At 55.0% G+C, this 115,343-nt stretch carries 100 protein-coding genes, 10 tRNA genes, 3 rRNA genes and 1 pseudogene (2 of these 114 only partly in view); 78 read left to right on the forward strand and 36 right to left on the reverse strand.

The genetic code is table 11. The features are described from left to right. The 5 genes from AB2B48_RS18665 to AB2B48_RS18685 form a co-directional block, all read left to right on the forward strand. Nucleotides 1-1,950, forward strand: partial view of a BglG family transcription antiterminator gene (locus AB2B48_RS18665; RefSeq protein ID WP_368299818.1) — the 3' portion only. 114 nt of this gene lie to the left of the window's left edge; 1,950 of the gene's 2,064 nt are visible here — the last part of the coding sequence; its start codon lies off the left edge, out of view; its stop codon occupies nt 1,948-1,950. A gap of 103 nt (nt 1,951-2,053) precedes the next feature. Beyond that, a complete protein-coding gene (locus AB2B48_RS18670) occupies nt 2,054-2,716 on the forward strand; it encodes a class II aldolase/adducin family protein (protein WP_185669629.1) in 663 nt (220 codons plus the stop codon). Nucleotides 2,717-2,761: 45 nt separating this feature from the next. Further along, nucleotides 2,762-3,772: a dihydroxyacetone kinase subunit DhaK gene (locus tag AB2B48_RS18675; RefSeq protein WP_368299819.1), complete on the forward strand. Its 1,011-nt coding sequence runs from the start codon at nt 2,762-2,764 to the stop codon at nt 3,770-3,772. 9 nt (nt 3,773-3,781) lie between these two features. Further along, nucleotides 3,782-4,423 carry a dihydroxyacetone kinase family protein gene (locus tag AB2B48_RS18680; protein WP_368299820.1) on the forward strand — a complete coding sequence of 214 codons (642 nt, stop codon included), beginning with the start codon at nt 3,782-3,784 and terminating at the stop codon, nt 4,421-4,423. 16 nt (nt 4,424-4,439) lie between these two features. Continuing rightward, nucleotides 4,440-4,706: an HPr family phosphocarrier protein gene (locus tag AB2B48_RS18685; RefSeq protein WP_035896560.1), complete on the forward strand. Its 267-nt coding sequence runs from the start codon at nt 4,440-4,442 to the stop codon at nt 4,704-4,706. Nucleotides 4,707-4,746: 40 nt separating this feature from the next. On the opposite strand, the gene AB2B48_RS18690 is transcribed toward AB2B48_RS18685, so the two are convergent. The 8 genes from AB2B48_RS18690 to ilvY all read right to left on the reverse strand — a co-directional run bounded on the left by AB2B48_RS18690 (nt 4,747) and on the right by ilvY (nt 13,940). Further along, complete coding sequence (locus AB2B48_RS18690; protein ID WP_368299821.1) at nt 4,747-6,324, reverse strand: hypothetical protein; 1,578 nt, start codon at nt 6,322-6,324, stop codon at nt 4,747-4,749. A gap of 124 nt (nt 6,325-6,448) precedes the next feature. Further along, complete coding sequence (locus AB2B48_RS18695) at nt 6,449-7,600, reverse strand: glycosyltransferase family 4 protein (protein ID WP_368299822.1); 1,152 nt, start codon at nt 7,598-7,600, stop codon at nt 6,449-6,451. 25 nt (nt 7,601-7,625) lie between these two features. After that, nucleotides 7,626-8,042 carry a GtrA family protein gene (locus AB2B48_RS18700; RefSeq protein ID WP_368299823.1) on the reverse strand — a complete coding sequence of 139 codons (417 nt, stop codon included), beginning with the start codon at nt 8,040-8,042 and terminating at the stop codon, nt 7,626-7,628. 8 nt (nt 8,043-8,050) lie between these two features. Beyond that, the gene (locus tag AB2B48_RS18705) at nt 8,051-9,349 is read right to left on the reverse strand and encodes a glycosyltransferase family 2 protein (RefSeq protein WP_368299824.1); all 1,299 of its coding nucleotides are present in this window, start codon (nt 9,347-9,349) and stop codon (nt 8,051-8,053) included. 422 nt (nt 9,350-9,771) lie between these two features. Beyond that, on the reverse strand, nt 9,772-10,965 hold the full coding sequence (fabV, locus tag AB2B48_RS18710) for an enoyl-ACP reductase FabV (RefSeq protein ID WP_368299825.1): 1,194 nt from the start codon (nt 10,963-10,965) through the stop codon (nt 9,772-9,774). Nucleotides 10,966-11,201: 236 nt separating this feature from the next. Continuing rightward, the gene (gene dhaL / locus AB2B48_RS18715; protein WP_368299826.1) at nt 11,202-11,831 is read right to left on the reverse strand and encodes a dihydroxyacetone kinase subunit DhaL; all 630 of its coding nucleotides are present in this window, start codon (nt 11,829-11,831) and stop codon (nt 11,202-11,204) included. Nucleotide 11,832: 1 nt separating this feature from the next. Continuing rightward, nucleotides 11,833-12,837 carry a dihydroxyacetone kinase subunit DhaK gene (locus AB2B48_RS18720; protein WP_368299827.1) on the reverse strand — a complete coding sequence of 335 codons (1,005 nt, stop codon included), beginning with the start codon at nt 12,835-12,837 and terminating at the stop codon, nt 11,833-11,835. 131 nt (nt 12,838-12,968) lie between these two features. Further along, entirely contained in the window at nt 12,969-13,940 is a 972-nt protein-coding gene (ilvY, locus tag AB2B48_RS18725) for an HTH-type transcriptional activator IlvY (protein WP_185669618.1), read from the reverse strand. 208 nt (nt 13,941-14,148) lie between these two features. On the opposite strand from ilvY, the gene ilvC reads away from it, so the two are divergent. The 3 genes from ilvC (at nt 14,149) to AB2B48_RS18740 (ending at nt 16,618) form a co-directional block, all read left to right on the forward strand. Then, complete coding sequence (ilvC, locus tag AB2B48_RS18730; RefSeq protein ID WP_035896549.1) at nt 14,149-15,624, forward strand: ketol-acid reductoisomerase; 1,476 nt, start codon at nt 14,149-14,151, stop codon at nt 15,622-15,624. Nucleotides 15,625-15,816: 192 nt separating this feature from the next. After that, nucleotides 15,817-16,260 (forward strand): Rrf2 family transcriptional regulator, encoded by a 444-nt coding sequence (locus tag AB2B48_RS18735; RefSeq protein ID WP_368299828.1) that lies wholly within the window; start codon nt 15,817-15,819, stop codon nt 16,258-16,260. Beyond that, on the forward strand, nt 16,253-16,618 hold the full coding sequence (locus tag AB2B48_RS18740) for a DUF1360 domain-containing protein (RefSeq protein ID WP_368299829.1): 366 nt from the start codon (nt 16,253-16,255) through the stop codon (nt 16,616-16,618). The genes AB2B48_RS18735 and AB2B48_RS18740 overlap by 8 nt, the downstream gene beginning before the upstream one ends. 114 nt (nt 16,619-16,732) lie before the next feature. On the opposite strand, the gene ppiC (AB2B48_RS18745) is transcribed toward AB2B48_RS18740, so the two are convergent. Beyond that, a complete protein-coding gene (gene ppiC, locus AB2B48_RS18745; protein ID WP_023309650.1) occupies nt 16,733-17,014 on the reverse strand; it encodes a peptidylprolyl isomerase PpiC in 282 nt (93 codons plus the stop codon). 51 nt (nt 17,015-17,065) lie between these two features. Continuing rightward, nucleotides 17,066-17,347 (reverse strand): peptidylprolyl isomerase PpiC, encoded by a 282-nt coding sequence (gene ppiC / locus AB2B48_RS18750; RefSeq protein ID WP_185669614.1) that lies wholly within the window; start codon nt 17,345-17,347, stop codon nt 17,066-17,068. Nucleotides 17,348-17,463: 116 nt separating this feature from the next. On the opposite strand from ppiC (AB2B48_RS18750), the gene rep reads away from it, so the two are divergent. Then, nucleotides 17,464-19,485 carry a DNA helicase Rep gene (gene rep, locus AB2B48_RS18755; protein WP_368299830.1) on the forward strand — a complete coding sequence of 674 codons (2,022 nt, stop codon included), beginning with the start codon at nt 17,464-17,466 and terminating at the stop codon, nt 19,483-19,485. A 129-nt stretch (nt 19,486-19,614) separates the two neighbouring features. Here rep and AB2B48_RS18760 read toward each other — a convergent pair whose 3' ends face one another. From AB2B48_RS18760 to rhlB, 4 genes are all read right to left on the reverse strand, one after another. Then, nucleotides 19,615-20,613, reverse strand: coding sequence for an amidohydrolase family protein (locus AB2B48_RS18760; RefSeq protein ID WP_368299831.1), 999 nt, complete (start codon nt 20,611-20,613; stop codon nt 19,615-19,617). Nucleotides 20,614-20,731: 118 nt separating this feature from the next. Next, nucleotides 20,732-21,640, reverse strand: coding sequence for a LysR family transcriptional regulator (locus tag AB2B48_RS18765; protein ID WP_368299832.1), 909 nt, complete (start codon nt 21,638-21,640; stop codon nt 20,732-20,734). A gap of 21 nt (nt 21,641-21,661) precedes the next feature. After that, on the reverse strand, nt 21,662-23,161 hold the full coding sequence (gene gppA / locus AB2B48_RS18770; protein WP_368299833.1) for a guanosine-5'-triphosphate,3'-diphosphate diphosphatase: 1,500 nt from the start codon (nt 23,159-23,161) through the stop codon (nt 21,662-21,664). A gap of 7 nt (nt 23,162-23,168) precedes the next feature. After that, nucleotides 23,169-24,434 carry an ATP-dependent RNA helicase RhlB gene (gene rhlB / locus AB2B48_RS18775; RefSeq protein ID WP_185669611.1) on the reverse strand — a complete coding sequence of 422 codons (1,266 nt, stop codon included), beginning with the start codon at nt 24,432-24,434 and terminating at the stop codon, nt 23,169-23,171. 143 nt (nt 24,435-24,577) lie between these two features. Here rhlB and trxA point away from each other — a divergent pair, with 143 nt between their 5' ends. The 22 genes and pseudogenes from trxA to AB2B48_RS18885 all read left to right on the forward strand — a co-directional run bounded on the left by trxA (nt 24,578) and on the right by AB2B48_RS18885 (nt 43,235). Next, nucleotides 24,578-24,907 carry a thioredoxin TrxA gene (trxA, locus tag AB2B48_RS18780; protein WP_002883224.1) on the forward strand — a complete coding sequence of 110 codons (330 nt, stop codon included), beginning with the start codon at nt 24,578-24,580 and terminating at the stop codon, nt 24,905-24,907. 190 nt (nt 24,908-25,097) lie between these two features. After that, nucleotides 25,098-25,160 (forward strand): annotated as a pseudogene (locus AB2B48_RS18785) (rho operon leader peptide); the annotation flags it as partial. An 86-nt stretch (nt 25,161-25,246) separates the two neighbouring features. Further along, on the forward strand, nt 25,247-26,506 hold the full coding sequence (rho, locus tag AB2B48_RS18790; RefSeq protein ID WP_035895778.1) for a transcription termination factor Rho: 1,260 nt from the start codon (nt 25,247-25,249) through the stop codon (nt 26,504-26,506). Between the two features lie 240 nt (nt 26,507-26,746). After that, a complete protein-coding gene (wecA, locus tag AB2B48_RS18795) occupies nt 26,747-27,850 on the forward strand; it encodes a UDP-N-acetylglucosamine--undecaprenyl-phosphate N-acetylglucosaminephosphotransferase (RefSeq protein WP_368299834.1) in 1,104 nt (367 codons plus the stop codon). Between the two features lie 13 nt (nt 27,851-27,863). Further along, nucleotides 27,864-28,910, forward strand: coding sequence for an ECA polysaccharide chain length modulation protein (gene wzzE, locus AB2B48_RS18800; protein WP_185669609.1), 1,047 nt, complete (start codon nt 27,864-27,866; stop codon nt 28,908-28,910). 57 nt (nt 28,911-28,967) lie between these two features. Beyond that, nucleotides 28,968-30,098, forward strand: a complete 1,131-nt coding sequence (gene wecB / locus AB2B48_RS18805; RefSeq protein ID WP_368299836.1) for a non-hydrolyzing UDP-N-acetylglucosamine 2-epimerase — start codon at nt 28,968-28,970, stop codon at nt 30,096-30,098. Then, nucleotides 30,095-31,357: a UDP-N-acetyl-D-mannosamine dehydrogenase gene (wecC, locus tag AB2B48_RS18810; RefSeq protein ID WP_368299837.1), complete on the forward strand. Its 1,263-nt coding sequence runs from the start codon at nt 30,095-30,097 to the stop codon at nt 31,355-31,357. The genes wecB and wecC overlap by 4 nt, the downstream gene beginning before the upstream one ends. Continuing rightward, complete coding sequence (gene rffG / locus AB2B48_RS18815) at nt 31,354-32,421, forward strand: dTDP-glucose 4,6-dehydratase (RefSeq protein WP_368299838.1); 1,068 nt, start codon at nt 31,354-31,356, stop codon at nt 32,419-32,421. The genes wecC and rffG overlap by 4 nt, the downstream gene beginning before the upstream one ends. Nucleotides 32,422-32,442: 21 nt before the next feature. Continuing rightward, nucleotides 32,443-33,324 (forward strand): glucose-1-phosphate thymidylyltransferase RfbA, encoded by an 882-nt coding sequence (gene rfbA / locus AB2B48_RS18820; protein ID WP_185669605.1) that lies wholly within the window; start codon nt 32,443-32,445, stop codon nt 33,322-33,324. Next, on the forward strand, nt 33,302-33,976 hold the full coding sequence (gene rffC / locus AB2B48_RS18825; RefSeq protein ID WP_368299839.1) for a dTDP-4-amino-4,6-dideoxy-D-galactose acyltransferase: 675 nt from the start codon (nt 33,302-33,304) through the stop codon (nt 33,974-33,976). The genes rfbA and rffC overlap by 23 nt, the downstream gene beginning before the upstream one ends. Nucleotides 33,977-33,980: 4 nt before the next feature. After that, the gene (gene rffA, locus AB2B48_RS18830; protein ID WP_185669603.1) at nt 33,981-35,111 is read left to right on the forward strand and encodes a dTDP-4-amino-4,6-dideoxygalactose transaminase; all 1,131 of its coding nucleotides are present in this window, start codon (nt 33,981-33,983) and stop codon (nt 35,109-35,111) included. Between the two features lies 1 nt (nt 35,112). After that, entirely contained in the window at nt 35,113-36,363 is a 1,251-nt protein-coding gene (gene wzxE / locus AB2B48_RS18835; RefSeq protein ID WP_368299840.1) for a lipid III flippase WzxE, read from the forward strand. Next, entirely contained in the window at nt 36,360-37,439 is a 1,080-nt protein-coding gene (locus AB2B48_RS18840) for a TDP-N-acetylfucosamine:lipid II N-acetylfucosaminyltransferase (RefSeq protein WP_368299841.1), read from the forward strand. Before wzxE ends, AB2B48_RS18840 begins: the two co-directional genes overlap by 4 nt. Next, nucleotides 37,436-38,794, forward strand: coding sequence for an ECA oligosaccharide polymerase (wzyE, locus tag AB2B48_RS18845; protein WP_185669600.1), 1,359 nt, complete (start codon nt 37,436-37,438; stop codon nt 38,792-38,794). The genes AB2B48_RS18840 and wzyE overlap by 4 nt, the downstream gene beginning before the upstream one ends. After that, entirely contained in the window at nt 38,787-39,527 is a 741-nt protein-coding gene (gene wecG / locus AB2B48_RS18850; RefSeq protein WP_220439449.1) for a lipopolysaccharide N-acetylmannosaminouronosyltransferase, read from the forward strand. Before wzyE ends, wecG begins: the two co-directional genes overlap by 8 nt. A 232-nt stretch (nt 39,528-39,759) precedes the next feature. Then, the gene (locus tag AB2B48_RS18855) at nt 39,760-41,145 is read left to right on the forward strand and encodes a bifunctional threonine/serine APC transporter ThrP (protein WP_333500202.1); all 1,386 of its coding nucleotides are present in this window, start codon (nt 39,760-39,762) and stop codon (nt 41,143-41,145) included. Between the two features lie 102 nt (nt 41,146-41,247). After that, a tRNA-Arg gene (locus AB2B48_RS18860) sits at nt 41,248-41,324 on the forward strand. A gap of 57 nt (nt 41,325-41,381) precedes the next feature. Beyond that, nucleotides 41,382-41,457 (forward strand) — tRNA-His (locus tag AB2B48_RS18865). A gap of 23 nt (nt 41,458-41,480) precedes the next feature. Beyond that, a tRNA-Leu gene (locus tag AB2B48_RS18870) sits at nt 41,481-41,566 on the forward strand. A gap of 44 nt (nt 41,567-41,610) precedes the next feature. Next, nucleotides 41,611-41,687: transfer RNA gene (locus AB2B48_RS18875), tRNA-Pro, on the forward strand. A gap of 90 nt (nt 41,688-41,777) precedes the next feature. Beyond that, nucleotides 41,778-41,854: transfer RNA gene (locus tag AB2B48_RS18880), tRNA-Pro, on the forward strand. Between the two features lie 145 nt (nt 41,855-41,999). Further along, nucleotides 42,000-43,235, forward strand: a complete 1,236-nt coding sequence (locus AB2B48_RS18885; RefSeq protein ID WP_368299842.1) for an anaerobic sulfatase maturase — start codon at nt 42,000-42,002, stop codon at nt 43,233-43,235. 44 nt (nt 43,236-43,279) lie between these two features. Here AB2B48_RS18885 and AB2B48_RS18890 read toward each other — a convergent pair whose 3' ends face one another. The 5 genes from AB2B48_RS18890 to hemC all read right to left on the reverse strand — a co-directional run bounded on the left by AB2B48_RS18890 (nt 43,280) and on the right by hemC (nt 49,635). Continuing rightward, nucleotides 43,280-44,932, reverse strand: a complete 1,653-nt coding sequence (locus AB2B48_RS18890; protein ID WP_368299843.1) for a sulfatase-like hydrolase/transferase — start codon at nt 44,930-44,932, stop codon at nt 43,280-43,282. 603 nt (nt 44,933-45,535) lie between these two features. Continuing rightward, the gene (gene hemY, locus AB2B48_RS18895) at nt 45,536-46,732 is read right to left on the reverse strand and encodes a protoheme IX biogenesis protein HemY (protein WP_368299844.1); all 1,197 of its coding nucleotides are present in this window, start codon (nt 46,730-46,732) and stop codon (nt 45,536-45,538) included. 3 nt (nt 46,733-46,735) lie between these two features. After that, complete coding sequence (hemX, locus tag AB2B48_RS18900; protein ID WP_368299845.1) at nt 46,736-47,935, reverse strand: uroporphyrinogen-III C-methyltransferase; 1,200 nt, start codon at nt 47,933-47,935, stop codon at nt 46,736-46,738. Between the two features lie 21 nt (nt 47,936-47,956). Further along, on the reverse strand, nt 47,957-48,697 hold the full coding sequence (hemD, locus tag AB2B48_RS18905) for a uroporphyrinogen-III synthase (RefSeq protein WP_368299846.1): 741 nt from the start codon (nt 48,695-48,697) through the stop codon (nt 47,957-47,959). After that, nucleotides 48,694-49,635 (reverse strand): hydroxymethylbilane synthase, encoded by a 942-nt coding sequence (gene hemC, locus AB2B48_RS18910; protein ID WP_185669771.1) that lies wholly within the window; start codon nt 49,633-49,635, stop codon nt 48,694-48,696. Before hemC ends, hemD begins: the two co-directional genes overlap by 4 nt. A 418-nt stretch (nt 49,636-50,053) precedes the next feature. Here hemC and cyaA point away from each other — a divergent pair, with 418 nt between their 5' ends. Next, entirely contained in the window at nt 50,054-52,600 is a 2,547-nt protein-coding gene (cyaA, locus tag AB2B48_RS18915; protein ID WP_035896459.1) for a class I adenylate cyclase, read from the forward strand. Between the two features lie 92 nt (nt 52,601-52,692). Here the strand turns inward: cyaA and cyaY are convergent, their stop codons facing one another. Continuing rightward, nucleotides 52,693-53,013 (reverse strand): iron donor protein CyaY, encoded by a 321-nt coding sequence (cyaY, locus tag AB2B48_RS18920; protein WP_035896460.1) that lies wholly within the window; start codon nt 53,011-53,013, stop codon nt 52,693-52,695. A gap of 139 nt (nt 53,014-53,152) precedes the next feature. Between cyaY and AB2B48_RS18925 the strand changes: the two genes are divergently transcribed. The 8 genes from AB2B48_RS18925 (at nt 53,153) to corA (ending at nt 60,066) form a co-directional block, all read left to right on the forward strand. After that, a complete protein-coding gene (locus AB2B48_RS18925) occupies nt 53,153-53,356 on the forward strand; it encodes an LPS translocon maturation chaperone LptM (RefSeq protein ID WP_368299847.1) in 204 nt (67 codons plus the stop codon). Nucleotides 53,357-53,391: 35 nt separating this feature from the next. Further along, complete coding sequence (gene dapF, locus AB2B48_RS18930; RefSeq protein ID WP_185669777.1) at nt 53,392-54,216, forward strand: diaminopimelate epimerase; 825 nt, start codon at nt 53,392-53,394, stop codon at nt 54,214-54,216. Further along, nucleotides 54,213-54,920 carry a DUF484 domain-containing protein gene (locus AB2B48_RS18935; RefSeq protein WP_185669768.1) on the forward strand — a complete coding sequence of 236 codons (708 nt, stop codon included), beginning with the start codon at nt 54,213-54,215 and terminating at the stop codon, nt 54,918-54,920. Before dapF ends, AB2B48_RS18935 begins: the two co-directional genes overlap by 4 nt. Continuing rightward, nucleotides 54,917-55,819, forward strand: a complete 903-nt coding sequence (gene xerC / locus AB2B48_RS18940; protein ID WP_368299848.1) for a tyrosine recombinase XerC — start codon at nt 54,917-54,919, stop codon at nt 55,817-55,819. Before AB2B48_RS18935 ends, xerC begins: the two co-directional genes overlap by 4 nt. Beyond that, the gene (gene yigB / locus AB2B48_RS18945; RefSeq protein ID WP_368299849.1) at nt 55,819-56,535 is read left to right on the forward strand and encodes a 5-amino-6-(5-phospho-D-ribitylamino)uracil phosphatase YigB; all 717 of its coding nucleotides are present in this window, start codon (nt 55,819-55,821) and stop codon (nt 56,533-56,535) included. The genes xerC and yigB overlap by 1 nt, the downstream gene beginning before the upstream one ends. 64 nt (nt 56,536-56,599) lie before the next feature. After that, nucleotides 56,600-58,762 (forward strand): DNA helicase II, encoded by a 2,163-nt coding sequence (gene uvrD, locus AB2B48_RS18950; RefSeq protein ID WP_185669765.1) that lies wholly within the window; start codon nt 56,600-56,602, stop codon nt 58,760-58,762. Nucleotides 58,763-58,909: 147 nt separating this feature from the next. Beyond that, a complete protein-coding gene (gene ysgD / locus AB2B48_RS18955) occupies nt 58,910-58,966 on the forward strand; it encodes a YsgD/CorL family protein (RefSeq protein ID WP_368301982.1) in 57 nt (18 codons plus the stop codon). Between the two features lie 149 nt (nt 58,967-59,115). After that, nucleotides 59,116-60,066 carry a magnesium/cobalt transporter CorA gene (gene corA, locus AB2B48_RS18960; RefSeq protein ID WP_185669764.1) on the forward strand — a complete coding sequence of 317 codons (951 nt, stop codon included), beginning with the start codon at nt 59,116-59,118 and terminating at the stop codon, nt 60,064-60,066. 42 nt (nt 60,067-60,108) lie between these two features. On the opposite strand, the gene rarD is transcribed toward corA, so the two are convergent. Next, nucleotides 60,109-61,002: an EamA family transporter RarD gene (gene rarD / locus AB2B48_RS18965; RefSeq protein ID WP_368299850.1), complete on the reverse strand. Its 894-nt coding sequence runs from the start codon at nt 61,000-61,002 to the stop codon at nt 60,109-60,111. A 50-nt stretch (nt 61,003-61,052) separates the two neighbouring features. Further along, nucleotides 61,053-61,520 (reverse strand): acyl-CoA thioesterase YigI, encoded by a 468-nt coding sequence (gene yigI, locus AB2B48_RS18970; protein ID WP_220439443.1) that lies wholly within the window; start codon nt 61,518-61,520, stop codon nt 61,053-61,055. A 161-nt stretch (nt 61,521-61,681) separates the two neighbouring features. Between yigI and pldA the strand changes: the two genes are divergently transcribed. From pldA to rhtC, 3 genes are all read left to right on the forward strand, one after another. Then, entirely contained in the window at nt 61,682-62,548 is an 867-nt protein-coding gene (pldA, locus tag AB2B48_RS18975) for a phospholipase A (RefSeq protein WP_368299851.1), read from the forward strand. Between the two features lie 117 nt (nt 62,549-62,665). Continuing rightward, the gene (gene recQ / locus AB2B48_RS18980; protein ID WP_185669760.1) at nt 62,666-64,495 is read left to right on the forward strand and encodes an ATP-dependent DNA helicase RecQ; all 1,830 of its coding nucleotides are present in this window, start codon (nt 62,666-62,668) and stop codon (nt 64,493-64,495) included. Between the two features lie 81 nt (nt 64,496-64,576). Then, nucleotides 64,577-65,200 (forward strand): threonine export protein RhtC, encoded by a 624-nt coding sequence (gene rhtC / locus AB2B48_RS18985; RefSeq protein ID WP_185669759.1) that lies wholly within the window; start codon nt 64,577-64,579, stop codon nt 65,198-65,200. Between the two features lie 45 nt (nt 65,201-65,245). Here rhtC and AB2B48_RS18990 read toward each other — a convergent pair whose 3' ends face one another. Together AB2B48_RS18990 and rhtB are read right to left on the reverse strand one after the other, a co-directional pair. After that, the gene (locus AB2B48_RS18990; RefSeq protein ID WP_368299852.1) at nt 65,246-66,154 is read right to left on the reverse strand and encodes an Rpn family recombination-promoting nuclease/putative transposase; all 909 of its coding nucleotides are present in this window, start codon (nt 66,152-66,154) and stop codon (nt 65,246-65,248) included. A 153-nt stretch (nt 66,155-66,307) separates the two neighbouring features. Then, nucleotides 66,308-66,928, reverse strand: a complete 621-nt coding sequence (gene rhtB / locus AB2B48_RS18995) for a homoserine/homoserine lactone efflux protein (protein ID WP_035894409.1) — start codon at nt 66,926-66,928, stop codon at nt 66,308-66,310. A 109-nt stretch (nt 66,929-67,037) separates the two neighbouring features. Between rhtB and pldB the strand changes: the two genes are divergently transcribed. From pldB to AB2B48_RS19010, 3 genes are all read left to right on the forward strand, one after another. Further along, the gene (gene pldB / locus AB2B48_RS19000; protein ID WP_368299853.1) at nt 67,038-68,030 is read left to right on the forward strand and encodes a lysophospholipase L2; all 993 of its coding nucleotides are present in this window, start codon (nt 67,038-67,040) and stop codon (nt 68,028-68,030) included. Between the two features lie 41 nt (nt 68,031-68,071). Next, entirely contained in the window at nt 68,072-68,872 is an 801-nt protein-coding gene (gene yigL / locus AB2B48_RS19005) for a sugar/pyridoxal phosphate phosphatase YigL (RefSeq protein WP_333497225.1), read from the forward strand. Nucleotides 68,873-68,957: 85 nt separating this feature from the next. Then, nucleotides 68,958-69,857, forward strand: a complete 900-nt coding sequence (locus tag AB2B48_RS19010; protein WP_185669755.1) for a carboxylate/amino acid/amine transporter — start codon at nt 68,958-68,960, stop codon at nt 69,855-69,857. Here AB2B48_RS19010 and metR read toward each other — a convergent pair. Further along, on the reverse strand, nt 69,745-70,698 hold the full coding sequence (gene metR / locus AB2B48_RS19015) for an HTH-type transcriptional regulator MetR (RefSeq protein WP_333013117.1): 954 nt from the start codon (nt 70,696-70,698) through the stop codon (nt 69,745-69,747). The two genes, AB2B48_RS19010 and metR, sit on opposite strands and share 113 nt — an antisense overlap. A 235-nt stretch (nt 70,699-70,933) precedes the next feature. Between metR and metE the strand changes: the two genes are divergently transcribed. After that, nucleotides 70,934-73,195 carry a 5-methyltetrahydropteroyltriglutamate--homocysteine S-methyltransferase gene (gene metE / locus AB2B48_RS19020; protein ID WP_368301983.1) on the forward strand — a complete coding sequence of 754 codons (2,262 nt, stop codon included), beginning with the start codon at nt 70,934-70,936 and terminating at the stop codon, nt 73,193-73,195. 46 nt (nt 73,196-73,241) lie between these two features. Here the strand turns inward: metE and AB2B48_RS19025 are convergent, their stop codons facing one another. After that, the gene (locus tag AB2B48_RS19025) at nt 73,242-74,054 is read right to left on the reverse strand and encodes a dienelactone hydrolase family protein (protein WP_220439436.1); all 813 of its coding nucleotides are present in this window, start codon (nt 74,052-74,054) and stop codon (nt 73,242-73,244) included. 237 nt (nt 74,055-74,291) lie between these two features. Here AB2B48_RS19025 and udp point away from each other — a divergent pair, with 237 nt between their 5' ends. Further along, on the forward strand, nt 74,292-75,053 hold the full coding sequence (gene udp / locus AB2B48_RS19030; RefSeq protein ID WP_185669752.1) for a uridine phosphorylase: 762 nt from the start codon (nt 74,292-74,294) through the stop codon (nt 75,051-75,053). Nucleotides 75,054-75,106: 53 nt separating this feature from the next. Here udp and AB2B48_RS19035 read toward each other — a convergent pair whose 3' ends face one another. Next, entirely contained in the window at nt 75,107-75,544 is a 438-nt protein-coding gene (locus AB2B48_RS19035) for a CZB domain-containing protein (RefSeq protein WP_368299854.1), read from the reverse strand. A 399-nt stretch (nt 75,545-75,943) separates the two neighbouring features. Here AB2B48_RS19035 and rmuC point away from each other — a divergent pair, with 399 nt between their 5' ends. The 8 genes from rmuC (at nt 75,944) to tatD (ending at nt 83,039) form a co-directional block, all read left to right on the forward strand. Beyond that, nucleotides 75,944-77,353 carry a DNA recombination protein RmuC gene (gene rmuC, locus AB2B48_RS19040; RefSeq protein ID WP_185669750.1) on the forward strand — a complete coding sequence of 470 codons (1,410 nt, stop codon included), beginning with the start codon at nt 75,944-75,946 and terminating at the stop codon, nt 77,351-77,353. Between the two features lie 100 nt (nt 77,354-77,453). Next, the gene (ubiE, locus tag AB2B48_RS19045; RefSeq protein WP_185669749.1) at nt 77,454-78,209 is read left to right on the forward strand and encodes a bifunctional demethylmenaquinone methyltransferase/2-methoxy-6-polyprenyl-1,4-benzoquinol methylase UbiE; all 756 of its coding nucleotides are present in this window, start codon (nt 77,454-77,456) and stop codon (nt 78,207-78,209) included. A 14-nt stretch (nt 78,210-78,223) separates the two neighbouring features. After that, nucleotides 78,224-78,829, forward strand: coding sequence for a ubiquinone biosynthesis protein UbiJ (locus AB2B48_RS19050; RefSeq protein ID WP_368299855.1), 606 nt, complete (start codon nt 78,224-78,226; stop codon nt 78,827-78,829). After that, the gene (gene ubiB, locus AB2B48_RS19055) at nt 78,826-80,466 is read left to right on the forward strand and encodes a ubiquinone biosynthesis regulatory protein kinase UbiB (RefSeq protein WP_185669747.1); all 1,641 of its coding nucleotides are present in this window, start codon (nt 78,826-78,828) and stop codon (nt 80,464-80,466) included. Before AB2B48_RS19050 ends, ubiB begins: the two co-directional genes overlap by 4 nt. 201 nt (nt 80,467-80,667) lie before the next feature. Continuing rightward, nucleotides 80,668-80,922 (forward strand): Sec-independent protein translocase subunit TatA, encoded by a 255-nt coding sequence (gene tatA, locus AB2B48_RS19060; RefSeq protein WP_123651758.1) that lies wholly within the window; start codon nt 80,668-80,670, stop codon nt 80,920-80,922. A gap of 3 nt (nt 80,923-80,925) precedes the next feature. Next, nucleotides 80,926-81,447, forward strand: a complete 522-nt coding sequence (gene tatB / locus AB2B48_RS19065) for a Sec-independent protein translocase protein TatB (protein WP_368299856.1) — start codon at nt 80,926-80,928, stop codon at nt 81,445-81,447. A gap of 2 nt (nt 81,448-81,449) precedes the next feature. Further along, nucleotides 81,450-82,214 (forward strand): Sec-independent protein translocase subunit TatC, encoded by a 765-nt coding sequence (gene tatC, locus AB2B48_RS19070; protein ID WP_185669745.1) that lies wholly within the window; start codon nt 81,450-81,452, stop codon nt 82,212-82,214. A 30-nt stretch (nt 82,215-82,244) separates the two neighbouring features. Then, complete coding sequence (tatD, locus tag AB2B48_RS19075; RefSeq protein WP_185669744.1) at nt 82,245-83,039, forward strand: 3'-5' ssDNA/RNA exonuclease TatD; 795 nt, start codon at nt 82,245-82,247, stop codon at nt 83,037-83,039. 1 nt (nt 83,040) lies between these two features. Here the strand turns inward: tatD and rfaH are convergent, their stop codons facing one another. Beyond that, nucleotides 83,041-83,529: a transcription/translation regulatory transformer protein RfaH gene (gene rfaH, locus AB2B48_RS19080; protein ID WP_185669743.1), complete on the reverse strand. Its 489-nt coding sequence runs from the start codon at nt 83,527-83,529 to the stop codon at nt 83,041-83,043. A 162-nt stretch (nt 83,530-83,691) separates the two neighbouring features. Between rfaH and ubiD the strand changes: the two genes are divergently transcribed. Together ubiD and fre are read left to right on the forward strand one after the other, a co-directional pair. Then, nucleotides 83,692-85,170, forward strand: a complete 1,479-nt coding sequence (gene ubiD / locus AB2B48_RS19085; protein WP_220439435.1) for a 4-hydroxy-3-polyprenylbenzoate decarboxylase — start codon at nt 83,692-83,694, stop codon at nt 85,168-85,170. A gap of 87 nt (nt 85,171-85,257) precedes the next feature. Continuing rightward, complete coding sequence (fre, locus tag AB2B48_RS19090) at nt 85,258-85,959, forward strand: NAD(P)H-flavin reductase (protein WP_185669741.1); 702 nt, start codon at nt 85,258-85,260, stop codon at nt 85,957-85,959. A 32-nt stretch (nt 85,960-85,991) separates the two neighbouring features. Here fre and AB2B48_RS19095 read toward each other — a convergent pair whose 3' ends face one another. Genes AB2B48_RS19095 through AB2B48_RS19115 form a run of 5 tightly spaced genes read right to left on the reverse strand, consistent with a single transcriptional unit; the run spans nt 85,992 to nt 93,423 of the window. Further along, on the reverse strand, nt 85,992-87,962 hold the full coding sequence (locus tag AB2B48_RS19095; RefSeq protein WP_368299857.1) for a heparinase II/III domain-containing protein: 1,971 nt from the start codon (nt 87,960-87,962) through the stop codon (nt 85,992-85,994). Next, nucleotides 87,962-88,597, reverse strand: a complete 636-nt coding sequence (locus AB2B48_RS19100) for a hypothetical protein (protein WP_368299858.1) — start codon at nt 88,595-88,597, stop codon at nt 87,962-87,964. Before AB2B48_RS19100 ends, AB2B48_RS19095 begins: the two co-directional genes overlap by 1 nt. Before the next feature lie 9 nt (nt 88,598-88,606). Continuing rightward, nucleotides 88,607-90,757 carry a hydantoinase/oxoprolinase family protein gene (locus AB2B48_RS19105; RefSeq protein WP_368299859.1) on the reverse strand — a complete coding sequence of 717 codons (2,151 nt, stop codon included), beginning with the start codon at nt 90,755-90,757 and terminating at the stop codon, nt 88,607-88,609. A gap of 14 nt (nt 90,758-90,771) precedes the next feature. Beyond that, the gene (locus tag AB2B48_RS19110; protein WP_368299860.1) at nt 90,772-92,067 is read right to left on the reverse strand and encodes a Na+/H+ antiporter NhaC family protein; all 1,296 of its coding nucleotides are present in this window, start codon (nt 92,065-92,067) and stop codon (nt 90,772-90,774) included. A gap of 9 nt (nt 92,068-92,076) precedes the next feature. Next, nucleotides 92,077-93,423, reverse strand: a complete 1,347-nt coding sequence (locus AB2B48_RS19115) for an FAD-dependent oxidoreductase (RefSeq protein ID WP_368299861.1) — start codon at nt 93,421-93,423, stop codon at nt 92,077-92,079. 380 nt (nt 93,424-93,803) lie between these two features. Here AB2B48_RS19115 and AB2B48_RS19120 point away from each other — a divergent pair, with 380 nt between their 5' ends. Next, the gene (locus AB2B48_RS19120; RefSeq protein WP_368299862.1) at nt 93,804-94,784 is read left to right on the forward strand and encodes a LacI family DNA-binding transcriptional regulator; all 981 of its coding nucleotides are present in this window, start codon (nt 93,804-93,806) and stop codon (nt 94,782-94,784) included. Between the two features lie 165 nt (nt 94,785-94,949). Here the strand turns inward: AB2B48_RS19120 and fadA are convergent, their stop codons facing one another. Both fadA and fadB read right to left on the reverse strand, forming a co-directional pair. After that, entirely contained in the window at nt 94,950-96,113 is a 1,164-nt protein-coding gene (gene fadA / locus AB2B48_RS19125) for an acetyl-CoA C-acyltransferase FadA (protein WP_035894432.1), read from the reverse strand. Nucleotides 96,114-96,122: 9 nt separating this feature from the next. Next, a complete protein-coding gene (gene fadB, locus AB2B48_RS19130) occupies nt 96,123-98,312 on the reverse strand; it encodes a fatty acid oxidation complex subunit alpha FadB (protein WP_368299863.1) in 2,190 nt (729 codons plus the stop codon). A gap of 191 nt (nt 98,313-98,503) precedes the next feature. Here fadB and pepQ point away from each other — a divergent pair, with 191 nt between their 5' ends. From pepQ to birA, 10 genes are all read left to right on the forward strand, one after another. Further along, nucleotides 98,504-99,835, forward strand: coding sequence for a Xaa-Pro dipeptidase (pepQ, locus tag AB2B48_RS19135; RefSeq protein ID WP_368299864.1), 1,332 nt, complete (start codon nt 98,504-98,506; stop codon nt 99,833-99,835). Continuing rightward, nucleotides 99,835-100,449 (forward strand): IMPACT family protein, encoded by a 615-nt coding sequence (locus tag AB2B48_RS19140; protein WP_220439433.1) that lies wholly within the window; start codon nt 99,835-99,837, stop codon nt 100,447-100,449. The genes pepQ and AB2B48_RS19140 overlap by 1 nt, the downstream gene beginning before the upstream one ends. 42 nt (nt 100,450-100,491) lie before the next feature. Next, nucleotides 100,492-101,943, forward strand: coding sequence for a Trk system potassium transporter TrkH (gene trkH / locus AB2B48_RS19145; RefSeq protein WP_185669736.1), 1,452 nt, complete (start codon nt 100,492-100,494; stop codon nt 101,941-101,943). A 12-nt stretch (nt 101,944-101,955) separates the two neighbouring features. Next, nucleotides 101,956-102,489, forward strand: coding sequence for a menaquinone-dependent protoporphyrinogen IX dehydrogenase (hemG, locus tag AB2B48_RS19150; RefSeq protein WP_185669735.1), 534 nt, complete (start codon nt 101,956-101,958; stop codon nt 102,487-102,489). 387 nt (nt 102,490-102,876) lie between these two features. Then, a 16S ribosomal RNA gene (locus AB2B48_RS19155) occupies nt 102,877-104,416 on the forward strand. Between the two features lie 85 nt (nt 104,417-104,501). Further along, nucleotides 104,502-104,577: transfer RNA gene (locus AB2B48_RS19160), tRNA-Glu, on the forward strand. 221 nt (nt 104,578-104,798) lie between these two features. After that, a 23S ribosomal RNA gene (locus AB2B48_RS19165) occupies nt 104,799-107,706 on the forward strand. 96 nt (nt 107,707-107,802) lie between these two features. After that, nucleotides 107,803-107,918: ribosomal RNA gene (gene rrf / locus AB2B48_RS19170) — 5S ribosomal RNA — on the forward strand. The 16S, 23S and 5S rRNA genes sit together here with 1 tRNA gene alongside, the layout of an rRNA operon. Before the next feature lie 195 nt (nt 107,919-108,113). After that, nucleotides 108,114-109,142 (forward strand): UDP-N-acetylmuramate dehydrogenase, encoded by a 1,029-nt coding sequence (gene murB / locus AB2B48_RS19175; protein ID WP_185669944.1) that lies wholly within the window; start codon nt 108,114-108,116, stop codon nt 109,140-109,142. Then, nucleotides 109,139-110,101, forward strand: a complete 963-nt coding sequence (gene birA / locus AB2B48_RS19180) for a bifunctional biotin--[acetyl-CoA-carboxylase] ligase/biotin operon repressor BirA (protein WP_368299866.1) — start codon at nt 109,139-109,141, stop codon at nt 110,099-110,101. Before murB ends, birA begins: the two co-directional genes overlap by 4 nt. A gap of 36 nt (nt 110,102-110,137) precedes the next feature. On the opposite strand, the gene coaA is transcribed toward birA, so the two are convergent. Beyond that, the gene (coaA, locus tag AB2B48_RS19185) at nt 110,138-111,088 is read right to left on the reverse strand and encodes a type I pantothenate kinase (protein ID WP_220439817.1); all 951 of its coding nucleotides are present in this window, start codon (nt 111,086-111,088) and stop codon (nt 110,138-110,140) included. A gap of 413 nt (nt 111,089-111,501) precedes the next feature. Between coaA and AB2B48_RS19190 the strand changes: the two genes are divergently transcribed. The 9 genes from AB2B48_RS19190 to rplA form a co-directional block, all read left to right on the forward strand. After that, a tRNA-Thr gene (locus AB2B48_RS19190) sits at nt 111,502-111,577 on the forward strand. Nucleotides 111,578-111,587: 10 nt separating this feature from the next. After that, nucleotides 111,588-111,672, forward strand: a tRNA-Tyr gene (locus tag AB2B48_RS19195). Between the two features lie 119 nt (nt 111,673-111,791). Beyond that, nucleotides 111,792-111,866 (forward strand) — tRNA-Gly (locus AB2B48_RS19200). Nucleotides 111,867-111,871: 5 nt separating this feature from the next. Then, nucleotides 111,872-111,947: transfer RNA gene (locus tag AB2B48_RS19205), tRNA-Thr, on the forward strand. Between the two features lie 116 nt (nt 111,948-112,063). Continuing rightward, nucleotides 112,064-113,248 carry an elongation factor Tu gene (gene tuf / locus AB2B48_RS19210; RefSeq protein ID WP_115074753.1) on the forward strand — a complete coding sequence of 395 codons (1,185 nt, stop codon included), beginning with the start codon at nt 112,064-112,066 and terminating at the stop codon, nt 113,246-113,248. A 222-nt stretch (nt 113,249-113,470) separates the two neighbouring features. Continuing rightward, a complete protein-coding gene (gene secE, locus AB2B48_RS19215; RefSeq protein WP_035895925.1) occupies nt 113,471-113,854 on the forward strand; it encodes a preprotein translocase subunit SecE in 384 nt (127 codons plus the stop codon). 1 nt (nt 113,855) lies between these two features. Next, on the forward strand, nt 113,856-114,401 hold the full coding sequence (gene nusG / locus AB2B48_RS19220; RefSeq protein WP_002438628.1) for a transcription termination/antitermination protein NusG: 546 nt from the start codon (nt 113,856-113,858) through the stop codon (nt 114,399-114,401). Nucleotides 114,402-114,560: 159 nt separating this feature from the next. Next, nucleotides 114,561-114,989, forward strand: coding sequence for a 50S ribosomal protein L11 (rplK, locus tag AB2B48_RS19225; RefSeq protein ID WP_012133815.1), 429 nt, complete (start codon nt 114,561-114,563; stop codon nt 114,987-114,989). A gap of 3 nt (nt 114,990-114,992) precedes the next feature. Next, on the forward strand, nt 114,993-115,343 hold the 5' portion of the coding sequence (gene rplA, locus AB2B48_RS19230) for a 50S ribosomal protein L1 (protein WP_035895924.1). It continues 354 nt past the right edge of the window; the window shows 351 of its 705 coding nt (coding positions 1-351); it begins with the start codon at nt 114,993-114,995; its stop codon lies off the right edge, out of view.

The raw sequence follows: 115,343 nt of genomic DNA on the forward strand, positions 1-115,343 counted from the left end.
ACGCTGAAAAAGGTGAATGACTACCTGGAGTCGAACCACTTTGACCGGATCAACCGTCTGAAAACCGGGAAGCTGCATATCCCGCGCCATGTGATTGAGCATTTTCGTCAGAATCAGACCTCTGAAACCGAGCACCGCTATCTCTACTCGGAAGAAGAGCGCGGACAGATGATTATCTTTATGCTACTGACCCGCAGCGAACGGCTGTCATTGCTGCATCTCTCCTCTTCGCTGGGCGTGAGTCAGAATACGATTATCAACGACCTGAAAAAGGTGCGTACAGAGGTTATCGAGCACGGACTGGAGATAAGCTACGACCGGGGCAACGGCTACCATATTCTGGGTGAGGAGCTGGAAAAACGTTATCTGCTGCTGAACTGTTTACGTCGGGTGCTGGAAATTCCGGTCGTCAAAAATATTCTCGCCCACTACAACAACGTGATGAGCGACTATCTGGAAAAGGTCGGCAACGTTTTTAGCGAAATTGAAAAACGTTTTAAAATTCAGTTTACCGACCGCCAGCTCCAGGAGCTTATCTATTTTATCTGCTTTGTCCTGCACCGTATTGATTCAGGAAAAGGTCTGGTTAATATTCCGAGCAGCTACGCCGATATTATTGGCAGCAGAGAATTTACCCTGATGCAGAGCGTTATCAGTAAAATCAATATCAATAGCGAAAATGAACTGGTTTTCCTGACGGCACTGATCCAAAGCTCCAATATTCAAAGTATTGCCGATAAATATTTCCACCTGGATACGCTGCTGCTTGAAAGCGTGGTGGCGGTAGTCGACAACTTTGAAAAAATAAGCTGCGTCACCATCAAAGAGAAAAATGAGCTGATTGAAAAAATCTATCAGCACTGGAAACCAGCCTATTACCGTATTCGCTATCATCTGACCAATACCAGCAGCGTTTACGATCTGGTGGTGAAAGAATTCAGCCATCTGCACGAGATGGTTCGCCGCGCGGCGGTGCCGTTCGAGACGGTACTGCACTGCGAAATTCCCGATGAAGAGATGGCGTTTTTGACGGTGCTTTTTGGCGGTTGGCTGACCCGCGAAGGGGTAATCCATCAGATTAAGCTACAGAAAACGGCGGTGGTGGTGTGCGAAAACAGCGCCACGATCTCTACCTATCTGTTCCTGACGCTGCAGGTGCTTTTCCCGGAGTTACACTTTACCGAAGTGATGTCACGGCGCGAATTTGAGCGCTATACCGGGCACTACGACGTGGTCTTCTCAACCACGCATCTGAATACCAGCAAGATGGTGTTTGTGGTCAATCCGTCCATCAGCAGCATTCACAAAAGTGCGTTCCGCAATCATGTGATCGGTGCGCTGCAGGGCGTAGATCCGAATATCATTCAGATAGAGCAACTGCTGCTTATCTTCGAGCGCTTTGGCAATATCATCGACCACAAAGGGCTACAGCGTGCGCTTGCCAGCTACATCTATGATGAGAACAGCGCCGCGAGCGCAGCGGGCAACATTGAGCCGCCGACGCCATCGCTGACGGACTTGCTGCAGCGTGAACACGTTCAGTTTGCCACTTCGCTACCCGCTGACTGGCAGCAGGCGATTACCGAGGCTTCAGCATCGCTGCTGGAAAACGGGGTGATTGAACCGCGCTACCTGCAAATTATGCTGAATAAAATCGCCGATGAGCAGCCCTATATCATGCTGGCCGACGGCGTGATTATTGCCCATGCGGGCGTCGATGATGGCGCGCTGGAAACGGGGATGACGCTATTACGCCTGCCTTCAAAGATTGATTTCGCCGGTTATATGCAGGCCGATATTATTATCGTCCTCGCGACGAATAATCCGCAAAAGCATCTTAAGGCGCTCGCGCAATTAAATGAGTTTCTCGAATTCTATGATGGCGGCAATGTTATTCGCCGCGCACAGGATGAATATGCACTGATAAATGAATTTGTCCGTCATTCGTAATCATTAATTAAACGCCGTTGCAGCGTAAAAGCTGCAACGTTATTTCCCGGCAATCATTGTCGCGACATCGCTCGCCCCTACAACCGTATACAGGATAAATATTATGTTAGACATTCAGAAAAAACACGTCGTTGAAATGGCCAGAACCGCTCAGCAATGGGGGCTCTGTAAACATAAAGCGGGTAATTCCAGCGTACGGGATAAAGAGACCGGGCTTATTCTGGTGACCCCAACCACTATCGACAAAATGCATTTAACGCCGCGCGATATCGTGGTGATGGACGTTGAAGCCAATGTGATTGAAAGCGAAGCGGGATTGCGCCCAACCAGCGAATGCTTGATGCACATCGAGATTTATAAAGCGCGGCCGGACGTGTTCGCCATCTCCCACACGCACTCCCTCTACGCGACCTCTTTTGCCGTGCTGAATAAGCCTATCCCGGCGGTGGTGTACGAATGCGCCATTCTCAACCTGAAAGACGGGGTGATCCCGGTTGCGCCGTACGGCCGCCCCGGCACGCCAGCGCTTTCCGAGAGCGTGATCGAACCTATCAAGCGTGCCGATGCCATCCTGATGGAAAAACATGGCGCAATCGGCGTGGATAAAGACCCGTATGAAGCGGTGCTGAAATCCGCGTACCTGGAGGAGATGGCGCAGATTTACTACCACGCGCTGGTGATTAACGGCGGCAAGGAGCCTGAATCCTTCGCCCCGGAAGAGCTGCAGCGCTGGGCCTACCCGTCACAGATCAAATTTGCCCGTTAATTGACGCGCCCGCCCGTCCGGGCGGGATATTCATGGAGAGAACGCATGAAAAAATTTCTGAATCAGGCGGAGGACTTTATCCCGGAGATGCTGGAAGGCATCTATCTGGCGCACCCCGATAAATTCCGCTTTGTGAATGAGGATCTGCACTGCCTTGCCACGGCGCGCCCGGTCCCTGGCAAGGTGGGAATCGTCACCGGCGGCGGCTCCGGGCACCTGCCGCTGTTCCTCGGCTATGTGGGGCAGGGCATGCTGGACGGCTGCGCCATTGGCGATGTGTTCCAGTCACCGTCGCCGGAGCAAATTCTGGCCGTTACGCAGGCGGTAGACAGCGGTGCGGGCGTGCTCTACCTGTACGGCAACTATAACGGCGATATCTTCAATTTTGACATGGCGGCGGAAATGGCCGACATGGAGAGCGACATCCGGACCTGCACGGTCGTTGCCGCCGATGATGCCGCCGGTGCCGTGCCGGGCGGTGGTGCCACCACGCGACGCGGCGTGGCGGGGATTTTCTTCGTCTACAAATGTGCTGGCGCATCGGCCGCCAGAATGGATGACCTTGACACCGTCCAGCGTATCGCGCAGAGGGCCGGTGATCGTGTGCGGACGCTGGGGGTGGCGCTGTCGCCGTGCATCGTGCCGCGTATCGGTAAGCCGGGTTTCCATATTGGCGACAACGAGATGGAAATCGGCATGGGTATCCATGGCGAAAGCGGCATTCGTCGCGGGCCGCAGCTGAGTGCTGAAAATATTGCTGAAGAGATGATGTCCTGGCTGATTGCAGACTCTCCCTGCCAGCAGGGCGATGAAGTGGCGGTGCTGATTAACGGCCTCGGTGCGACGCCGCTGGAAGAGCTGTACCTGATGTATCGCCATGTGTACCAGATTCTGGCGCAGAGCAACATCCGCGTCTTCCGCGTGTGGGTGGGGGAATTCGCCACGGCGATGGAGATGACCGGCATGTCCATCAGCCTGATGCCGGTAGACGATGAACTTAAGGCACTGTTGAACGCGCAGGCCGACACGCCGATGTTCCGGCAGTTTCCCGCCTAAGGAGGCGCTATGACGTTAAACAGCGAGAGCTTACGCCCGCTCTTTGCCGAGTGGGCGAGGGTGATGCAGGGCAACAAGACGGTGCTAACCGAACTGGACAGCGTGGTGGGCGATGGCGATCTGGGCCTCACCATGAGTGATGGTTTTGCCGTGGCGTCGGACTATGCACAGCACAGCGGCGAACCCGATCTGGGACGGTTTTTTTATCTGGCGGGTAAAGCGATGGCCTCGGCGGTACCCTCCACGATGGGAACGCTGATGGCTTCCGGCCTGATGCAGGCGGGAAAAGTCTTTAAGGGACGGGAAGCGATGACGCTGCAGGATGCAGGCGACTTTTTCCAGGCCTGGTTTGATGGTGTGCAGCAGCGCGGCAAAGCGCATCCGGGTGAAAAAACCTTTCTTGATGGGATGGCACCGGCGCTGGTGGCACTGCGTGGTCAGGGCGAACCGCTGAACGTGGCGCGGGAAGCGTTGTTAGCGGCACAGCAGGGCGTGCAGCAGACTACCACCATGGTGGCGAAGCACGGGCGTGCGGCTATCCACGGCGAGCGATCCCGTGCGTTTGTCGACCCGGGCGCGATGGTCGCCCAGCTTCTGATCCAGGGCTATTTTAACGTCGTTCAGGGGATGTACCCGGCTAACGGACAGTAAGTAAGGAACCGCAATTATGTTGAAAGAAGTAGTGAAAATCAGCAATCTGCACGGCATTCATGCCCGCCCGGCGGGCGTACTGGCAAAGGCGTGCGCGCAGTATCAGTCGCGGATCGAGATGATCTACGATGGTAAAACCATCAAGGGAAAAAGTATCATGAGTATTCTGGGGGCCGGGATCAAAGGCCGAGGATCGCTTGAGATCATCTGCAGCGGCAGCGACGAGCAGGAGGCGATGGCGAAGCTGAAGGTGCTGTTCGCAGAAGGCTTTGGTTTCGATTAGCCTCAACAAAAACCGCCGTTACCGCGGCGGTTTATCACGCTTACCGATAATAGGCGTTAGCAAATAGGTCCTGGTCATCCTCCCCCTCTTTGAAAAGGCCAGTGTAGGTGCCTTCGGGTAACAGCAGCGCTTTCTCCGGGCCGTTGAGTAACGTGATGATTTTGCGGCCTGCCGATAGGGTTATAGGGGGAACGAGTGCGATCCCGTCCACGTTGATTTGTGCGGAAACGGGCGCGCCGGTTTCGCTGTACAGCTGATATCTTCCGGCGAGCGGCACCTTGAACACGACCTGACGGTCGAGGTGCACTCGTTGCCCCATCATCCTGATATTCGGCGCAATCTGGACATAGCTGCTATCGATGGCGTCGGCGATGGCAGGATAGATATTACTCAGTCGGTAGGACCATAAAACAATCTTCGGCGGGGATTGGGTAAGTACCTGCCAGGCTTCGGAGCTTTTACCTTCACGCAGCGTCTTTAAAACATACCAGGTATCGAGCCACAGGGTTGTCGGTTCCAGCCTGTTGGGCAATATCCCTATACCATCGAAGTATTTTTCATCAGGTTTAAGCAGTGCTTCTGCCCGGCTAACCAGCTCAAGCTGCCGCACATTGCTGATTTTCAGATAGCTGAAATTGGTACGGTAGCTTGAAAGCAGAAGGAATATAGCCACCGCTAGCATAAATAATCTCAGGCTTGGCTTACGGTGATGAGCGAAGAGAACGTCCAGCGGAGCAAGAGACCAGAGGGATAAAAACGGTAGCGCCATAATAAAGACATAGGGCCATGGCTGACTGTGCGTGAACACCAGCGTGGTAATCACGAGCGAAAATATCAGAGCGATACGGTTTTTTTCATGCAAGACGCGAAAACGTTTCACCGCAATGGCCATGCCGCTAAAACAGAGCAGATAGAGCCACGCATTTTCCATCAGAGTTTGTAAGACGAACGTGCGAAGCGCGCCGCTATAGGCTTCGCTACCGCTTACCGCCACTTCTAGCGGGCCAAAGATCAAACCTTCAGCAATACGCAGTGGGTCGCTGCCGCCGAATATCAAGCAATAGGCCATTGCGGGAAGTAGCCACCCGACGGTTAAGTAAAAACCGCGAACGAGAGCCGTGACGACGTCTTTTCGCAGCGTAGCGTCAACCACTAAACCCAGCCCAAGGGCCAGATTGAAGAAGGCTGATTTTTGGGTAACCAAAAATGCCAGCCCGCTTAAGATCCCGGCGATGAAAATTTTTCTGGTGTTGAGGGTTGGGCCGCGCAATATCACCAGCATGGCAGCCAGGGCGAAAAACAGCGCCAGGGGCTCTGAGCGGGTACGGAAGATGCGCTCCATAAAATTAGTAAAGCACAGTAAAACCAGAACAATCAGCAGTGAGCGTAAACGCTGCTCGCCCAGCGCACGCGCGCAGGCGTAAACCAGGAGTAGCGTTGCGCAGGCGAGCAGGGCCGTCTGCATTCGCCCGATATGAATAATCGAGGCGGCGTTCCAGCCGATCAGATGAGCCAGTTTATAAAACACCGCAAAGCCCACGGCCTTTGGCGGTTGAATGGTATCGAATAGCCCATTGGCGAAATATTTGGCGTAGCCAAGTTGGGCGAACTCATCCATGACCAGACGAATATGCCAGGCAAAAATGAAAATAAGCGCCACTTTAATGGCAATACTCGCGCCGAGGAGCAGCGTAACGCTCCGCGGGTTATCGCGAAAAAAGTGCTGACTGGATGTATCCATTTTATTCTCTTCCGGTTTGGTCCTTCGCCCTGACGACATTTTGCGCCAGCCTGAGTATTTCCTGCGCCATGGTTTGCCAGCTATAGCGCTCCCTGGCGTAACCAATCATCGCTTCACGTTCGCGGTTGGTCAGCCCACCGCTATCTATTGCGGCAGAACAACGCTGTGCCGAACCCTGCGGATCGCTAAGGTCGATGTTCACGCCACGTAGCCAGTTTGCCGCCTCGGGGTCCGCTCTATGCGCCGGGGTGCCGCAGACGACCGGTAGCCCGGAGGCCATCGCTTCCTGGATAACGAGGGGATAGCCTTCACCGACGGTAGGCAATAGCAGCAAATCTGCGGCGCGATAAAGTTCTGCCAGCGCGGCGGGAGGCTGAACACCAAGATCGTAAACGTTGCCTAACCCCCATTCTGCGGGCCGAAGAGGGCCGCTTCCGACCAGCAAGAACTGACACTCCGGCCTGGCCGCAGCCAGGGCGCGTAATACAGCCAATCCTTTCTTTTCAACATAGCGGCCAACGAAAAGTATCCGCCGGGTACAGGGAGAAAGGTGAGTGTTTGCTGGCAGGTTGCGTCCGGCTTCTGAGGGCGTTGGTGGATAAAAAATGGCGCTATCAACGCCGTTAAACAGCAACTTATAGGGATAGCGTGCAGGCGTTCCGAGCAGGTCGTGACGAACCGTATCGCTAATAAAGATTCGGACATCGGCAGCCCATAGCATGGGGCGCGTGACGACCAGGTTAGCCAGTCGCATAAGCAGACGCAGCGCGGGGGAGCGGAAAGGAATCGCGGCAATATGTTGAATCAGAACGACGGGTTTCCCGTGGAGTTTGGCGATTATCATGCCAAGGATTGAGGTGGCATAGAGCGCATCGTGGATCACCACCGCGTCGCTACGCCGTACCGCGTCCTGGAGTGCCCAAATAGCCCCTGGGCCAGGTAACGGCATGGGCAGGCCGGTCAGTTTTTCCAGCGGATCGATGCAGCGTAACGCGATGATTTTGAGATCACCGGCAGGCAAAGCATCGCTGGCGCTGGCTGCCCATTGCGGTGTTGCTCCCTGGCGAGCGAACTGGCGGCACAACTGCCCGGCAACGCGTTCAATTCCACCGCCGTGCGCCTCATAGAAATGGCTTATCGTCAGGATATTCAAGATGATACTTTCTCCAGCCGCATCGTTATTTCCAGACGGTTGGGGAAGATGAGGGCATACGCGCCTTACGGCCTGATGCGCTTATCGCCCAGCGGCTGAGGAAAAAATTCAGCGCGATCGTGCAGCACGAAGCAAGCGGCGCGGCAGCGGGCATTGGAAATCCCAGCCAGTGGTACCAGAACCAGGTGGTGGCATAAGCCAGTGGGATATTCAGCAGCATGCCGAGGGTATAGCGCCCAAAGGCGCGCGGCGAGAGCGGCTGTTTGAAGGTGAATACGCTGTGCAACACATAACCAATAGTCACGGTAATAACGAAAGATAAGAGGATCGCTAGCCAGAGCGCTGCGTATAAATGCTCCGCCGCAATCATGATGGCATTATGTCCGAAGAAGCACCCGCCAGAGACGCAGAGATAGGCAAAAGAGGTGCGTATTTTCGTCATAGCGGCCCTCACTCCTTCCATATCGCCGGCCCTTTTGTTAATGCATCTGAATCATGTCGGTTCAGGATGTCCAGCAGCAACTGCAGTACGAATCCGGCCAGCACCATCAGCACACCGGCGATACAAACCGTGCTGATGATAAAAACAACATGCACCGACTGCTCCATTGAACCGTGAGATAAAAGCCATTGAAAGGCCAGAAGGAGGTCGGCGCAAAAACCTGCTATGGCAAGCGCAGAGCCGCCGAAAACCAGCCATTCCAGAGTATGCGCCCGTCTCAGCCAGCGAATCATCCGACTTTGTGCAACCGGGTGATAAATGGCGATAGCGACCTTAGCTAACACACCTAGCAGAATTGAGATAAGGCCAATGAGCGTCGACATGGTCGCGAGGGCGACGAAATGAATACCAAAATAGTGGCCATAGATTTCGATGGGACCAGGGGCAAGCAGCGCAAGGCCTATCGTTCCGAGCAGAAGCAGCGTAAATCCGGGGATCAAATAGAGTCTATCCGGAGCGTGGGCAATGAGAAGGCGTAGGTGTCGCCAGCCATCACGAAATGAGCGTAAATGAGGCGGGCGGTTACGTTTATCTGGATAGAGCTTAATTGGTACTTCACGGATGGTAAGCCCCGCGCGGTGCGCGTTAATAATCATTTCGGAGGCAAATTCCATACCGGTAGCGTGGGCGGATATCTTCTGGAATGCCTCGCGGGTAAAGGCCCGCATTCCGCAGTGAAAATCACGAATAGGAGAGTGATAAAGCAGTCGGGCAATACCCGAAAGCAGCGGATTGCCGAGATAGCGATGCAGAGGGGGCATAGCCCCTGGTTCTATTCCTCCGGCAAATCGATTCCCCATCACGAAGTCTGCGCCGCTTTCCAGCGCATCAACAAAAATATCAATCTGACTCCAGTCGTAGGAGTCATCGGCGTCAGCCATGATGAGATACTTACCCTGTGCCGCTCCGGCCGCGGCGCTTATCGCTGCACCATAGCCTTTGACGGGCTGGTGGATAACCCGGGCGCCCAGCGATTGGGCAATGTCGACGGAGTTGTCCGTTGAGCCATTATCCCCCACGATGACTTCACCCCGAATCCCCCGGCGGTCAAAGGCCGCCATTATTTTATTAATGCAGATGGCAAGCGTCATTTCTTCATTCAGACATGGAATGATTGCTGAAATTAAGGGGCGGTTGTCTGCTGTAGCGATATCTTCCGGGAATGAGAATAGCTGTTCTTGAATATATTTCGGTGTTTCTAATAAACTACCTGAATGGTTAAGTTGATGTAGATCCGTTGAGTACATAATATTAAGCTCCAATCCATGAGCCGGATTTAGAGTCTATCCCAATAGGCCATTCTATAGTTTGCCGGTGATTACTTAAGGACCAATAAGGCTTCCGAGCCCAGTATGGCTGGGAAGGCACCTTGGATCAAACTGACTGCAACAATGGTGTCTATTAGGATAGACTCTCACTATTTAATGGAAGTATTCCGTTAAATTCATTCTATTAATTACTTGGGAAAACTACAGGTTATCCAGTGATATATAATTAATCTTGATGGTAATTATAAATTACATTCAATGCTTAATTAACATTATATATTGGAAATTGGATTGAATCGTACAGGAGCGGTTGTTATTAAGTCCAGCCCTTATTAGTTAAAAGCCCCGGCTTTTTTGGCCAGGGCTTTATCAAGTGTTGCGTTTGTTACGACATTAATAAATTACAGCGTGATCACGTCGAATTCGACTTCGGTGTTCACGTCAGCGTCGTAGTCCACACCGTCGAGGCCAAAACCGAACAGGTTCAGGAATTCCTGCTTGTAGCCTGCATAGTCGGTTTCTTGCGCCAGGTTTTCAGTGGTGATCAGCGGCCACAGGTCGCGGCAGGCCTGCTGAATGTCTTCACGCAGTTCCCAGTCGTCCATACGGATACGCTGGTTGTCATCAAGCGCCACTTTGTTGCCGTACAGGCTGGTGGTCATCAGACGGTTGATCTGCTCGATACAACCTTCGTGAATCCCCTGCGCTTTCATCAGCTTGAAGACCATGGAGATGTACAGTGGCATTACTGGAATGGCGGAAGACGCTTGGGTGATAACGGACTTCAGTACCGCAACGTTGGCAGAACCGTTCAGCGGAGCCAGTTGGTTACGCAGTTCACCCGCCGCACGGTCGAGGTCTTCTTTCGCTTTGCCCAGCGCGCCGTGCCAGTAGATTGGCCAGGTCAGGTCGGTACCGATGTAGGAGTAGGCCACGGTTTTCACGCCTTCGGCCAGCACGCCAGCTTCGCTCAGCGCACCCATCCACAGTTCCCAGTCTTCGCCGCCCATGACGGTAACGGTGTTCTGAACTTCTTCTTCGGTTGCCGGCTCAATGCTGGCGGTCATGATCTGATCTTTGTTGGTATCAATCGCTTTAGAGGTGTAAACCTCGCCGATTGGCTTCAGCGCAGAACGAACAACTTCACCGGTTTTAGGCATTTTACGCACTGGGGAAGCCAGTGAGTAAACCACCAGATCAATCTGACCCAGGTCTTCTTTGATGAGCTTGATCACTTCATCACGGCATTCGTCAGAGAACGCGTCGCCGTTGATGCTTTTGGAATACAGACCTTCACGCTTTGCTGCTTCGTCGAAGGCGGCAGAGTTATACCAGCCCGCGGAACCTGGTTTGGACTCCGTGCCTGGTTTTTCGAAAAATACGCCGATAGTGGCGGCACCGCTGCCAAAGGCGGCGGAAATTCTGGATGCAAGGCCGTAACCGGTGGAAGCACCGATCACCAGCACGCGGGAAGGGCCGTTCTCGATTTTCCCGTTTTGCTTAACGTACTCGATCTGTTTTTCCACATTGACTTTACAGCCAGTCGGATGGGTCGTTGTACAGATGAATCCACGAATTTTTGGTTTGATTATCATAATGATGGCTAATTAAGTTTGTATTTTCGCTGTCAAGTGCGCAATGACACCGTCTGTTCTGGCTTGCTTAACGACATGGTTAACAAGCCCCCCACTACAATGGATCGCAACATTATACAGAAAAGGAGCGCCAATACTGAATCTACCACTGATTTTAGCCGTCAGATGCCGGACCGCAGGATAGAAAAGGGCCATGCATAAACATGGCCCCTGTGGCGGTTGAGCGCTATTGCAGGTTAGTTCTGATGAGCAAATTCCGCCATAAACTGCAGGATCAGCGCCATCGATACCGCGCCAGGGTCGCAGTGGCCAATGGCCCGCTCACCCAGATTTTTCGCGCGCCCGAAGCGCGCCACCATTGCACTGGTGCCCTCAGCGCCTGCCATTGCCGCCTGCGCGCAGTGGGCCAGTGCTGCCGGCAGCGTTAGCGTGATGTCCGCTTTGGCGCATTCGGCGGCGGCGGCCAGCGCATCGACCATCGTTTTATCCCCCGGCTCGGCGCCGCCGCGCTGGTGGATGGCCCGCATACCGATCGCCAACCACTCGGCGAGGGTGGCGGCATCCAGCTCAATACGGCCTGCCAGACCTTTACCCCCGGCGCGGAAAAGGGTACCGAAAATAGCCCCGGAGGCGCCGCCCATGCTGGTCATCAGGCGGGTACCGCTTTGTAACAGGGCATCGCCAATATCCGTGGCGGTAAATTCGGGTGCGCTGAGCAGCGCGTTGAGTGCGGTAAAGCCGCGTTTAATGCCGATACCGTGGTCGCCATCGCCAATCACCTGATCGAGTGCGGTCAGCCGTGGTTCACTGGCGATCATCCCCTCAGAGACGTACCGCAGGCAGGCGATAAATTGTGTGGTGTTCATCTTAGTTTCTCCAGCCGAGGGTGCGGATTGGGTGGTCGTACAGGCGCTGCATCTCGTCGTCCAGCCGCAGCATACTCAGGGAAAAACCGGACATCTCCAGCGAGGTACAGAAATGGCCAACCTGCACGTCGTAGGTTTTGATGCCGCGGGCCGTCAGCGCCATGCCGACTTTGCGGGTGACCACCATCAGCTCGGTATTGCTCAGCGCACCGAGGTTGTTGACGCTCACGCACACGCTGTCGCCCTTCGCGAAAGGCAGGTCGTTGCACAGGCGCTCAATCATCATCTCAACCAACTCATCGCTCTGCGGCATCGGAATACGGCACAGTCCCGGTTCGCCGTGGATGCCAATGCCCAACTCGATTTCGTTATCGGCCAGGGTGAAGTTGAAGGCATCGGCCTGTGGCAGCGCGCAACCGCTGAGTGCGACGCCAATGGTGCGGGTGTTATGGTTGGCTTTGTTCGCCAGCGCTTCCAGTTCCGGCAGGGCGTAGTGCTCAAACTGGGCTGCGGCACCGGTCAGCTTGTACAAAAACGCCAGCCCGCCCACGCCACGGCGGTCGGACATTCTTTCCGGCGGCGCCGAGGCAATATCATCCGTGGCACGCACGGTGCGGCACTCAATCCCTTCTTCCGCAAGGATTTCAGCCGCGATATCAAAGTTCATGCCGTCGCCGGAATAGTTGCCGTAGAGGAACAGCACGCCGTTGCCCTGATGAACGGCCCGGCTGGCTTCAATGATTTGGTCGGGAGAGGGGGAGGTGAAGACTTCGCCCAGTGCGCAGGCATCGATGCCGCCTTCGCCGACGAACCCGGCAAACGTCGGCTCATGGCCGCTGCCGCCACCGCTGACGATAACGGTCTGGTTGTTTTGCGCCATCGTGCGATAAACCGCGCAATACTCCGGCAGGGCGTGGATCTTACCGCGCCCGGTGTACACCAGCCCTTCCATGATTTCGCTACGAATATTATCGGTGTTGTTGAAGATCTTTTTGGGTTTTTGCATCGCCACTCCCTCTCGTAAGGTCCTGTTTCTTTAGTGACGATTTTACCTGCGGCGCCCGTTTACACCTGGCACCTTTGATACCAATTAATCTCCCGAACCTGGAGCATGACTGGGGGCTGAAAATATCAACGCTATTCGGCGATTTTGCGTTCCAGCACAATCTTCCAGAAGGCATCCACCAACGGTTCATGCAGCCGCTTTTTCTGCACGCAGACGCCTAGCTCGAACGGGGTCTTCTCATCGCTGCGCTCTAAAATCATCACGCGATTGCGCACCGGTTCCGGGCTGTTTTCCAGCACGATTTCGGGAATCAGCGCCACGCCGCAGCCCAGCGCAACCATGGACACCATCGCTTCATGTCCGCCGACGGTCGCGTAAATCGATGGGTTACTGATTTTATGGCGGCGGAACCACAGCTCGATACGGCGGCGCACGGGCCCCTGGTCGGCCATGATAAATGGCACCGTTGACCAGTCAGGCTCATCGACGGAAACCTGATTGCGCACCGGGCAGGGTAGTGCCGGGGCAATCAGCACCACCGCCAGATTCTCCAGCATTGAGAAGGCGACGGCGCCGGGCAGCGTTTCAGGCTTACCGGCGATGGCCAGATCGGCCTCATTGGTGGCGACTTTCTCCATCGCATCGGCGGCATCACCGGTAGTGAGCTTGATTTCAACCGAGGGATGTTCGGCGCGGAAGCGGTCAAGAATCGGTGGCAGGTGGCTATAAGCGGCGGTGACCGAGCAGAAGATATGCAGCTCGCCGGATAACGATGGCCCCTGCTGGTCAAGGGTATGGCGCAGCTGTTGATACTGCAGCAACGTCTGCTGGGCAAAGACGCGCAGCTCCTCGCCCGCTTCAGTCAGCGTCACCGTACGGTTATCGCGAACAAACAGCGGCTGGCCGAGGTCCTCTTCGAGGCGCTGAATCTGCCGGGAAAGTGTGGACGGGCTGACGTGCATCGCCCGCGCGCTGCGGCCAAAATGGCGGCTTTCCGCCAGATGCAGGAAGGTTTTCAGATCGCGTAAATCCACAGACGAGTCTCCGGTTTTCGACGTTGCATAAATTGCAATGTAACGTTGTGAATATATCAATTTCCGCAATAAATTTCCTGTTGTAATGTGGGTTCATTCTCGCTGAAACGCGAACCGAACAATATACTCGTCGTCTTTCAAGTTGCAGGCGCGTTGGCTGCGTCAGCTCACCCCAGTCACTTACTTGAGTAAGCTCCTGGGGAATCGCTGACTTGCCGCCTTCCTGCAACTCGAAATCCATAGAGTAACGACACACAACATCACGGAGTACACCATCATGGCTAACTACTTTAATACACTGAATCTGCGTCAGCAGCTGGCTCAGCTGGGCAAATGTCGCTTCATGGGCCGCGAAGAATTCGCCGACGGCGCAAGCTACCTTCAGGGTAAAAAAGTGGTCATCGTCGGCTGTGGCGCTCAGGGTCTGAACCAGGGCCTGAACATGCGTGACTCCGGTCTGGATATCTCCTACGCTCTGCGTAAAGAAGCGATTGCTGAGAAGCGTGCTTCCTGGCGTAAAGCGACTGAAAACGGCTTTAAAGTCGGTACCTACGAAGAGCTGATCCCGCAGGCTGACCTGGTGGTTAACCTGACGCCAGACAAACAGCACTCCGACGTTGTGCGTTCCGTACAGCCGCTGATGAAAGACGGCGCGGCGCTGGGTTACTCCCACGGCTTCAACATCGTCGAAGTGGGCGAGCAGATCCGTAAAGACATCACCGTTGTGATGGTGGCACCGAAGTGCCCGGGTACCGAAGTACGTGAAGAGTACAAACGTGGTTTCGGTGTTCCAACGCTGATTGCGGTTCACCCAGAAAACGATCCGAAAGGCGAAGGCATGGCCATCGCTAAAGCCTGGGCAGCGGCGACCGGCGGTCACCGTGCGGGCGTACTGGAATCTTCCTTCGTAGCAGAAGTGAAATCTGACCTGATGGGCGAGCAGACTATCCTGTGCGGTATGCTGCAGGCCGGTTCTCTGCTGTGCTTCGACAAGCTGGTGGCTGAAGGCACCGACGCGGCTTACGCCGAAAAACTGATTCAGTTCGGCTGGGAAACCATCACCGAAGCGCTGAAGCAGGGCGGCATCACCCTGATGATGGACCGTCTGTCTAACCCAGCGAAACTGCGCGCTTATGCGCTGTCAGAACAGCTGAAAGAGATCATGGCGCCGCTGTTCCAGAAACACATGGACGACATCATCTCCGGCGAATTCTCCTCCGGCATGATGGCTGACTGGGCTAACGACGATAAGAAACTGCTGACCTGGCGTGAAGAGACCGGTAAAACCGCGTTCGAAACCGCACCGCAGTTTGAAGGCAAAATCGGCGAGCAGGAGTACTTCGATAAAGGCGTTCTGATGATTGCGATGGTGAAAGCGGGCGTTGAGCTGGCGTTCGAAACCATGGTGGATTCCGGCATCATCGAAGAGTCCGCTTACTACGAATCACTGCACGAGCTGCCGCTGATCGCGAACACCATCGCTCGTAAGCGTCTGTACGAAATGAACGTGGTTATCTCCGACACCGCAGAATACGGTAACTACCTGTTCTCTTACGCTTGCGTACCGCTGCTGAAAGAGTTCATGACCACCCTGCAGACCGGCGACCTGGGCAAAGCGATTGCTGAAGGCGCGGTAGACAACGCTCAGCTGCGCGACGTGAACGAAGCGGTTCGCGGTCACGCTATCGAGCAGGTTGGTAAGAAACTGCGCGGCTACATGACCGATATGAAGCGTATCGCAGTAGCAGGCTAATAAAACCTCGTTATCATCCGGCCCGGTCAGCGCCTCGCTACCGGGCCGTTTTTTTATCCGCGTTTGACGGGATCGTTGGATCCACTCTCTTATCATATAAATTCATCTATTTATCAGTCTGATAGCTTTTATTTATACAGATTATCGCTTCTGGGATTGCTCATACCTATCTTATGTAATATCGTAAGTTACATGAAAACAAACAACTCATTCTCAGCCACGCTGCACATCCTGCTTCATCTGGAGCAGATGGATAAACCTCTGACGTCCGAACAGATGGCCGCCTTTATCGACGGTAATCCGGCATTCATCCGCAAGCTGCTTGCCGGGCTCAGGGAAAACAACATTGTCTGTGCCACTAAGGGGCACCACGGCGGCTGGCGGCTGTGTCGGCCGGTCGGCGATATCACGCTTTACGATATCTACATGGCGCTTGGCGAGCCGGCGCTGTTTGCGTTAGGCAACCGCAGTGAAAACCCGCAGTGCCTGGTGGAGCAGGGAGTAAACCGGGTGATGTCAGAGACGCTCGCCGATGCGCAGACGCTGATCCTCGATCGCTTTAAACGCCTGACGTTGCAGGATATCGGCCGCGAATTTATCAGCTACTTCAACGACAAAGGCCACAACCATGACTGAAACCTTAACCACCTGCCTGATGATTGCGATGGCGGCGAGCAGTATTTCGATGACGGTGACGCAGACGGAGTTGTTTGCCGCGTTTCGCGAATGGACGGCGAAAAAGAATGCGCTGATGGGCCACTTGTTCCACTGCTTCTACTGCTTAAGCCACTGGGTGGTATTTGGCGGGATGGCGGTCTATCGCCCGGCGCTGTTAAACAGCGGCTTTGCGCTGATTGATTGGGTGATGACGGCGTTTATCGTCATTACCATTACCACGCTGATTAACGGCCTGATGTTTAAGGTGTTCCAGGCGGCGATTAGCACCCATGTGATGAAGCATAACGCCCAGCAGACGCTGCAATCGCAGAAATAAAAAACCCGGCGTCGCTGGCTAATTACCGAGCACGCTGGTGCCCTCACCCCGGCCCTCTCCCACGGGGAGAGGGTGCAAACACTAAACGCCTTCTCCATGAGAAGGCGTTGCTGTTTATTTCCGGTACAGCACCTTAATGATGTGGTAACCGAACTGGGTGTGCAGCGGGCCGGTTGGCTCCAGCACCGGGCAGGAGAAGACGACTTTATCGAACGCCGGAACCATCTGGCCCTGGCGGAATTCACCTAAATCACCGCCGCGTTTGCCCGATGGGCAGATGGAGTGCTTCTTCGCCAGCTTGCCGAAGTCGGCGCCGTTTTTAATCTGTTCCAGAAGATCCAGTGCCAGTTTCTCTTCTTTCACCAGGATATGCACTGCTGCTGCTGTTTTTGCCATGATCGTGCCTTTCTATAAGCGAGTCTGTAAGGCTGGCGATTTTAGCATGGCTTATCGCCGATACAGCACCTTGATGATGTGATAGCCAAATTTGGTTTTGACCGGCCCGAAAGGTTTGAGCAGCGGGCAGCTAAAAACGGCGGCGTCGAACGGCCCCACCATCGCACCCTGCTTAAACTCCCCCAAATCGCCGCCGTTGCGCCCTGAAGGGCAGCGGGAATAGCGTTTTGCCAGATGATCGAAGCTGATTCCTCGCTCCAGTTTGCTGAGGATCTCCAGCGCCAGTTTTTCTTCTTTTACCAGGATATGCAGGGCTGCCGCGCTCTTTGCCATAAGGTCACTCTTATCGTTGGGTTGCTGCCCAACACTTTACCATTCGGCGGGTAAATCTCAGCCTGACTTTCTGCTACAATCCACACCCCCGTGTTTACAGATTGAGCAATGCCCCTATGCGTTTAAACCCCGGACAACAACAAGCCGTCGAATTTGTCACTGGCCCTTGCCTGGTGCTGGCGGGTGCTGGCTCCGGCAAAACCCGCGTGATCACCAATAAAATTGCGCACCTGATCCGCGTTTGCGGCTATCAGGCTCGTCATATCGCTGCCGTCACCTTTACCAACAAGGCCGCGCGCGAGATGAAAGAGCGCGTGGCGCAGACGCTGGGGCGTAAAGAGGCGCGCGGGTTGATGATCTCTACCTTCCACACCCTGGGGCTGGATATCATCAAGCGCGAATACGCGGCGCTTGGCATGAAGTCGAACTTCTCGCTGTTTGACGATACCGATCAAACCGCGCTGCTTAAAGATCTGACCGAAGGGTTGATCGAAGACGATAAAGTGGTATTCCAGCAGCTGATCTCGACGATCTCCAACTGGAAAAACGATCTGATGACCCCACCGCAGGCGGCGGCCAGCGCGAAGGGCGAGCGCGATCGCATCTTCGCCCACTGCTACAGCCTGTACGACGCCCATATGAAGGCCTGCAACGTGCTGGACTTCGATGACCTGATTCTGCTGCCAACGCTGCTGTTGCAGCGTAATGAAGAGGTGCGTGAGCGCTGGCAGAACAAGATTCGCTACCTGCTGGTGGATGAATATCAGGACACCAACACCAGCCAGTATGAGCTGGTGAAGCTGCTGGTAGGGCAGCGCGCGCGGTTTACTGTGGTCGGCGACGATGACCAGTCGATTTACTCCTGGCGCGGCGCGCGTCCGCAGAACCTGGTGCTGCTGAGCAAAGACTTCCCCGCGCTGCAGGTCATTAAGCTGGAGCAGAACTACCGTTCTTCCGGGCGTATTCTGAAGGCTGCGAACATCCTCATCGCCAATAACCCGCACGTGTTTGAAAAGCGCCTGTTCTCCGAGCTGGGCTATGGCCCGGAACTGAAAGTGCTGAGCGCCAACCACGAAGAACACGAGGCAGAGCGCGTCACCGGCGAGCTTATCGCCCATCACTTCGTCAACAAGACGCAGTACAAGGATTACGCCATTCTCTATCGCGGCAACCACCAGTCGCGGGTGTTTGAAAAATTCCTGATGCAGAACCGCATCCCGTACAAAATTTCCGGCGGCACCTCGTTCTTCTCCCGCCCGGAGATTAAAGACCTGCTGGCCTATCTGCGCGTGCTGAGCAACCCGGACGACGACAGCGCGTTCCTGCGCATCGTCAACACGCCGAAGCGTGAGATTGGTTCGGCGACGCTGCAAAAGCTCGGTGAGTGGGCGATGACCCGCAACAAAAGTCTGTTCACCGCCAGCTTCGATATAGGGCTGAGTCAGACGTTAACCGGGCGCGGCTATGAATCTCTCACCCGTTTTACCCAGTGGCTGGGCGAAATCCAGCGCCTGGCGGAGCGTGAGCCAATTGCCGCCGTACGCGATCTGATTCATGGTATCGACTACGAGTCCTGGCTGTTTGAAACCTCGCCGAGCCCGAAAGCCGCCGAAATGCGCATGAAAAACGTCAACACGCTGTTTAGCTGGATGACGGAGATGCTGGAAGGCAGCGAGCTGGAAGAGCCGATGACCCTGACTCAGGTGGTCACTCGCTTCACCCTGCGCGATATGATGGAACGCGGCGAAAGTGAAGAAGAGCTGGATCAGGTTCAGCTTATGACGCTGCACGCCTCGAAAGGGCTGGAGTTCCCGTACGTCTTCCTCGTGGGGATGGAGGAGGGGCTGCTGCCGCACCAGAGCAGCATCGACGAGGACAACGTCGATGAAGAGCGCCGCCTGGCCTACGTGGGGATCACCCGCGCGCAGAAAGAGCTGATTTTCACCCTCTGCAAAGAGCGCCGCCAGTACGGTGAACTGGTGCGCCCGGAACCGAGCCGTTTCCTGTTGGAGCTGCCGCAGGACGATGTGGTGTGGGAGCAGGAGCGGAAGGTGATTACACCTGAAGAACGGATGCACAAGGGGCAGGCAAACGTCGCCAACATTCGTGAAATGCTGGCGAAGGCAAAAAAAAGCTAACCCGTAGCCCGGCCGAGCAAAGCGACGCCGGGAATGTGCACAGAGCCTCCCCGGCGTCGGCGTTGCCTCGGCCGGGCTACAGGTGGTCGTAAGCCGGATAAGGCGAAGCCGCCATCCGGCAATCCCACGTTACTTGATATCAAACACCCGGCTGGCGTTACCCCAGGCAATCTTATTTTTCAGCTCCGCATCCATCTCCAGCGGATCGAACCAGTCGCAGGCCTGATGAATATCTTCATACGGGTAGTCGACGGAAAACATCACCCGGTCTTCCCCCATAATCTCCAGCGCATTTTGCAGCGAATAGGTATTAAAGTGCCCGCTGGTGGTCACGATGAAGTTATTCTGCAGATAATGCATCAGCGGTTTCTCCGCCTTGCCTAAACCGACACCAAAACGCTGGCGGTACAGGCGATGCTGGGTACGCGGCAGCATGTGTACCAGCCCTTCACCCAGGTGTCCCAGCACAATGTTCAGATTTGGGTAACGGTCAAACAGGCCACTCATCATCAGGCGGATGGCGTGGACGGCGGTCTCCTGCGCAAAGCCCCAGGCGGAGCCGATCAGGCTTTCATAGCCGGTATAAATGCCGCGGGCCGGGCCTTCTAGTGGTTCGCGCGGATGCAGGTATACCGGCACGTTTAAGGCACTCACTTTATCCCAGAACACCAGCATGGACTCATCATCCAGATACAGCCCGTGCTCGCTGTCCTTGACGTTGGTATAGCCGTTAATCAGCGTGCCTTTCATGCCCAGCGTTTTCACGGCGCGCTCCAGTTCATCGGCGGCGGCCTCTGGGTTTTGCAGCGCCAGGGTAGCGAAAGCGCTGAACTTATCCGGATGCGGCTTCACGCAGTGCTCAACGAGATAGTCGTTAGTGTTGCGAGCAAAGGCCACGGCGCTGGCTTTATCCAGAATCGACTGCGCGCCCGGGGAGGTGAGGGACAAAATCACATGGTCGATATTGCGCTGCGCCATCTCATCAAGGTGGATGCCGCGATCCATTAAGCGGCGTTCAACGTCTTTCATGTATTCGCTGCCGTTACGCGCCGCTTCGCCGGTGGCATCCCAAAGGCGGTTATTTTCCGGGGTAGAGACATGTTCTTCGAGGGCGATTTTTCCACGCATGATGCATTCCTTATTCGGCTAGAGGGCTAACGTTTGTCTGCCCGCAGAATAGGTTTTTGCACGCCGTGGCGGCAATGCGTGAAACGCAATAGAGGTTATTACGAAATCGAATAGGGCGTCAGGCGAGATGCTGCTCGGCGATGGTGGCAATCAGCCCGCGCAGCCAGACGTGGCCCGGGTCGCGGTGGTGGCGCTGGTGCCAGAGTTGCCTGATGGCGATGCCGGGCAGGGAGAACGGCAGCGGCCAGATGCGGCACGGATAGTGTTTCACCAGATGCCGCGCAGGTTGTTCCGGCACCACGGCGATAAGATCGCTAGCCGCCACCAGTTCGCCCGCGCCTAAGAAGCTGGGCAGCGTAAGCGCCACGCGGCGCGACTGCTCAATTTCTTCAAGCAGGTTATCGATATCGCCGTGCCCGGTGCCGTCGATGCGAATGGCCAGGTGCCGTTCCTGCTGCCAGTCGGCCAGCGTAAAGTCCTCGCGGATTCGGGGATGGCTGGCGGCGCACAGGCAGACGTAGGACTGATTAAACAGACGCTGCTGATAGATGCTGTCGGGTAAGTGGCGCAGATAGCCAATCGCTAAATCACACTTTCCGGATTCGAGATCCCCCGGCGTGCTCTCATCAATATTCAGCACTGAGAAGGTAATGCCCTCCGCACCGTGCTCGCGGAGCAGGGTTTGCAGATGCGGCAGCAGGGTCATCTGGCTGATGTCGGTCATGCTGAGGGTAAAGTTTCGCGTGCTGGTTTGCGGTGAGAAATCCGGCGTTTTCATCAGCGCATTATCGGCAAGGTCAAGGATGCTGAAGACCGTCTGGGCGATAAAGTCCGCGCGCGGCGTGGGCTCCATACGCTGGCCTACGCGAATAAACAGCGGGTCATCAAAGTGGTCGCGTAGCCGTTTGAGCAGAATGCTGCCGGTGGGCTGGCTGATGTTAAGTGAATCGGCGGCAGGGGAAACGTTGCCTAAGCGGTAGAGGGCAGAGAAAAAACGCAGTGACTTGATATCCAGTTCATCGCGCATCGTCTGCCCCTCGTGGTTGGCTTATTGCGTGGTGCTGCTGGCAACCTGCAGCGGCCAGTGGATATAGCTTTGCCATTGGCACTCTTGATCAATCATCTCACGCCCTAGCGGATGCTGTTCCAGCCAGCTCTCCGGCAGCGTGAGAGTCAGATTTTCCCCATCGGCTGTCAGCGTAATGGTTGGCAGAAGATCATCGCGGCGACGGCTGGCAAACAGAATCGCCAGACGCAGCAGGCGACAGAGATGCTCCGCCACGCGCGGCGGTACGGCGTTCTGCTGGTGGAGCGTGGGCAGATTCACGGTGTTGGTCTGATTCAGCAGCAGGGTAGCGAGCAGCTTTTTCTGTGCAGGAGTGAAGCCCGGCAGGTCAAGATTGCGGACCAGATAGGCCGCGTGCTGCGGAGCCTGTTTAAAATCGACGCTAAGGCCAATTTCATGCAGTGCGCAGGCGCTTAGCAGCAGTTCGCTGCTTAGCGGCTCCAGATCCCAGCTATCTTTCACCTGTTCGACAAAATTCGCCGCCAGTTGGGATACGCGATTTGCCTGCTCGATATCGACCATAAAGCGGCGCTGGATATTACGTAGCGTGCGGCTGCGAATATCTTCATCGACCGCCAGATGCAGCATGCCGTAGACCAGCCCTTCGCGCAGCGCGCCGCCGGCCAGGGTCATGCACTGAATATTCAGCTCGGTGAAAATGGCGATCAGAATGGCGAGCCCGCTTGGGAAGACCAGCGCGCGCTCCAGCGTCAGCCCTTCAATTTCCAACTCTTCCAGGCGGCCACACTGAATGGCGCGCTGTTTAAGCTGCTGAAGCTTGGCGAGGGTGATGCGTTCATCCATCCCCTGCGCCATCATGATTTCCTGCAGCGCCTGTACCGTACCGGACGCGCCGACACAGACTTTCCAGCCATGCTGACGCAGTTCATCGGCAACCGGCTTAAGCACTTCACGGGCGGCACGTTCCGCTTCGTCGAAATGTTCTTGCGCCAGATTGCGGTCGGTAAAGTAACGTTCAAGCCAGGTGACGCAGCCCATTGAGAGGCTAAACAGCGAGGTCGTTTGCGCACCGGTGCCGGTAACCAGTTCGGTACTGGCCCCACCGATATCGACCACTAAACGACGATCGTCGCCGCCGGTGGTGTGCGCCACGCCCTGATAAATCAGGCGCGCTTCTTCTTCGCCGCGGATAACCTGCACCGGGCAGCCGAGGATTTCCTGGGCTTTGGCGATAAAGACGTCGGCGTTAACGGCAAGACGCAGTGTCGCAGTAGCCACGATACGAATTTGCGTTGGGGGAATATCCTGAAGACGTTCAGCAAACAGACGCAGGCATTGCCAGCCTCGTTCCATCGCTTCCGTCGAGAGGGTGTTGTCGCGGTTAAGCCCGGCGGCCAGACGTACTTTGCGCTTAATGCGCGTCAGCGTCTGGATGCTGCCCGCCACCTCGCGAACTATCAGCATATGAAAACTATTGGAACCGAGATCGATAGCTGCATAGAGCGAGGTGGTAGTGAGCATAACTTAGTTAACCTGAACGACGACGATTACGCGGAGCGCCCGAACGACGCGGACCGTTACCCTGGCGAACGCGCGTCAGACGCAGCGGCTTCGGCAACTCGGTTAAGAGTGCATCCGGGTTGTACTTGCTCACCGGGATAGAGTGACCGGTGTAGGTCTCAATGGCCGGCAGGTTGAGCGCATACTCTTCACAGGCGAGGCTGATTGAGTGACCGCTTGCGCCTGCACGACCGGTACGACCGATACGGTGTACGTAGTCTTCACAGTCGTCCGGCAGGTCATAGTTAAAGACGTGCGTAACGGCAGGAATATGCAGGCCGCGTGCCGCAACGTCGGTCGCGACCAGGATATCGATATCACCACGGGTGAAATCTTCCAGAATACGCAGACGTTTTTTCTGGGCCACGTCACCGGTCAGCAGGCCGACGCGATGACCATCGGCAGCCAGGTGGCCCCAAATGTCTTCACAGCGGTGCTTGGTGTTGGCGAAGATAATCGCGCGGTCTGGCCACTCTTCTTCCAGCAGCGTTTGCAGTAAACGCATCTTTTCTTCATTGGAAGGGTAGAACAGCTCTTCTTTAATACGGTGGCCCGTTTTCTGCTCTGGCTCGACTTCCACGTATTCGGCGTTGTTCATTTGCTCGAACGCCAGTTCGCGTACGCGGTAAGACAGCGTCGCGGAGAACAGCATGTTCAGACGCTGGTTGGCCGCAGGCATGCGGCGGAACAGCCAACGGATATCTTTAATAAAGCCCAGATCGTACATACGATCGGCTTCGTCCAGCACCACGACCTGGATCGCGCCCAGGTTGATATGGTTCTGTTTTGCATAGTCAATGAGACGGCCGGTGGTGCCGATCAGAATATCGACGCCGCTTTCCAGCACTTTCAGCTGTTTATCATAGCCGTCACCGCCGTAGGCCAGGCCCAGTTTCAGGCCGGTCGCCTGAGCCAGCGGCTCTGCGTCAGCGTGAATCTGTACTGCCAGCTCACGGGTTGGCGCCATAATTAAGGCGCGCGGTTGGTTCACCTGGCGGTCAGCAACTGCCGGGTGAGAAAGAAGATAATGAAACGTCGACGTCAGGAACGCCATCGTTTTCCCGGTACCGGTTTGCGCCTGTCCAGCCACATCGCGTCCAGCAAGCGTCAGCGGCAAAGCCAGCGCCTGAATGGGCGTGCAATTATAAAACCCTTTAGTTTCAAGGGCTTCAACCACTTTAGGGTGCAGGGCGAAGTCGGAAAACTTCTGTTCTGTTAAATGTGTTTTGCTCATAGTGTGGTAGAATATCAGCTTACTATTGCATTAAGAAAGCGTATCCGGTGAAATAACGTCAACCTTTGTTGGCGAAGTCAACATCAACACCTCGTTGGTTAATGCTACACCAACACACCAGGCTTATTCCTGTGGAGTTAAATATGAGCGATAAAATTATTCACCTGACTGACGACAGTTTTGACACGGACGTACTCAAAGCTGACGGGCTGACACTCGTCGATTTCTGGGCAGAGTGGTGCGGTCCGTGCAAAATGATCGCCCCGATTCTGGATGAAATCGCCGAGGAGTATCAGGGCAAACTGACCGTGGCTAAACTGAACATCGATCAGAACCCAGGTACTGCACCGAAGTATGGTATCCGCGGTATCCCTACGCTGCTGCTGTTCAAAAACGGCGAAGTTGCGGCGACTAAAGTTGGCGCACTGTCTAAAGGCCAGCTGAAAGAGTTCCTCGACGCTAACCTGGCGTAAGAGATTCAACGTAGGCGTTCAGGGTTCCTGTGTTCTTAATTTGAGCGGAACTCTGGACGCTTGCCATCAGTCGTGCTAAGTTAACTTTGACTTCGTTTTAAACATACCTTGTTTGAATCTGTTTGACCCAAACCTCCCGTTGTCGTTAACAGCGTCAGAGGTTAAAAAATTCCAGGCTTGTCACTCTTTTCCGTCTTGTCGTTTCAGTTCCGCGTACTCTCCTGTGACCAGGCAGCGAACAGACATGAGTTGATGGCCGTAAACAGGCACGGATGACCCTGCCATACCATTCACAAATTAAGTTCGAGATTTACCCCGAGTTTAAGAACCCACACCATTATGAATCTTACCGAATTAAAGAACACGCCGGTTTCTGAGCTGATCACTCTCGGCGAAAATATGGGTCTGGAAAACCAGGCACGTATGCGCAAGCAGGACATCATTTTCGCCATCCTGAAGCAGCACGCGAAGAGTGGCGAGGATATCTTTGGCGACGGTGTGCTGGAGATACTGCAGGATGGATTTGGTTTCCTCCGTTCCGCAGACAGCTCCTACCTCGCCGGCCCTGATGATATCTACGTTTCCCCTAGCCAAATCCGTCGTTTCAACCTCCGCACTGGTGACACCATTTCAGGTAAGATTCGTCCTCCAAAAGAGGGTGAGCGTTACTTTGCGCTGTTGAAAGTTAACGAGGTTAACTACGATAAGCCGGAAAACTCGCGCAACAAGATCCTGTTCGAGAACTTAACCCCGCTGCACGCAAACTCTCGTCTGCGTATGGAACGTGGTAACGGTTCTACCGAAGACTTAACCGCTCGTGTCCTGGATCTGGCATCGCCAATCGGTCGCGGCCAGCGTGGTCTGATTGTGGCACCGCCGAAAGCCGGTAAAACCATGCTGCTGCAGAACATCGCGCAGAGCATCGCCTACAACCACCCAGACTGCGTACTGATGGTTCTGCTGATCGACGAACGTCCGGAAGAAGTGACCGAGATGCAGCGTCTGGTGAAAGGTGAAGTGGTTGCTTCTACCTTTGACGAACCAGCATCTCGCCACGTTCAGGTTGCGGAAATGGTTATCGAGAAAGCGAAACGTCTGGTTGAACATAAGAAAGACGTTATCATCCTGCTCGACTCCATCACTCGTCTGGCACGTGCGTACAACACCGTGGTTCCTGCGTCTGGTAAAGTCCTGACCGGTGGTGTGGATGCCAACGCCCTGCACCGTCCGAAGCGTTTCTTCGGTGCTGCGCGTAACGTGGAAGAGGGGGGTAGCCTGACTATCATCGCGACCGCGCTTATCGATACCGGCTCTAAAATGGATGAAGTTATCTATGAAGAGTTTAAAGGTACCGGCAACATGGAACTGCACCTCTCTCGTAAGATTGCTGAAAAACGCGTCTTCCCGGCTATCGACTACAACCGTTCCGGTACCCGTAAAGAAGAGCTGCTCACCACGCCTGAAGAGCTGCAGAAAATGTGGATCCTGCGCAAAATCATCCATCCAATGGGTGAAATCGACGCGATGGAGTTCCTCATCAATAAACTGGCCATGACCAAAACCAACGACGATTTCTTCGATATGATGAAACGCTCGTAAAATAAGGTTTTTGCTGACAAACGCCACACAATCGTGTGGCGTTTTTGTTTTTAGGAGTTTAGCCAATGGGGAATCGCATTTTTTTCATGGATACTTGGAGTTTGTGGCTACAATGATAGTTAGTTTGCAAAATCGGTTATAAATCAGGCAAGTTTCCCCAATATTCATCAGGCTTCCTCTTCTGATGCGTTGCTATCGTGGGTATACTTTCGCTATTAATATTCGCAGCGAGTATAAATTGTGAGTTTACTGACCGTCGGTACTGACCTGATCAGTATTTTCTTGTTCACCACCGTATTCCTGTTTTTTGCCCGCAAAGCGGCAAAATGGGTCGGTTTGGTGGATAAACCAAACTTTCGTAAACGTCACCAGGGGCTTATTCCGCTTGTTGGCGGCATCTCTGTCTATGCCGGGATCTGCCTCACCTTCGCGATTGCCAATTACTATATCCCACACGCTTCCCTGTACCTTGCTTGTGCCGGTGTTCTGGTGCTAGTGGGGGCTTTGGATGACCGTTACGACATCAGCGTCAAAATTCGTGCCACCGTTCAGGCAGCAATAGGCATCGTCATGATGACCGCAGGCCATTTATATCTGCAAAGCCTGGGCTATATTTTTGGCTCATGGGAGCTGGTGTTGGGGCCGTTTGGTTTCTTCCTGACTCTCTTTGCAGTGTGGGCGATGATTAACGCCTTCAATATGGTTGATGGTATTGACGGTCTGCTTGGCGGTCTGTCGAGCGTCAGCTTTGCCGCCATTGGCCTGATCCTGTGGTTTGACGGCCAGACGAGCCTCGCCATGTGGTGCTTCGCGATGATTGCCGCCATCCTGCCTTATATCATGCTGAACCTGGGCGTGCTGGGCCGCCGTTACAAAGTCTTTATGGGCGACGCCGGCAGTACGCTGATTGGTTTTACCGTTATCTGGATCCTGCTGGAAACCACTCAGGGAACGCACCATCCGATAAGTCCGGTTACGGCGCTGTGGATTGTGGCGATTCCGTTGATGGACATGGTTGCCATCATGTATCGTCGTTTACGCAAAGGGATGAGCCCGTTCTCTCCTGACCGCCAGCATATTCACCATCTCATTATGCGCGCGGGCTTCACCTCGCGTCAGGCGCTGGTGTTGATTACCCTCGCCGCTGCGCTGTTGGCAGCCATTGGTGTTGTCGCAGAATACACTCGCGTGGTGCCTGAGTGGGTCATGCTGATACTGTTCCTGCTGGCCTTTGGCCTCTACGGTTACTGCATCAAGCGGGCCTGGAAAGTGGCGCGCTTTATTAAGCGCATGAAGCGCAGAATGCGTCGGAACAGCGACAACAATCCAAAATTAACCAAGTAAAACTGGGGTAGTAATGACACAACCATTACCGGAAGCACAGTTGGCTAGTGCTGAGAATGAACTGGATATTCGCGGCCTGTTTCGCGCGTTGTGGTCAGGAAAACACTGGATTATTGGCTTTGCGGTGCTGTTTGCCGCCGTGGTGCTGATTTATACCTTTTTTGCCCGGCAGGAGTGGAGCGCTACGGCGATCACCGATCGGCCGACCGTAAACATGCTGGGTGGCTACTATTCGCAGCAGCAGTTCCTGCGCAATCTGGATGTGAAGGTCAACCCGACTAGCGCCACGCCGCCTTCGGTGATGGATGAAGTCTATAAAGAGTTCGTTATGCAGTTGGCTTCCTGGGATACCCGTCGTGATTTCTGGCTGCAGACGGATTACTACAAGCAGCGGATGGTGGGTAACTCGCGCGCGGATGCTGCGTTGCTCGATGATCTGATTGACGACATTCAGTTTATCCCTGGCGATGCGCAGAAAAGCGTCAGCGACAGCGTGAAGCTGACGGCGGAAACGGCACCGGACGCGAATAATTTGCTGCGTCAGTACGTGGCTTTCGCCAGCCAGCGGGCTGCGGGGCACCTGAATGACGAACTGAAAGGCGCCTGGGCCGCCCGCACCATTCAGGTGAAGGCGCAGGTAAAACGTCAGGAAGAGGTCGCGCAGGCGATTTTCAACCGCCGTCTGCACAGCATTGAAGCCGCGCTGAAAATCGCGCAGCAGCACAATATTAATCGCAGCGAAACCGACGTGCCGTCCGATGAGTTGCCGGACTCTGAGCTCTCTCTGCTTGGCCGCCCGATGCTGCAGGCGCGTCTGGAGAATCTTCAGGCCGTAGGTCCGACGTTTGACCTTGATTACGATCAGGGGAGGGCTATGCTAACGACCCTCAACGTAGGCCCGACGCTGGCGCCAAGTTTCCAGACATATCGGTATTTGCGCACGCCGGAGGAACCGGTAAAACGCACTAGCCCACGTCGTGTATTCCTGATGGTCATGTGGGGCATTGTCGGCGCATTGGTTGGTGCTGGGGTAGCGCTGGCGCGTCGTCGCACGCAGTAAATACCCATCAATTGATGAAGGGCGATGGGCCTGTTTCATCTATAGAAGAGAATCGATGTGAAAGTACTGACTGTATTTGGCACACGCCCGGAGGCGATCAAAATGGCGCCTCTGGTCCACGCGCTAGCAAAGGATCCTCATTTTGAGGCTAAGGTCTGCGTCACTGCGCAGCATAGGGAAATGCTTGATCAGGTGCTAAGCCTCTTCTCCATCGTTCCGGATTATGATCTCAACATCATGAGTCCAGGACAGGGTTTAACGGAAATTACCTGCCGAATTCTGCAGGGGTTAAAGCCCGTTCTGGAATCGTTTAAACCTGACGTCGTGCTGGTGCATGGTGATACGACCACTACTGCAGCCGCGAGCCTGGCGGCCTTCTATCAGCGTATCCCCGTAGGGCACGTTGAGGCAGGCCTGCGTACAGGTGATCTCTATTCACCGTGGCCGGAAGAGGCCAACCGGACGCTGACCGGGCATCTGGCGATGTATCACTTCGCACCGACTGAAAACTCACGACAGAACCTGCTGCGGGAAAATCTGTCAGGTAAGCGGATTTTTGTTACCGGCAATACGGTGATTGATGCGCTGCTCTGGGTACGCGATCGGGTGATGAACGATAAGGCGCTGAATGCAGATCTCTCCCAACGTTACCCTTTCCTGAGCCAGGGAAAGAAGATGATCCTGGTCACTGGGCATCGTCGGGAGAGCTTTGGTCAGGGCTTTGAACAAATTTGCCATGCGCTGGCGGAAGTCGCCGCGAACAACCCGGACGTACAGATTGTCTACCCGGTGCACTTGAATCCGAACGTCAGCGAACCGGTTAACCGTATTCTGGGGCATATCGATAACGTCATGCTGATTGAGCCGCAGGAGTACCTGCCGTTCGTCTGGCTGATGAACCACGCCTGGCTTATCCTGACCGACTCTGGCGGTATTCAGGAAGAAGCGCCGTCGCTGGGTAAACCGGTGCTGGTGATGCGCGAAACCACCGAACGCCCGGAAGCCATTGATGCCGGGACGGTACGTCTGGTGGGCACCGATAGCCAACGCATCGTGGATGAAGTCACGCGACTACTGCGTGACGAAGATGAATATCAAAGGATGAGCCGGGCCCATAACCCATATGGGGATGGCCGGGCATGCGAACGTATATTGTCAGCATTAAAAAATAATCAGGTAACGCTATGAGTTTCTCAACCCTCTCGGTGATCGGTCTGGGCTATATCGGCCTTCCAACTGCGGCGGCGTTTGCTTCGCGGCAAAAACAGGTGGTGGGCGTAGACATTAATCAGCATGCGGTTGATACCATCAACCGCGGCGAGATTCATATTGTTGAGCCCGATCTCGACAGGGTGGTGAAAACGGCGGTGTCCGCCGGTTATTTACGCGCCACCACCACGCCGGAAGCGGCAGATGCCTATTTGATTGCCGTGCCAACGCCGTTTAAGGGCGACCATGAGCCGGATATGGTTTACGTCGAAGCGGCGGCGCGCTCTATTGCGCCGGTGCTGAAGAAAGGCGCGCTGGTGATCCTCGAATCCACCTCCCCGGTGGGCGCAACCGAGCTGATGGCCGGTTGGCTGGCCGAGATGCGTCCGGACCTGACCTTCCCGCAGCAGGCGGGTGAGCAGGCGGACATCAATATCGCCTATTGCCCGGAGCGCGTGCTGCCAGGGCAGGTGATGGTGGAACTGATTAAAAACGATCGCGTGATTGGCGGAATGACGCCGGTATGCTCCGCGCGCGCCAGTGAACTCTATAACATCTTCCTCGAAGGTGAATGCGTGGTCACCAATGCCCGTACCGCCGAGATGTGCAAACTGACGGAAAACAGCTTCCGCGATGTGAACATCGCCTTTGCCAACGAGCTGTCACTTATCTGCGCCGATCAGGGGATTAACGTCTGGGAGTTGATTCGTCTGGCGAACCGCCACCCGCGCGTCAATATCCTCCAGCCGGGTCCTGGCGTCGGTGGGCACTGCATTGCTGTCGACCCGTGGTTTATCGTGGCGCAAAACCCGGAGCAGGCGCGTCTGATTCGCACCGCGCGCGAGGTTAACGACCATAAACCGTTCTGGGTTATCGACAAGGTGAAGGCTAACGTCGCCGATTGTCTGGCGGCCAGCGATAAGCGTGCCAGCGAGCTGAAAATTGCCTGCTTTGGCCTGGCATTTAAGCCAAACATTGACGATCTGCGCGAAAGCCCGGCGATGGAAATTGCGCAGCTGATTGCCCAATGGCACAGCGGCGAAACGCTGGTAGTGGAACCCAATATTCATCAGTTGCCGAAAAAGCTCGACGGCCTGTGCTCGCTGGTGTCGCTTGAAACCGCGCTCGCCAGCGCTGACGTTATTGTGATGTTGGTCGATCACAGCCAATTTAAAGCCATCAGCGGCGAAGCGATTATTCAGCAGTATGTGGTTGATACCAAAGGAGTCTGGCGTTGAAACGCATTCTGGTAACCGGTGGCGCAGGCTTCATCGGCTCGGCGGTCGTCCGCCATATTATCAACCACACCTCTGACAGCGTCGTCGTTGTGGACAAGCTAACCTACGCCGGTAACCTGGCTTCGCTGGCACCGGTGGCGCAAGACCCGCGCTTTGCATTCGAACAGGTGGATATCTGCGATCGCGCAGAGCTGGACCGCGTGTTTGCGCAGTATCGCCCGGATGTGGTGATGCACCTGGCGGCCGAGAGCCACGTTGACCGGTCTATCGATGGCCCGGCGGCGTTTATCGAAACCAATATCGTCGGCACCTACACGCTGCTGGAGGCCGCTCGCGCCTGGTGGTTTGCGTTGGATGACGACGGTAAAGCGGCATTCCGCTTCCACCATATTTCAACCGATGAAGTGTACGGCGACCTGCATTCGGTGGATGATTTCTTCACTGAAACCACCCCGTATGCGCCAAGCAGCCCTTACTCTGCATCTAAAGCTAGCAGCGACCATCTGGTTCGTGCCTGGCTGCGTACCTACGGCTTGCCTACGCTTATCACCAACTGTTCAAATAACTACGGCCCGTACCATTTCCCGGAGAAGCTGATTCCGTTGACCATCCTCAACGCGCTGGCCGGGAAACCGCTGCCGGTGTACGGCAATGGTCAGCAGATCCGCGACTGGCTCTACGTTGACGATCACGCCCGTGCGCTCTACCTCGTTGCCACCGAAGGCGGCATCGGGGAGACCTACAATATCGGCGGTCATAACGAGCGTAAAAATCTCGACGTGGTCGAGACTATCTGCGCCCTGCTTGAAGAGCTGGTGCCGGAAAAGCCGCAGGGCATCGCGCATTATCATGACCTGATTACGTTTGTCGCCGACCGTCCTGGCCACGATTTACGTTACGCTATCGATGCGGCGAAAATCGCCCGCGACCTGGGCTGGACCCCAGAAGAGACCTTTGAAAGTGGGATGCGTAAAACGGTCCAGTGGTACCTCGCCAACGAAAGCTGGTGGAAGCAGGTACAGGATGGTAGCTATCAGGGTGAACGTCTGGGTCTGAAGGGGTAATCACCCCAGAGGAGGAAAGCAATGAAAGGTATTATTCTTGCTGGCGGATCGGGCACGCGCCTGCATCCGATCACCCGCGGCGTGTCAAAACAGCTGCTGCCGATTTACGACAAACCGATGATCTACTACCCGCTGTCGGTGCTGATGCTGGCGGGAATCCGTGAAATCCTGATCATCACCACGCCGGATGACAAAAGTTACTTCCAGCGCTTGCTGGGTGACGGCAGTGAATTTGGTATTTCGCTGCAGTATGCCGAGCAGCCAAGCCCGGACGGCCTGGCGCAGGCGTTTATCATTGGCGAAGCTTTCCTCAACGGCGAGCCGTCATGCCTGGTGCTGGGCGACAATATCTTCTTCGGCCAGGGCTTTAGCCCGAAACTGCGCCACGTGGCGGCGCGTACCGAAGGGGCGACGGTGTTTGGCTATCAGGTGATGGACCCGGAACGCTTTGGTGTGGTGGAGTTTGACGATAACTTCCACGCGCTGTCGCTGGAAGAAAAACCGAAACAGCCAAAATCCAACTGGGCGGTGACCGGTCTCTATTTCTACGACAGCAAGGTGGTGGAGTACGCTAAGCGCGTGAAGCCTTCCGAGCGCGGCGAGCTGGAGATCACCTCCATCAATCAGATGTATCTGGACGACGGCAAGCTGACCGTTGAACTGCTGGGCCGCGGTTTTGCCTGGCTTGATACCGGCACGCACGACAGCCTGATTGAGGCGAGCATGTTTGTGCAGACGGTGGAAAAACGTCAGGGCTTTAAGATTGCCTGCCTGGAAGAGATAGCCTGGCGCAACGGCTGGCTCGACGACGACGGCGTTAAGCGCGCCGCCGCGCAGCTGTCGAAAACCGGCTACGGCCAGTATCTGCTGGAGCTGCTTCGTGCTCGTCCGCGCCAGTATTGATCCCCTGACGTGGGAAAACCAATTCTTCGGTGTGAACAGCGCCATTGTTCGTATTGTCGACGATGCGCCGCAGCTGACCGCTGAACGACTAGCGGGATGGGCGCGGGTGCAGGCGAAAATCGCCGCGCATCAGGTGGAACATCTTGATGCGCTCCAGCAGTTGGGTTTCCGGTTGGTCGAGGGTGAAGTTGACCTGGCGTTGCCGGTGACTGCGGGTGGAACCACGCTGGCACAGGTTGCTACTGACGACGATATCCCCGCGCTGCGCAGCCTTGCCGCTCAGGCTTTTGCCCAAAGCCGTTTTCGCGCGCCGTGGTATGCGCCGGAGGCGAGCGGTCGTTTCTATGCACAGTGGATTGAAAACGCGGTAAAAGGCACCTTTGATAACCAGTGCCTGGTGTTTCGCGATGAACGCGGGGCGATTCGCGCCTTTGTCTCCTTAAGAGAATTAAACGCCTGTGACGCGAGAATCGGCCTGCTGGCCGGGCGCGGTGCGGGTGCAGAACTGATGCAGGCGGCGGTGTGCTGGGCGCATACCCGCGGTCTTTCGACGCTACGGGTGGCGACGCAAGCCGGCAATACCGCAGCACTTCAACGCTATATTCATAGCGGCGCTAACGTGGTTAGCACCGCGTACTGGCTATACAGGTGACTCCATGATTCCATTTAACGCCCCACCGGTAGTGGGTACTGAACTCGATTACATGCAGTCCGCGATGGGCAGCGGGAAACTGTGCGGTGACGGCGGCTTTACCCGTCGCTGCCAGCAGTGGATGGAACAGCGCTTCGGTAGCGCCAAGGTGCTGCTGACCCCGTCCTGTACCGCCTCGCTGGAAATGGCGGCGATCCTGCTGGATATCCAGCCGGGCGACGAAGTGATTATGCCGAGCTACACCTTTGTCTCCACCGCCAACGCCTTTGTGCTGCGCGGCGCGAAAATTGTGTTTGTCGACGTGCATAAAGAGACCATGAATATCGATGAGACGCTGATTGAAGCGGCCATCACCGACAAAACCCGTGCCATCGTGCCGGTGCACTACGCGGGCGTGGCCTGTGAGATGGACACCATCATGGCGCTGGCGAAAAAATACAATCTGTTCGTGGTGGAAGACGCCGCACAGGGCGTGATGTCGACCTACAAGGGCCGCGCGCTGGGCTCCATCGGCCACATCGGCTGCTTTAGCTTCCATGAGACCAAGAACTACACTGCTGGCGGTGAAGGCGGCGCGACGCTGATTAACGATCGCGCGCTGGTGGAACGCGCGGAAATTATCCGTGAGAAAGGCACCAACCGCAGCCAGTTCTTCCGTGGCCTGGTGGATAAATACACCTGGCGCGATATCGGTTCCAGCTACCTGATGTCTGACCTGCAGGCTGCCTATCTTTGGGCACAACTGGAAGCCGCCGAACGGATCAATAAACAGCGTTTATCCCTGTGGCAAACCTACTATGACGCGCTGCTGCCGCTGGCAAACGCCGGGCGTATCGACCTGCCTGTGATCCCGGAAAACTGCGGCCATAACGCGCATATGTTCTATATCAAACTGCGCGACGTAGAAGATCGCAGCGCGCTGATTAGCTGGCTGAAAGAGGCGGAAATCCTCGCGGTGTTCCACTACATTCCGCTGCACTCCTGCCCAGCGGGCGAGAAGTTTGGCGAGTTCCACGGCCAGGACCGTTTCACTACGCAAGAAAGTGAGCGTTTACTTCGCTTGCCACTGTTCTATAACCTGTCGCCGGTTGACCAGCGCACGGTCATTAATACCCTGCTGAGCTACTTCGCCTGATATGTCACTGGCAAAAGCTTCGGTGTGGACCGCCGCGTCCACGCTGGTAAAGATTGGCGTTGGGCTGCTGGTGGTCAAGCTGCTGGCGGTATCATTTGGTCCTTCAGGGGTGGGTCAGGCGGGTAACTTTCGCCAGCTGGTGACCGTACTTGGCGTGCTTGCCGGGGCGGGAATCTTTAACGGGGTGACGAAGCTGGTCGCCCAGCATCACGATGACCCGGCACGCCTGCGTCAGGTGGTGGGCACCTCGTCGGCAATGGTGCTCGGCTTCTCCACGCTGCTGGCGGTGGTCTTTTTGCTCGCGGCGGCACCGATAAGCCAGGGGCTGTTTGGCCATACTCACTATCAGGGGCTGGTGCGACTCGTCGCGCTGGTGCAGTTAGGTATCGCCTGGGCGAACCTGCTGTTGGCGCTGATGAAAGGCTTCCGCGACGCGGCGGGCAATGCGCTGTCGCTGATTGCCGGTAGCCTTATTGGCGTGGTGGCTTACTACGCTTGCTACCACTTTGGCGGCTATCAGGGCGCGCTGCTGGGGCTGGCGCTGGTACCGGCGCTGATCGTGATTCCTGCGGCGGTGATGCTCAGCAAGCGCGGCGTCATTCCCTGGGGCTATCTCAAACCGCAGTGGGATCGTTTACTGGCGGGTCAACTGGGCAAATTTACCCTGATGGCGGTGATTACCTCCGTTACCATGCCCGTGGCCTACGTGATGATGCGAAACCTGATGGCGGCGCACTACAGCTGGGATGAAGTGGGGATCTGGCAAGGCGTGAGCAGTATCTCCGATGCTTACCTACAATTTATTACCGCCTCGTTTAGCGTCTATCTGTTACCTACGCTTTCGCGGTTAACTGCCAAGCAGGATATTGGTCGCGAAATTGGCCGCTCGCTGAAGTTTGTGGTGCCGGCGGTGGCGGCGGCAAGCCTGACCGTCTGGCTGCTGCGCGATTTTGCTATCTGGCTGCTGTTTTCATCGAAATTTGTCGCCATGCGCGACCTGTTCGCCTGGCAACTGGTGGGTGATGTACTGAAAGTAGGCGCTTACGTTTATGGCTATTTAGTGATCGCCAAAGCCTCGCTGCGTTTCTATATTCTGGCCGAACTGAGCCAGTTTACGCTGCTGACGGCGTTCTCCCACTGGCTTATCCCGGCGCACGGCGCATTGGGGGCAGCGCAGGCCTATATGGCGACCTATATTGTCTATTTCACGCTGTGTAGCGGCGTATTTTTAATTTGGCGTAAACGGCAATGACCGAACTGATACATATCCTGGGATCGGATATCCCTCATCATAACCAGACGGTGCTACGGTTTTTTGCCGATGAGCTGGCCGCAGAGCCCGCGCACGCCCGTCAGTTTATGGTGGTGAGCGGCGATGAGAGCCTGGTGAAGGCATTTCCTTCGCTGGAGATAGACCGCTATAACGATAAATCCGCGCTGGCAAAGGCGGTGGTGGCAAAAGCGAAGGCCAACCGGCAGCAGCGCTTTTTCTTCCACGGTCAGTTTAATACCGGTATCTGGCTGGCGCTGCTCAGCGGCGGCCTGAAGCCATCGCAGGCGAGCTGGCATATCTGGGGGGCGGATCTGTATGAAGTCTCCCGCGGCCTGAAGTTCCGCCTGTTTTATCCGCTGCGTCGCATGGCGCAGGGGCGTGTGGGCCGCGTGTTTGCCACCCGTGGCGATCTCAGCTATTTTTCTGCCCGTCACCCGCAGGTGCCCGGCGAGCTGCTTTACTTCCCAACGCGAATGGACCCTGCGCTGAACGGGCTGGCAGACGCCGCGCCGCGCGACGGCAAGCTGACGGTACTGGTGGGTAACTCTGGCGATCGTAGCAACGAGCATGTTGCGGCATTGAAGGCCGTGCATCAGCAGTTTGGCGATACGGTAAGCGTCATTGTGCCGATGGGCTACCCGGCGAACAACGCGGCCTATATTGCGGAAGTCAACGAAGCCACACTGGCGCTATTCAGCGCCGAAAATGTGCAGATTCTTCGTGAAAAGCTGGAATTTGATGCCTATCTTGCGCTGTTGCGTCGCTGCGATTTGGGCTATTTTATTTTTGCGCGCCAGCAGGGTATCGGCACGCTCTGTTTGCTGATTCAGGCGGGGATCCCCTGTGTACTTAACCGGCAGAACCCGTTCTGGCAGGATATGGCCGAGCAGCATATTCCGGTGTTATTCACCGACGATGCGCTGACCGTCCCGGTGGTGCGTGAAGCGCAGCGTCAGCTGGCGCTGGTGGATAAAAACGCCATCGCCTTTTTCAAACCTAACTATCTGGCGCCGTGGCATCGGGCGCTGCAACTGGCGGCGGGGGAAGCGGTATGAGCGAAATGCAGTTTACCGGGCTGCTTGCCGTCTGGCTGTTGTCGACGCTGTTTATCGGCACCCTGACCTGGTTTGAGTTTCGCCGTGTTCGCTTTAACTTCAACGTTTTCTTCTCGTTGCTGTTCCTGCTGACCTTCTTCTTCGGCTTCCCGCTGACCTGTACGCTGGTGTTCCGCTTTGGCGTCGGCGTGTCGCCGCCGGACGTGCTGCTGCAAACGTTGCTGATCTCGGTCTGCTTCTATGCGGTCTACTACGTAACCTACAAAACGCGTCTGCGGCCTGCGCAGACCAACGTTGCGCGGCGACCGTTGTTTACCATGAATCGCGTTGAAACGAACATCACCTGGATTTTGCTGATGGTGATTGCGCTGTTTACGGTCGGCACCTTCTTCATGCATAACGGTTTTCTGCTGTTTAAGCTGCGCTCCTACAGCCAGATTTTCTCCAGTGAAGTCTCGGGTGTGGCGCTTAAGCGCTTCTTCTACTTCTTTATTCCAGCGATGCTGGTGGTCTATTTCCTCAATCCGAGCTGGAAGCGGTGGATTGGTTTTCTGATCGCGACGACGGCCTTTGGCCTGTTGACCTACGCGATTGTCGGTGGGACTCGTGCCAACATCATTATCGCCTTCGCTATCTTCCTGTTTATCGGCATTATTCGTGGCTGGATTTCGCTGTGGATGCTGGTGGCGGCCGGGGTGATGGGGATTGTTGGCATGTTCTGGCTGGCGCTGAAGCGCTACGGCATGAACGTTAGCGGCGATGAAGCGTTCTATACCTTCCTCTATCTGACGCGCGATACCTTCTCGCCGTGGGAAAACCTGGCGTTGTTGCTGCAGAACTACGACAAGATTGACTTCCAGGGGCTGGCGCCGATGGTGCGCGACTTCTACGTCTTTATCCCAAGCTGGATGTGGCCATCGCGGCCGAGCATCGTGCTGAACACCGCCAACTACTTTACCTGGGAAGTGCTGAACAACCATTCCGGGCTGGCAATCTCCCCGACGCTTATCGGTTCACTGGTGGTGATGGGCGGTATGTGGTTTGTGCCACTGGGCGCGGTGGCGGTGGGTCTGATTATTAAATGGTTCGACTGGCTGTATATGCTGGGCAATCGGGAAACCAACCGCTATAAATCGGCGATTCTGCACAGTTTCTGTTTTGGCGCGATCTTCAATATGATCGTGCTGGCGCGTGAAGGGCTGGACTCCTTCGGCTCTCGCGTCGTCTTTTTCATGGTTATCTTTGGGGTGTGCTTGCTGGTGGCAAAACTGCTGTACTGGTTGTTTGAAAGCGCGGGGCTGATTCATCAGCGGCTAAAACGTCCCTCGCACGTTGGAGAAGGACAAAATGGCTGACTCATTAACCGCGCCGACTTATACCCTGCGTGGGCTGAAGCTTATCGGCTGGCGCAACATGCAGCATGCGCTGGACTATCTGTACGCGGACGGCAATCTGAAGCAGGGCACGCTGGTGGCGATTAATGCCGAAAAGATGCTGACGCTGGAAGATAACGCCGAGGTGCGGGAACTGATTAACGCGGCGGAATTTAAGTACGCCGACGGTATTTCCGTGGTGCGTTCGGTTCGCAAGAAATATCCCGAGGCTAACGTCTCTCGCGTGGCGGGAGCGGACCTATGGGAAGCATTGATGGCGCGCGCCGGGGCAGAGGGCACGCCGGTGTTCCTCGTGGGTGGCAAGCCTGAGGTGATGGCGGAAACGGTGGAGAAGCTGCGCAAGCAGTGGAACGTGAATCTGGTCGGCACCCAGGATGGCTACTTTACGCCGGAAGCGCGGCCGGCGCTGTTCGAGCGTATTCGTGAGAGCGGGGCAAAAATCGTTACCGTGGCGATGGGCTCACCGAAGCAGGAAATCCTGATGCGCGATTGCCGGCAGGTTTACCCCGACGCGCTCTATATGGGCGTGGGTGGCACCTATGATGTCTTTACCGGCCACGTGAAGCGTGCGCCGAAGGTGTGGCAGAACCTGGGGCTGGAGTGGCTTTACCGCCTGCTATCCCAACCAAGCCGAATTAAACGCCAGCTTCGTCTGCTGCGCTATTTACGCTGGCACTACACCAATAATCTCTGAATTTCCTGCGCGTTACCCGTGATGCATCACGCAGAATATGCGTGATGCATTCACAACTCCGATACTTTATTCCTCATTTCTATTTGCCATTTCAGCCAAATTGTTAAACCATTCGCCTGCCCTGACGATATCTACGTATTTTCTACGGCGGTATCCGTATCCGACAGACATCTATTTTTCTATAAAAAATAAAACCGGCATCGACCGGACAAATGCAAACACAAGAGGATCTATGGCAGAGAATAAACCGGAGCTCCAGCGCGGTCTGGAAGCCCGTCATATCGAATTAATTGCCCTTGGGGGCACCATCGGCGTGGGCCTATTTATGGGCGCGGCAAGCACCCTGAAGTGGGCCGGGCCGTCGGTGCTGCTGGCCTATATTCTGGCTGGGGTATTTGTCTTCTTCATCATGCGCTCCATGGGCGAAATGCTGTTTCTCGAGCCGGTAACCGGTTCGTTCGCCGTCTACGCGCACCGTTATATGAGCCCGTTCTTCGGCTATCTCACCGCCTGGTCATACTGGTTTATGTGGATGGCGGTGGGGATCTCGGAGATTACCGCGATAGGGGTTTACGTCCAGTTCTGGTTCCCGGATATGGTGCAGTGGATACCGGCGCTGATTGCCGTGGGGCTGGTCGCGCTGGCAAACCTGGCGGCGGTGCGCCTGTACGGTGAAATCGAGTTCTGGTTCGCGATGATTAAGGTCACGACCATTATCGTGATGATTGTCATCGGCCTCGGCGTCATTTTCTTTGGCTTCGGCAACGGTGGCACCTCCATTGGTTTTAGCAACCTGACCGAGCACGGCGGCTTCTTTGCCGGCGGCTGGAAAGGCTTCCTGACGGCGCTCTGCATCGTCGTGGCATCCTATCAGGGCGTTGAGCTTATCGGCATGACCGCCGGTGAAGCGAAAAACCCGCAGGTGACCTTGCGCAGCGCGGTAGGTAAAGTGCTGTGGCGTATCCTGATTTTCTATGTGGGTGCGATTTTCGTTATCGTCACCATCTTCCCGTGGAATGAAATTGGTACCAACGGCAGCCCGTTTGTGCTGACCTTCGCTAAAATCGGGATCACCGCGGCGGCGGGTATTATCAACTTTGTGGTGCTGACGGCGGCGCTCTCCGGCTGTAACAGCGGCATGTACAGCTGTGGCCGTATGCTCTACGCGCTGGCTAAAAACCGTCAGCTGCCGTCGGCGATGGCAAAAGTGACCAAAAGCGGCGTTCCGGCGGCTGGCGTTAGCGTATCGATTGTTATCCTGCTGATTGGCTCCTGCCTGAACTACGTTATTCCTAACCCGCAGCGCGTGTTCGTCTATGTCTATAGTGCAAGCGTACTGCCGGGCATGGTGCCGTGGTTTGTGATTCTGATTAGCCAGCTGCGCTTCCGTCGTGCACATAAAGAAGCGATCGCCAGCCACCCGTTCCGTTCGATTATGTTCCCGTGGGCCAACTATCTGACCATGGCGTTCCTGATTTGCGTGCTGATCGGTATGGGATTCAACGATGACACCCGGATGTCGCTGTTTGTTGGCGTGATCTTCCTGGCCCTTGTGACGCTGGTTTATAAGGTTTTTGGCATGAGCCAGGGCGCGGAAGTGCAAGATTTGCAGAAATAAGCGACAAAACGCGCAAAGCATGAGCAAACGATAATTTTCTTTTAAAAGGCACTAGACAGCGGGGGAGGAAGTCCGTATTATCCGACCCCGCAACGGCGCTAAGCGCCCGTAGCTCAGCTGGATAGAGCGCTGCCCTCCGGAGGCAGAGGTCTCAGGTTCGAATCCTGTCGGGCGCACCATTTACCCGGTGCTGGAGCTGCGGTGGTTCTAAAAGACCGCGTAAGAGGTTTGCAGTGGTGGCTATAGCTCAGTTGGTAGAGCCCTGGATTGTGATTCCAGTTGTCGTGGGTTCGAATCCCATTAGCCACCCCATTATTTGATAGAGTTGTGAAATTGCGAAGGTGGCGGAATTGGTAGACGCGCTAGCTTCAGGTGTTAGTGTCCTTAGGATGTGGGGGTTCGAGTCCCCCCCCTCGCACCACGACTTTATAATGAATTGAATTTATAATTCAAAAAGCAGTACATCGGCGAGTAGCGCAGCTTGGTAGCGCAACTGGTTTGGGACCAGTGGGTCGGAGGTTCGAATCCTCTCTCGCCGACCAATTTTAGACCCTGCAGAGCAGGGTTTTTTATTCAAGACTTAACGTCATGAATAAAAACCGAATTGAACGATAATTCAAAAAGCAGTATTTCGGCGAGTAGCGCAGCTTGGTAGCGCAACTGGTTTGGGACCAGTGGGTCGGAGGTTCGAATCCTCTCTCGCCGACCAATTTTGAACCCCGCTTCGGCGGGGTTTTTTGTTTTCTGCAATCCTGCTCACGCCCCGTCGCAATAAACGCCGCTCTCTTCTTTCTACGTAGCTGTACTATTCCCCCTTCCACAATGGACGACGTTTTACTCAGGAAGGAGTGAATATGCTGCAACAGGTTCCGACGCGTGCGTTTCACGCGATGGCGAAACCGAGCGGTTCAGCGTGTAACCTGAACTGTACCTACTGTTTCTATCTCGAAAAACACGCGCTTTATCCCCTTCAGCCCACGACGCATATGGACGATGCCACGCTTGACGCTTACGTGCGGCACTATATTGCCGCTAGCGAACCTCAGGATGAAGTCGTCTTCACCTGGCAGGGCGGAGAGCCTACGCTGCTGGGGCTGGACTTCTATCGCCGCGCGGTGGCGCTGCAGCACACTTACGGTGCGGGTCGGCGGATTAGCAATAGTTTCCAGACCAACGGCGTACTGCTGGATGACGAGTGGTGCGCGTTTCTGGCTCAGCACCATTTTCTGGTTGGGCTTTCGCTGGACGGCCCGGCGGAAATTCACAATCTCTACCGGGTGACGAAAGGTGGGCGGCCCACGCATAAGCTGGTGATGCGCGCGCTGAAGCTGCTGCAAAAGCACGGCGTTGAATACAACGTGCTGGCCTGCGTGAATCGACAGAGCGCGTGCGAGCCGCAGCGGGTATACGACTTTTTGCGCGACGCAGGTGTCACCTTCATCCAGTTTCTGCCGGTGGTTGAACGCCTTGCCGATGACACTGCGGCCCAGGCTGGCCTAACGCTGCACGCCCCCGGTGAGATGAAAGGTTCTCTTACGTCGTGGTCCGTTCGCCCCGAAGCGTATGGCGACTTCCTGATTGCGGTATTCGATCGCTGGCGTCAGCGCGATGTCGGCCGCGTTTTTGTGATGAACATTGAATGGGCGTTCGCAAGCTTTGTCGGTGCGCCCGGCGCGGTTTGCCACCATCAGCCGACCTGCGGGCGTTCGCTGGCGATAGAGCATAACGGCGATGTTTATGCCTGCGATCATTACGTGTACCCGGAATACCGTCGAGGTAATCTGCATCACGATACTTTCGCGAGCATGGTGGACTCGTCGGTACAGGTTGAATTCGGCAGGGAGAAATACAGCACATTGCCAACACAGTGCCGCGAGTGTGCCGTGCTGAAAGCCTGCTGGGGAGGCTGCCCGAAGCACCGCTTTATGCCGACCGCATCCGGCGAACCAGGGCTTAACTATCTCTGCGCCGGGTTCCAGCGCTATTTTGGCTATCTGCCGCCTTACCTGAAAGCGATGGCCGACCTGCTGGCGAATGGCCGCCCGGTGAGCGACATCATGAAGGTGCATCTGGTGAGGGCAAAGCAGTAGGGTGATAAAAAGCCCGCTCCCGGATGGAGGCGGGCGGGTTGACCTTACAGCTTAATTTGTACCTTCGGCGGATACTTCTGCAGGATCTTCATATAGTCATGAATTTCGGTCTGCAGCGGCACGCCCATTGGAATGTGGCGCACGCCGATAGCATCGCTTTCCTGCGGGTCGGTGTAGAGATTAAAGACCGCGGTACCGGCCGTCTGCATGATGGCGCCGGAGAAACCGCCCTGGTAGCCGCTTTGGGTAAAGGCATACGGCTGCTGGATAACCAGATGATATTTAAATTCATCCATACGTACGGCGGACAGCTGGCCGTTCAGGAAGTAATGCTCTGCTTTACGGTTAGATTGGCCGTTGGTACCGAGGAAGAATGAAGACTGGTCGACGCCATCGATAAAGGTGGTTGTCGGCACCAGCTTAGCGACTTCGGCTCCGCCTTTCCCGGCCAGCGCCAGCGCGGTAGGGAACAGATCCGCCAGATCGACAATGCCGTCAGATTTACGCGGCTGGATCATCCCTTTCCAGTAGACGAAGGTCGGTACACGAACGCCGCCTTCCCAGGTTGAGCCTTTCGCACCGCGGAACGGCGTACGGCCATGCGGTGGGACTTCGGCTTCCGGGCCGTTGTCGGAGGTAAAGACAATCAGCGTATTTTCCAGCTGGCCGTTTTTCTCCAGCGCGTTATACAGGTTAGCGAAGACGTCATTCATCTCCACCATGCAGTCGCCGTAAGAGGTACGAGCCGGTGAACTACCCGCATATTTGGCGTTCGGATAGTTGTCGAAGTGACAGCCGCGCGTGCCGTAGTACAGGAAGAACGGCTTATCGCTTTTGGTCATCTTATTGAGGAACTCAACGCCGTACTGCATCCAGCGCTGATCCAGATCTTCCATATATTTCGGCGTGATATCGGCGATGGCTTCCTGCTTGCCGCCGCGTACGGCGTGGACATCGTCTTTACTGAACGGCAGATTTTTAATGTACTCCGCGCGGTCCGGGCTCAGCGCGACTTCCGGGTTAACATGAACGTCGCGCCATTCGGTGTACATGTCCGATACCGAGTTAAAGCCTCGGAAGTCATCAAAGCCGACGTTTTGTGCCTGCGACCCTTCGTTTTCACCCATGTGCCATTTACCGATCGCCTGGGTAACGTACCCTTGATCGTGCAGCAGCTGCGGTAGGGTAGTCAGCCCTTCCAGGCCCCCCGGCATGCCGTACATTGGCGGCATTTGAATGCCGTGGTGAACGGAGTACTGCCCGGTCATGATGGTGGCGCGCGTCGGTGAAGAACTTGGCTGTGAATAGGCCGATGTCAGAATAAGCCCCTGGCTGGCGACGGCGTCAATATCCGGCGTTGGGTTGCCAACGGCAATACCGCCGCCGTTAAAGCCGACGTCCATCCAGCCGACGTCATCCAGCACGAAAATAACCACGTTGGGTTTCTTCCCGGTTTTTTTGGCAATATCCGCGAGTTTTTGCTGTGTCTCTTTATTCTGCTCGGGGTGCATCATGACCGGCATCATATTTTCAGCGATGGTAGTCGCCGGTTTTACTAAATATTGATTGGGGTGATCGTAGCCGGCAAAACCTTCTCTGGCTTTGGCTACCGCAGGCGTGTCTGCGGCGTTAGCCAGCGCGGGAAGTGCCGCCAGCACAGCGATCGCCAGCAGCCTTGGGGGGAAAGATAAATCCATTATAATATCTCCATGATTTATATATTTTACTGATTTAATTTATACGCCGCGATTGGGCGTAACGGTCTGATGAATAAATAGAGGTGATTCTTTTATTTCAGTGAATATAAAATGGGCCGATGCAGCGAGGGAAATTCTATACCTTATATTTTTACTCTGTAAATATAAGTCCGCTATAGAAAGGGGCAGGATCAAATATTGCGCGCTGTTTTTTTATGAATTGATATAGGGAATGAATATTATCTTATTTATTTTCTTGTTCAGGAGTGTCCTCCCTGAGGATCCTGTGACATAATGCGCCGCGTAGATGCTCATTCCACCTCTTATGTTCGCCTTTGGCCTCATAAACTCGGGAATGACGCAGAGCCGTTTACGGTGCTTATCGTCCACTGACAGATGTCGCTTTTGCCTCATCAGACACCATGGACATTACGTTGAGTGAAGCACCCATTATGTTGTCGAATTAAACCTGTTTAACGCCTGCTCCCAAAAGGAGCGGGCGTTTTTTTATGCCCAGTTGTAGCCCGGCCAAGCGCAGCGCCGCCGGGGCCGCACAGCGGCCAAAAAAAAGGGGCCATTCGGCCCCTTAACAAATGCTCTACCTTACGCGGGTGGGTTATTCTGCAGCGTCAGCATCAACCCATCACGGCGCATTGTCGCTGCTTCTTCCGGCTGCTTCAGACGATCAAGCGTATCGGCAAGCCACGCGTAGTCGAACGCGTCCGGACGCTGCTTCAGCGCAGCGCGGAACGCCAGGCTCGCTTCCTGCCACTCGCCGTGCTTCATCAGCGACTGACCCAGCGTACTCCACAACAGCGGGCGATCGCCTACCGTTTTGATCTGCTGGCGCAGCAGTTTTTCCATTTGCTCCGGGTTATTGGTGCGCAGGCGCGGGATCAGCATCACCAGACGATCGTCATACTGGCGCTTCAGCCCATCGATAATGATCTGCTGTGCAGTGTCATGATCGTCACATTCAATCAGGTGATCGGCAATGGCGACCTGCAGGGCCACCTGATGACGGGTTTTGCGGCTCTGGTTTTTCCACCAGTTACGCAGCCCTTCGCTGCCCTGATCGGCGCGAGCCTGATCCATCAGACCAATCCACGCCTGCTGTTCCAGCGCAGCACGGTGCGCATCGTCGCCGACGTGGGCTTTCGCCATGGACGGGATGATATCCAGCAGCGAGCTCCAGGCTCCGGTCTGAATATAGGCCTGCTCTGCCAGGCGCAGCACTTCCGGGTGGCGCGGTGCCACTTCCAGTAGTTTATCAATGCCGTGGCGCGCCGCGTGATTCTCGTGGCGTGCCAATTGCAGGCGGACGCGGGTGATTTCGACCGGAATCAGGTCGTTGCCTGCGTTTTCAGCGGCGCGCTGAAGGTGCTGATTGGCACGCGCTTCGTCACCGCGCTGCTGTGCCGCTTCGGCCGCCAGCAGGTAGTTCACCACCGGTTGCTCGGCGTGATCGGCATTTTTCGACATCAGCTTCTCTACCTGCTGATAGTCGCCTTCTGCCAGCTTCAACAGCGCCTGTTCCGTCTGCTTACGCGCACGGCGACGCTTACGCCCAACAAACCAGCCGCGCGTGTGGGCGCTGGTGCGGAAGATACGGCGCAGAATCCACTCCAGGGCGAACAGCGCTACCATTATCAGGATCATGATAATGACTAAGCCGGTCACGCTGGTTTCAACGTTATAGTTGTCGGTCTGAATCAGAACATAACCCTGATGGCCGGCGATCATCGGGCCGAGCACCACACCGGCAATCAGCAGTGCGAAGAGTAAGAGAACTTTTAGCATCGGTTACTCTCCTTGCGCTGGGGCAGGTGCTGGCGCTGGCTGCACGGGGGCCACAGCGACAGGCTCTGCGGACGTGACGGCAGGCTGCGCCATCAGGTTACGCACGCGGGTTTGCATCAGCTTTTCCAGAATCGGCTGGCTTTGCAGCGTTTCCGGGATATCCATGGAGATGCTCTGCTGGCTGAGTTTGTCGATCTCATCAAGGAACGTCTTCGTGGCGGCATCGTCGGTATCGTAGTAAGCGCGTACCCAGGTTGAAACGTTATCCAGCGCCTGCTTGAAGGTTTCATCCTGATGGCGCGGGATCGCCTGAGAGGCGGCAAGCAGCTGGGCGCGGATATTCTCCCGCAGGTAGATATCCTGGTTTGGCGCCAGCAGCGGAACGGCAGTTTCATCGCGACGACGAATGGTAATAAAGCTGTCCATAAAGTTCTGCCAGCTTTTCTGCAGATTCACACGCCATTCGCCGAGCGAGGCCGATAGCTCGCTGTCATCGTTATCCATCGGCGAATCGTCGGTGTTGTTGTCTGCCAGACGCAGGTTATCCACCTGATTGGCGAGCTGATTAACCTTGAGGATAATGCCGTCGTAATCCACCTGTGAAACGGCGGAAAGGCTGGCAATATCTTCGGTAATGGCGCGACGCGCGGCGATTAAGCTTGGGTCGTTCATATCCGCCAGGCTAGCGTCAGCGCTTTTCAGCAACGCCGCAGCGGTGGTGACATCCTGATCGCTCCACAGCTTGCGTCCAGCCAGCTTCACGAGGAAGTCAGACTGGGCCAGCAGCCAGGTCTTAGAGTCGGTGCCCGAAATGGCCGCCACTTTCTGCTGCATTTCGTCCAGCTGTTTAGCCATTTCCGCCTGCTGGGTTTTGGCTTCCTGCAGCTGTTCGGCCTGCTGTTTAAGCGTGGTTTCCAGCGCCTCTTTTTGCGCGTCCTGCGTTTTTTGCAGAGCGATAAGCTGATTGGCGAGGGTGTCGCTGGTCTGGGTCTGGTTGACGGCCTGCTGTTTGCCCCAGCCGTACAGGCCAATGCCTGCCGCTAGCGCAATGGCGATAGCAACGGCGCTGAGCGCCAGACTGGTTTTCCCGCCGTTATTTTTCTTCTCAGCATTTTCCGGCTTACGAGCGTCGGGCTGCGGTGAGGTTTTCACCGCATCTTCGGACTCTTCAACCACGGCGGAGTTTTCTTTTTGTTCCGTCATTATGGCTTCCAATTTTGAGAGTTATTGTAGTGCGCGCAGCAGCGCATCGTTGTCTGCGCCATCGGCAACCTGAATATCCTGCCAGCCCAACTCCTGGGCCAGTTTTGCAATACGCTCACTCACTACCAGTAGCCGACAGGTGAGCAGCCAGCGCTCCCGGTACCAGAGGGGAATCAGCGTCCAGAGTTGTTGCAGCATTTCGCCGCTGGTCACCACGAGGGTGTTGACCTCTCGCGACTGCCAGCGCATAGCCTCTTCGGCGCCGTCATAGTGGATAGCGCTGCGCTGGTAGCATTCGCACAGGGTGACATCGGCGCCGCGGGCGCTCAGCGTTTCGGCCAGCAGTTCACGCCCGCCGTTGCCGCGCAGAATCAGCGCCTTCTTTCCCGCAATAGTTTGCAATTCAGGTAATTGTAGCAACACTTCGCTGATTTCCCGATCTAATGGATAGCGAACATCGAGGCCGCTTGCCTGATGTAGCGCCAGCGCCGTAGTACGGCCAATCGCAAAATAACGGGGAGAAGTGGGCCAGCTAACGCACTGCTGCTGAAGCTGCGCGTGAGCGAAGCTGACCGCGTGCTGCGACAGAACAAACGCTAAATCGCCTTCGCGCAGTGCGCCAAGCGCCGGTACCAGCGCGTTCAGCTCGCGTCCGGGCGTAAATTCTATCAGCGGGAAATTCCAGGCTACTCGCCCCAGCGCGCGCAAACGGCTGACTAACTCTTCACCTTGCGGGGAGGGGCGGGTAACCAGAATGGTCATACGGCGGCATCTCCGTCGTAAACGGCGGCAAGGATTGCCCGCGCGCCGTTGTCCAGTAGTTCGTCGGCAAGTTCAATGCCCATGCGCTCGGCATCTTCCGGCTTGCCGCGGCGTTCACCGCACACCATCTCACTGCCATCCGGTGCGCCAACCAGCGCGCGCAGCCACAGTTCGCCGTCGTTCAGCTCAGCGTAGCTGCCGATAGGCACCTGGCAGCCACCTTCCAGACGCGTGTTCATGGCACGCTCGGCGCGAACGCGAATGGCGGTGTCGTCGTGGTTTAATGGTGCGAGCAGGGCTCGAGTCTGTTCATCGTCCAGACGGCACTCAATACCGACGGCACCCTGGCCGACTGCCGGGAGAGACTCTTCCGGCGACATCGGCTGGCGAATACGGTCATTCAGCTCAAGACGTTTTAGCCCCGCGACCGCCAGAATAATGGCATCGTAGTCACCGTTGTCGAGCTTGCTCAGACGTGTGCCGACGTTGCCGCGCAGCGAGCGGATCACCAAATCCGGGCGGCGTTTTGCCAGCTGGCACTGGCGGCGCAGGCTGGAGGTGCCGACGATACTGCCTGCCGGGAGGTCGTCCATGCAGGCGTAATGATTGGAGACGAAGGCATCGCGCGGGTCGTCACGTTCGCAGATAGTCACCAGCCCAAGCCCTTCCGGGAACTCTACCGGGACATCTTTCATCGAGTGGACGGCGATATCCGCACGGTTTTCAAGCAGCGCCAGCTCCAGCTCTTTGACGAAAAGCCCTTTACCGCCCACTTTTGCCAGCGGCGTATCGAGGATGATGTCCCCTCGCGTGACCATCGGCACGAGCGTCACCGTAAGCCCTGGATGGCAGGCCATCAGGCGTTCTTGTACATAGTGCGCTTGCCAGAGAGCGAGCGGACTTTGGCGTGTGGCAATTCTCAAAACTTTGTCTAACATGCTTGTTACCGTCGTTATCATCCATTGACCATCCTAACATTGTTGCCCTAATGATGTTAGTTTTCACGGTCTTCGTAAAAATTCTTGCTGGGAATTAAGGGGTATGCACGAAGCGTGCCTTGAGAGTCAGTAAAGGTAAGCATAAACGGGGTTGTGTTTACCGTTCATTACTGGCACTGTCTTGATCGTATGCCGGGGTTTACAGCAGCATTCAATGCTACACTTGTTGTAGTGCAACATTCTTTACGGTCAACCGGCAAGGTGTTAAATTGATCACGTTTTAAACCATTTTTTGTCCAAAATTCGATAATCACAACGGCGGACAATAAAACGGTAACGGTTCTTCTTGTTGAAATATTAAAACCTCCGTACCGCTCTGACAGGATGCGTCGAGGTTTTGAACATCAGGCGATATGTCTTGTACCTCTATATTGAGACACTGAAACAGAGACTGGATGCCATCAACCAACTGCGTGTGGATCGCGCGCTTGCAGCCATGGGACCTGCTTTCCAGCAGGTTTACAGTCTACTGCCGACATTATTACATTATCATCATCCGCTGATGCCGGGTTACCTCGACGGTAACGTTCCCAAGGGCATCTGCCTCTACACGCCTGATGAAACCCAACGCCACTATCTTGATGAGCTCGAACTGCATCGCGGTATGCCGCCGCAGACCTCCGCAAAAGGTGAACTGCCGATTACCGGCGTCTACTCGATGGGGAGTACCTCATCGGTAGGGCAGAGCTGCTCTTCCGACCTGGATATCTGGGTCTGCCACCAGTCGTGGCTCGATAATGATGAACGCCAATTGTTACAGCGCAAATGCAGCCTGCTGGAAAGCTGGGCGGCATCGCTGGGCGTTGAAGTCAGCTTCTTCCTGATCGACGAAAACCGCTTCCGTCATAATGAAAGCGGCAGCCTCGGTGGCGAAGACTGTGGTTCAACGCAGCACATTTTACTGCTCGACGAATTTTACCGCACGGCGGTCCGCCTGGCGGGCAAACGTATTCTGTGGAATATGGTGCCGGGCGAAGAAGAAGATCATTACGACGACTACGTGATGACCCTTTACGCCCAGGGCGTACTGACGCCGAACGAATGGCTCGACCTCGGTGGATTGAGCTCGCTCTCCGCCGAAGAGTACTTCGGTGCCAGCCTGTGGCAGCTCTATAAGAGCATCGACTCACCGTATAAAGCGGTGCTGAAAACCCTGCTGCTGGAAGCCTATTCCTGGGAATACCCGAATACGCACCTGCTGGCGAAAGACATTAAACAGCGCCTGCACGACGGCGAGATCGTCTCCTTCGGTCTCGATGCCTACTGCATGATGCTGGAGCGCGTAACCGAGTACCTGAAGGCGATTGAAGATGAAACCCGCCTTGACCTCGTGCGCCGCTGCTTCTATCTGAAGGTGTGCGAAAAGCTCAGCCGCGAACGCGCCTGCGTTGGCTGGCGTCGTGAAGTGGTCGGCCAACTGGTGAAAGAGTGGGGCTGGAGCGAAGAGCGTCTGGCGATGCTTGATAACCGCGCCAACTGGAAAATCGACCAGGTGCGTGAAGCGCACAACGAACTGCTCGATGCGATGATGCAGAGCTACCGTAACCTGATTCGCTTCGCTCGTCGTAACAACCTGAGCGTTTCCGCTAGCCCGCAGGATATCGGTGTGCTGACGCGTAAGCTGTACGCCGCGTTTGAAGCGCTGCCGGGTAAGGTGACGCTGGTGAACCCGCAGATCTCTCCGGACCTGTCCGAACCGAATCTGACCTTTATCTATGTTCCGCCGGGACGTGCCAACCGTACGGGTTGGTACCTCTACAACCGTGCGCCGAACATGGAATCCATCGTCAGCCATCAGCCGCTGGAATATAACCGCTATCTGAATAAGCTGGTGGCCTGGGCCTGGTTTAACGGCCTGCTGACCTCGCGTACGCGCCTGTTTATCAAGGGTAACGGCATTGTCGATCTGGCCAAACTGCAGGAGATGGTTGCTGACGTGTCGCACCACTTCCCGCTGCGTCTGCCTGCGCCAACGCCGAAAGCGCTCTACAGCCCGTGCGAAATTCGCCATCTGGCGATTATTGTTAACCTCGAATATGACCCGACGGCGGCCTTCCGCAATCAGGTGGTGCATTTTGATTTCCGTAAGCTCGATACCTTCAGCTTTGGCGAAGATCAGAAATGCCTGGTCGGCAGCGTCGACCTGCTGTACCGCAACTCGTGGAACGAAGTGCGTACGCTGCACTTCAACGGCGAGCAGGCGATGATCGAAGCGCTGAAAACCATCCTCGGTAAAATGCACCAGGATGCCGCGCCGCCGGACAGCGTCGAAGTGTTCTGTTATAGCCAACACCTGCGCGGTTTAATCCGTACTCGCGTACAGCAACTGGTGTCGGAATGCATCGAACTGCGCCTTTCCAGCACCCGTCAGGAAACCGGGCGCTTTAAAGCGCTGCGCGTCTCCGGGCAGACCTGGGGCCTGTTCTTTGAACGTCTGAACGTGTCGGTGCAGAAGCTGGAAAACGCCATTGAGTTCTACGGCGCGATTTCGCATAACAAGCTGCACGGACTTTCCGTTCAGGTTGAGACTAACCATGTTGAGCTGCCGCAGGTGGTCGATGGTTTCGCTAGCGAAGGGATTATCCAGTTCTTCTTCGAAGAGTCGGGCGAAGATCAGGGCTTTAATATCTATATTCTCGACGAGAGTAACCGCGCAGAGGTGTATCACCACTGCGAAGGCAGTAAAGAAGAGCTGGTGCGTGACGTCAGCCGCTTCTACTCATCGTCACACGATCGCTTCACCTACGGCTCAAGCTTTATCAACTTCAACCTGCCGCAGTTCTACCAGATTGTGAAGGTAGATGGGCGTGCTCAGGTGATCCCGTTCCGCAGCCAGGCCATCGTGCCGCCGCCGTCCAATCAGGACAATAACAACGCGCCGTTGTTGCAGCAGTATTTCTCTTAAAATCCCGGCGTCGCTTCGCTCGGCCGGGCTACCGTTATGATCCGTAGCCCGGACGAGGCGTTTACGCCGACTCCGGGGATCGTGCAGAGTGCTTAGCGGAAGCTAACCTCTTCACCCGCCTGCTGTGTCGCCGCTTGCTCTAACAGATCCCAGAAGGTTTCGCCGCTGCGGTCGCAAATCCACTCATCACCCTTCAGGTCAAAATGGTAGCCGCCCTGTTTGGTCGCCAACCACACCTGGTGCAATGGCTCCTGACGGTTAATAATAATTTTGCTGCCGTTTTCAAAACTGATGGTCAGCACGCCGCCGTTGATCTCGCAGTCGATATCGCTATCGCCGTCCCAGTCGTCCAGACGTTCTTCGATGGTCAGCCACAGGGTATCGGCGAGGCGATGAAATTCACTGTCGTTCATTGTTGTTTCCCGTTATTTAGTGATGGCGGCAGTATAGCGTGAAACAAATCACGTTGCAGTCAGGTGCTTAACGCTTGCTTTTGCGCCTTCTCCTGCGATGATAGAAAATAGAAAGCATTGAACTACAGGCATCTTAAGAATGAATAAGATTTTTCGACCGCTGGCAGTGATACTTGCATTATCTAGCCTTGCAGGCTGCGGCCTGAAGGGCCCACTCTATTTTCCTCCGGCTGATAAAACGGCAGCTCCGCCGACGCAACCCGTCACTCCTCCGATTCAGAGCAGTTCTCCGGATCGTAACGACCGTGGTGATAACGGCGGCCCGACGCAGGTTAATTACTAATATTACCGTTCTGTTCCGCGCAACTGGAGTAGATGATGCAGTTCTCTAAAATGCATGGCCTCGGCAACGATTTCATGGTCGTCGACGCGGTAACGCAGAATGTCTTTTTCTCGCCCGAGCTTATCCGCCGACTGGCGGACAGGCATCTTGGCGTGGGTTTCGATCAACTGCTGGTTGTGGAACCGCCTTACGACCCCGATCTGGATTTTCACTACCGCATCTTCAACGCCGACGGCAGCGAAGTTTCCCAGTGCGGTAACGGTGCTCGCTGTTTCGCCCGCTTTGTGCGCCTGAAAGGGCTGACCAACAAGCGCGATATCCGCGTGAGCACCGCCAATGGCCGTATGGTCTTAAGCGTGACCGACGACGAGCTGGTTCGCGTGAATATGGGCGAGCCGAACTTCGAACCGTCTCAGGTGCCGTTCCGCGCTAACAAAGCGGAAAAGACCTATATCATGCGCGCCTCTGAGCAGACAGTATTGTGCGGCGTGGTCTCCATGGGGAACCCACACTGCGTGATTCAGGTCGATGATGTCGACACCGCCGCGGTAGAAACGCTTGGCCCGGTGATGGAAAGTCATGAACGTTTTCCAGAACGCGCTAACATTGGTTTTATGCAGGTAGTGAAGCGGGACCACATCCGTCTGCGCGTTTACGAACGCGGTGCGGGTGAAACTCAGGCTTGCGGCAGCGGCGCATGTGCGGCGGTTGCCGTCGGCATCCAGCAGGGCTTGCTGGCGGAAGAGGTGCGCGTGGAACTGCCGGGCGGGCGACTTGATATCGCCTGGAAAGGCCCGGGCCAACCGTTGTTTATGACTGGCCCGGCGGCACATGTCTATGACGGATTTATTCACTTATGAAACACGTCGGGGAAGAACAGCAGGACGCTCTCACTACGCTGAATGACGGCGCGGTCGTGGATTATCTGTTGCAACATCCTGAATTCTTTATTCGTAATGCCGCAGTGGTTGAGCAAATGCGCGTCCCGCACCCGGTGCGGGGCATGGTCTCTCTGGTGGAGTGGCACATGGCGCGTTCGCGCAACTACATTGCCATGCTGGAAGAGAACATGAGCCAGCTTATGGAACAGGCGACGGCGAACGAAAGCCTGTTTTACCGCCTGTTGCATCTACAAAACCGGCTGGCCTGCGCGGAAAGTCTGGACGATCTCCTGCTGCGCTTCCATCGCTGGGCGCGTGAGCTGGGGCTGGCAGGCGCATCGCTGCGGCTGTTCTCCGACCGCTGGCGTCTCGGCGCCCCTTCCAGACATACCGATCTGGTGCTCTCCCGTCAGGCTTTTGAGCCGCTGCGCATTCAGCGCTTAGGTCAGGCCAACCACTATCTTGGCCCCCTTAACGGCCCTGAACTGCTGCTGGTGCTTCCTGAGGCGAAAGCCGTAGGGTCGGTGGCGATGTCGATGATGGGCAGCGATGGCGATTTAGGCGTGATCCTCTTTAGCAGCCGCGACCCGCACCACTATCAGCCGGGGCAGGGCACACAGCTGCTGCAGGAAATCGCCCTGATGCTGCCGGGCCTGCTGGAACGCTGGATCGAGCGCGTATGACCGGTACCGGGCTAGGGCCAGCCGTTACCCGCTTTCTGCGCTATCTGGGCGTAGAGCGCCAGCTTAGCCCCATCACGCTCCTCAACTATCAGCGTCAGCTTGATGCCATTATTGAACTGGTCGAAGGGATGGGCCTGCAGAATTGGCAACAATGTGATGCTGCGATGGTGCGCAGCGTGGCGACCCGCAGCCGCCGCAAAGGGCTGGGTGCCGCCAGTCTGGCGTTACGCCTGTCGGCGCTGCGCAGCTTCTTTGACTGGATGGTGAGTCAGGGCGAGCTTCCGGCTAACCCAGCAAAAGGTATCGCCGCGCCGAAAGCGCCGCGCCATCTGCCAAAAAATATCGACGTTGATGACGTTAACCGTCTGCTGGATATCGATCTCAATGACCCGCTGGCGGTGCGCGATCGCGCCATGCTGGAGGTGATGTACGGCGCGGGGCTACGTCTTTCTGAACTGGTGAATCTGGATATTAAACATCTGGATCTCGATACCGGCGAAGTGTGGGTGATGGGGAAAGGCAGCAAAGAGCGACGCCTGCCGATTGGCCGTAACGCCGTGGTGTGGATTGAGCATTGGCTCGACCTGCGTGGACTGTTCGGCAGCGACGAGGACGCGCTGTTTCTCTCGAAGCTTGGCAAACGGATTTCGGCGCGAAATGTGCAAAAGCGCTTTGCCGAATGGGGTATCAAGCAGGGGCTGAATAGCCACGTGAACCCTCACAAGCTGCGCCACTCGTTTGCTACCCATATGCTCGAGTCGAGCGGTGACCTGCGCGGTGTGCAGGAACTGCTGGGCCACGCCAACCTGTCGACCACCCAAATCTATACCCACCTTGATTTTCAACACCTTGCCTCGGTGTACGATGCGGCGCATCCGCGCGCCAAACGGGAGAAATAATGCGTTTTTATCGGCCGTTGGGCGCTATCGCTGCGCTGACGTTTGACCTTGATGACACCCTTTACGATAACCGCCCGGTGATTGACCGAACGATACAGGAGTCGCTGACCTTTGTGCGCGGCTACCATCCGGCGCTGGCGAACTTCGATGCTCGTACGCTGCAGCAGTGGCGTGATGCGTTGTTAAAGACGGAGCCAGAAATTTACCACGACGTCACCGAGTGGCGCTGGCGTGCGCTGGAATCTGGTATGCGTCAGCTTGGGCTGACGGTTCAGGAAGCCAAAGCCGGTGCCGACGCGGCGATGGCGAATTTCGCCCAGTGGCGCAGCCGGATTGATGTGCCGCAGGAAACCCACGACACGCTGGCGAAACTGGGCCAAAAATGGCCGCTGGTGGCGATCACCAACGGTAACGCTCAGCCGGAACTGTTCGGCCTGAGCGACTACTTCCAGTTTGTACTGCGCGCCGGCCCGGACGGGCGCTCGAAGCCGTTTGCCGATATGTACCATCTGGCGGCCGACAAGCTCAACGTACCGCTCGGCGAGATTCTGCATGTGGGCGATGACCTGACCACCGACGTGGCAGGCGCGATTCGCTGTGGCATGCAGGCCTGCTGGATCAAACCGGAAAATGCCGACCTGATGCAAACCGCAGATAGCCGTTTGTTGCCGCATGTCGAGATTTCCCGGTTGGCATCTCTGACCTCGCTGATATAATCGTAAGCAACTCTGTATAAATTCCCAGGGGTCCTACTGGGCCCTGTTGATTCCGGCGGTGCCAATGGACGTTTCTTACCTGCTCGACAGCCTCAACGATAAACAGCGCGAAGCCGTCGCGGCGGAGCGGACCAATATGCTGGTGCTCGCCGGGGCAGGCAGCGGCAAGACTCGCGTGCTGGTGCACCGCATTGCCTGGCTGCAAAGCGTCGAAAACTGCTCGCCGTACTCCATCATGGCGGTCACCTTTACCAACAAAGCGGCGGCGGAGATGCGCCACCGTATCGCTGAGCTGATGGGCACGTCGCAGGGCGGCATGTGGGTCGGGACCTTCCACGGGTTGGCGCACCGTTTGCTGCGTGCGCACCACCTGGACGCCAATCTGCCGCAGGATTTCCAGATCCTCGATAGCGAAGACCAGCTGCGCCTGCTGAAGCGCCTGATCAAGGCGATGAACCTCGACGAGAAACAGTGGCCGCCGCGCCAGGCAATGTGGTTTATCAACAGTCAGAAAGACGAAGGGCTGCGCCCTCACCATCTGCAAAGCTACGGTAACCCGGTTGAGCAGACCTGGCAGAAGGTCTACCAGGCCTACCAGGAAGCGTGTGACCGCGCGGGGCTGGTGGACTTCGCCGAGCTGTTGCTGCGCGCTCATGAGCTGTGGCTCAACAAACCGCATATCCTGCAGCACTATCGCGAACGCTTTACCAATATCCTGGTGGACGAATTCCAGGATACCAACAACATTCAGTACGCCTGGATCCGCCTGTTGGCGGGCGACACCGGTAAGGTGATGATCGTGGGCGATGACGACCAGTCGATCTACGGCTGGCGCGGGGCGCAGGTGGAGAACATCCAGCGCTTCCTCAACGATTTCCCCGGTGCAGAAACCATTCGTCTGGAGCAGAACTACCGTTCAACCAGCAATATCCTCAGCGCCGCGAACGCCCTGATTGAAAACAACAACGGGCGCCTGGGCAAAAAGCTGTGGACCGACGGCGCCGACGGCGAACCGATTTCACTCTACTGCGCGTTTAACGAACTCGATGAAGCGCGCTTTGTGGTGAACCGCATCAAGACCTGGCAGGACAACGGCGGCGCGCTGACGCAATGCGCCATCCTCTACCGCAGCAACGCCCAATCACGCGTGCTGGAAGAGGCGCTGCTGCAGGCCAGCATGCCGTACCGAATCTACGGCGGTATGCGCTTCTTCGAACGTCAGGAAATCAAAGACGCGCTCTCCTATCTGCGTCTTATTGCCAACCGTAATGACGACGCCGCGTTTGAGCGCGTGGTGAACACGCCAACCCGCGGCATCGGCGATCGCACGCTGGACGTGGTACGCCAGACCTCGCGTGACCGCCAGCTGACGCTGTGGCAGGCCTGCCGTGAGCTGCTGCAGGAGAAAGCCCTTGCCGGTCGTGCGGCAAGCGCGCTGCAACGCTTTATGGAGCTGATTGACGCACTGGCGCAGGAAACGGCCGATATGCCGCTGCACGTGCAGACCGACCGTGTGGTGAAAGACTCTGGCCTGCGCATGATGTACGAGCAGGAAAAAGGCGAGAAGGGCCAGACGCGAATCGAGAACTTAGACGAACTGGTTACGGCAACGCGCCAGTTCAGCTACAACGAAGAAGATGAAGATTTAATGCCGCTGCAGGCGTTCCTCTCCCACGCGGCGCTGGAAGCCGGGGAAGGCCAGGCAGATACCTGGCAGGACGCGGTGCAGTTGATGACCCTGCACTCGGCGAAAGGCCTGGAGTTCCCGCAGGTGTTTATCGTCGGCATGGAAGAGGGGATGTTCCCAAGCCAGATGTCGCTGGATGAAGGCGGGCGTCTGGAAGAAGAGCGCCGCCTGGCCTACGTCGGCGTCACCCGTGCGATGCAGAAGCTAACGCTGACCTACGCCGAAACCCGCCGCTTGTACGGCAAAGAGGTTTACCATCGCCCGTCGCGCTTTATCGGCGAGCTGCCGGAAGCCTGTGTCGAAGAGGTTCGTCTGCGCGCGACGGTCAGCCGCCCGGTCAGCCATCAGCGAATGGGCACGCCAATGGCGGAGAACGACACCGGCTATAAACTAGGCCAGCGTGTACGCCATGCGAAGTTTGGTGAAGGCACCATCGTCAACCTGGAAGGCAGCGGTGAACATAGCCGACTGCAGGTCGCTTTCCAGGGGCAAGGAATTAAATGGCTGGTGGCCGCTTACGCCAGGTTAGAAAACGTATAACGTTCAGAAAAACATAACATTTTTGTCACCTTCTGCTAGCCTTAATAAAGAGAAGGTAATTAATCTAACTTAGCGTTTCGTTGCGTGTTGACGGCGTTTTTTTGCTGGCGTAACATGCGCGCACGATTACGCTAAGAGGACAAAGCCTTGGACACACCCAGTAGATGCTGGCTCACCTTCCTGTCATTCAGGAACAACTCCTAAGGCTATCCTCTTATGCTGATAGCCTTAGCGGTTGTCAGCGACTCGTATTTCCCGTCGCATTGAGTCAGGCTGTTTAATGGTCTGAAACCCCTGTAGTTTCTGTGTGCCCACCGGCTGTCCGATAATTTTTTGCATTGGGAGTCCCGGTCATGCTGAGCGCATTTCAACTGGAAAACAATCGTTTAACGCGTCTTGAGGCGGATGAGATCGATCATCTTGCCAGCTCGGTTTGGGTGGATTTAGTCGAGCCAGATGACGACGAACGAAACCGTGTGCAAAAGGATTTGGGCCAGAACCTGGCCACGCGCCCTGAACTGGAAGACATCGAAGCATCCGCACGTTTTTTTGAAGACGAAGACGGCCTGCACATCCACTCCTTCTTCTTTTATGAAGATGCGGACGATCACGCAGGTAACTCCACCGTCGCATTCACCATCCGCGAAGGGCGTTTGTTCACCCTGCGTGAGCGTGAGCTGCCGGCATTTCGCCTCTACCGCATGCGTGCGCGTAACCAGGCGATGGCGGACGGTAACGCCTACGAGCTGCTGCTCGACCTGTTCGAAACCAAGATCGAACAGCTGGCGGACGAAATCGAAAACATCTATAGCGACCTCGAAAAGCTAAGCCGCGTCATTATGGAAGGGCATCAGGGCGATGAGTATGACGAAGCGCTCTCGACGCTAGCGGAACTGGAAGATATCGGCTGGAAAGTTCGCCTGTGTCTGATGGATACCCAGCGCGCGCTGAACTTCCTCGTGCGTAAGGCGCGTCTGCCGGCAGGCCAGCTGGAGCAGGCACGGGAGATTCTGCGAGATATCGAATCCCTGCTGCCGCACAACGAATCGCTGTTCCAGAAGGTTAACTTCCTGATGCAGGCGGCGATGGGCTTTATCAACATCGAGCAGAACCGCATCATCAAGATCTTCTCGGTGGTCTCCGTGGTCTTCCTGCCGCCGACGCTGGTGGCCTCCAGTTACGGGATGAACTTTGAGTTTATGCCGGAGCTGAAGTGGAGCTTTGGTTACCCTGGAGCGATTATCTTTATGATTCTGGCCGGGCTTGCGCCGTACCTGTACTTTAAACGCAAGAACTGGCTGTAATAGCCGTGCCGGATGGCGCTTACGCCGCCATCCGGCAATCTTCTAGCTCCGGCGCACCCGTCTTTGCGTATACACCGCATCCATCACGAATATCGCCAGCGCCACCCAGATAAAGGCAAAGGTTACCATCTTATCTGCGCCCGGCACCTCACCGTAGAACGTCACCGCCAGCAGGAACATCAGCGTTGGGCCGATGTACTGGAAGAAGCCCAGCGTTGACAGACGTAGACGGGTCGCCGCCCCGGTAAAGCACAGCAGTGGGATAGTGGTCACCACGCCTGCGGCAATCAGCAGCAGGTTCAGCGACCACGGATTTTGCCCCATATGGCTGGTGGCGCTATCAGCGATGCCGAACAGGTAAATCGCCGCTACCGGCAGCAGCCAGAGCGTCTCGAAAAGCATGCCGGTCTGGGCATCGACGGCAATTTTCTTACGCACCAGGCCATAGAAGGCGAAGCTGAACGCCAGCCCCAGGGCAATGATTGGCAGCGAACCGAAGGTCCAGAGCTGTACCAGAACGCCGCAAATCGCCAGCGCGACGGCAACCCATTGCATGCGGCGGAAACGCTCGCCGAGGAAAATCATCCCCAGCAAAATATTCACCAGCGGGTTAATAAAGTAGCCGAGGCTTGCCTCCAGCATATGGTGGTTATTGACCGACCAGATAAACAGCAGCCAGTTACCGCCAATCAGCACCGCCGATAGTGCCAGCAGGAAGACCTTCTTTGGCGTCTTCAGCAGCGTTTTAACCTGCGGCCATTGGCGGCTAAAGCTGATGAGTGCCACCATAAAGAAAAACGACCAGATAACGCGGTGGGTCAGGATCTCATCGGCAGGAACGTAGTAAATCAGCTTGAAGTAGGCTGGAGCGATGCCCCAGATGAAATAGGCGGCAAGGGCCAGAAGCACGCCCTGTCGCGTTTGTTTGGGATCCATGTGAAACATCCATTTCGAAAAAGTAACGCAATTTTACGCGATTCTGGCGGTTATCCCACCATATAAGTCGCCGTGGCGCTGGCGATATGCGTTTTCTCTTCGTTGTGCAGCTCAACGCGGGCAACGGCAACCTTATTGCCTGCGCGCAGCAGCGTGCTGGTGGCGGTAAAACGCGAGCCGCGTCCTGGACGCAGATAGTCCACGCGCAGGTCGATGGTGCCCATTTTTGACAAGCGCTGGCGCAGCTCATCTTCATTGATGGTGTCATGACGCGCCAGCGTACTGCCCACGCAGACCAGGCCTGCCGCGACATCCAGTGCCGAGGCGATCACCCCTCCGTGCAGAATGCTTTGTGCCCAGTTGCCCACCATCATCGGCTGGTTGTTAAAACTCAGCTGTGCGAACGCCTTTTCGTAGACATCCAGCTCCAGATTCAGGGCCCGGTTGAACGGCATATGGTAGACAAAGATTTCGCCAACCAGCTTGAGTGCGGCTTCCGCGGTGAGTTCTGCAGACATAGTGACCTTACATTTCATTGTTAATAAAATGTTGATTTTATGCCGATTGAATGTTGATTTCTACTTTCAGAAAGGTTTGATGAGCAAGAACAGCGTAAACAGGTAGAATACGTGTCAATTTGTTATCCATTATTTGCATATATCTCAGGGGAAGTTGACTGATGCGGATCTCACTCAGTGGGCTACTGGCGCTGCTGCTGCCTGTCGCGGCGTTGGCACAGGAAGCGACAATTAAAGAGGTGCACGATGCACCGGCAGTACGCGGCAGTATTATCGCCAACCTTCTACAGGAGCATGATAACCCGTTCACGCTCTACCCCTATGAAAGCAACTACCTGCTTTACACCTGGACCAGCGACCTCAATAAAGAGGCGATTCGTTCCTACGACTGGGCCGAGAATGCGCGTAAAGATGAGGTGAAATTCCAGCTTAGCCTGGCCTTCCCGCTGTGGCGCGGCATTCTGGGGGATAACTCGGTACTGGCAGCGTCTTACACCCAACGTTCCTGGTGGCAGCTTTCCAACAGCGATGAGTCTTCGCCGTTCCGTGAGACCAACTATGAGCCGCAGCTTTTCCTCGGCTTTGCTACCGATTATCGCTTCGCGGGCTGGACGCTTCGCGACGTTGAGATGGGCTATAACCATGATTCCAACGGCCGCTCAGATCCCACTTCCCGCAGTTGGAACCGACTCTATACGCGTTTGATGGCGCAAAACGGCAACTGGCTGGTTGAGGTGAAGCCCTGGTACGTGATTGGCGATACCGACGATAACTCAGATATCACCAAATATATGGGCTATTACCGGCTGAAAATCGGCTACCAGCTGGGCGACGCGGTGCTCAGTGCGCAGGGGCAATACAACTGGAACACCGGCTACGGCGGCGCGGAGCTGGGTGTGAGCTATCCGGTCACTAAGCACGTTCGCCTCTATACTCAGGTGTACAGCGGATACGGTGAATCGCTTATCGACTATAACTTTAACCAGACTCGCGTTGGGGTCGGGGTCATGCTTAACGACCTGTTTTAAGAGCAATTCCTGCGGTTTGTTGCGAGCACGGCCGAAGGAATTCGTCTAAAACGTTGCAGTTTGGCACGCGGGCGCTGAAAATAGCGCCTGTTTTTATTTAACGGTAATGGGGTCAATGTGGCACAGGCGGAAGTTTTAAATCAGGAATCGCTGGCTAAGCAGGTTTTGCAAGAGACCTTTGGCTACCAGCAGTTCCGCCCTGGCCAGGAAACCATTATCGACACCGTGCTGGAAGGGCGCGACTGCCTGGTCGTGATGCCTACCGGCGGCGGTAAGTCGCTGTGTTATCAAATCCCTGCGCTGGTGCTTAACGGCCTGACGGTGGTGGTTTCACCGCTGATCTCGCTGATGAAGGACCAGGTCGATCAGCTGCTGGCGAACGGCGTGGCGGCGGCCTGTATCAACTCCACCCAAACCCGCGAACAGCAGCAAGAGGTGATGGCCGGCTGCCGTACCGGGCAGATTCGCCTGCTCTATATCGCCCCGGAACGTCTGATGCTGGATAACTTCCTTGAGCATCTGGCGCACTGGAATCCGGCGATGCTGGCGGTGGATGAGGCGCACTGTATCTCGCAGTGGGGGCATGACTTCCGCCCGGAATACGCGGCCCTTGGCCAGCTGCGTCAGCGCTTCCCCGCGCTGCCGTTTATGGCGCTTACCGCTACCGCCGATGACACTACCCGTAGCGACATTGTGCGCCTGCTGGGGCTGAACGACCCGCTGATTCAAATCAGCAGCTTCGACCGCCCGAATATCCGCTACATGCTGATGGAGAAGTTTAAACCGCTCGATCAGCTGATGCGCTACGTGCAGGAGCAGCGGGGAAAATCCGGCATTATTTACTGCAATAGCCGCGCGAAGGTAGAAGACACCGCGGCTCGCCTGCAAAGCCGCGGCATCAGCGCGGCGGCGTATCATGCCGGGCTGGAAAACACCGTGCGCGCCGACGTGCAGGAAAAATTCCAGCGCGACGACCTGCAAATCGTGGTGGCCACCGTGGCCTTCGGGATGGGTATCAACAAGCCCAACGTCCGTTTCGTGGTGCATTTCGACATCCCTCGCAATATCGAATCCTACTATCAGGAAACCGGCCGTGCCGGGCGCGATGGCCTACCGGCGGAAGCGATGCTGTTTTACGACCCGGCCGATATGGCGTGGCTGCGCCGCTGCCTGGAAGAAAAGCCAGAGGGCATGCTGCTGGATATCGAGCGGCATAAGCTCAACGCGATGGGGGCGTTTGCCGAAGCGCAGACCTGCCGTCGTCTGGTGCTGCTCAACTACTTTGGCGAGGGCCGCCAGGAGCCTTGCGGCAACTGCGATATCTGCCTCGACCCACCGAAACAGTACGACGGCGTGCAGGACGCGCAGATTGCGCTCTCCACCATTGGCCGGGTTAACCAGCGCTTTGGGATGGGCTACGTCGTCGAGGTCATCCGCGGTGCCAACAGTCAGCGTATTCGTGAGTTCGGCCACGATAAGCTCAAGGTGTACGGCATGGGGCGCGACAAAAGCCATGAACACTGGGTCAGCGTCATTCGTCAGCTCATTCATTTAGGCTTCGTCACCCAGAACATAGCCCAACATTCGGCGCTACAGCTGACCGACGCTTCCCGTCCGGTGCTGCGCGGCGAAGTGCCGCTGCAGCTTGCGGTGCCGCGTATTGTGGCGCTGAAGCCGCGCGTGATGCAGAAAGCGGCGGTGGGTAACTACGACAAGCAGCTGTTTGCTAAGCTGCGTAAGCTGCGTAAAGCCATTGCCGATGAAGAAAATATCCCGCCTTACGTCGTCTTTAACGACGCGACGCTGATTGAAATGGCAGAACAGATGCCTATCTCCCCAAGCGATATGCTCAGCGTCAACGGTGTGGGCACGCGTAAACTCGAACGCTTTGGCCGCGAATTCCTGGCGTTGATTCGCGCTCACGTCGACGGAGATGATGAGGAGTAGTCAGTTTGCGGAAAAAGTGCAAAGATGGTGACTCACTGTACGCTTTTCCGCGAATTTATCGTCCCGTTTGGTAGGCCTATCATGATTACGTTATTCCTGACCGTCGCGCTGGTGCACATCATTGCTTTGATGAGCCCGGGGCCGGACTTCTTTTTTGTCTCCCAGACCGCCGTGAGCCGCTCGCGCAAAGAAGCGATGATGGGCGTGCTAGGGATCACCTGTGGTGTGATGGTCTGGGCGGGCGTTGCGCTGCTCGGCCTGCATCTGATTATCGAAAAAATGGCGTGGCTGCACACCATCATTATGGTCGGCGGTGGTCTGTACCTATGCTGGATGGGCTACCAGATGCTGCGCGGAGCGCTGAAGAAAGAGCCGTCTGACGCTGCGGAAGAACCGCAGGTCGAACTGGCTCAGGGCGGACGCAGCTTTATGAAGGGCCTGCTGACGAATCTCGCCAACCCAAAAGCGATTATCTACTTTGGTTCAGTGTTCTCACTGTTTGTCGGTGACAACGTCGGTGCGGGCGAGCGCTGGGGGATCTTCCTGCTGATTATCCTCGAAACGCTGGCTTGGTTTACCGTCGTGGCGAGCCTGTTTGCGCTGCCTGCAATGCGTCGCGGCTACCAGCGCGCGGCGAAGTGGATCGACGGCGTGGCGGGCACGCTGTTCGCGGGCTTCGGCATTCACCTGATTATTTCGCGCTAAGTGGTTGGCCCACTCGGTATCGTTATCGGGTGGGCTAATCGGCGTTTAGTGGTTAAGTTGCTGGAGTTCATCGGGGGAAAGTCCGGTGATCTCAGTGATGATGTTGCTATCAAGACCCCGTGCCAGCATTGCTTTTGCCACATGATGCAATGTGGCGAGTTTACCTTCCAGAATACCTTGTTGAATCCCTTCCTGACGGCCAATCAACTTTAACTGTTCTGCCATAGTCATAAGCTTTTCTCCATGCTGCGGCACGCGCTGTGCCAGTCCATACAATAGTTTTTGAACATCCTGGGTTTGTCCGGCCTGTATCAGATAGTTTACTAGCACGGTTATTTGTTGTCCGCTCATGTGTCCCAGAATGAACAAACTGGCTAGCTTGTCTTGTAGCAACGCGATATCCCGCTGCCGGATATGCTTCTGCACCAGCGTCAGCGCTGCCATGCTGCGGTGTTGCATAATCTCGTCGTCGGGGATAACCGTAATATCCACCAGCGGGAAAGGTGAGGTGTAGAGCTGACGTGCAGCGACGGGGTCGCTGAACCCATCCAGCCAGTTTAGCGACCAGGGATAAGGGCTGCGTTTGCCGTGATAAAACAGAATGGGAACCACCAGCGGTAAGGTTTTATGACCGCCTTCGAGATGGCGCTGCATGGCGGCAACGGCGTAGCGCAGTAATCTGAAAGCCATATGTTTATCCGGCGTGCTTTGGTGTTCGATAAGAACGTGGATATAGCCGCGCCCAGTGGTGGTCTGCAGCGAATAGATAACATCACTGTAGTAGGGGCGTAGATCGTCTTCGATATAGCTCCCCGATTCCAGCCGTAGCGTCTCTAGCTTGCAGAGTTGGAGAAGCTGAGTGGGCAGGTGGAGGCGAATAAAATCCCGCGCCGTATCGGCGCAGGAGAGAAAGGTTTTAAACACCGCGTCATGCGGCGTGGCTGTCTCCGCCATCGTTTATCATCCGTGAATGAAAAGTCTGGCGGCATTCTGGCACTCAGGCTTTTTGTGGTGTAGCGGTTATTCCAGGCTTCTTTCCGGGATGCGCCGCCGCTCGCGCGATTTTGTCAGTTAGCGGCTCCCACGACAAAAATTTGCGTGCTGTATTCAGGCATGTCGAGCCGATGCCAGCAGCGCCCCTACCAGCATAAACAGCGAGCCGAACACTTTATTCAACGCCTTCATCTGCTTCGGCCCTTTAATCCACGCTGAGATCCGCTGCGCCAACGTCGCGTAGCCAATCATCACGATGATATCGACGACGATGGTTGTCACCCCAAGAATCAGGTACTGCATTATCTGCGGCTGATGCGGCACGATAAACTGTGGGAACAGCGCGGCCAGGAACACGATGCTCTTCGGGTTGGTCAGGTTCACGAACACCGCACGCTGGAACAGCTTGCCGCGACTTTGCGTTTTCGCCAGCGTTTTCAGGTCGATGGAGCCTGCCGCACGCCATTGCTGAATGCCGAGCCAGATAAGGTACGCCGCCCCCGCCCACTTCAGCACCTCAAAGGCCAGCAGGGAGCGCGAGAAGAGGGTACCCAGGCCTACGCCAACCAGCACGATGTGAATCGCCAGGCCGGTTTGCAGCCCGGCAATCGATGCCGCCGCGCCGCGATAGCCGTGGTTAATAGAGGTGGTCATGGTATTGATCGCCCCTGAGCCCGGCGAAAGGCTAAGAATTATGGATGTGAGCAGGTAGGCGAACCACCATTCGAAGGTCATGAGAAACTCCCTGGTTATCTGTTTTTATGCCACAATACGCTATTGTCCTGACGTTGTGTCAGGCGTCACAAAAAAATGATTTTCAGCGGTTAGCAGGGGTGGAAGCCCGATGTTTCAACAGCAAAAGGATTGGAATACAAGAGAAAACGCGTTTGCTGCCTTTACGACCGGCCCGCTGATGGATTTCTGGCGAGGGCGGAAGGAAGCGGAGTTTATCGGCGTTGACGGCATTCCAGTACGGTTTGTTCGGTTCAGTTCACCGGCGCACGACAGCGTGATCGTGGTCTGCCCTGGGCGAATTGAGAGCTACGTGAAGTATGCCGAGCTGGCGTACGACCTGTTCCATAGCGGCTTTGATGTGCTGATTATCGACCATCGCGGTCAGGGGCGCTCCGGGCGTATGTTGTCTGACTCCCATCGCGGCCACGTGGCGAAATTTAGCGACTACGTTGACGATCTTGCCGCCTTCTGGCAACAGCAGGTACTGCCGGGACACTGGCGGCAGCGATTTATTCTCGCTCACTCGATGGGCGGCGCCATCGCCACGCAGTTTTTGCAGCGTCATCCGCAAGGCTGTGATGCCATCGCGCTTTGTGCACCGATGTTTGGGATTATTATGCGCCTGCCGGAATGGGTAGTAAGGCCGCTTCTCGACTGGGCTGAGGGCCATCAGCGTCTTCGGGAAGGGTATGCAATGGGAACGGGCCGATGGCACGCGCTGCCGTTTGGCATTAATGTACTGACCCATAGTCGCGAACGCTATCGGCGTAACGTTCGTTTTTATGCCGATGAACCCCGGTTGCGCGTGGGAGGCCCCACATATCACTGGGTCAGAGAAGGTATCCTGGCAGGGGAGCAAATCCTCGCCGGTGCCGCAAAAGAGACGTTCCCCGTTCTGCTGATTCAGGCAGAGGAGGAACGCGTCGTTGATAATCGCATGCACGATCGTTATTGCGAAATTCGCGCCGAAGCGGGCCACCCTTGTGATGGCGGTAAGCCGCTTGTCATACAGGGCGCCTATCATGAGATCCTTTTTGAAAAGGACGCTATGCGCTCAGTCGCACTCACTGCCATCGTCGATTTTTTCCGTCGACATTGTTAATTCGGCGCCAGCGGCGCACTGTTTAGAGGTTAAATTCGAATATGTACCAGGTTGTTGCGTCTGACTTAGATGGCACCTTACTCTCCCCCGACCACCACTTAACGCCGTACGCGAAAGAGACGCTAAAGCTGCTCACCGAGCGCGGCCTGAACTTCGTCTTTGCGACCGGACGTCATTACATCGACGTAGGCCAGATTCGCGATAATCTGGGGATCAAATCCTACATGATCACCTCCAACGGCGCGCGCGTGCACGATGCCGATGGGAAACAGGTTTTCGCTCATAACCTCGATCGTGATATCGCCGCCGATCTCTTCGGCATCGTGAATGACAACCCGGATATCGTCACCAACGTTTACCGTGAAGACGAATGGTTTATGAACCGTCATCGCCCGGAAGAGATGCGTTTCTTCAAGGAAGCGGTATTTAACTACACCCTGTATGAGCCGGGTATGCTGGAGCCGGAAGGGGTCAGCAAGGTGTTCTTCACCTGCAACGATCACGAAACGCTGCTGCCTTTGGAGCAGGCGATTAACGCGCGCTGGGGCGATCGCGTCAACGTCAGCTTCTCTACGCTCACCTGTCTGGAAGTGATGGCGGGCGGCGTGTCGAAAGGCCATGCGCTGGAAGCGGTGGCGAAAGCGATGGGCTATACCCTTAAAGATTGCATCGCGTTTGGCGATGGCATGAATGACGCCGAAATGCTGTCGATGGCAGGTAAAGGCTGCATCATGGCAGGCGCGCATCAGCGTCTGAAAGATCTGCATCCGGAGCTTGAAGTGATCGGCTCGAACGCCGATGACGCGGTACCGCACTTCTTGCGCGACATGTACCTGCGTTAATTATCAACAACCGACTAGTTATTGGTCAGTTGTCAACCGGTAACTCCGCTACAATGAATGCTCATCTTCCTATGAGACATTCATTGTGGCGCTCCTGATTATTACCACCATCCTGTGGGCTTTCTCTTTTAGCTTCTACGGCGAGTACCTTGCCGGACACGTCGACAGTTACTTTGCGGTGCTGGTGCGCGTGGGCCTGGCGGCGCTGGTCTTCCTGCCGTTTCTTCGCACCCGTGGGCACAGCCTGAAAACCGTTGGCCTGTATATGCTGGTGGGCGCAATGCAGCTTGGCATCATGTATATGCTGAGCTTCCATGCTTATCTCTACCTGACCGTCTCCGAGTTGCTGCTGTTTACCGTCCTCACGCCGCTCTACATCACGCTGATTTACGACCTGATGAGCGGACGCCGCCTGCGCTGGAGCTACGCGTTTAGTGCGCTGCTGGCGGTGATTGGCGCAGGGATTATTCGTTACGACCACATCACTAACCATTTCTGGACCGGGCTTATCCTGGTGCAGCTCTCCAATATCGTCTTTGCCATCGGTATGGTGGGCTATAAGCGTCTGATGGAGACCCGGCCAATGCCGCAGCATAACGCCTTTGCCTGGTTCTATCTCGGGGCGTTTCTGGTCGCGACGGTGGCCTGGATGCTGCTCGGCAACGCGCAGAAAATGCCGCAGACTCTGCCGCAGTGGGGGATTTTGGTATTTCTTGGTGTGGTGGCTTCGGGGATTGGCTACTTCATGTGGAACTACGGTGCTACGCAGGTGGATGCGGGCACCTTAGGCATTATGAACAATATGCATGTGCCCGCGGGGCTGCTGGTGAACCTGGCAATCTGGCATCAACAGCCCCACTGGCCGAGCTTCCTTACAGGGGCTGCGGTGATACTGGCCTCACTGTGGGTGCATCGCCATTGGGTCGCTCCGCGTTCTTCACGAACGGCAGATGATCGCAAGCGTGATTCCGCGCTGAGCGAATAAACGCATCCATCACCGGCTGACGCTGCTCGCCATCGCGCACGGCGGCGTACAGGCGGCTCCACAATCCTTCGCCCAGGGTTTTGGTCACAATCAGACCCTGGCGCTCAAAACTCTCCACCACCCAGTGCGGCAGAGCGGCAATGCCCATCCGCGCGGCGACCATCTGCACCAGCAGCAGCGTGTTATCAACGCTTTTCAACTGTGGGCTGACGCCAGCAGGCTGCAGGAAATGACGCCAGACATCCAGACGCTGGCGCTGAACCGGATAAATCAACAATGTTTCTGCCGCCAAATCTTCTGGCGTGATGCGTGCTTTGGTCGCCAGCGGGTGATCCGGCGACAGTACCAGGCGCACTTCAAAATCAAACATCGGCGAGTAGTGCAGGCCGCTGCGCGGCAGGATGTCTGAGGTAAGCACCAGATCCAACTCGCCCTGCTGTAGAGCAGGCTGCGGGTCAAAGGTGACACCAGACTTAAAGTCCATCTCAACCTGCGGCCACTGCTTGCGGAAATTTTCCAGCGCGGGCGTCAGCCACTGAATACAGCTATGGCATTCGATGGCGATACGCAGCGTGGCCTGCTGAGGTTCATGACAGGCCTGCAGCGCCTGTGTGATTTGCGGCAGCACCTGGTTTGCCAGCTGCAGCAAAATCTCCCCCTGTGGGGTAAAGCGCAGCGGCTGGCTTTTACGTACGAATAGCCGAAAGCCAAGGCGCTGTTCCAGATCGCTGAACTGGTGAGACAGGGCGGATTGGGTCTGGTGCAGCGTCGCCGCGGCGGCCGCCAGAGAACCACTGTTCCGCAACGCCTGGAGCGTTTTCAGATGTTTAATTTCGATCATGAAAGTCCTTCACTTCGGCATGAACAATTTGCGCTTGAGGAATATACAGTACCTGTCGATTATGGATGTGTAAACATCTGGACGGCTAAAATCCTTCGTCTTTTAAATTTATGGTGCGTTGGCTGCGTTTATTCACCCCAGTCACTTACTTAAGTAAGCTCCCGGGGATTCATAAACTTGCCGCCTTCCCTAAATTGAAAATCCAAAGGATTTAAACACTTAAGAGAGGCATATGATGACTATTCAAAACCACACCCTCGGTTTCCCCCGCGTTGGCCTGCGTCGCGAGCTGAAAAAAGCGCAAGAGAGCTATTGGGCGGGTAACGCCTCCCGTGAAGAACTGCTGGCCGTTGGCCGCGAACTGCGCGCCCGTCATTGGGAGCAGCAGAAGCAAGCGGGTATCGACCTGCTGCCGGTGGGCGACTTCGCCTGGTACGATCACGTGTTGACCACCAGCCTGCTGCTGGGCAACGTCCCGGCTCGCCATCAGAACAAAGATGGCTCCGTCGATATCGACACCTTATTCCGTATTGGCCGTGGCCGCGCACCGACCGGTGAACCTGCGGCGGCGGCAGAAATGACCAAATGGTTTAATACCAACTATCACTACATGGTGCCTGAATTCACTAAAGGCCAGCAGTTCAAGCTGACCTGGACCCAGCTGCTGGACGAAGTTGACGAAGCGCTGGCGCTTGGCCACAACGTGAAGCCTGTCCTGCTGGGGCCGGTTACCTATCTGTGGCTGGGCAAAGTGAAGGGTGAGCAGTTTGACCGCCTGACCCTGCTAAACGACATCCTGCCGGTGTATCAGCAGGTGCTGGCTGAACTGGCGAAGCGCGGTATTGAGTGGGTGCAGATTGATGAACCTGCGCTGGTGCTGGAACTGCCGCAGGCATGGTTAAACGCATTTAAACCGGCCTATGATGCGCTGCAGGGGCAGGTGAAACTGCTGCTCACCACCTATTTCGAGGGCGTGACGCCGAATCTGGAAACCATTACTACGCTGCCGGTACAAGGGCTACACGTTGACCTGGTGCACGGTAAAGATGATGTTGAAGCCCTGCATCAGCGCCTGCCCGCTGACTGGCTGCTCTCCGCTGGCCTGGTTAACGGCCGCAACGTCTGGCGCGCCGACCTTACTGAAAAATATGCGCAGATTAAAGCGCTGGTGGGTAAACGTGACCTCTGGGTCGCCTCTTCCTGCTCGCTGCTGCACAGTCCTATCGATCTGAGCGTCGAAACCCGCCTGGACGCAGAAGTGAAGAGCTGGTTTGCCTTCGCCTTACAAAAATGTGGTGAGCTGGCGCTGCTTCGTGATGCGCTGAACACCGGCAACACGGCGGCACTGGTCGAGTGGAGCGCGCCGATTCAGGCTCGCCGTCACTCAACCCGCGTGCACAATGCGGCAGTGGAACAGCGTCTGGCGGCGATTACCGCCAAAGACAGCCAGCGTGCTAGTGCTTACCCGGTACGCGCTGAAGCGCAGCGTTCTCGCTTTAATCTTCCGGCCTGGCCGACCACAACGATCGGCTCTTTCCCGCAAACCACCGAGATTCGCGGCCTGCGTCTGGATTTCAAAAAGGGGAATCTGGACGCGAATAACTACCGCACCGGCATTGCCGAACACATTAAGCAGGCGATCGTCGAACAGGAGCGTCTGGGGCTCGATGTGCTGGTGCACGGTGAAGCCGAGCGTAACGATATGGTGGAATACTTCGGTGAACACCTCGATGGTTTCGTCTTTACCCAGAACGGCTGGGTGCAGAGCTACGGTTCTCGCTGCGTGAAGCCGCCCGTTGTCATCGGCGATGTGAGCCGACCGGAAGCGATCACCGTGGAGTGGGCGAAGTATGCCCAGTCTCTGACCGACAAACCGGTGAAAGGGATGCTGACCGGTCCGGTCACGATTCTTTGCTGGTCCTTCCCGCGTGAAGACGTGACCCGTGAAACCATCGCTAAGCAGATTGCGCTGGCGCTGCGTGATGAAGTGGCGGATCTGGAAGCGGCCGGTATTGGTATCATCCAGATCGATGAGCCAGCACTGCGTGAAGGTCTACCGCTGCGCCGTAGCGATTGGGCCGCCTACCTGGAGTGGGGCGTGGAAGCCTTCCGTATTAACGCCGCGGTGGCGCAGGATGATACCCAAATCCACACCCACATGTGTTACTGCGAGTTCAACGACATCATGGATTCCATTGCGGCACTGGATGCGGATGTGATCACTATCGAAACCTCCCGTTCCGATATGGAGCTGCTGGAGTCGTTCGAAGAGTTCGACTACCCGAATGAAATCGGGCCGGGCGTCTATGACATTCACTCGCCGAACGTACCAAGCGTGGAGTGGATTGAGGCTCTGCTGAAGAAAGCCGAGCAGCGCATTCCGGCGGAGCGCCTGTGGGTTAACCCGGACTGTGGTCTGAAAACGCGTGGCTGGCCAGAAACCCGTGCTGCACTGGCGAACATGGTCAAAGCGGCGCAGAACCTGCGTCAGGCTTAAAAAATCAAACGGAGGCTAACGCCTCCGTTTTCCTTTACTAAGGGAACTAGCCTTTTTTCCCGCCGTACTGCGCAAACCACGCCAGCATACGCTGCCAGCCATCTTTCGCTGACTCTTCATGATAGCTCGGGCGGTAATCGGCGTTGAACGCATGACCGGCTTCCGGGTAAACCACGATCTCGGCATTTGCATTGGCCGCTCGTAGCGCGTGGCGCATCGTTTCAACCGACTCCAGCGGAATCCCCGTGTCCTGGCCACCGTACAGACCTAGCACCGGGGCGCTAAGATCGACCGCGATGTCGACCGGGTTTTTCGGCATCTTCAGCGTTTTGTCACCCACCAGACGGCCATACCAGGCAACGGCGGCTTTGAGCTGCGGGTTATGTGCGGCGTATAGCCAGGTAATGCGGCCACCCCAGCAAAAGCCCGTCATCAATAAACGGCTGGCATCACCGCCGTTACGTGCCGCCCAGTTGGCGACGTGATCGAGGTCGGCCAGCACCTGCGCGTCGGGGACTTTTGACACCAGGCCGCTAAACAGCGAGGGGACATCGTCATAATCGTTCGGGTCGCCCTGACGGAAGTAGAGCTCTGGTGCGACAGCCAGATAGCCCTCTAACGCCAGACGACGACAAATATCGCGGATGTGTTCGTGGACACCAAAAATCTCCTGCACTACGATGATTACCGGCAGCGGCGCATCGCTATGCTTAGGGCGAGCGTAGTACGCTGGCAGCGTATCACCCTGTGAAGGAATAGAGGTTTCTCCCGCTGAGATAGCCTCTTCGGGCGTATGAACGGTGGTTGAGGCGTGAGGTGAAGCCGCAGGGGCAAATCCAGGTTGTCTGTTGGTTGTCATGGCATTCTCCGTACCCTTTTAATGAACTCATAGCCAAATCACATTGCCTGAATGCGGCGTATTTTTGGTCAGCAGGGAGTAACAATAACTTGTTAATGTGATGTGAATCACTAATTGCGTGGAATTTAATGTAATATTTTTAATTCTTAGTGATTGTGGTCACGAAAAGATGTTGTGGTCTTCTATAAAGTACATTTTTGCTTCTTCTGACAAAACTGAACCACAGAGGAGTTCTTTATGTCCAAGTCTGATGTTTTTCATCTCGGCCTCACCAAAAGCGACCTTCAAGGGGCTACACTCGCTATCGTCCCAGGTGACCCGGAACGTGTGGAAAAGATCGCCGCGCTAATGGAAAAGCCGGTAAAACTGGCATCTCACCGTGAATTTACCTCCTGGCGTGCCGAACTTGATGGCAAGTCAGTGATCGTTTGCTCTACCGGTATCGGTGGTCCATCCACCTCTATCGCCGTGGAAGAACTGGCCCAACTGGGTATCCGCACCTTCCTGCGCGTAGGCACCACCGGCGCCATTCAGCCGCATATCAACGTCGGTGACGTTCTGGTGACCACCGCTTCCGTCCGTCTGGATGGGGCGAGCCTGCACTTTGCGCCGATGGAATACCCGGCAGTCGCTGACTTCGCGTGTACGACTGCGCTGGTTGAAGCGGCGAAAGCCGTAGGTGCGACCACGCACATCGGCGTAACCGCCTCTTCCGATACCTTCTATCCGGGTCAGGAACGCTATGACACCTTCTCCGGCCGCGTAGTGAGAAACTACAAAGGCTCGATGGAAGAGTGGCAGTCAATGGGCGTAATGAACTACGAGATGGAATCCGCGACGCTGCTAACCATGTGCTCAAGCCAGGGTCTGCGTGCGGGGATGGTTGCTGGCGTTATCGTTAACCGTACCCAGCAGGAAATCCCGAACGCTGAGACGATGAAGCAGACTGAAAGCCACGCGGTGAAAATCGTGGTGGAAGCGGCACGCCGCCTGCTGTAAAGGAATGCTCAAGTATAAAGGCCTCATACGAGGCCTTTTTTATATTCGGCAATTTAATGTTGTGAGGCTTCTAATAACTCGCCCAGAGATAATCCCACTTCTTCTGACAATGGCATCAGTTCATTCTTTACAGTCGCTAACGCCTCCATAAAATGGCCTTTCTTATGTAGCGATACAATAGAACCGGCACATTGATGAAACTGTGCATGGAGTTCACGAAAGCGTTCATATTCAGGATGTTTAGCTAATGACTTGCCTTCGTTATATATCCATTCACCAACCTGGCACAACGCATCGTTAGAGACCTGTGCAGCATCAAACTCATCTTCCCGATGCTCTCGCAGGGCGGTAATCCAGCGTTCACGCCATGCAATATGAAAAGCAATGGCCTCTTCAAGGATTAAGCCGTTCAGGTTTTGCTGTTCCTTAGGAATGCCAAGGCTAATATTTTCACCTGCAATTCTCTTTTTTATCCATGTGCTAAATTCCATAATATTCTCCATGTTTATGGTTGCTATCTATGTTCTATAGTCGTATTGCTCATAGGGATTAATAACTAATAAATTTATTCTTATATTATTAGGCGTTGCTGTAGTTGCCTGGGATAATATACTTATTAAGGGTATGGTAATTTATGTTGCCAGGCAATGACATTATAAATATATTTTTGTAATATATATATTTGTTATTACTCTTTCGTTGTATATTTTCCTTGCTGTTTAAATAATTTTTGAAAATGATATGAGAAATATTACTTATTATATAAATAGCACTCTGCAGGTTCATCTCTCTCTTTTTGCGTGGAGGCTCGCAGGAAACCGCTTTAAAACTGGACGTTTATACAGCACAATTCTATTTTGTGCAGATAACCGGTTTATGCAGGGGGCATTGTGGATATTGCCGTGGTGATTTATGCGCTGGTCGCGCTGGCGGGCATCGTGATTGGCTGGCTGGCGGCGAGCTATCGCGTGGCGCAGCAGCGTGCCGAACAGCTGGCTGAAGAACGCGACGTGTACGGTGAGCTGAGTGCGGCAAAACAGCAGGTTGCCCAGAACGCCCACTGGCGGGAAGAGTGCGAGCTGCTCAATAACGAGCTGCGTAACCTGCGAGAAATAAACGCCTCGCTGGAGGTCGACCTGCGGGAAGTCACCACGCTGCTGGAGACCACACGTCAGCACGGCGACGAAAAGTACCGCCTGATGCTCAACAGCGAGCAGCGCCTGAGCGAGCAGTTTGAAAACCTGGCCAACCGCATCTTCGAACAGAGCAACCGCCGGGTGGAGGAGCAAAACCGCCAAAGCCTGCACGGCCTGCTCACGCCGCTTCGCGAGCAGCTTGATGGTTTTCGCCGTCAGGTTCAGGAGAGCTTTGGGCAGGAGGCGCGCGAGCGTCACACGCTGGCACATGAAATTCGTAACCTCCAGCAGCTCAACGCCCAGATGGCGCAGGAAGCGGTCAACCTGACCCGCGCGCTAAAAGGCGACAACAAAACCCAGGGTAACTGGGGGGAAGTGGTGCTTACGCGCGTATTAGAGGCTTCTGGTCTGCGTGAAGGGCATGAATACGAAACCCAGGTCAGCATCAATACGGACGCGAACTCCCGTATGCAGCCGGACGTTATCGTGCGCCTGCCGCACCGTAAAGACGTGGTGGTGGATGCCAAAATGACGCTGGTGGCCTACGAGCGTTACTTTAACGCTGAAGATGACTACACCCGCGAAACCGCGCTGCAGGAGCATATTGCGGCGGTGCGTAACCATATCCGCATGCTAGGTCGTAAAGATTATCAGCAGTTGCCGGGGCTACGATCGCTGGACTACGTCCTGATGTTTATCCCCGTTGAACCCGCCTTTCTGCTGGCGCTGGACAGGCAGCCCGAACTGATTAGCGAAGCGCTGAAAAACAATATTATGCTGGTCAGCCCGACCACGCTGCTGGTGGCGCTGCGGACTATCGCCAACCTCTGGCGCTATGAGCATCAGAGCCGTAATGCGCAGCATATTGCTGAACGTGCGAGCCGCTTATATGACAAAATGCGTCTTTTCGTGGATGACATGTCGGCTATCGGTCAAAGCCTCGATAAAGCGCAGGAAAACTACCGACAGGCGATGAAAAAGCTCACTACCGGGCGCGGCAACCTGCTTACGCAGGCCGAGGCGTTCCGCCACCTTGGGGTGGAGGTAAAACGCGAGATTAATCCGGAACTGGTTGAACAGGCGACGGCGCAGGACGATGATTTTCGACTGCGTGACGACACAGACACGAATGATGACAATCCGTTAGCCGCCGAACGTCGCTAAAACGCTCGCCGCACGGGTTTGGTAACGGGGTGGAATCGTAGGGCAATTGCGTCCAATCTGTTACACTCCATGAACATTTTCTTGATAAGCAGGCATAGAGATGGTTGAGGATTCACAAGAAACGACGCACTTTGGCTTTCAAACAATCGCCAAATCACAGAAAGAAAACATGGTGGCGCATGTCTTCCATTCTGTCGCCGCAAAATACGATGTGATGAATGATCTGATGTCATTCGGTATCCATCGTCTCTGGAAGCGTTTTACCATTGATTGCAGCGGCGTGCGCCGTGGACAGACGGTCCTCGATCTGGCGGGCGGCACCGGTGACCTGACGGCAAAATTCTCGCGTATGGTCGGTGAAACCGGCCGCGTGGTGCTGGCCGATATTAACGACTCGATGCTCAAAATGGGCCGTGAAAAGCTGCGCAACATCGGCGTGGTGGGTAACGTGGAGTACGTGCAGGCAAACGCTGAAGCGCTGCCGTTCCCGGATAACACCTTCGACTGCATCACCATCTCCTTTGGCCTGCGTAACGTCACCGACAAAGACAAAGCGCTGCGCTCGATGTATCGCGTACTGAAGCCGGGCGGACGCCTGCTGGTGCTGGAGTTCTCCAAGCCGGTTATCGACCCGCTGAGTAAAGCTTACGATGCCTACTCGTTCCACATCCTGCCGCGTATTGGCGAAATGGTGGCAAACGACGCCGAAAGCTACCGCTATCTGGCGGAATCTATTCGTATGCACCCCGATCAGGACACCCTGAAAGAGATGATGCAGAACGCTGGGTTGGAAAACGTTGAGTACTTCAACCTGACGGCAGGGATTGTCGCGCTGCATCGCGGCTATAAATTCTGATAAGCGGGGGCCACATGCCTTTAAAACCCTTAGTGACCGGCAGTATCGAAACCGCGATTAACGCGCTGTTATGGCGTGAGAAAGCGTTGAAGCCTGCCCGTCAGCGTCTTATCGGAAAAGTATTACGCATTGAGCTGAAAGAGTTTTCTTCTCCGCTGGTGCTGATATTTAGCGAGCGTCAGGTTGACGTGGTCGGCGCGTGGGACGACGAGGCGGATTGCACCGTCATCACCCGCGCCAGCGTGCTGCCTCAATTACGCAACCGTCAGCAACTGACGGCACTCATCCGCAATAACGACCTGGAAGTGCAGGGCGATCTTCAGGTCGTGCAAAACCTGGTGTCGCTAGCGGACATGGCAGAGTTCTCTCCCGCAGAACTGCTGGCACCCTATACCGGCGATGTGGCGGCAGAGGGGATCAGCAAAGCGCTGCGTGGCGGGGCGAAGTTCATACAGCACGGGTTGGCGCGCCAGCAGCGCTATGTGGCGGAGACCCTGACGGAAGAGTGGCGACTGGCACCCGGCGCGCTGGAAGTGGCCTGGTTTGCGGAAGAAACGGCGGCCGTTGAGCGTGATGTTGCCGCGCTGACGAAACGGTTGGAAAAACTGGAGGGGAAATGACGCCAGGAGAATTACGGCGCCTGTATTTTATCATCCGCACCTTTTTGAGTTACGGGCTTGATGAGCTCATTCCCAAAATGCGTATCACGCTGCCGCTGCGAATTGGGCGTCGGCTGTTGTTCTGGATGCCAAATCGCCACAAGGAAAAGTCGCTAGGTGAACGTCTGCGCTTAGCGTTGCAGGAGCTTGGCCCGGTATGGATCAAGTTTGGGCAGATGCTCTCTACCCGTCGTGACCTTTTCCCCCCGCAAATTGCCGATCAGCTCATTATGCTGCAGGACCGCGTGGCGCCGTTTGACGGCAAGCTGGCAAAGCAGCAGATTGAAAAATCGATGGGCGATATCCCCGTTGAAAGCTGGTTTGATGATTTTAGCATTGAGCCGCTGGCTTCAGCCTCCATTGCCCAGGTGCACACTGCTCGCCTGAAAGAGAACGGCAAAGAGGTCGTCATTAAGGTTATCCGCCCGGACATTCTGCCGATTATCAAAGCGGACATGAAGCTTATCTATCGCCTGGCGCGCTGGGTACCCCGCCTGCTGCCGGACGGTCGTCGCCTGCGCCCGCTGGAAGTGGTGCGTGACTATGAAAAGACGCTGATAGATGAACTGAACCTGCTGCGCGAAGCGGCGAACGCCATTCAACTGCGCCGCAACTTCGAAAACAGCCCGATGCTGTACGTGCCGGAGGTCTATTCAGACTACTGCCGCGTTGACATGCTGGTGATGGAGCGCATCTACGGTATTCCGGTCTCTGACGTAGAGACGCTGGAAAAGCAGAATACCAATATGAAGCTACTGGCCGAACGCGGCGTGCAGGTCTTCTTCACCCAGGTATTCCGCGACAGCTTCTTCCACGCGGACATGCACCCGGGGAATATTTTCGTCAGCTATGAACACCCGGAAGACCCGCAGTACATCGGCATCGACTGTGGCATCGTTGGCTCGCTTAACAAGGACGATAAACGCTATCTGGCGGAAAACTTTATCGCCTTCTTCAACCGCGACTACCGTAAAGTTGCCGAACTGCACGTCGATTCCGGCTGGGTTCCGGCGGACACCAATGTGGAAGAGTTTGAGTTTGCTATCCGCACCGTTTGCGAGCCGATTTTTGAAAAGCCGCTGGCGGAGATCTCTTTCGGTCACGTGCTGCTGAACCTGTTTAACACCGCCCGACGCTTCAATATGGAAGTCCAGCCACAGCTGGTGTTGCTACAAAAGACATTACTTTACGTAGAAGGGGTAGGACGTCAGCTCTATCCTCAGTTAGATTTATGGAAGACGGCAAAGCCTTTCCTTGAATCATGGCTGAAAGATCAGGTCGGTATTCCGGCGCTGGTTCGCGCCCTGAAGGACAAAGCGCCGTTCTGGATTGAAAAGATGCCGGAACTGCCGGAGCTGGTGTATGACAGCCTTCGGCAGAGCAAGCAGGTTCAGGCGAGCCTTGAGAAACTCTCGCAGAATCTGACAACGCATCACACCCGTCAGGGTCAATCGCGTTATCTCTTTGGTATAGGCGCGGTTTTACTCCTGAGCGGTACAGTATTGTTAGTGAATCGCCCGGAATGGGGCCTGACACCCGCATGGCTTATGGCCGGAGGGCTGGTGGTATGGCTCGTCGGGTGGCGGAAGACGCGCTGAATTATGCGTCGCTAAGAGGGCGCTGCATAACGTATAATGCGCGCTGATTATTTCATCATCTATGCACAAAATCATTCAAGCTGCGTCAAGGCGGCAAGTGAGTGAATCCCCTGGAGCTTACATCAGTAAGTGACTGGGGTGAACGAACGCAGCCAACGCAGAGGCGGCTTGAAGGATGAAGTGCATATCAGAGGGATATGTATGGGTGGTATTAGTATTTGGCAGTTGCTGATTATCGTCGTTATCGTGGTTCTGCTTTTCGGGACTAAAAAGCTGAGCTCGCTGGGATCCGACTTAGGTTCGTCTATCAAAGGCTTCAAGAAAGCCATGAGCGATGAAGACGACACCAAAACCAAAGCGGACCAGGATGCAGATTTCACTGCAAAATCAATCACTGATAAGCAGGAAAGTGCAAAGAAAGACGAAGCGAAACGCCACGACAACGAGCAGGTGTAATTCGTGTTTGATATTGGTTTCAGTGAACTGCTGCTGGTGTTTATTATTGGCCTCGTTGTGCTGGGGCCAAAACGCTTGCCGGTAGCAGTGAAGACGGTTGTTGGCTGGATACGCGCGCTGCGCTCTCTGGCGACAACCGTACAAAACGAGCTGACGCAGGAGCTTAAACTCCAGGAATTTCAGGACAGCCTGAAAAAAGTGGAGAAAGCGAGTCTGGATAACCTGACGCCAGAACTGAAGGCCTCCATGGATGAGCTGCGTGAAGCGGCAGAGTCGATGAAGCGTTCTTACACGGCGCACGATCCTGAAAAGGCGAGCGACGAGGCCAATACCATCCATAATCCGGTGGTGAAGGAGAAGGACGCTGCGCAGCCTGAAGTGGCTGAGCCACACGTCGACGAGCCTAAAGCGCCGTCCGCTGAGGCGCCCGCGCCTGACGCCGAGGCCGTAGAGCCAGCAGAGAAAGAAAAAGCCCCTGCGGCCGTTGTTCCTGATTCATCCCCCGCATCGAGTGATAAACCGTAAATATGAGCGTAGAAGATACTCAACCGCTGATCGCTCATTTGATTGAGCTGCGTAAACGCCTGCTCAACTGCATCATTGCGGTCATCGTGATTTTCCTGGCGTTGGTCTACTTCGCCAATGACATCTATCAGATGGTCTCCGCCCCGCTGATCAAGCAGATGCCGGCCGGCGCGACGATGATTGCCACCGACGTGGCGTCACCGTTCTTCACGCCGATTAAGCTGACCTTTATGGTCTCGCTGATCCTTTCCGCACCGGTCATTCTCTACCAGGTATGGGCGTTCGTTGCGCCTGCGCTGTACAAACATGAGCGCCGCCTGGTGGTACCGCTGCTGGTCTCCAGTACGCTGCTGTTCTATATCGGCATGGCGTTCGCCTACTTTGTGGTGTTCCCGCTGGCATTTGGCTTCCTGACGCATACCGCGCCGGAAGGGGTGCTGGTCTCGACCGATATTAAAAGCTACCTCGATTTCGTCATGTCACTGTTTATTGCGTTCGGCGTGTCGTTTGAGGTGCCGGTGGCGATCGTGCTGCTGTGCTGGGTGGGCGTAACCACGCCTGACGACCTGCGTAAAAAGCGTCCGTACGTGCTGGTTGGCGCATTCGTTGTTGGCATGTTGCTGACCCCGCCGGATGTGTTCTCGCAAACGCTGCTGGCGATTCCGATGTACTGTTTGTTTGAGGTGGGGGTCTTCTTCTCTCGCTTCTACGCTGGGAAGCGACTCACGCGTGATGAAGACGCGGAAGAAGAACAAACTGAAGAATAATCACCAACCGCCCGCCAGGGCGGTTGTCATATGGGAGTGATGATGTTTGACATTGGGGTCAATCTGACCAGTTCGCAGTTTGCTCGCGACCGTGATGACGTGGTGGCACGCGCTCGCGCCGCCGGTGTACACGGTATGCTGTTAACTGGCACCAACCTTCATGAAAGCAAAGCGGCGCAACAGCTGGCTGAACGCTTCGATTGCTGCTGGTCCACCGCCGGTGTACATCCGCATGACGCCAGTAGCTGGTCGTCAGAAGTGGCAGAGGCTATCTATACGCTGGTTAATAAGCCGGAGGTAGTGGCGGTGGGCGAGTGTGGCCTCGATTTTAATCGTAACTTCTCTACCCCGGCTGAACAGGAAGCGGCGTTTACCGCACAGCTGGCGATGGCTTCCGAGCTCGGAATGCCGGTGTTCCTGCACTGCCGCGATGCGCATGACCGTTTTCTCACCCTGCTGGAGCCGTGGCTCGACCATTTACCTGGCGCTGTGCTGCACTGCTTTACCGGAACGCGGGATGAGGCGCAGGCGTGTCTCGATCGCGGATTGTCGATTGGTATTACCGGCTGGGTATGTGATGAACGTCGTGGGCTGGAGCTGCGTGAGCTGCTGCCGATGATCCCGGCGGATAGGCTACTGCTGGAGACGGATGCGCCGTATCTGTTACCGCGCGATATGACCCCGAAGCCTGCATCAAGACGCAATGAACCGGCTTATGTGACGCATATTCTTGAACGAGTTGCCGGTTGGCGGGGTGAAGAGGTGCAATGGCTGGAAGCCGTCACAGACAATAACGCCAGACGGCTGTTTAATATCCACTTTTAGCTTAGGCTTTGCGGAAGTCGGTGTTTTTGACGCTCTGCTTAATTTGTTTGTTTAGCAGGTTAAGCAGCAGCATGGAGCGCGCTTCTCCGTCCGGTTCGGAAAAGATAGCCTGAAGTCCCTCGAACGCCCCTTCGGTAATGACGACGCTGTCGCCTGGGTACGGCGTTTCTGGGTCGGTAATATCGTCAGGTTGGTAGATGGATAGCTGGTGAATCACCTCAGGTGATACCGTCGCCGGCTGCGTACCAAAACGAACAAAGTGGCTGACGCCGCGAGTGGCGTTGATGGTTGTCGTATGGATAACTTCAGGATCAAACTCGACGAACAGGTAGTTCGGGAACAGAGGTTCACTGACCGACGTACGCTTCCCGCGCACCATTTTCTCAAGCGTAATCATTGGCGTCAGGCAATTGACGGCCTGCCGTTCCAGATGTTCCTGAGCACGCTGAAGCTGCCCACGCTTGCAATACAGTAAATACCAGGCTTGCATAATGACTCTTCCCGAAGTTTAGCGCGCAAGCATAACAAAAGTAGGGCTAAAGCGCGATGTTGAATGTCGCTGCTTAAATTTACGCTAATTTAACAAAAATACAGCATCACAGGACCATTCGCCGTATACTAGGGCGCTTACCAGGAGGCCAAGAATTACCCCATGAAATACCATGACCTACGCGACTTTCTGACATTACTTGAACAGCAGGGCGAATTAAAGCGCATTAGCCTCCCGGTTGATCCCCATCTGGAAATTACCGAAATTGCCGACCGCACGCTGCGTGCCGGTGGCCCCGCGCTGCTGTTTGAAAATCCTAAAGGTTATGACATGCCGGTGCTCTGCAACCTGTTCGGTACGCCCAAGCGCGTTGCGATGGGGATGGGGCAGGAAGATGTCAGCGCACTGCGTGAAGTGGGTAAACTCTTAGCCTTTTTGAAAGAACCTGAACCGCCAAAAGGTTTTCGCGATCTGTTCGATAAACTGCCGCAGTTTAAGCAGGTGCTGAACATGCCGACCAAACGCCTGCGTGGCGCCCCTTGTCAGCAAAAAGTTATCTCCGGTGATGACGTTGATTTGTCCCGCATTCCGGTGATGACCTGCTGGCCGGAAGATGCCGCACCGCTGATCACCTGGGGTCTGACGGTGACTCGTGGCCCGCATAAAGAGCGGCAGAATCTGGGCATCTATCGCCAGCAGGTGATTGGCAAAAACAAACTGATTATGCGCTGGCTGTCGCATCGCGGCGGCGCGCTGGATTTCCAGGAGTGGTGCGCGGCGCATCCGGGTGAACGCTTCCCGGTATCCGTTGCCCTTGGGGCCGACCCGGCGACCATTCTAGGTGCGGTGACGCCGGTGCCGGATACGCTTTCCGAGTATGCTTTCGCGGGCCTACTGCGCGGTACCAAAACGGAAGTGGTGAAGTGTATATCCAACGATCTGGAAGTGCCTGCCAGCGCGGAAATCGTGCTGGAAGGGTATATTGAGATTGGCGAGATGGCGCCGGAAGGCCCGTACGGCGACCATACCGGCTATTACAACGAAGTGGATAGCTTCCCGGTCTTTACCGTCACGCATATTACCCAGCGTGAAGATGCTATTTATCACTCCACCTATACCGGCCGTCCGCCGGATGAGCCGGCGGTGCTGGGCGTGGCGCTGAACGAAGTCTTCGTGCCTATCCTGCAAAAACAGTTCCCGGAGATTGTTGATTTCTACCTGCCGCCGGAAGGGTGTTCCTATCGCCTGGCCGTCGTCACCATGAAAAAACAGTATGCGGGGCATGCAAAACGCGTAATGATGGGCGTATGGTCGTTTTTACGCCAGTTTATGTACACAAAATTCGTGATTGTCTGCGATGATGACGTCAACGCACGCGACTGGAACGATGTGATATGGGCGATTACCACCCGAATGGATCCCGCACGGGATACGGTTCTGGTCGAGAACACGCCGATTGATTATCTGGATTTCGCCTCGCCGGTTTCTGGCCTGGGGTCGAAAATGGGCCTGGATGCCACCAATAAATGGCCTGGGGAAACCCAGCGCGAATGGGGCCGTCCTATCAGGAAAGATCCCGCCGTTACGGCGCGTATCGATGAAATCTGGGACGAGCTGGCCATTTTCTCCGACGATAAATGATAATGATATCCTTTGAGTCCTCCACGCCGCGGACAACGCATCCGCAGCGTGAAGTGTGATGAGGAAAAGACCCGACAGAGGGAGCGCATGACAACCTTAAGCTGTAAAGTGACCTCGGTGGACGCCATTACCGATACGGTATATCGCGTTCGTTTAGTACCCGAAGCTGACTTCTCATTTCGTGCCGGGCAGTACCTGATGGTGGTGATGGATGAGCGCGACAAACGTCCGTTCTCCATGGCCTCTACGCCGGATGAAAAGGCGTTTATTGAGCTGCATATTGGCGCGTCAGAGCTGAATCTGTACGCCATGGCGGTGATGGATCGTATCCTCAAAGAACGTGAAGTGGTTGTCGATATCCCGCACGGCGAAGCCTGGTTGCGTGAAGAAGACGATCGTCCGTTAGTGCTGATTGCTGGCGGTACCGGGTTCTCTTACGTCCGTTCTATCCTGCTGACCGCACTGGCGCAAAACCCGAACCGCGAAGTGGCGATTTACTGGGGCGGCCGTGAAGAGAAGCATCTGTACGATCTCTCTGAGCTGGAAGCGCTGTCGGTGAATCACCCGAATCTGCGTGTGGTGCCGGTCGTTGAGCAACCGGAAGAGGATTGGCGCGGGCGCTCTGGTACCGTGCTGACGGCGGTGCTGCAGGATTACGGTACGCTGTCGAACCACGATATTTATATCGCCGGTCGTTTTGAAATGGCGAAGATTGCCCGTGATCTGTTCTGCAACGAACGTCAGGCGCGTGAAGATCGTCTGTTCGGCGATGCGTTTGCCTTTATCTGATTAGCGTAGTGCGCCGGTTTGTACCGGCGCGTTTAGACGTTGACGGTCAGTGATTGCCGCTGACCGCAACGTTGATATGCTATTTCGCAGCATGCCTCTTCCCACCGCACGGAAAACTCTTCTATTTCAGCCTGCGAATCAAGGCAATAGCAGCCGACGATATCCATATACGGAACGTCACTGTGGTTGACCAGGTAGCGCAAATCGCCAATCGCCGGATTAGCGGGTCCATCTCCTTCATACAATGTTCCCTGACCTGCTAGCCAGAGCGTGAACCCGCCAACTGGAGTGTCATAGTGGCGGGTGATTGTTCCCGTGAGCGGTGAGCAAACCACATTCTTCAAGCGTGTTAGTGGGCCACCGAGGTGGGCAGCACGCCCTTGATACGCTGAGTTTCGTGTACCATCGACGTGCAGCGTCCAGTACAGCGCTTGCCGATGTGGGTTACTTATGCGGGCAATATCAAAAATCAGGCCGTCATAAATGATGAGATGGCGATGAAAAGCGATATCTCGCCAGACTGCATCATCCCACTCCGTTAAAGAAAAACTCGGTAACGGGGGGATTTTGTTATACCAGTCAACATAACAGGCCAGGTGGAGGGTGTCTGGTGTGCGGTGAATCCATCGCGTTTGAGGGCGCGCCGGTGGGGCGTTTGTCAGATTTACGCTCAGGGTGTTATGCGTGGCGCTATTTTTGTAATAGTCACGGTGCAGGTCTGCGCCATAACCGGTGGTACCCAGATCCGGCAGTACCGCATGGCCTTTCATCCACAGCGTCACCGCCAGATAGTCATGGTGGTCGTGCTCGCCGCTGAAGGGCATGTACTTAACCAGTAACGCGTGGTTGTGTACGGGTTGGCGTATTAACGTCAACCCACTGTCTGGTGCATGGACCACATTTTCGCTGGGCAGCGCGACAGCCTCAGGCAAATTGTCGACGCCATACAGAAAGGCATCGAGGTTATCACGCAACTGGTGTTGATAAATGTGCTTAAGGGCAGCGGCGTAAGCCGGCTTATGGTAGTGTTTAAAGGCAAATTCATAAATGTCAGTATGATGCAGCGTATTTTGCCCGCTTACCGCATCGTTAATGAACGGGAATGTGCCATCGGGGGTTAGCAGGTTAAGGGGGAAGTCGAGCATGCGCTCATACAGCCCTTCCGCTATCAGGCTCCAGTCGGTACCACGAGCGAATTTTTCCCAGTCAAAATAACCTTGTAGAACGTAGAAGTGATAATGGGCCGAGCCTTCAAACCACAGCCCCTCCGTGTATAAACCCTGCTGTAACTGCCAACGTAAACCATACGGTTCATTCACTGCGAAATCCACCAGAGACGTATCCCCCAGTAACAGCCCAAGTACTGCGATGGTGGTGTTTACTTTCACTTCGTGATTGTGCAGTTGGTTTTCCCGATGTTGACACAAGAACTCTGCACCCGGCCGCAACAGGCGTGATTCAATAAAGCGCTGCTGTCGGCGAGTGAGCGTTGCACGGATTAGATCGTATCCTTTTGCCAGTTCCAGAAGGCAATTGGCCTCGCAAAGTGTCTGGACGTTCATTTTACCCGGCCCATTGCAGGGAATGCCGCCATGAACTTCATAAGTAGGGTAATAGCGGGCATAAGCGAGTAAAATTTGGCGTACACGCTGCGCGTAATGCGCTTCCTGAGTGAGCAGCCATAATAGCCCGAGCTGATAGCTGGCGCGGCAATTATGGCCATTCATCATACGCCACCATGCGCCGTTGTAGGGCTCGCCGACGAATATATGCTTATCAACCGGGCATTGATGGGCCTGGGGGCTGTAACGCTCCCATTGCAGTCTTACGCCATGCTCTGGGCAGAAATAATAGTGTCCCCAAGTGGCAATGCCGGTTTGTGGGACGCAGAGTGGATGATTCAGTACTACGTCGTTATCAGCGATCAGGCGCTGGATAATGCTCGGCTGCTGACGGGCGCGCTGAATCAGCGTTGCTTGTTCTTGCTGTGTAAATTGTCGCATCAGACGCTCTGCTGTATTTCTTGCAGCGAGACGGCGAACAACGCATCCCGCTGTTGTCGAGTTTGTTTACCGCTTTCCACCAACCACTGAAAATCATAATAGGTCGGATAAAACGGCAGGTCGTTCAGTAACTGGCAAAAATGATGGGCCGCGATTTCTGAGGTTGCGGCCACGGTGGAATAACGGCGTAACGGACCCAACGCAACATTGCACACTTTTTCGAGCGTTTCCCCCACGGGTTGCTTACGGCTGTATTCGAGAAAATGGAAAAACTCGTGCGCCAGGTGGATGTCGATGATTTTCTCGAGCGGTAGCCCGCTGCTAGCCTGCAAACTCTCCAGCGAGGGCTGATACAGTGTGACACGACGAATTGCTTTCTTTTCGCTGAATTCAAATTGGGCGCGAAACTGGACGGTGAAGAACAGACCGTCGCCCCTATCAAACTGGATGTCGATATCGTGTTGCTGATAGAGAGTGCGAATAGATTGCCCGGCAAATTCCTGTGCGGCTGCAGCGCCTACCGCCAGAGCATTGTCGAGATAATAGCGATAACGGTCTGGTGGAATTTTGTTAAATACCGCATCGTTTCGCAGGTCCAGCCAGGCCAGCATCCGGTTCAATTCATCGCGTTCCATTTCCACTCCTTACTGCCAGGCGATGGCGATAACGTCCTGCTCGGGTTCGACCACATCCAGCTCCATTTCAATAATCGACAGCATCTGTTCTTTCGTTTGGGTGCCGGTGAGATCGAGCATTTTCTCTTTCCAGAAAAGAAAAGTTTTCGGTATCGCCGCGTTGGCTTCGGAGTAACGCGTGTTATCGTCAAGAAAATCGGCAAATCGTGAGTTCATTTCCTGACGGCTGCAAACTAACCAGTTGGCGTTCTCTTTTTTCAGTCTCACCACTCCTTCGCGATCCAGCATACTCAGGCGGCGCTGCTGTTTTTTGAGTAACCCGAAGAAGCGCTTTTGCTCACTGATACCTTCAAACAGATGCCAACGCCCGGTCTGGCAAGCGCGTTGCGTGACGGTTTGCGTCAAATTAACCGATTCGGCGGCAATCTGCTGTAACTGCGCTAACGGTAAGGTATCGTTAATACTCTCTTTCTGCCGTAGTTCCGTCGCACCGGTAGCAATTGCGCGCAGCACGTTTTTCTGTTTATCAATCTCGATGTTGATATCAACGGTGGCTTCGTTCGCTCCGGAACGGACGATGCGCTCCATAATTTCGGCGCGGATCATTTTGATCTCTGTTTCGCCTGGGTTAACAACACTCTTTTCAATCATTTCGCGCACCATCGCCATCCCGACGCCAATGGTTGAAATGTACGGCGCATTGTTGGCATTTTTGTATTTCATGGCCGCTTTTTCGGCCATCGCCGGTACCAGGATACAGCCGCTTCCGCCGCCTCCTACGAGGGTGATGAAGTGCCGCTCCAGTTTGTATTCGGCAATCATTTCATTGACCACGACCATCACTTTATCAATGGCGATATCCAGCGCCTGCCGTGCGGCCTCTTCGGCACTACAGCCAAGATGAACGCCCAGCAGTTGCCAGGCGAGGCGTGCGCTGTTGAGATTGCCTGCCGCGTAGTCGTCTGCCGGTACGTATCCCAGTAAATTGGCGGCGCCAGCCAGAGTAAGCGCATAGCGTTTTCCCGCCGCGCCGGTTACCACTGCATAGGTCTGCGGATCGCCAGGTCGCGGGCTGATAAACGTCAATTCCGGATGGTCGCCGAAAGCGGATTCGGGAATAAAACACTCATATTCGCAGCCTGCGATATGGGCGCTACGCGGGCCGGTCATGGTGATTTTGCCGTTTTCAACCATCATCATGCTGCCGCCTGCGACGGCTAGCGTACGGACGTCAAGGGAGCGCAAATAGGTACGATGTCCGCCTACCTGCGCATTCTGGATCATGACCTTGCCGTTTTTAATGACCGAAATATCAATGCTGGTGCCGCCAACCTCAAAGAAAATTCCGTCGGAAACTTTCTCATACATCAGTGCTCCTGCCACGCCTGCAGCCAGCCCGGACAGCATGGTGAGAATGGGGCGTTTTCGTACTTCGTCAATGCTCATGACTCCGCCATCACAGCGCATGATCATCAACTGCGACGTAATACCTGCGTCCTTAATTGCCTGTTCTGTCATGTTGGCGGTTTCCAGCATGCGGGGGATCAGGCTGGCATTCACTACTGCCGTACGGGTGCGGGTCTTCAGGCCATACAGTTGAGTGATCTCGTGACCACCCGTCGCGCACAATCCCACCTCATCGGCTATTCCCATGACCCGTAGCTCGTTGGTTGGGTCATCAACGCTATAGGCTTCGGATGCTACAATCACCTCTGCACCCTGTTCGCGCAGCGTATTGATTGCGGCACGAATGACATCATCACTGAGCTGGCGGGTATCCAGAAAGGTATTAAAGGTATGGAGGAATTTACCGTCTGCCAGCGGAATATCATCAATACAGGCTTCTTTACGCGCGCTTTTTCCTTCCAGGCCGCTCCCCATGGCGATGATGCCCACTTTTGCCACGTCACCTTCCAGCAATGCGTTGGTTGCCTGAGTGGTGCCATGAGCAATAAAACTCACCTGCTGCGGCGAAATGCCGTTCTCGTCCAGCACCTGGTGAATAATGGTGATGATGCCGTGGGCTACACCATTAGGATGATGGTGGGTGGTGGGAATTTTCTTTTTCGCCACCAGTTCGAAACTGTCGTTATCAATGATGGCGGCGTCGGTGAAGGTGCCGCCGACATCTATCCCGATACGATACGTTTTGCCTGTCATAATTGCTCCTTGCTTTAAAAGGCGATGTAGCCTGCCATTAACATGGAAACCAGCACTGCCACCATCGCCCACGGCAAGGTTTTACGCAGGATTTCATTTACATCGACCTTTGCGAAATCCGATGACCATACGTTATGGGTATTGGTGGGATCTGACAGACCCTGCACCAGCGATGCAGAACGCAGCGCCAGCATAGTCGCCAGCGGAGAGAGGCCGCCGCCCAGCATTAAGACCCCCAGTCCGCTGCCAAGGCCGTAGCTGTTTAGCGGGCCACGATACAGCGCAAGCGGGCTCAGAATTGAGAAGAATAAAATATAGGTGAGCGGCGAGCCGGGAATGATTGACTCAATTAACGGTTTTAACACCATGCTGACCTGCGGCGCCGTGACCGCATTGAGTAAAATGCCAATGCCGACCATCAGACCAATCGCACCGGCGACATTCTGAATACCCTCCACCAGGCTGCTGACCAGTACGTGGGTGGGACGTTTCGGCATAGCCAGCAGCAGGCAAATCACCAGACTCAGCACGATGGCTGGAACCACCTCGATTTTAAAAGCGAAAATGATGATGACCGGTACCAGCGGAGAAATGAGCGCGAGAGAATTAACCTGTTTACGTTTGTTGAGGTTGTCCGCCACCGGCATCGACCAGGCCTTACGGACGACGACGTCACGCTTCACCATCCACACGACCATGGTGATGTAGATAACGGCTGCCGGGATTGCGAATATTGTCGCATAGCGTGCCATGTCGGCGACCGGAATACCGTACAGATCGTGCATAAGCGCCCAGCCGCTGACCGCAAACAGGCTACCCAGCGCATGGCAGGCCAGCAAAACAATACAGCTGGTCAGTGGCGAAAGCCCGGCGGTCAGCAGGATGGGGATAATAATGCTGCCGACTAAAATGACCATGCCAAGGCCATCGCTGGAGGAGAAGATCACCGTGCCGATAATGAAAAAGACAATTGCCATCGTTAGCGGTTTATCGCCAGAAAGCTCTGCGGCCTTGCGTACCAACGCTTCAGTGACACCGACCTTTTTCAACACCTCGCCAAACCATGCCCCAAAAATCAGCGCGACGATTGTCGCCCCCAGGCGGAGCGATCCCTGCGTTAACACGTTGTTCGCAATGGTGAAGGTTGACTTGTCTTCGCTAAAAATCGGTACGCCAGCAACCAGCGGCATCAATATTGCCATCACGGGTAAGGCCAGAATGGCGGGCATTTTTCGGGTCATCATAAGGCCCGAAAAGAGCAGGAAGATAACCAGAATCGCGCAGATCCTGATGATGTGTAGCATATCCATGTAAATTCCTCAGAAGTCGAGATAACCCTGTTGCTGACGAATGGCATCCTGCAACTGCGCAATGGATACCTGATGTACGCTGATTTTCTCGCTGGCGGCCAATGCAGCGGCAATGCCACCTGCCTGCCCGATAGCGCCGACGGTTGGCGTGGTGCGGATGGCCGCCTGCGCCTCGAATGTAGCGGAGATACAGCGCCCTACGACGATGACGTTATCGGTTTCCGTGGCGATCAGCGTCCGCCATGGAATGCCATACATCCCGCCGAACGGCAGGGTGCCATGCTCCGTGCCTTCGCCATCAGGGCTGTGTATATCAATGGGATAGCCTGAAATGGCAATGGTATCGGTAAAGTGCGTTTGCTTTAACAGGTCGTCGGCGGTGAGGCGATAGCACCCCTTGATCTGGCAGGAGCTGCGCACGCCCACCGACGGGCCAGTCGAAACAACGATAGCCTGTTCAAAACCGGGAATAATGCGTCTGGCGAAGCTTTCTAGTTCGCGGCATTGCTGGCGCCCGACAAATTCCGCGTGGCTAAGGCTCCATGGATCCATCGCATCGTGATCGAGAATGCGGCTGGTGTTGAAAATAAACTCGCCTGGGTTATTGGTTTCAAAGAACAGTACGTCTTCGCGTGGAATGGTTATTTCGCCTGCGGCTTTGGCCTCCGCCAGTTCGCGGATAAAGCCGTGACAGGCCAGTCGTTCAGCGATTCTGACATCTTCAGCCTGATAGTGATTGTTGAGCTCATCAATATGCTCCAGCATCCAGGTGCGCAGTTTTTCGCGATCAACATTGGCCATTTTCAGGGTCATTGTCATCGGCTGCGATTTCCCATCTGATTCGCGCCCTTTGATCAGTGGGATCCCTGCCGCTGCGGCCAGGACGGCATCACCACTTGCATCAATAAACACTTTTGCATCAAGCGTCATCAGGCCGGAACGGGTGCAGACGGTGATACTTTCGATTTTCCGATTGTTATGCGTCACGTTGGCTAATGAGGCGTGATAGAGCACGGTACCGCCAGCTTCCAGCAGCATCAATTCGAGCTCATGCTTCATGGCTTCCGCGTCGAACGGCGTGTATGTCGTGGTGAAGTGTCCAGGATCGCGTACATGCCCCGGCGATTTCCCCTGCGCTTTCAGGCGGGCGATGAGTTCTTCTGTGATCCCCTTGATAACCTGCTTTTCACCGGCGTGAAATGTCATCATAGGGTTTACGCCATTGGTGGTGAGGGATCCCCCCAGGCAAGCGCTGGCTTCAACGATAGCCGTTTTCGCCTGACAACGTGCCGAGGCGATTGCCGCGATGCTGCCAGAAAAACCGCCACCCACAACCACGACATCAAACTGTTCCATTTAATTACCTTTTACTAAACAAGAGGTGTTGTCTTTATCCTGATGACTAATTGAACAGCTGTATAGCTTGTAAATAGGTGACTGTGAACGATGTCGCTATTTTTATTAAACTATGTAATTTTTTGTGATCATGCTTTCATTCTTGCTTTATCATGCATTCAATCGAGCAATATTGCGGTGTTTATGACAGTTATTTTTATAGTTTAGTAAACAATGCAAGTGGTTCTATGCTGATAAAGAATTCACGTTAGACAACCTTTAGCTGAACCACGCTCTGGCCGATGCGGGTGTTCCATAAATGATGAAACGGTTAGAATTGGTTGGTGTTGCTGACAGGGCGTCTGGATTGCCTTAAACGATGGATAATGAACGAGAGCTAAATGACGAAACCAGTGCGGGTTAGAGATATTGCCGAGGCCTGTGGTGTCTCAGTTGGAGCGGTCTCTCGGGCGCTTAAAGGGCAGCCCGGACTGCGTGAAGACACGCGGTTGCGCATTATTTCGGTGGCAGAACAAAAGGGCTACGATTTTGCTCGCCTTCGAAGTGAAAAACTTAAACGAGTGCTGTTCCTGCTGCATCGTCAGCACAATATCAGCCGGGCGCTACCTTTTTACTCGCAGCTTTTGTTGGGCATAGAAGATTTGTGCCGTGAACAGGGCATTGCGCTGAGCTTCCTCTCTATTGGCCCCGGCGATGCGGTCAGCGAGCAGATTAGAGTTCATCAACCGGACGCATTGATTTGTGCGGGCTTTTTTGAGCCAGAACTCCTCGCGTTGATTCAGCAAATGAGGCTGCCGTTGGTTCTCGTGGATTTATGGGCACCGGGCTTGCCATGTGTGAATCCGGATAACGCCCAGGGAGGCTATCTGGCGACCAAACACCTGATTGACCAGGGACGTCGCCGCATTGCATTTCTGGCTAGCACGCTTGCTCATTACAGTATTCGGCAACGTGAAAAAGGTTACCGGCAGGCATTATATGAAGCGCGTTTATTAATGCCACCTGAGTATGAAGCGATAGCGCCTCCGCTGCTGGATACTGAACAATCCCTGGTTGAGGCGGTGAATGAACTGCTCGCTCTGCCCGAACCGCCGGACGCGATATTTACCTATAATGATGCCGCTGCGCTGGTGGTGGAGCGGGTCTGTGCTGAGCGTGGTCTCCGTATCCCGGAAGATATTGCTCTGGTCGGTTTTGATGATATTGAGGCTGCTGCCTGGTCGCAGCCGCCGTTGACGACCATTGCGGTTGATAAGCAGCAGTTGGGGCGTGAAGCGTTGCGTTTGCTGCTAGAGGAGAAAGCGGCTGAAAATCTGTTCCTGCCGGTGAAACTGGTGGTGCGTAGCAGTTCGGTAAAGTAAAAAACCCGCCCCTGACAGGCGGGAAGAACGGCAACTAAACTTTGTTGTGGTTGCATGCTGGATAAAACGCGGTGTGTGGCTTCCCGGTATGGTTGCCGGGGGCGTTGTGCTTGCCCGGCCGACAATAACGATATACTGCGCGCCCCGACTTTCGGGGCGCGTTTTTTATACGCGCTCGATAACCGTCGCGATGCCCTGGCCTAAACCGATGCACATGGTTGCCAGACCAAACTGGACATCTTTGCGCTCCATCAGGTTCAGCAGGGTGGTGCTGATACGCGTACCGGAGCACCCGAGCGGGTGGCCCAGCGCGATCGCGCCGCCGTTCAGATTGATCTTCTGGTCGATCTGCTCCATCAGCCCCAGATCTTTAATGCAAGGCAGGATCTGTGCGGCAAACGCTTCGTTCATCTCAAACAGGTCAATATCGTTCGCGGTCAGACCGGCTTTCTTCAGCGCCAGCTTCGAGGCTGGAACCGGGCCGTAACCCATAATCGACGGGTCGCAGCCGACCACCGCCATCGAACGAATACGCGCGCGTGGCGTTAAACCCAGCTCGCGAGCGCGGCTTTCGCTCATCACCAGCATGGCGGAAGCGCCGTCGGAGAGGGCGGAAGAGGTGCCTGCGGTTACCGTACCCGTCACCGGGTCGAAGGCCGGTTTCAGCGTGGAGAGCGCTTCAACAGTGGTCTCCGGACGAATCACCTCGTCATAGTTAAACTGCTTCAGTACGCCATCTGCATCGTGGCCGCCGGTCGGAATGATTTCATTCTTAAAGGCACCCGACTGCGTGGCGGCCCAGGCACGAGCGTGGGAGCGGGCAGCAAACGCATCCTGCATTTCACGGCTGATGCCGTGCATACGGGAGAGCATTTCTGCCGTCAGGCCCATCATACCCGCGGCTTTCGCCACGTTACGGCTCATGCCCGGATGGAAATCGACGCCGTGGCTCATCGGCACGTGGCCCATGTGTTCCACGCCGCCTACCAGACAGACCTGCGCGTCGCCGGTCATGATCATACGGGCCGCATCGTGCAGCGCCTGCATGGAAGAACCACACAGACGGTTCACAGTGACTGCCGGTACGGAATGGGGAATTTCCGCCAGCAGCGATGCGTTACGGGCGATGTTAAAGCCTTGTTCCAGCGTCTGCTGTACGCAGCCCCAGTAGATGTCGTCAATGGCCGCCGCTTCCAGCGCGGGGTTACGCGCCAGCAGACTACGCATCAGGTGCGCGGAGAGATCCTCAGCGCGCACGTTACGGAACGCACCGCCTTTGGAACGGCCCATCGGGGTACGAATTGCATCAACAATAACAACCTGTTCCATCGTGACTCCTTAAGCCGTCTTCAGCTCACCAGCCGGGCGGGCTGGCTCAACCGGTGGATAATACGCGTCGTTATGGCGCGCTTTGTCGCGCAGGCCGGCCGGGACTTCATACAACGGGCCGAGGTGCTGGTACTGCTGCGCCATATCGAGGTACTTCGCGCTGCCGAGCGTATCCAGCCAGCGGAACGCGCCGCCGTGGAACGGAGGGAAGCCCAGGCCGTAGACCAGCGCCATATCGGCTTCTGCCGGGCTGGCGATGATACCTTCTTCCAGGCAGCGCACCACTTCGTTGACCATCGGGATCATCATACGGGCAATAATCTCGTCGTCGCTGAAATCGCGCTTCGGCTGGCTAACGTCTGCCAGCAGGCTATCGACCGCTGAATCTTCTTCTTTCTTCGGCTTGCCCTTGCTGTCTTCTTTATAACGCCAGAAGCCCAGGCCATTTTTCTGACCATAGCGGCTTGCGTCGAACAGCGCATCGATAGCGTCGCGATAATCTTTCTGCATACGCTGCGGGAAACCGGCGGCCATGACCGCCTGTGCGTGGTGTGCGGTATCAATACCCACTACGTCGAGCAGGTAAGCTGGGCCCATTGGCCAACCGAACTGTTTCTCCATTACCTTATCAACCTTGCGGAAGTCCGCGCCGTCGCGCAGCAACTGGCTGAAGCCGGCAAAGTATGGGAACAGCACGCGGTTAACGAAGAAGCCAGGGCAGTCGTTCACCACGATAGGCGTTTTGCCCATCTGGCTTGCCCAGGCGACCACTTTCGCAATGGTGCTTTCCGAGGTTTTCTTACCGCGAATGATTTCGACCAGCGGCATACGGTGCACCGGGTTGAAGAAGTGCATGCCGCAGAAGTTTTCCGGGCGCTCCAGCGCATCGGCCAGTTCACCGATGGGAATGGTCGAGGTGTTAGACGCCAGCACGGTATCCGGGCGTACTTTCTGCTCGGTTTCTGCCAGTACTGCTTTTTTCACCTTCGGGTTTTCCACGACGGCTTCAACGACCACATCAACACGGTCGAAACCGGTGTACTCCAGCGTCGGCTGAATGGTTGAAATGACGCTTGCCAGCTTCAGACCGTTGATTTTGCCGCGCTCAAGCTGCTTGTTGAGCAGCTTGCTGGCTTCGGTCATGCCGAGGGTCAGCGACTTTTCATTTATATCCTTCATAATCACCGGCACGCCTTTCCAGGCGGACTGGTAAGCGATCCCGCCACCCATGATGCCCGCACCAAGTACGGCGGCCTGTTTTGGCGGTTCGATGTGTTTGGTCAGTTTCTTAGCCTGACCTTTTACATATTGGTCGTTGAGGAAAATACCGACCAGCGCACGGGCTTCATTGGAGTGGGCCAGTGGAACAAAGCTTTTGTTTTCCAGATTGAGGGCTTCTTCGCGCCCAAAGCGCGCTGCGGCTTCAATCGTTTTCACCGCCGTGATCGGCGCCGGGTAGTGTTTGCCCGCCGTCTGCATCACCATCGCTTTCGCGATAGAGAAGCTCATGGTGGCTTCAATCTTGCTGAGCTTCAGCGGCTCAAGCTTCGGCTGACGCTTGGCTTTCCAGTCGAGGTCGCCGTTAATCGCCTGACGCAGTACCGCCAGCGCGCCATCGACCAGTTTTTCCTGCTTAACAACACCGTCGACCAGGCCAATTTTCAGCGCTTGATCGGCACCGACATCTTTACCGGCGGCGATGATTTCCAGCGCGCTATCGGCACCCAGCAGACGCGGCATACGAACGGAGCCGCCGAAGCCTGGCATGATGCCCAGCTTGGTTTCCGGCAGGCCGATGCGCAGATCCGGCGTCGCCAGACGGTAGTCGGTGGCCAGCACGCATTCGCAGCCACCGCCCAGCGCATAGCCGTTGACGGCAGAAATGGTGGGGACCGGTAAATCTTCCAGACGGTTGAAGACGCTGTTGGCGAAGTGCAGCCACTGGCTGAACTGTTCTTCTGGCACCAGGAACAGCGAAAGGAATTCGGTGATATCCGCGCCGACAATAAAGGCCGCCTTTTCAGAGCGCAGCAGCAGCCCCTTCAGCTCTTTTTGTTTTTCGAGGACGTCGAGCGCCTGGCCGAGGCTGGCTACGGTTGCGGTATCTAATTTGTTAACTGAGCCAGGGGCATCGAACACCAGTTCGGCAATGCCATCTTCTAGCCAGTTGAGGTACAGGGTGTCGCCTTTGTAGAGCATGTCAGTCTCCTGAATCCAGCAAAGTGATCTGGTCATACCAGATAATCAGGAGTGTGTATTTTGTGTTAAATAAATGCAAATAAGACTTTAAATATTTGCTGGTCGGATCACGTCCGGCGGAAATCACGCAGGGTGGGAGAGGTGTGCTAATATGCGGTGACTAAAGGGTAAAAAAATCAGAAGGGTAAATAATGGAATCACTGGCCGCACTCTATAAAAATCATATTGTTACCTTACAAGAGCGGGCACGCAACGCACTCGACCGTTTCAAGCTTGATGCGCTGCTTATCCACTCTGGCGAGCTGATGAATGTTTTTCTGGATGACCACGCGTACCCATTCAAGGTCAACCCGCAGTTCAAAGCTTGGGTGCCGGTTACTCAGGTGCCAAACTGCTGGCTGCTGGTAGATGGCGTCAACAAACCTAAGCTGTGGTTCTATCTGCCGGTGGACTACTGGCACAACGTTGAGCCGCTGCCGACCTCATTCTGGACGGAAGACGTTGAAGTCATTGCGCTGCCAAAAGCAGATGGCATTGGCAGCCAACTGCCCGTTGCGCGCGGCAACATTGGCTATATTGGTCCGGTTCCGGAGCGTGCGCTGGGCTTAGGCATTGCCGCGAACAACATCAACCCGAAAGGGGTGATTGACTACCTGCACTACTATCGCGCCTATAAAACCGATTACGAGCTGGCCTGTATGCGCGAAGCGCAGAAGATGGCAGTGAACGGCCATCGTGCGGCGGAAGAAGCCTTCCGTTCCGGCATGAGCGAGTTTGATATTAACCAGGCTTACCTGACAGCCACCGGTCATCGCGATACCGATGTGCCTTACGGCAATATCGTGGCGCTGAATGAGCACGCGTCCGTGCTGCACTACACCAAGCTGGATCACCGTGCACCGTCGGAAATCCGCAGTTTCCTGCTGGATGCTGGAGCAGAGTATAACGGCTATGCCGCTGACCTCACCCGTACCTGGGCGGCAAACGGCGACAACGACTTTGCGCAGCTCATTAAAGACGTGAATACCGAACAGCTGGCGCTGATTGCCACCATGAAGGCGGGCACCAGCTACGTGGATTACCACATCCAGTTCCATCAGCGTATTGCCAAACTGCTGCGTAAGCATCAGATCGTGACTGACATGAGCGAAGAGGCGATGGTCGACAATGATCTGACCGGGCCGTTTATGCCGCACGGTATTGGTCACCCGCTGGGCCTGCAGGTGCATGACGTTGCCGGCTTTATGCAGGATGACACCGGCACGCATCTGGCCGCACCGTCTAAATACCCGTACCTGCGCTGCACTCGCGTGCTGCAACCGGGCATGGTGTTGACCATCGAACCGGGCATCTACTTTATTGAGTCTCTGCTCGCGCCGTGGCGTGAAGGTCAGTTCAGCAAGCACTTCAACTGGCAGAAAATTGAAGCGCTGAAGCCGTTTGGCGGTATTCGTATTGAAGATAACGTGGTTATCCACGAGAACAATATCGAAAACATGACGCGTGACCTGAAACTGGCGTAATGGAAAGCTGGCGAATACCGGCCGAGCCGGTCACCTTCGTTGAAGAGATAAAGAAGAGCCGTTTTATCACCCTGTTGGCGCATACCGACGGGGTAGCGGCGGCGAAAGCGTTCGTTGAGTCGGTTCGCGCCGATCACCCGGATGCCCGCCACCACTGCGTGGCGTGGGTCGCGGGCAGGCCGGATGACTCGCAGCAGCTTGGCTTCTCAGACGATGGTGAACCGGCGGGAACGGCCGGTAAGCCGATGCTGGCTCAGCTGATGGGCAGTGGCGTCGGTGAAATTACCGCCGTAGTGGTTCGCTACTACGGCGGCATCTTGTTAGGCACTGGCGGGCTGGTAAAAGCCTACGGTGGCGGCGTACAGCAGGCGCTCAATCTGCTGACAACGCAGATCAAAACGCCGTTAACCGAATATACTCTGTTATGTGAATACGGGCAGCTCGCGGGTATCGAATCGTTGGTTGGGCAATATGCCGGGCAGATTGTTGCCAGCGATTATCAGGCGTCGGTTCAACTCCGTATCGCGCTTCCGCAGGCAAAAGTGCATGATTTTTCCGCAAGACTGGCGGATTTTAGTCGTGGTTCATTGCAATTGTTAGCGATTGACGAATAATCCCCCTCCTGACTTTTTTGATTATCAAAGGACGCGCCGGAAATGCATTTTCGTGCCATTACTCGAATTGTTGGACTTCTGGTCATCTTATTCTCGGGGACAATGATCCTGCCGGGGTTAGTGGCTCTGATTTACCGCGATGGCGCCGGGCGCGCATTTACTCAAACCTTTTTTGTTGCGCTGGTGATTGGTTCGCTGCTGTGGTGGCCGAACCGCCGGGAGAAGGGTGAACTGAAATCCCGTGAGGGCTTCCTGATCGTCGTCCTGTTCTGGACGGTGCTGGGCAGCGTGGGTGCGCTACCGTTTATCTTCTCCGAACAGCCAAACCTGACGGTTACTGATGCGTTCTTTGAATCGTTCTCGGGTTTAACGACCACCGGGGCGACTACGCTGGTGGGGTTGGATTCACTGCCTCACGCTATCCTCTTCTATCGACAGATGCTGCAGTGGTTCGGCGGTATGGGGATCATTGTGCTGGCGGTAGCTATCCTGCCTATCCTTGGCGTCGGCGGGATGCAGCTATATAGAGCAGAAATGCCTGGGCCGCTGAAAGACAATAAGATGCGCCCGCGAATTGCCGAAACGGCGAAAACGCTGTGGCTTATCTATGTGCTGCTGACGGTAGCCTGCGCGCTGGCGCTGTGGTTTGCTGGAATGCCCGCGTTCGATGCGATTGGACACAGCTTTGCGACTATCGCCATCGGCGGCTTCTCCACTCACGATGCCAGCGTTGGCTTCTTTAATAGTCCCACCATCAACACCATTATTGCTATCTTCCTGCTGATCTCCGGCTGTAACTACGGCCTGCACTTTTCTTTATTAAGTGGGCGCAGCCTGAAGGTGTACTGGCGTGACCCAGAATTCCGTATGTTTATTGGCGTGCAGTTGACGCTGGTGGTTATCTGTACCCTGGTGCTGTGGTTCCATGACATCTATAGCTCGGCGGTGACGACGCTGAACCAGGCGTTCTTCCAGGTGGTCTCGATGGCGACGACCGCGGGCTTCACCACCGACAGCATTGCGCGCTGGCCGCTGTTCCTGCCGGTTCTTCTTTTATGTTCGGCCTTCATCGGTGGCTGTGCGGGTTCAACGGGCGGTGGCTTGAAGGTCATTCGTATTCTGCTGCTGTTCAAGCAGGGGAACCGTGAGCTGAAGCGCCTTGTTCACCCGAATGCGGTCTACAGCATTAAGCTGGGTAATCGCGCGCTGCCGGAACGTATTCTCGAAGCGGTATGGGGGTTCTTCTCCGCCTATGCGCTGGTTTTCATTATCAGCATGCTGGCGATTATCGCCACCGGCGTGGATGACTTCTCGGCGTTCGCCTCCGTCGTGGCGACGCTGAATAACCTCGGTCCTGGGCTGGGGGTGGTAGCGGATAACTTTGCCAGCATGAATCCGGTGGCGAAGTGGATCCTGATTGCGAACATGCTGTTTGGTCGTCTTGAAGTCTTTACGCTGCTGGTGCTGTTTACCCCAACATTCTGGCGCGAATAACAGGAGTCAGCGTTGAAAACATTAATGCTTTTTTCTACCCGTGATGGGCAGACGCGTGAAATCGCAGCCTATCTCTGCTCGCAGCTGAGCGAGCAGGGGATTGATACCGCGATGGTGAACCTGAACCGTACGGAAAGTATTGATTGGCAGCTGTATGACCGGGTAGTGATTGGCGCTTCGATTCGCTACGGTCATTTCCATCCTGCGCTCGACCGTTTTGTTAAAAAACACACTGCGGCGCTGCAGGCAATACCGAGTGCGTTTTTCGCCGTAAACCTGGTGGCGCGTAAACCAGAGAAGCGTTCTCCGCAGACCAACAGTTACACGCGCAAGTTCCTGCTGCGTTCTCCGTGGCAGCCAGATGCCTGTGGCGTGTTCGCAGGCGCACTGAGATATCCTCGCTACCGCTGGTTTGACCGCGTGATGATTCGCCTCATTATGAAGATGACCGGTGGTGAAACGGATACCAGTAAAGAAGTGGTGTATACCGACTGGGAGCAGGTGGCCGGTTTTGCCAAAGAAATCGCGCAACTTTCGCGCAAATAGGGTGCTAATTCGGCGCATTGCCTGGAAATTGAGCGAACGAAAAGTTTTTTCAGAATTATGCTTGCGGGATCTCAATTACTCCCTATAATGCGGCCCCACTGAGACGGAACAACGGCAAACAAGCCGCCGGGTCAGCGAGGTTCTCCTGAGAATCTCGACAGAGAAAAGCGAAATTAAATGCTTGACTCTGAAAGAGGAAAGCGTAATATACGCCACCTCGCAACAGTGAGCGAAAGCCGTGTTGCACTGCTCTTTAACAATTTATCAGACAATCTGTGTGGGCACTCGAAGATACGGATTCTTAACGTCGCAAGACGATAAATGAATACCAAGTCTCTGAGTGAACACGTAATTCATTACGAAGTTTAATTCACGAGCATCAAACTTAAATTGAAGAGTTTGATCATGGCTCAGATTGAACGCTGGCGGCAGGCCTAACACATGCAAGTCGAACGGTAGCACAGAGAGCTTGCTCTTGGGTGACGAGTGGCGGACGGGTGAGTAATGTCTGGGAAACTGCCCGATGGAGGGGGATAACTACTGGAAACGGTAGCTAATACCGCATAACGTCGCAAGACCAAAGTGGGGGACCTTCGGGCCTCACACCATCGGATGTGCCCAGATGGGATTAGCTAGTTGGTGAGGTAATGGCTCACCAAGGCGACGATCCCTAGCTGGTCTGAGAGGATGACCAGCCACACTGGAACTGAGACACGGTCCAGACTCCTACGGGAGGCAGCAGTGGGGAATATTGCACAATGGGCGCAAGCCTGATGCAGCCATGCCGCGTGTATGAAGAAGGCCTTCGGGTTGTAAAGTACTTTCAGCGAGGAGGAAGGCGTTAAGGTTAATAACCTTAGCGATTGACGTTACTCGCAGAAGAAGCACCGGCTAACTCCGTGCCAGCAGCCGCGGTAATACGGAGGGTGCAAGCGTTAATCGGAATTACTGGGCGTAAAGCGCACGCAGGCGGTCTGTCAAGTCGGATGTGAAATCCCCGGGCTCAACCTGGGAACTGCATTCGAAACTGGCAGGCTAGAGTCTTGTAGAGGGGGGTAGAATTCCAGGTGTAGCGGTGAAATGCGTAGAGATCTGGAGGAATACCGGTGGCGAAGGCGGCCCCCTGGACAAAGACTGACGCTCAGGTGCGAAAGCGTGGGGAGCAAACAGGATTAGATACCCTGGTAGTCCACGCCGTAAACGATGTCTATTTGAAGGTTGTTCCCTTGAGGAGTGGCTTTCGGAGCTAACGCGTTAAATAGACCGCCTGGGGAGTACGGCCGCAAGGTTAAAACTCAAATGAATTGACGGGGGCCCGCACAAGCGGTGGAGCATGTGGTTTAATTCGATGCAACGCGAAGAACCTTACCTACTCTTGACATCCAGAGAACTTAGCAGAGATGCTTTGGTGCCTTCGGGAACTCTGAGACAGGTGCTGCATGGCTGTCGTCAGCTCGTGTTGTGAAATGTTGGGTTAAGTCCCGCAACGAGCGCAACCCTTATCCTTTGTTGCCAGCGGTTCGGCCGGGAACTCAAAGGAGACTGCCAGTGATAAACTGGAGGAAGGTGGGGATGACGTCAAGTCATCATGGCCCTTACGAGTAGGGCTACACACGTGCTACAATGGCATATACAAAGAGAAGCGACCTCGCGAGAGCAAGCGGACCTCATAAAGTATGTCGTAGTCCGGATTGGAGTCTGCAACTCGACTCCATGAAGTCGGAATCGCTAGTAATCGTAGATCAGAATGCTACGGTGAATACGTTCCCGGGCCTTGTACACACCGCCCGTCACACCATGGGAGTGGGTTGCAAAAGAAGTAGGTAGCTTAACCTTCGGGAGGGCGCTTACCACTTTGTGATTCATGACTGGGGTGAAGTCGTAACAAGGTAACCGTAGGGGAACCTGCGGTTGGATCACCTCCTTACCTTAAAGAAACGTTCTTTGAAGTGCTCACACAGATTGTCTGATGAAAAGTAAATAGCAAGGCGTCTTGCGATTGAGACTTCAGTGTCCCCTTCGTCTAGAGGCCCAGGACACCGCCCTTTCACGGCGGTAACAGGGGTTCGAATCCCCTAGGGGACGCCACTTGCTGGTTTGTGTGAGTGAAAGTCGCCGACCCCAATATCTCAAAACTTACCTTCGGGTGACGTTTGAGATATTTGCTCTTTAAAAATCTGGATCAAGCTGAAAATTGAAACAGCACACTGAACTCTGTTCTCCGTAATAAGAACAGACTGAGGTGTGTTTGAGTCTCTCAAATTTTTGCGACACGATGATGAATCGAAAGAAACATCTTCGGGTTGTGAGGTTAAGCGACTAAGCGTACACGGTGGATGCCCTGGCAGTCAGAGGCGATGAAGGACGTGCTAATCTGCGATAAGCGTCGGTAAGGTGATATGAACCGTTATAACCGACGATTTCCGAATGGGGAAACCCAGTGTGATTCGTCACACTATCATTACGTGAATACATAGCGTAATGAAGCGAACCGGGGGAACTGAAACATCTAAGTACCCCGAGGAAAAGAAATCAACCGAGATTCCCCCAGTAGCGGCGAGCGAACGGGGAGCAGCCCAGAGCCTGAATCAGCATGTGTGATAGTGGAACGGTATGGAAAGGCCGGCGATACAGGGTGATAGCCCCGTACACAAAATTGCATGTGTTGTGAGCTCGATGAGTAGGGCGGGACACGTGGTATCCTGTCTGAATATGGGGGGACCATCCTCCAAGGCTAAATACTCCTGACTGACCGATAGTGAACCAGTACCGTGAGGGAAAGGCGAAAAGAACCCCGGCGAGGGGAGTGAAAAAGAACCTGAAACCGTGTACGTACAAGCAGTGGGAGCATCCTTCGGGGTGTGACTGCGTACCTTTTGTATAATGGGTCAGCGACTTATATTCTGTAGCAAGGTTAACCGAATAGGGGAGCCGCAGGGAAACCGAGTCTTAACTGGGCGTTAAGTTGCAGGGTATAGACCCGAAACCCGGTGATCTAGCCATGGGCAGGTTGAAGGTTGGGTAACACTAACTGGAGGACCGAACCGACTAATGTTGAAAAATTAGCGGATGACTTGTGGCTGGGGGTGAAAGGCCAATCAAACCGGGAGATAGCTGGTTCTCCCCGAAAGCTATTTAGGTAGCGCCTCGTGAACTCATCTTCGGGGGTAGAGCACTGTTTCGGCTAGGGGGTCATCCCGACTTACCAACCCGATGCAAACTACGAATACCGAAGAATGTTATCACGGGAGACACACGGCGGGTGCTAACGTCCGTCGTGAAGAGGGAAACAACCCAGACCGCCAGCTAAGGTCCCAAAGTCACAGTTAAGTGGGAAACGATGTGGGAAGGCTCAGACAGCCAGGATGTTGGCTTAGAAGCAGCCATCATTTAAAGAAAGCGTAATAGCTCACTGGTCGAGTCGGCCTGCGCGGAAGATGTAACGGGGCTAAACTGTGCACCGAAGCTGCGGCAGCGACACTATGTGTTGTTGGGTAGGGGAGCGTTCTGTAAGCCTGCGAAGGTGTCTCGTGAGGGATGCTGGAGGTATCAGAAGTGCGAATGCTGACATAAGTAACGATAATGCGGGTGAAAAACCCGCACGCCGGAAGACCAAGGGTTCCTGTCCAACGTTAATCGGGGCAGGGTGAGTCGACCCCTAAGGCGAGGCCGAAAGGCGTAGTCGATGGGAAACAGGTTAATATTCCTGTACTTGGTGTTACTGCGAAGGGGGGACGGAGAAGGCTATGTTAGCCGGGCGACGGTTGTCCCGGTTTAAGCATGTAGGCGGGCGTTTTAGGTAAATCCGGAACGCTATTAACGCTGAGGTGTGATGACGAGGCACTACGGTGCTGAAGTAACAAATGCCCTGCTTCCAGGAAAAGCCTCTAAGCATCAGGTAACATCAAATCGTACCCCAAACCGACACAGGTGGTCAGGTAGAGAATACCAAGGCGCTTGAGAGAACTCGGGTGAAGGAACTAGGCAAAATGGTGCCGTAACTTCGGGAGAAGGCACGCTGATACGTAGGTGAAGTGATTTACTCATGGAGCTGAAATCAGTCGAAGATACCAGCTGGCTGCAACTGTTTATTAAAAACACAGCACTGTGCAAACACGAAAGTGGACGTATACGGTGTGACGCCTGCCCGGTGCCGGAAGGTTAATTGATGGGGTTAGCGGCAACGCGAAGCTCTTGATCGAAGCCCCGGTAAACGGCGGCCGTAACTATAACGGTCCTAAGGTAGCGAAATTCCTTGTCGGGTAAGTTCCGACCTGCACGAATGGCGTAATGATGGCCAGGCTGTCTCCACCCGAGACTCAGTGAAATTGAACTCGCTGTGAAGATGCAGTGTACCCGCGGCAAGACGGAAAGACCCCGTGAACCTTTACTATAGCTTGACACTGAACACTGGTCCTTGATGTGTAGGATAGGTGGGAGGCTTTGAAGTGTGGACGCCAGTTCGCATGGAGCCAACCTTGAAATACCACCCTTTAATGGCTGGTGTTCTAACGTAGACCCGTAATCCGGGTTGCGGACAGTGTCTGGTGGGTAGTTTGACTGGGGCGGTCTCCTCCTAAAGAGTAACGGAGGAGCACGAAGGTTAGCTAATCCTGGTCGGACATCAGGAGGTTAGTGCAAAGGCATAAGCTAGCTTGACTGCGAGAGTGACGGCTCGAGCAGGTGCGAAAGCAGGTCTTAGTGATCCGGTGGTTCTGTATGGAAGGGCCATCGCTCAACGGATAAAAGGTACTCCGGGGATAACAGGCTGATACCGCCCAAGAGTTCATATCGACGGCGGTGTTTGGCACCTCGATGTCGGCTCATCACATCCTGGGGCTGAAGTAGGTCCCAAGGGTATGGCTGTTCGCCATTTAAAGTGGTACGCGAGCTGGGTTTAGAACGTCGTGAGACAGTTCGGTCCCTATCTGCCGTGGGCGCTGGAGAATTGAGGGGGGCTGCTCCTAGTACGAGAGGACCGGAGTGGACGCATCACTGGTGTTCGGGTTGTCATGCCAATGGCATTGCCCGGTAGCTAAATGCGGAAAAGATAAGTGCTGAAAGCATCTAAGCACGAAACTTGCCCCAAGATGAGTTCTCCCTGACTCTTTGAGAGTCCTGAAGGAACGTTGAAGACGACGACGTTGATAGGCTGGGTGTGTAAGCGTAGCGATACGTTGAGCTAACCAGTACTAATGAACCGTGAGGCTTAACCTTACAACGCCGAAGATGTTTTGGCGAAAGAGACATCGATATTCAGCTTGATTACAGATTACATCAGAACGCGAAAAGCGGTCTGATAAACAGAATTTGCCTGGCGGCTGTAGCGCGGTGGTCCCACCTGACCCCATGCCGAACTCAGAAGTGAAACGCCGTAGCGCCGATGGTAGTGTGGGGTCTCCCCATGCGAGAGTAGGGAACTGCCAGGCATCAATTAAGTGAAGAAGCTCATCCTGACGGATGGGCTTTTTTGCGTCTGCGGAAAATAAAAGTGTGGTGAATATCCCGGGGTCACTCCGTTCGCCCGGGCTACATTATTATGCCGCCTCCCCCTCTATATAACCGCAAGCCTTCCCCGAGCAGATACGGTAAACTATCGTCGATTCAGCATCAGGAAAGCAGCTATGACCCACTCCCTAAAACCCTGGAACACCTTCGGCATTGACCATTGTGCAAAGCACATCGTATGCGCTGAAAATGAACAACAATTACTGAGCGCCTGGCAGCACTCTACTCGTGAAGGGCTGCCTGTTATGATCCTGGGTGAAGGAAGTAACGTCCTGTTTCTGGAAGATTATTCCGGCACGGTGATCCTTAACCGCCTGAAAGGTATCGAGGTGAGCGAAACGGCTGATGCATGGCATCTGCACGTTGGCGCGGGGGAAAACTGGCATAGTCTGGTGCGTTATGCGCTGGATAACGGTATGCCTGGCCTTGAAAACCTAGCGCTTATTCCTGGCTGTGCGGGGTCATCCCCAATTCAGAACATCGGCGCCTACGGCGTTGAACTGCAGCATGTCTGTGAATATGTCGATTGCATCGAATTGGTAAGCGGTGAACGTCAGCGCCTTAGTGCGGAAGAGTGTCAGTTTGGCTATCGTGACAGTATCTTTAAGCACGATTATCAGGATCGTTTTGCGATTGTTGCCGTAGGCTTCCGACTGGCAAAAGCGTGGAAACCGGTGCTTACGTACGGCGATCTTACGCGACTTGATCCGAAAACAGTGACTCCGCGTGAAGTGTTCGACTCCGTTTGCCACATGCGCATGACTAAGTTGCCGGATCCAAAGATCAACGGTAACGCGGGTAGCTTCTTTAAGAACCCGGTAGTGAGCGCCGGCTATGCCGAAGCGCTGCTGACGAACTTCCCGAAAGCGCCGCATTATCCGCAGGCGGACGGCAGCGTTAAGCTGGCTGCAGGATGGCTTATCGATCAGTGTCAGCTAAAGGGTCATATTGAGGGCGGTGCTGCTGTTCATCAACAACAGGCGCTGGTACTGGTTAACGTCGACCATGCGCAGAGTAGCGATGTGGTTAAGCTAGCGCACCATGTCCGCCAGCAGGTGGGCGACAAATTTAACGTCTGGCTTGAGCCTGAAGTCCGTTTTATCGGACGCGCAGGTGAAGTGAGTGCGGTTGAGGTAATCAAATGAAAGACAATACGGTGCCATTAACGCTCATCTCTCTGCTGGCCGACGGTGATTTCCACTCCGGCGAGCAGTTGGGCGAGACGCTTGGCATGAGCCGCGCGGCGATCAACAAACATATCCAGACCTTACGTGACTGGGGTGTTGATGTCTTTACCGTACCTGGCAAAGGGTACTGCCTGCCGGAGCCAATTCAATTACTGGAAGCAGAGCGCATTCGCCAGGCTGTCGACTACGGTGACGTATCAGTACTCCCGGTTATCGACTCCACGAACCAATATCTACTCGACCGCATTAGTGAATTGAAATCCGGCGATGCCTGTGTTGCGGAATACCAGCAGGCAGGTCGAGGCCGTCGTGGCCGTAAGTGGTTCTCACCGTTTGGGGCGAACCTCTATCTCTCCATGTACTGGCGCTTAGAGCAGGGGCCGGCAGCGGCGATTGGCCTGAGCCTGGTGATTGGTATCATCATGGCGGAAGTATTACAGAGCCTGGGCGCCGATAAGGTACGGGTGAAGTGGCCAAACGATCTTTATCTGAATGACCGCAAACTGGCCGGCATTCTGGTCGAGCTAACCGGTAAAACCGGTGATGCCGCGCAGATTGTTATTGGTGCCGGGATTAACCTGGTCATGCGACGCGTTGAAAACGATGTGATTAATCAAGGTTGGATCAACCTACATGAAGCCGGCATCGTTATCGACCGCAACGTGCTGGCAGCGCGCTTGATTAACGCACTGCACGACGCCTTGCACCTCTTCGAACAGGAAGGGCTAGCGCCTTATCTTTCTCGCTGGGATAAATTAGATAACTTTATAAATCGCCCGGTTAAGTTAATTATCGGCGATAAAGAGATATTTGGTATTTCTCGCGGCATTGATACGCAAGGGGCATTATTGCTGGAGCAGGACGGGGTGATAAAACCCTGGATGGGCGGCGAAATTTCGCTGCGTAGCGCAGAATAAAAAAGGGAGCTTCGGCTCCCTTTTCTTTTATCACGATTATTTCCGCAGACGAACCTGCTCAACGGAGTGGTTGGCGCTTTTGGTCAGGATCAGACTCGCGCGCTCACGCGTTGGTAAGATATTCTCGTTTAAATTTATGAGGTTAATCTCATTCCATAATGACGTGGCCACGTTAACCGCCTCTTCTTCAGAAAGCTGGGCATAGTTATGGAAATAAGAATCTGGGTCGGTAAATGCACCTTCACGGAATTTCAGGAAACGGTTGATATACCAGGACTGTAATAGCTTCTCAGGGGCATCAACATAAATAGAGAAATCAACGAAGTCAGAAACAAATACATGATGCGGATCGTGTGGATAGTCCATTCCGCTCTGCAGCACGTTAAGTCCTTCGAGAATTAATATATCTGGATGGGTAACCGTTTTATCACCGTCAGGAATAACATCATAAATAAGATGGGAATAGACCGGTGCGGTGACGTCGGGCACCCCTGACTTCAGGTCAGAGACAAACTTCACCAGACGATGCATATCGTACGATTGCGGGAAGCCTTTCTTCTTCATCAGCCCGCGCTCTTTCAACACCTCATTTGGATGCAGGAAGCCATCGGTGGTGATGAGTTCAACGCGGCGATGTTCGGGCCAGCGGCTCAGCAACGCCTGCAGTACGCGTGCGGTCGTGCTTTTACCTACCGCCACGCTGCCAGCGATACTAATGATATAAGGAATACGCTGGCCGTTGGTGCCAAGGAACTGCTCCAGCACCGCCTGACGACGCAGGTTAGAACTAATATAGAAGTTCAGTAAACGTGACAAAGGCAAATAGATCTCCGCCACTTCCTCCAGCGACAGATCTTCGTTGATACCTTTTAAGCGTGTAATTTCGCCTTCAGTCAGGGTCATAGGCACGGAATCGCGCAGCGCCGCCCACTGGCTACGATTGAACTGTAGATAAGGTGTCATTAACGTTTGCTCTTGTTTTCTCATAAGCATGTTCTGGCTGCCACGCTGATAACACGCGACGCTTCACATTCAGTTAATCAGGACAATGGGCAGGAGGTTAACACCAGATGGAATATAAAAAGAAGAAAAAATCCAAATGAGTGGTGCTTTCGTGAGAAAACCCCGGAGTTTGTTGCCAACTTAACCGGTGGGCGTAAGTAATAGGTGATAGTAAAGAAGCACAGCTGCTAATGACGACAGGTAGTCTGGCATTCGCGGGCATGAAATAGCATTGGCAAGCCACAGAGAATAGAGAGAATTGCGCTATTTTTGTTCATGAAAGTACCGTTTTGCTGAGTTTTTACGCTTGAGTGCACAAAACATGAGCGATAGAACATTTTATGCAAATTTTTAGTTGCATGTCGCCGCAGGTCTCCATAGAATGCGCGCTACTTGATGCCGACTTAGCTCAGTAGGTAGAGCAACTGACTTGTAATCAGTAGGTCACCAGTTCGATTCCGGTAGTCGGCACCATCAAGTACCTGGTGGGGTTCCCGAGCGGCCAAAGGGAGCAGACTGTAAATCTGCCGTCACAGACTTCGAAGGTTCGAATCCTTCCCCCACCACCACTTTCCGGCTAAGCATTGCGAAGCCAGAGTTGGTCGGTAAAATGACGAACTCAAACAAAGAAAAGAGAGCAATCTCTTTTTTTTGGCACAGAAAGAACTGGGTAGCCGAGTTTTAGGATGCGGGCATCGTATAATGGCTATTACCTCAGCCTTCCAAGCTGATGATGCGGGTTCGATTCCCGCTGCCCGCTCCAGACGTGCTGATATGGCTCAGTTGGTAGAGCGCACCCTTGGTAAGGGTGAGGTCCCCAGTTCGACTCTGGGTATCAGCACCACTTCTCTTCTCCCTCCCGTTTCTCTCTGTTTAAATTAATGCATTCAACATTTCAGGCGTTTTGTCTGGTTGATGTGGTGATATCACCGATTTATCCGTGTATTAGAGGGACTATCGATGTCTAAAGAAAAATTTGAACGTACCAAACCGCACGTCAACGTCGGTACTATCGGCCACGTTGACCATGGTAAAACTACCCTGACTGCTGCAATCACTACCGTACTGGCTAAAACCTACGGCGGTGCTGCTCGTGCTTTCGACCAGATCGATAACGCACCAGAAGAAAAAGCTCGTGGTATCACCATCAACACTTCCCACGTTGAATATGATACCCCGACTCGCCACTACGCACACGTAGACTGCCCAGGCCACGCCGACTATGTTAAAAACATGATCACCGGTGCTGCGCAGATGGACGGCGCGATCCTGGTTGTTGCTGCGACTGATGGCCCTATGCCACAGACTCGTGAGCACATCCTGCTGGGTCGTCAGGTAGGCGTTCCTTACATCATCGTGTTCCTGAACAAATGCGACATGGTTGATGACGAAGAGCTGCTGGAACTGGTTGAAATGGAAGTTCGTGAACTTCTGTCTCAGTACGACTTCCCAGGCGACGATACCCCAATCATCCGTGGTTCTGCTCTGAAAGCGCTGGAAGGCGACGCAGAGTGGGAAGCGAAAATCATCGAACTGGCTGGCTTCCTGGATTCTTACATCCCAGAACCAGAACGTGCTATCGACAAGCCGTTCCTGCTGCCAATCGAAGACGTATTCTCCATCTCCGGTCGTGGTACCGTTGTTACCGGTCGTGTAGAGCGCGGTATCATCAAAGTTGGTGAAGAAGTTGAAATCGTTGGTATCAAAGACACTGCTAAGTCTACCTGTACCGGCGTTGAAATGTTCCGCAAACTGCTGGACGAAGGCCGTGCTGGTGAGAACGTTGGTGTTCTGCTGCGTGGTATCAAACGTGAAGAAATCGAACGTGGTCAGGTTCTGGCTAAGCCAGGCTCTATCAAGCCGCACACCAAGTTCGAATCTGAAGTGTACATTCTGTCCAAAGACGAAGGCGGCCGTCATACTCCGTTCTTCAAAGGCTACCGTCCACAGTTCTACTTCCGTACTACTGACGTGACCGGTACCATCGAACTGCCAGAAGGCGTTGAGATGGTAATGCCAGGCGACAACATCAAGATGGTTGTGACTCTGATCCACCCAATCGCGATGGACGATGGCCTGCGTTTCGCAATCCGTGAAGGCGGTCGTACCGTTGGCGCGGGCGTTGTTGCCAAAGTAATGAGCTAATTGCTGATAACATTTGACGCAATGCGCAATAAAAGGGCATCATTTGATGCCCTTTTTGTACGCTGTCGAACCAGAACCTGGCTCATCAGTGATTATTTTTGCCATAATCATTGCTGAGACAGGCTCTGTAGAGGGCGTTTAGTCCGAAACTTACTTTCGGTTTGGATCGCCTCGCTCCCGCGGGGTGGAAATGTTTGTAGAATACTTCTGACAGGTTGGTTTATGAGTGCGAATACCGAAGCTCAAGGGAGCGGGCGCGGCCTGGAAGCGATGAAGTGGGTAGCTGTTGCCGTATTGCTTATCGTGGCAATTGTGGGCAACTACCTCTATCGCGACATGATGCTGCCGCTGCGTGCGCTGGCCGTAGTAATTATTATTGCTGCAGCGGGTGGTGTCGCGCTGTTGACGACGAAAGGCAAAGCGACCGTTGCGTTTGCGCGTGAAGCGAGAACGGAAGTTCGTAAGGTGATTTGGCCGACTCGCCAGGAAACGCTGCACACTACGCTGATCGTTGCTGCGGTCACTGCGGTAATGTCACTGATCCTGTGGGGACTGGATGGTATTCTGGTTCGCCTGGTATCCTTTATCACTGGCCTGAGGTTCTAAGATGTCTGAAGCACCTAAAAAGCGTTGGTACGTCGTTCAGGCGTTTTCCGGTTTTGAAGGCCGTGTAGCCACTTCGCTGCGCGAGCATATCAAATTACACAACATGGAAGAGCTGTTTGGCGAAGTCATGGTTCCGACCGAAGAAGTGGTCGAAATTCGTGGCGGCCAGCGTCGCAAGAGCGAGCGCAAATTCTTCCCAGGCTACGTGTTAGTTCAGATGGTGATGAACGACGCGAGCTGGCACCTGGTGCGTAGCGTTCCGCGCGTAATGGGCTTTATCGGCGGTACCTCTGACCGTCCGGCGCCAATCAGCGACAAAGAAGTTGATGCGATTATGAACCGCCTGCAGCAGGTTGGTGATAAGCCGCGTCCGAAAACGCTGTTTGAACCGGGTGAAATGGTTCGCGTTAGCGACGGTCCATTCGCTGACTTCAACGGTGTGGTTGAAGAAGTGGATTACGAGAAGTCTCGCCTGAAAGTTTCCGTCTCTATCTTCGGTCGTGCGACCCCGGTAGAACTGGACTTTGCTCAGGTAGAGAAAGCGTAAGGCTGCGATCAAAAAAGCATCGATCTAATCGTTGCATAGGGCGCGAAATTGACATACAATTTCGCGCCTTTTGTTTTTATGGGCGCATGCCTGTAAAACGAATTTTTATATCACGGGGAGCCTCTTAGAGGCGCTATCACCCACATTGAGGATTTTAGAATGGCTAAGAAAGTCCAAGCCTACGTTAAGCTGCAGGTTGCAGCTGGTATGGCAAACCCAAGTCCACCAGTTGGTCCAGCTCTGGGTCAGCAGGGTGTGAACATCATGGAATTCTGCAAAGCGTTCAACGCAAAAACTGATTCCATCGAAAAAGGTCTGCCAATTCCGGTTGTTATCACCGTTTACGCTGACCGTTCTTTCACCTTCATTACCAAAACGCCTCCAGCAGCAGTTCTGCTGAAAAAAGCAGCTGGTATTAAGTCTGGTTCCGGTAAGCCGAACAAAGACAAAGTTGGTAAAATTTCCCGCGCTCAGCTGCAGGAAATCGCGCAGACCAAAGCTGCCGACATGACTGGCGCCGACATTGAAGCGATGACTCGCTCAATCGAAGGTACTGCACGTTCCATGGGCCTGGTAGTGGAGGATTAAGAAATGGCTAAACTGACCAAGCGTATGCGCGTGATCCGTGACAAAGTTGATGCTACCAAGCAGTACGACATCAACGAAGCTATTGCTCTGCTGAAAGAGCTGGCCACTGCTAAGTTCAACGAAAGCGTTGACGTTGCCGTTAACCTCGGTATCGACGCTCGTAAATCTGACCAGAACGTACGTGGTGCAACTGTACTGCCACACGGTACTGGCCGTTCCGTTCGCGTTGCCGTATTTACCCAGGGCCCTAACGCTGAAGCGGCTAAAGCTGCTGGCGCAGAGCTGGTAGGTATGGAAGATCTGGCTGACCTGATCAAAAAAGGCGAAATGAACTTCGACGTTGTTATCGCATCT

Origin of the sequence: Kluyvera sichuanensis, from assembly GCF_040930405.1 — a bacterium.
In the GTDB taxonomy this organism is placed as follows: Bacteria; Pseudomonadota; Gammaproteobacteria; order Enterobacterales; family Enterobacteriaceae; genus Kluyvera; species Kluyvera sichuanensis.

Excerpts from the sequence above, each read along its gene's own strand:
- AB2B48_RS18675 (WP_368299819.1), top strand. The coding sequence starts at position 2,762 with ATGAAAAAATTTCTGAATCAGGCGGAGGACTTTATCCCGGAGATGCTG.
- AB2B48_RS18705 (WP_368299824.1), bottom strand. The coding sequence starts at position 9,349 with ATGTACTCAACGGATCTACATCAACTTAACCATTCAGGTAGTTTATTA.
- ppiC (WP_185669614.1), bottom strand. The coding sequence starts at position 17,347 with ATGGCAAAGAGCGCGGCAGCCCTGCATATCCTGGTAAAAGAAGAAAAA.
- AB2B48_RS18685 (WP_035896560.1), top strand. The coding sequence starts at position 4,440 with ATGTTGAAAGAAGTAGTGAAAATCAGCAATCTGCACGGCATTCATGCC.
- rho (WP_035895778.1), top strand. The coding sequence starts at position 25,247 with ATGAATCTTACCGAATTAAAGAACACGCCGGTTTCTGAGCTGATCACT.
- rplK (WP_012133815.1), top strand. The coding sequence starts at position 114,561 with ATGGCTAAGAAAGTCCAAGCCTACGTTAAGCTGCAGGTTGCAGCTGGT.
- metR (WP_333013117.1), bottom strand. The coding sequence starts at position 70,698 with ATGATCGAAATTAAACATCTGAAAACGCTCCAGGCGTTGCGGAACAGT.
- AB2B48_RS18840 (WP_368299841.1), top strand. The coding sequence starts at position 36,360 with ATGACCGAACTGATACATATCCTGGGATCGGATATCCCTCATCATAAC.
- AB2B48_RS19100 (WP_368299858.1), bottom strand. The coding sequence starts at position 88,597 with ATGGAACGCGATGAATTGAACCGGATGCTGGCCTGGCTGGACCTGCGA.
- AB2B48_RS19115 (WP_368299861.1), bottom strand. The coding sequence starts at position 93,423 with ATGGAACAGTTTGATGTCGTGGTTGTGGGTGGCGGTTTTTCTGGCAGC.
- AB2B48_RS18720 (WP_368299827.1), bottom strand. The coding sequence starts at position 12,837 with ATGCAAAAACCCAAAAAGATCTTCAACAACACCGATAATATTCGTAGC.
- trxA (WP_002883224.1), top strand. The coding sequence starts at position 24,578 with ATGAGCGATAAAATTATTCACCTGACTGACGACAGTTTTGACACGGAC.
- hemX (WP_368299845.1), bottom strand. The coding sequence starts at position 47,935 with ATGACGGAACAAAAAGAAAACTCCGCCGTGGTTGAAGAGTCCGAAGAT.
- AB2B48_RS19035 (WP_368299854.1), bottom strand. The coding sequence starts at position 75,544 with ATGGAATTTAGCACATGGATAAAAAAGAGAATTGCAGGTGAAAATATT.
- tuf (WP_115074753.1), top strand. The coding sequence starts at position 112,064 with ATGTCTAAAGAAAAATTTGAACGTACCAAACCGCACGTCAACGTCGGT.
- AB2B48_RS19105 (WP_368299859.1), bottom strand. The coding sequence starts at position 90,757 with ATGACAGGCAAAACGTATCGTATCGGGATAGATGTCGGCGGCACCTTC.
- AB2B48_RS18740 (WP_368299829.1), top strand. The coding sequence starts at position 16,253 with ATGACTGAAACCTTAACCACCTGCCTGATGATTGCGATGGCGGCGAGC.
- rep (WP_368299830.1), top strand. The coding sequence starts at position 17,464 with ATGCGTTTAAACCCCGGACAACAACAAGCCGTCGAATTTGTCACTGGC.
- yigL (WP_333497225.1), top strand. The coding sequence starts at position 68,072 with ATGTACCAGGTTGTTGCGTCTGACTTAGATGGCACCTTACTCTCCCCC.
- wzyE (WP_185669600.1), top strand. The coding sequence starts at position 37,436 with ATGAGCGAAATGCAGTTTACCGGGCTGCTTGCCGTCTGGCTGTTGTCG.
- trkH (WP_185669736.1), top strand. The coding sequence starts at position 100,492 with ATGCATTTTCGTGCCATTACTCGAATTGTTGGACTTCTGGTCATCTTA.
- AB2B48_RS18765 (WP_368299832.1), bottom strand. The coding sequence starts at position 21,640 with ATGCGCGATGAACTGGATATCAAGTCACTGCGTTTTTTCTCTGCCCTC.
- AB2B48_RS19120 (WP_368299862.1), top strand. The coding sequence starts at position 93,804 with ATGACGAAACCAGTGCGGGTTAGAGATATTGCCGAGGCCTGTGGTGTC.
- murB (WP_185669944.1), top strand. The coding sequence starts at position 108,114 with ATGACCCACTCCCTAAAACCCTGGAACACCTTCGGCATTGACCATTGT.
- yigB (WP_368299849.1), top strand. The coding sequence starts at position 55,819 with ATGCGTTTTTATCGGCCGTTGGGCGCTATCGCTGCGCTGACGTTTGAC.
- tatA (WP_123651758.1), top strand. The coding sequence starts at position 80,668 with ATGGGTGGTATTAGTATTTGGCAGTTGCTGATTATCGTCGTTATCGTG.
- AB2B48_RS18700 (WP_368299823.1), bottom strand. The coding sequence starts at position 8,042 with ATGACGAAAATACGCACCTCTTTTGCCTATCTCTGCGTCTCTGGCGGG.
- udp (WP_185669752.1), top strand. The coding sequence starts at position 74,292 with ATGTCCAAGTCTGATGTTTTTCATCTCGGCCTCACCAAAAGCGACCTT.
- uvrD (WP_185669765.1), top strand. The coding sequence starts at position 56,600 with ATGGACGTTTCTTACCTGCTCGACAGCCTCAACGATAAACAGCGCGAA.
- rfbA (WP_185669605.1), top strand. The coding sequence starts at position 32,443 with ATGAAAGGTATTATTCTTGCTGGCGGATCGGGCACGCGCCTGCATCCG.
- wzzE (WP_185669609.1), top strand. The coding sequence starts at position 27,864 with ATGACACAACCATTACCGGAAGCACAGTTGGCTAGTGCTGAGAATGAA.
- ilvC (WP_035896549.1), top strand. The coding sequence starts at position 14,149 with ATGGCTAACTACTTTAATACACTGAATCTGCGTCAGCAGCTGGCTCAG.
- AB2B48_RS18855 (WP_333500202.1), top strand. The coding sequence starts at position 39,760 with ATGGCAGAGAATAAACCGGAGCTCCAGCGCGGTCTGGAAGCCCGTCAT.
- cyaY (WP_035896460.1), bottom strand. The coding sequence starts at position 53,013 with ATGAACGACAGTGAATTTCATCGCCTCGCCGATACCCTGTGGCTGACC.
- tatC (WP_185669745.1), top strand. The coding sequence starts at position 81,450 with ATGAGCGTAGAAGATACTCAACCGCTGATCGCTCATTTGATTGAGCTG.
- rarD (WP_368299850.1), bottom strand. The coding sequence starts at position 61,002 with ATGGATCCCAAACAAACGCGACAGGGCGTGCTTCTGGCCCTTGCCGCC.
- fadA (WP_035894432.1), bottom strand. The coding sequence starts at position 96,113 with ATGGAACAGGTTGTTATTGTTGATGCAATTCGTACCCCGATGGGCCGT.
- AB2B48_RS18680 (WP_368299820.1), top strand. The coding sequence starts at position 3,782 with ATGACGTTAAACAGCGAGAGCTTACGCCCGCTCTTTGCCGAGTGGGCG.
- AB2B48_RS18890 (WP_368299843.1), bottom strand. The coding sequence starts at position 44,932 with ATGGATTTATCTTTCCCCCCAAGGCTGCTGGCGATCGCTGTGCTGGCG.
- AB2B48_RS18735 (WP_368299828.1), top strand. The coding sequence starts at position 15,817 with ATGAAAACAAACAACTCATTCTCAGCCACGCTGCACATCCTGCTTCAT.
- AB2B48_RS18670 (WP_185669629.1), top strand. The coding sequence starts at position 2,054 with ATGTTAGACATTCAGAAAAAACACGTCGTTGAAATGGCCAGAACCGCT.
- AB2B48_RS18925 (WP_368299847.1), top strand. The coding sequence starts at position 53,153 with ATGAATAAGATTTTTCGACCGCTGGCAGTGATACTTGCATTATCTAGC.
- metE (WP_368301983.1), top strand. The coding sequence starts at position 70,934 with ATGACTATTCAAAACCACACCCTCGGTTTCCCCCGCGTTGGCCTGCGT.
- AB2B48_RS19110 (WP_368299860.1), bottom strand. The coding sequence starts at position 92,067 with ATGGATATGCTACACATCATCAGGATCTGCGCGATTCTGGTTATCTTC.
- hemC (WP_185669771.1), bottom strand. The coding sequence starts at position 49,635 with ATGTTAGACAAAGTTTTGAGAATTGCCACACGCCAAAGTCCGCTCGCT.
- AB2B48_RS19095 (WP_368299857.1), bottom strand. The coding sequence starts at position 87,962 with ATGCGACAATTTACACAGCAAGAACAAGCAACGCTGATTCAGCGCGCC.
- hemY (WP_368299844.1), bottom strand. The coding sequence starts at position 46,732 with ATGCTAAAAGTTCTCTTACTCTTCGCACTGCTGATTGCCGGTGTGGTG.
- fre (WP_185669741.1), top strand. The coding sequence starts at position 85,258 with ATGACAACCTTAAGCTGTAAAGTGACCTCGGTGGACGCCATTACCGAT.
- rffA (WP_185669603.1), top strand. The coding sequence starts at position 33,981 with ATGATTCCATTTAACGCCCCACCGGTAGTGGGTACTGAACTCGATTAC.
- fabV (WP_368299825.1), bottom strand. The coding sequence starts at position 10,965 with ATGATAATCAAACCAAAAATTCGTGGATTCATCTGTACAACGACCCAT.
- fadB (WP_368299863.1), bottom strand. The coding sequence starts at position 98,312 with ATGCTCTACAAAGGCGACACCCTGTACCTCAACTGGCTAGAAGATGGC.
- dapF (WP_185669777.1), top strand. The coding sequence starts at position 53,392 with ATGCAGTTCTCTAAAATGCATGGCCTCGGCAACGATTTCATGGTCGTC.
- AB2B48_RS19025 (WP_220439436.1), bottom strand. The coding sequence starts at position 74,054 with ATGACAACCAACAGACAACCTGGATTTGCCCCTGCGGCTTCACCTCAC.
- pldA (WP_368299851.1), top strand. The coding sequence starts at position 61,682 with ATGCGGATCTCACTCAGTGGGCTACTGGCGCTGCTGCTGCCTGTCGCG.
- yigI (WP_220439443.1), bottom strand. The coding sequence starts at position 61,520 with ATGTCTGCAGAACTCACCGCGGAAGCCGCACTCAAGCTGGTTGGCGAA.
- rhtB (WP_035894409.1), bottom strand. The coding sequence starts at position 66,928 with ATGACCTTCGAATGGTGGTTCGCCTACCTGCTCACATCCATAATTCTT.
- AB2B48_RS18990 (WP_368299852.1), bottom strand. The coding sequence starts at position 66,154 with ATGGCGGAGACAGCCACGCCGCATGACGCGGTGTTTAAAACCTTTCTC.
- AB2B48_RS18885 (WP_368299842.1), top strand. The coding sequence starts at position 42,000 with ATGCTGCAACAGGTTCCGACGCGTGCGTTTCACGCGATGGCGAAACCG.
- ubiE (WP_185669749.1), top strand. The coding sequence starts at position 77,454 with ATGGTTGAGGATTCACAAGAAACGACGCACTTTGGCTTTCAAACAATC.
- AB2B48_RS18935 (WP_185669768.1), top strand. The coding sequence starts at position 54,213 with ATGAAACACGTCGGGGAAGAACAGCAGGACGCTCTCACTACGCTGAAT.
- rfaH (WP_185669743.1), bottom strand. The coding sequence starts at position 83,529 with ATGCAAGCCTGGTATTTACTGTATTGCAAGCGTGGGCAGCTTCAGCGT.
- secE (WP_035895925.1), top strand. The coding sequence starts at position 113,471 with ATGAGTGCGAATACCGAAGCTCAAGGGAGCGGGCGCGGCCTGGAAGCG.
- rhlB (WP_185669611.1), bottom strand. The coding sequence starts at position 24,434 with ATGAGCAAAACACATTTAACAGAACAGAAGTTTTCCGACTTCGCCCTG.
- coaA (WP_220439817.1), bottom strand. The coding sequence starts at position 111,088 with ATGAGAAAACAAGAGCAAACGTTAATGACACCTTATCTACAGTTCAAT.
- ppiC (WP_023309650.1), bottom strand. The coding sequence starts at position 17,014 with ATGGCAAAAACAGCAGCAGCAGTGCATATCCTGGTGAAAGAAGAGAAA.
- rhtC (WP_185669759.1), top strand. The coding sequence starts at position 64,577 with ATGATTACGTTATTCCTGACCGTCGCGCTGGTGCACATCATTGCTTTG.
- pldB (WP_368299853.1), top strand. The coding sequence starts at position 67,038 with ATGTTTCAACAGCAAAAGGATTGGAATACAAGAGAAAACGCGTTTGCT.
- dhaL (WP_368299826.1), bottom strand. The coding sequence starts at position 11,831 with ATGAACACCACACAATTTATCGCCTGCCTGCGGTACGTCTCTGAGGGG.
- gppA (WP_368299833.1), bottom strand. The coding sequence starts at position 23,161 with ATGCTCACTACCACCTCGCTCTATGCAGCTATCGATCTCGGTTCCAAT.
- tatD (WP_185669744.1), top strand. The coding sequence starts at position 82,245 with ATGGGAGTGATGATGTTTGACATTGGGGTCAATCTGACCAGTTCGCAG.
- nusG (WP_002438628.1), top strand. The coding sequence starts at position 113,856 with ATGTCTGAAGCACCTAAAAAGCGTTGGTACGTCGTTCAGGCGTTTTCC.
- AB2B48_RS19050 (WP_368299855.1), top strand. The coding sequence starts at position 78,224 with ATGCCTTTAAAACCCTTAGTGACCGGCAGTATCGAAACCGCGATTAAC.
- pepQ (WP_368299864.1), top strand. The coding sequence starts at position 98,504 with ATGGAATCACTGGCCGCACTCTATAAAAATCATATTGTTACCTTACAA.
- wecC (WP_368299837.1), top strand. The coding sequence starts at position 30,095 with ATGAGTTTCTCAACCCTCTCGGTGATCGGTCTGGGCTATATCGGCCTT.
- AB2B48_RS19140 (WP_220439433.1), top strand. The coding sequence starts at position 99,835 with ATGGAAAGCTGGCGAATACCGGCCGAGCCGGTCACCTTCGTTGAAGAG.
- corA (WP_185669764.1), top strand. The coding sequence starts at position 59,116 with ATGCTGAGCGCATTTCAACTGGAAAACAATCGTTTAACGCGTCTTGAG.
- AB2B48_RS18760 (WP_368299831.1), bottom strand. The coding sequence starts at position 20,613 with ATGCGTGGAAAAATCGCCCTCGAAGAACATGTCTCTACCCCGGAAAAT.
- AB2B48_RS18690 (WP_368299821.1), bottom strand. The coding sequence starts at position 6,324 with ATGGATGAGTTCGCCCAACTTGGCTACGCCAAATATTTCGCCAATGGG.
- xerC (WP_368299848.1), top strand. The coding sequence starts at position 54,917 with ATGACCGGTACCGGGCTAGGGCCAGCCGTTACCCGCTTTCTGCGCTAT.
- wzxE (WP_368299840.1), top strand. The coding sequence starts at position 35,113 with ATGTCACTGGCAAAAGCTTCGGTGTGGACCGCCGCGTCCACGCTGGTA.
- ubiD (WP_220439435.1), top strand. The coding sequence starts at position 83,692 with ATGAAATACCATGACCTACGCGACTTTCTGACATTACTTGAACAGCAG.
- wecG (WP_220439449.1), top strand. The coding sequence starts at position 38,787 with ATGGCTGACTCATTAACCGCGCCGACTTATACCCTGCGTGGGCTGAAG.
- birA (WP_368299866.1), top strand. The coding sequence starts at position 109,139 with ATGAAAGACAATACGGTGCCATTAACGCTCATCTCTCTGCTGGCCGAC.
- ubiB (WP_185669747.1), top strand. The coding sequence starts at position 78,826 with ATGACGCCAGGAGAATTACGGCGCCTGTATTTTATCATCCGCACCTTT.
- hemD (WP_368299846.1), bottom strand. The coding sequence starts at position 48,697 with ATGACCATTCTGGTTACCCGCCCCTCCCCGCAAGGTGAAGAGTTAGTC.